Origin of the sequence: Burkholderia anthina, from assembly GCF_001547525.1 — a bacterium.
Lineage (GTDB): Bacteria > Pseudomonadota > Gammaproteobacteria > Burkholderiales > Burkholderiaceae > Burkholderia > Burkholderia semiarida.
In genome coordinates, this window is sequence record NZ_LNJP01000003.1 from 513,443 (window position 1) to 627,027 (window position 113,585).

Here is a 113,585-nt window from a genome sequence, read left to right on the forward strand (position 1 = left end):
TCGCGCTGTCGGCCTGCTCGCTCGCGCCGACGCTGGTCAAACCCGCGATGCCGGTGCCGACGGCCTACACCGCCGCCGCTGCCGCCGATCTCGACGCGAACGCCGCCGATCTGGGCTGGCGCACGATGTTCGGCGATCGCCGCCTGCAGCGCCTGATCGAGCTCGCGCTCGACAACAACCGCGACCTGCGCGTGGCCGCGCTGAACGTCGAGGCCGCGGAAGCGCAGTACGGCATCCAGCGCGCCGCGCGCCTGCCGTCGATCGGCGCGGGCGCGAACTTCACGCGTCAGCGTACGTCGGACGACACGCAGTCGAATCCGCCGCTGTTCGGCACGACGCAGAACCAGTACGGCGTGAACGTCGGCATCAGCGCGTTCGAGATCGACCTGTTCGGCCGCGTGAAGTCGCAGTCGGATGCCGCGTTCGCGCGCTACGTCGCGACCGATCACGGCCGCCGTGCGGTGCAGATCTCGCTCGTCGGCGGCGTGGCCGACGCGTACTTCGCGGAACGCCTCGCGCACGAGCAACGCCAGTTGTCCGAGCGCACGCTCGCCGACTGGCGGCAGTCGCTCGATCTCGCGCGCCGCCTGAAGGACGCGCATCAGGCGAGCGGCGTCGACATCGCGCAGGCCGAAGGCCAGGTCGCGAGCGCGACGGCCGATCTCGAAGCGCGCACGCGCGCCGTCGAGCAGGCGCGCAATGCGCTGCGCCTGCTGGTCGGCGCCGAGCTGCCGAAGGATCTGCCCGAGCCGCTGCCGCTTCAGCAGCAACCGGTGATGACGCAACTGCCGGCCGGCCTGCCGTCGGAGCTGCTGTTTCGTCGCCCGGATATCCAGCAGGCCGAACAAAACCTCGTCGCCGCGAATGCGGACATCGGCGCCGCGCGCGCCGCGTTCTTCCCGCGCCTGTCGCTGACGTCGTCGATCGGCTTCCTCAGCCCCGCGATGGGCAGCCTGTTCGACGGCGGCCAGCGCGTGTGGAGCTTCGCGCCGCAGGTCACGGTACCGATCTTCCAGGGCGGCCGGCTGCGTGCCGAGCTGCGTCTTGCCGAAGTGCGCAAGTCCGGTGCGGTCGCCGAATACGAACGCGCGATTCAGGCCGCGTTCCGCGAAGTGGCCGACGGCATCGCCGGACGCGAAACCTTCGGCCGCCAGATCGAAGCGCAGACCCGCGTGGTCGGTTCGGCCGAACGCCGCACCGACCTGTCGACCCTGCGCTATCGCGCGGGCGTCGAGGGACGGCTGGAGTTGCTCGATTCGCAGCGGCAACTCTATGCGGCACGGCAAGCGCTGCTCGACCTGCGCCGCAGCGAACTGAGCAATGCCGTTGCGCTGTACAAGGCGCTCGGCGGCGGCCTGACGGACCAGGACGTCGCACCGTCGAAGCGCGTGGTGCAGAACTGAACGAACGGCGCCGTTCCGCCCGCGCGGCAGCGTGGCGGAACGGCGCGCCCCGGCCCGGCGACGGGCCGCCCCGACTGTTCGCCATCGCACGGCACACTCCATGACGAATTCCCTGATACTCATTGCAGAAGACGAGCCCGACATCGCGGACATCCTCGATGCGTACCTGAAGCACGACGGCTTTCGCACCTACCGCGTCGCCGACGGGCAAGCGGCGCTCGACATGCAACCGCGCCTGAAGCCCGACCTGATCCTGCTCGACGTGAAGATGCCGCGGAAAAACGGCTGGGACGTGCTCGCCGAGCTGCGACGGCGCGACAATACGCCCGTCGTCGTCGTCACCGCGTTCGATCGCGACCTCGACCGGCTGCAGGCGCTGCACGCCGGCGCGGACGACTACATCGTCAAGCCGTTCAACCCGGCCGAGGTCGTCGCGCGATTGCGCGCGATCCTGCGCCGGTCGGCCGCGCCGCCCGCCACGCGCATGCTGCGCGTCGGCGACCTGGAGATCGATACCGACAGCTATCTGGCCCGCGTGCGCACGGCGGGCGCCGAGGTGCCGATCCCACTGACGCTGACGGAGTTCCGGTTGCTCGCGCACATGGCGAGATCGCCGAGCCGCGTGTTCACGCGCGGCGAGCTGCTCGATGCGTGCATGGCCGACGTGAGCGCGCTGGAGCGCACGGTCGACAGCCACATCTGCCGGCTGCGCAAGAAACTCGAACGGGCCGGCGCGCCAGGCATGCCCGAAGTGATGCGCGGCGTCGGCTACCGGCTGCGGGGCGTGCAGTGACGCTGCCGGCACGGCCCGGCCGGCAAATCGGGCGGGCGATCGGCGTCGCCGCGATCGTCGTCGTGCTGCTCGCCTGCACCGTCGCGTTCTTCGTCCATGCATTGCATGCGCCGGCCGCGTTGCCGCACGACGCGGCGGCCGACGCGATGCTCCGCAATGCATTTACTTACGTGGTGCTCGCGGCCGCGCTGTCCGTCTGCCTGCTGGCCGCCGCGTTCGACCTGATCAGGCTGATCCGCCGCATGCTCGCGACGCTCGACGCGATGGCGGACACCGCCGGCCGGATCGTGGCCGGCGATCCGTCGGCGCGCGCGGTTTCCGTCGACGGCTGTCCGGCCGGCCTGTCCCGCTTCATCGAGCACTTCAACGCGATCACCCATTCAATGAAACCGGCAAATCCATCCGATGCGACGGCCACCGTCGCCACCAGCAGTCACGTCACGCGCACCCAGCTCGCCGAACTCGCAACCCGGCTCGACACGATCAAGGCGCTTGCAGCCGATACGAATGCGCCCTCGCGCGACGCGCTGCTTCAGCATGTCGACGCGCTGTTCCGGTTCGTCGACGACCTTCAGGCGGCCGAACGACAGGCCGCGACGATTCGAGCATTTCCTCGATGACGATTGGCCGTCTAACCCTGGGCCGTTTCAACACGCATCGGAAATGATCGGCGAATCGCATTCGGCATTACGTGCGTTGCGGGTTTCGAACATTACAAAATGCCGCCGATCTTTTCAAAACCATTGCGGTTAATTCGGTTTAATTTTATTTCATATAATCAAAAAAAGTTTGACACCGCGCTTTCGTTCTTGATACCGTCCGATGCAAGCAATCCGACGGTTTGCCCGCCACGCAATCGATTCCGCTCCACGTTTTTTTGCTTCCGCTGCACCGAAGTACGCGCCGCCGAACGATTCGTTCGCACGCCGGCGCGCGCGGCATCCCGATGCATTTCACTGGACGGCTGCCATCCGGCAGCGGGCCGAAGGATCGAATCAAATGAGCAGGACAACGAAGCTGTTGCTCTAGCAATCCACCCGCGCCGAATCCGGCGCGACTGCCCCGCCCCGCGGCGCAGCCTTCCCGTCATCGCGTTTTCCGTATTTCGCCCCCGGAGAAAAACCGCTTTCCGGATCGGGTGAAAGGCCCTGTCGCGTCCGTGCCATCCGCCCGCATGCGACAGAAAGCGGCGGTGCATGACCCGCACCGCTGTCGACCGTCGTTGTTCGTGCCGTTCGATGTTCAACCGGAGGGGTAATTCAAATGAATCAGGTTGCAAACAAGAAACACAAGCACATTCGCATCGTCAAACTCGCGTTCGCCGCCGCAGCAGCCGCTTCGTTCGGCATGGCGACCGCCCATGCCGCGCCCGCGGCCGGCTGGACGGAAACACGCACCAAGGGATTCCTGCCGCTCGTGCAGCAGAACGAAGCCGGTACGGCCGGCGCGCCCGCCGCGAGCACGGCGGCCGCTGCCGCCTCTGCCATCGACATGGCGCCCGGCGAATCGGTGGACATCGTGCTCGGGCTGAACCTGCGCAACGAAGCACAGCTCGACCAGTACCTGCGCGACCTGCATACGCCCGGCTCGCCGCGCTACCGGCAGTTCCTCACGCCTGCGCAATTCGCCGCGCAATATGCGCCGACCGATCAGCAGGTCGCCTCCGTCGTCGCCCACCTGCGCAAGGCAGGCTTCGTGAACATCGTGGTCGCACCCAACCGGCTGCTCGTCTCCGCATCCGGCACCGCGGGAACCGTCCAGTCCGCGTTCCGCACGACGCTCAAGCGCTTCACCCGCAACGGCCGCAGCGTCTATGCGAACACCGACGCCGCGCAAGTGCCGAACGCGATCGGCAACATCGTCGGCGCGGTACTCGGCCTGCAGAACGTCGAGCTGATGCATACGGGTGCGGGCGGCAAGCCGCAAGGCAACACCAGCAACCTGACGATCCCGGCCGGCGCGTCGGCGGTCCCGCACAACCCGACCGAATTCTCGTCGATCTATGGCGGCGACGGCACGCCGACGGCCTCGCAGACCACCGTCGGCATCATCTCCGAAGGCGACCTGTCGCAGACGGTGAGCGACCTCAATACGTTCGCCGCGAACAACGGCCTCGGCACGATCAGCACCAGCATCGTGAAGACGGGCCCGGCCGGCAGTTCCTACACCGACACCGACGGCACCGTCGAGTGGAACCTCGACAGCCAGTCGATCGTCGGCACGGCCGGCGGCAGCGTGAAGCAGGTCGTGTTCTACACCGCGCCGTCGATGACGCTCACCGCGATCACGGCCGCGTACAACAAGGCCGTGACCGACAACGTCGCGAAGGTGATCAACGTGTCGCTCGGCGTGTGCGAATCGTCCGCGTACAGCACGGGCTCGCAGGCGACCGACGACACCATCTTCAAGCAGGCGGTCGCGCAAGGGCAAACCTTCTCGGTTTCCGCCGGCGACCACGGCGCGTACGAATGCGCGAGCGGCAAGCCGTCGCGCTCGACCTACACGGTGAGCGAGCCGGCCACGTCGCCGTACGTGATCGCGGTCGGCGGCACGACGCTGTTCACGAATACGTCGACCAATGCGTACAACAGCGAAATCGTCTGGAACGATCCGAGCTGGCAGTCGGGCACCGTGTGGTCGACCGGCGGCGGGTACAGCAAGTACGAGGCCGCGCCGGCGTGGCAGTCGTCGACGCTCACCGGCTCGACCAAGCGTGCGCTGCCCGACGTCGGCTTCGACGCCGACCTGCGCACGGGTGCGATTCTGGTCGTGAACGGGCAGACGTCCGACACGCTGTGGGGTTCGGGCTACCTGAACAACGAAGGCGGCACGAGCCTCGCCGCGCCGATCTTCACGGGCATCTGGGCGCGGCTGCAATCGGCCAACAACAATGCGCTCGGGTTCCCCGCGTCGAGCATCTACAAGTACTTCCCGACCAACGCCGCGCTGTTGCACGACGTCACGTCCGGGAACAACGGCAGCGGCACTTACGGCTACAAGGCAAAGGCCGGCTGGGATGCGACGACGGGCTTCGGCAGCGTGAACATCTCGAAGCTGAACGCGTTCATCCAGAGCACGTCGGATTTCGCGCGTTGACGCGCTGCTGACCGTTGCGGTTGCGCAAGCGCGACGTACCGTACGCAACCGCGTCTGACGACCCGCGAAGGCTGCGCAGCCTTCGCGGGTTGTCTGCATGCCGCGTCATCTCGCCTCTGCCCATCGGTACGTCGCCGAGCGTGCGGGAGAGCCCGGGCGGCATGCATGTCTGTGCGGATCTCGCGGCGACGTACGCCGCTACAACGGCTTCGTGCTCCGCTATTCGGGGCTGAACGACGCGACGATCGAGACAGCGGCGATACAGTTCGCGGACGTCATCGAGCCGCACCGCCGCGCGCGACGCTGAGCGTCGCTCACAGTTGCGATTCGATCGGAAACAGCCCGAGGAACCAGACTTCCATCCGCCGCCCGGCAGATACCTCCGGCTCGCGATCGATCTCGGTGACCTTCCCGTCCGCATCGGTCTGAATCCACTTGAGCCGCCCGTTGCCGGCCGCGTCGGTGCTCGCCTCGACACGCCACGCGATCTGGTCGAGCCGCGCTTCCAGATCGTTGGCCACCTGCGACGCAATCGCGGGGCTCTCGCAGTAAACGCCGATCTCCGTATTGAGGTTTAGCGAACGCGGATCGAGATTCATCGACCCGATGAAGATGCTCGTGTGATCGAACACGTAGGTCTTCGCATGCAGCGACGCGCGCGACGAGCCGATGATGACCTGCTTCGAAATGCTCTTGTCGCCCGATGGCCGGCGCTCGTAGAGCCGCACGCCAGCGTTCACCAGATCGCTTCGATAGCGCCGGTAGCCGGCATGCACGGCCGCCACGTCGGTCGACGCGAGCGAATTGGTCAGCACCGTCACGCGCACGCCGCGTGCCGTGAGCGCGCGCAGCCGCTCGACCCCCTCCTTGCCCGGCACGAAATACGGCGACACGATCAGCAGATCGTGCCTCGGCTGCAACGCGAGCGCACGCAGTTGCGGCATCAGGTGCCCGTCGCTGTCCTTCGGCGGGTGCGCGATCTTCGACGGATCGTCGTACAGCACCGTCGCATGCCCCCACGACAGCGCCGTGCCCTCTCCGTGAACGATCCGGTCGAGCCGCTGCCGTGCCTCGAGCACGTACGGATTGTCCTCCATGGCCCGCAGGTAGTCGCGCAACCGTTCGCGCTCGCGGTCGAGGCCGCCCGGCGCCGCATCGTGTCCGACGAGCGTATCGATCGGATACGCATACGGCGAATTCCAGAACGTATCGAATTCGGTCGAGATGTCCTTCACGACCGGGCCGTGAACGACGACGTCGAGATCGCCGAACTCCAGCATCGACGATGCGCCGAAGTATTCATCGCCGATATTGCGGCCGCCGACGATCGCCGCCTGGTTGTCCGCGATCATCGCCTTGTTGTGCATGCGCCGGTTGACGCGCGAGAACTCGAACACGGTGCCGATCTTCTTGAACCGGCGCGTAGCCACCGGATTGAACAGCCGGATCTCGATGTTCGGATGCGCGCTGATCTCGAGCAGCTTGCGGTCGTCCGCGTTGGTGCCGAGATCGTCGAGCAGCGCGCGCACGCGCACGCCGCGGTCGGCCGCACGAATGACCGCGTCGGCCAGTTCGTGGCCGGTCAGGTCGTCGTGCCAGATGTAGTATTGAAGGTCCAGCGAGCGGTCGGCGCGGTCGGCAAGCAGCACGCGTGCGTCCAGCGCATCGACCGGATCGGTCAGCAAATGAAAGGCGTCCTGCCCCGGGTGCGTGCGGGCCTGCTGCTGAAACGCGGCGCCCAGCCGCGTATCGTCGGTATCGGTGTACGCATGCGTCGGCGCGCGATCGGCCTGCGGCGGCAGGCTTGCGCACGCGGCAAGCATCAGCAACGACAGAATCGCACCCCACCAACGCAGCCTGATCATGATCGCCGTCCCCGCTCCCGGGTGAAATCCGTTTGTTCTGGCCGCCGGATGGAGGCGGCATCGATCGGCGGTCCCGACGTACGCGAGTATCGCGCCGAGGCTAGCCGCGCCACAGCATACTTCGATTGCCGTCGGCGCGGCAGGCCTTCGTTGTTGCCGCGCGTGCGCCCAAAGAAAAACCCGCGACGCATGACGCGATCGCGGGTTTTCGGCACACCGCGACACAGCGCGGCGCGGCATGAAATCTGGTGGGCCCCCCGGGAGTCGAACCCGGCACCAACGAATTATGAGTTCGCTGCTCTAACCAAGCATGAGCTAGGGGCCCAGACGAGAAGCATGGCGTGCTACACGCCACCCCGGCAACGAAGCCGGGCCGGCATTGTAACAACAAAGACGACAAAGGGAACGAACGCCACCGGCATCATGCGGATACCGGCGGCGTTCGTAAGAGAAACGCCGGAAATCAGTTCCCTTCGAGGAACGACTTCAGCTTGTCGGAACGGCTCGGGTGACGCAGCTTGCGCAGCGCCTTGGCCTCGATCTGACGGATCCGCTCGCGCGTGACGTCGAACTGCTTGCCGACTTCCTCGAGCGTGTGATCGGTGCTCATCTCGATACCGAAACGCATCCGCAGCACCTTCGCCTCGCGCGGCGTCAGCGAATCGAGCACGTCCTTCACGACGTCGCGCATGCTGGCATGCAGCGCGGCATCCGCCGGCGCGACCGTGTTGGTGTCCTCGATGAAGTCGCCGAGATGGGAATCGTCGTCGTCACCGATCGGCGTTTCCATCGAGATCGGCTCCTTCGCGATCTTCATGATCTTGCGGATCTTGTCTTCCGGCATCTCCATCTTCTCGGCGAGCGTTGCCGGATCCGGCTCGAGACCGGTTTCCTGCAGGATCTGCCGCGAGATGCGGTTCATCTTGTTGATCGTTTCGATCATGTGAACCGGAATCCGGATCGTGCGCGCCTGGTCCGCGATCGAGCGCGTGATGGCCTGACGGATCCACCACGTCGCATAGGTCGAGAACTTGTAGCCGCGACGGTATTCGAACTTGTCCACCGCCTTCATCAGGCCGATGTTGCCTTCCTGGATCAGGTCGAGGAACTGCAGGCCGCGGTTCGTGTACTTCTTCGCGATCGAGATCACGAGACGCAGGTTGGCCTCGGTCATTTCGCGCTTCGCCTGGCGCGCCTTCAGTTCGCCGGCCGCCATCTGACGGTTGGTTTCCTTCAGGTCCTTCAGCGGCAGCACGACGCGCGCCTGCAGGTCGAGCAGACGCTGCTGCTGTTCGCGGATCGCCGGGACGTTACGCGACAGCACCGCGCTGTACGGATGGCCTTCCGCGGCGATCTTCTCGGCCCAGTCGAGATCCGTCTCGTTGCCCGGGAAGCGTGCGATGAATTCCGAGCGCGGCATGCCGCACTTGTCGACGACGATGTGCAGGATCTGGCGCTCGACCTGACGCACTTCGTCCACCTGCGCACGCAGCGTGTCGCACAGGCGTTCGACGGTACGCGCGGTGAAGCGGATCGTCATCAGCTCGCTCTGGATCGTTTCCTGCGCCTTCAGGTAGGCCTTCGACTTGTAGCCTTCCTTTTCGAACGCGCGGCGCATCTTGTCGAACCACTCGCTGATCTGCGAGAACTTCTCGAGCGACGCACGCTTGAGGGCTTCGAGTTGGGCGGCGTTCGCCGATGCCTGCGCGGCACCGTCGTCTTCCTCCTCTTCCTCTTCTTCCTCTTCCTCTTCGGCTTCCTCGTCCTCGTTCTCGATGGCTTCCGCTTCCTTCGCGGAGAAGCCGTCCGTATCGGCGGCATCCGCGGCGTTCGGATCGAGCAGGCCGTCGACGAGCTCGTCGACGCGGATCTCTTCGTTCGCGACGCGTTCGGCCATCGCGAGGATGTCGGCGATCGTCGTCGGGCATGCGGAGATCGCCATCACCATGTGGCGCAGGCCGTCCTCGATCCGCTTCGCGATCTCGATTTCGCCTTCGCGCGTGAGCAGCTCGACCGTGCCCATCTCGCGCATGTACATCCGGACCGGATCGGTCGTGCGGCCGAATTCCGAATCGACGGTGGACAGCGCGACTTCCGCTTCCTCCTCGACTTCATCGTCCGACGACGCGGCCGGCGCGTTGTCGTTCAGGAGCAGCGTTTCCGCGTCCGGCGCCTGCTCGTAAACCGCCACGCCCATGTCGTTGAACGTGCCGATGATGCCCTCGAGGGCTTCGGTCTCGGTGAAGTTGTCCGGCAGGTGGTCGTTGATTTCGGCGTACGTGAGGAAGCCGCGCTCCTTGCCGAGCTTGATCAGCGCGCGCAGTTTCACGCGGCGCTCTTCGAGCTCCTCGGCCGTGCCCGGCGTGCTCGTCGCGAACGCTTCCTTCAGCAGCGCCTTTTCCTTGGCGCGACGATCACGCACCTTGGACTTGCCCGGTGCAGCCGCGGCTGCGGGCTGCTCGTCGCTCTGATTTGCGTCGTCTTCGACGGATACTTCGTTCAGCTTTTTGGTCATGGAGTTCGCCGTACCGGCTATATCGACTCGCGGCTGCTGGACGACAGCCGGTTGAACCGTGGGTGCATGAGTAGTACGTACTGCCGTTTCGTCCGCGGCGGCAGTCGTGTCCCTTGCGCTTTTCGCACTTGCCCGCTTCGCCGCCGGCTTGGCCGGCCCGGAGTCGGGTCTGGCGGCAGCCCGTGTTCTGGCTGCCGGTGCCGGCGCAGCCTGAGCGGTGCCGGCCGCGGTTTTCTTTCCTGCAGGGGCTGACGTGGCTGAAGACGTTGTCCTGGCGGAAGAAGCAGACTTGGCCGCTGTGACCTTCTTGGTCGGCTCCGTCGAGCCCTTGCCTGTTGCTTTCTTTCCGCCTGTCGTCTTTGCCATCGCGATTCTCGCCTCTGCTTGGAAAACAAACCGCTGGAAACCTTATATTATAGCACGCTGGGGAGCCCTCTCTAAGCGCCCCGGCCGCCTACAGCCCGAGCCGACGCTTCATGTCGGTTCGCTGCTGGTTCAATTCCGTCAATTCGGCCAGCTCCTCGGGGGTGAAGGTGGATTGCCGCGCCAGCCTGTCCAGCCGGTCGCAGCAGGCGTCATAACGCATCTTGAGCACCGCTGCCTGCAGCTCCTCCCCCGCGATCCGCTCCTGCTCGCGCTGCCGCTCGAGCACCGTCTCGTCTTCCGGATTCTGTAACAGCAGATCGCGGACGTTTTCATCATAGTCCAGAATTTCGCGGAAGATTTCCTCGTAAGTCGCCCCGTTCGAGGACGCCCTCAGGACATCCGACAGCAGCCGGAACTCCGCGCCGTCGCCCAGCGCACGCGCATGATCGACGACTTCCGCGAACAATTCGCCGATGCGCGGCAGCGCGCGCAGGGTCGCGATCTGTTCGTCGTCGAGCTGCGATGCGATGCGCGGATGCATCACCAGCGTGCGCAACGCGCGCTTTTCGCTGTCCGTCACGCGTCGCCGCTCGCTGCGCGCGGGCGCCTGGCGCGGCGCCGCCGCGATGCGCGTATCGACTTCCGACAGCCCCGCGACTTCTTCGAACGGGATATCGAGGCGGTCGGCGAACATGTGCATGATCTGCGCGCGCAATGCATTCGCGGGCAGCGCCTGCAACAGCGGCTTCGCATCGAACAGCGCCTTCGCGCGGCCTTCCGGCTGATCGAGCGCCTTGCCGGCAATTGCTTCGTTCAACAGAAATTGCGACAGCGGCATCGCGCGTTCGACCTGCTCGGAGAACGCGTCCGCGCCGAACTCGCGCACATAGCTGTCCGGATCGTGCTCGGGCGGGAGAAAAAGGAACCGGATCGTCCGGTTGTCGCCCGCATGCGGCAGGCAGGCCTCGAGCGCGCGCCGGGCCGCGCGCCGCCCGGCCGAATCGCCGTCGAAACTGAAAATGACCGTGTCGGTCTGGCGCAGCAGCTTCTGCACGTGAACCGGCGTGCACGCGGTGCCGAGCGTCGCGACCGCGTTCGGAAAGCCGAGCTGCGCGAGCGCGACGACGTCCATGTAGCCCTCGACGACCAGCACGTACTTGCGCTCGCGAATCGCGAGCCGCGCCTCGAACAGCCCGTACAGCTCGCTGCCCTTGTTGAACAGCGGCGTTTCCGGCGAGTTCAGGTACTTCGGTTCGCCGCTGCCGAGCACGCGGCCGCCGAAACCGATCACCTGCCCCTTCACGTTGCGGATCGGGAACATGATCCGCTCGCGGAACCGGTCGTAGCGGCGCGCGACGCCCTGCGCGTCGGTTTTCTCGCTGACGATCACGAGCCCCGCTTCGACGAGCGACTCGTCGCGATAATCCGGGAACGCGGCCTCGAGGTTCTGCCAGCCGTCCGGCGCATAGCCGAGACCGAAGCGCGCGGCGATCTCGCCGGTCAGGCCCCGGTTCTTCAGATACTGGATCGCGGCCGTCGCGCCGCGCAACTGCTTGCGGTAGTAGTCGCACGCCGCCGTCATCGCGTCGGACAGCGCGGTCGCCACCGATTTCGACACGGGCGCCGGATAGTCGCCGCCACCGCCTCCGCCCCCACCGCCGCCGCGCATCGACGGCTCGTGCGGCACGGTCAGCCCGACGGATTGCGCGAGTTCCTGCACGGCTTCCGGGAACGTGAGCCCCGCGTGCTCCATCAGGAAGCCGATCGCCGTGCCGTGCGCGCCGCAACCGAAGCAGTGATAGAACTGCTTGGTCGGGCTGACGGTAAACGACGGGCTCTTCTCGTTATGGAACGGGCACAGCCCCATGAAGTTGGCGCCGCCCTTCTTGAGCTGCACGTACCGGCCCACCACGTCGACGATATCGACGCGGTTCAGCAAATCCTGCAGGAACGAATGCGGAATCACCGTGGGATCGAGCGAAAAAGGACGATACGACGCCCGGCGCACGCATCGCTGGGCGCGCCGGGAACGGGTTTTACTTCGTGAGCGCGGCCTTGACCTGCGCGGAAACGGCCGTCATGTCGGCGCGGCCGGCGAGCTTGCCCTTCAGCACGCCCATCACCTTGCCCATGTCCTGCGGGCCCGCCGCGCCCGTTTGCGCGACCGCCGCCTGGACTTCGGCCGCCACTTCGGCGTCCGACAGTTGCGCGGGCATGTAGCCGCCCAGCACGGTCAGCTCGGCCTGTTCCTTCGCGACGAGATCGTCGCGGCCGGCCGCCTGGAACTGGCTGATCGAATCCTTGCGCTGCTTGATCATCTTGTCGATCACGGCCGTGATGCCGGCGTCGTCGAGCGTGACCCGATCATCGACCTCGCGCTGCTTGATCGCGGCCATCAGCAGGCGAATCGTTGCCAGGCGCTCGCTTTCCTTCGCGCGCATCGCGGCCTTCATGTCTTCGCTGATCTGCTCTTTCAAACTCATCTTTCACCCGGGATGGAAACGTGAATCCGACGCCCGCAAACGGGCGTCAACACAAAAACCCGCTTGGGACATTGTCTCAAGCGGGTTGCTCGAATCCGGCATCGGCGACTCGCCGCCTGATCGGCTGCACGATCGCACCCGATCGCACGGAATCGCCGGTGCGCCGCTCAGTGAACCGCGCGGCGCCCAATCGTTCAGTACAGCTTCTTCGGCAACGTCTGGCTGCGGATACGCTTGTAATGACGCTTCACCGCAGCAGCCTTCTTGCGTTTGCGTTCCGCGGTCGGCTTCTCGTAAAACTCGCGCGCACGAAGCTCGGTCAGCAGACCGTTCTTTTCGATCGTGCGCTTGAAGCGACGCATTGCAACTTCGAACGGCTCGTTCTCTTTAACGCGAATGATCGTCATGATCCGACACGAATAAAGGTTTGCAGGGAAAGACTACCGAGTATAGCAGAGCGATTGTCCAAAGGCACGGGGCCGGGCCCCGCCGGAACGGCGCCGGCCGGCGCGTCAGGCACCGCGCGCATACTCGGCCGCGGCCTGCCCGGCCGCCGTGCCGGACGCCCACGCCCACTGGAAGTTGTACCCGCCGAGCCAGCCCGTCACGTCCACCGCCTCGCCGACGAAGAACAGCCCCGGCACGCGCGCGCTCATCATCGTCGCCGACGACAGCTCCCGCGTGTCGACCCCGCCCTTCGTCACTTCGGCCTTCCTGTAGCCTTCGGTGCCGTTCGGCGTCAGCGTCCAGCCCGACAGCGCGTCGCCGATCTGGCGCAGCGTCTTGTCGGGCAGATCGGCGAGCCGCGCGTCGGCCGCGACGCGATGCGTGTCGAGCCACGCATGCGCGAGGCGCGCCGGCACCCAGTCGGCGAGCAGCGAACCGATCTGGCGCTTCGACGTGCGTTTCGCTTCAAGCAGGTCGGCCACCGTGTCGCGCTGCGGCAGCAGGTCGATGCGAATCGGGTCGCCGGGCTGCCAGTAGCTCGAGATCTGCAGGATGCCGGGGCCGGACAGGCCGCGATGGGTCAGCAGCAGGTCCTCGACGAATTCGCCGCCGCGCTTCCTGTCGCCGGTCGATACGCGCACTTCGAGCGACACGCCGGACAGCGGCGCGAACGGCGCCCAGTCCTGCGGCGCGAACGTCAGCGGCACGAGCGCGGGCCGCGTATCGACGAGCTTGTGACCGAACTGCTTCGCGAGCCGGTAGCCGAAGTCGGTCGCGCCGATCTTCGGGATCGACAGGCCGCCGGTCGCAATGATCAGCGCGCGCGCGCCGATCGGCCCGGCCTGCTGCGTATCGAGCACGAAGCCGTCGGACGGCGCATGGCGCACCGCGTCGACGACGACGGGCCGGCGCCATGCGATGCCGCCCGCGTCGCACTCGTGTTTCAGCACGTCGATGATCGCGTCGCTGCCATGGTCGCAAAAGAGCTGGCCCTTGTGTTTTTCGTGCCAGGTCACGCGATGGCGCTTGAGCAGCCCGAGGAAGTCGCGCGGCGTATAGCGCGCCAGCGCCGAGCGCGCGAAATGCGGATTCGACGACAGGTAGTTGTCGGGCCCGGCATACAGGTTCGTGAAGTTGCAGCGGCCGCCGCCCGAGATGCGGATTTTCTCGGCGAGCCGCGGCGCGTGATCGATCAGCACGACGCGGCGGCCGAGCTGCCCGGCGACCGCGGCGCTCATCATGCCGGCGGCGCCCGCGCCGATCACGGCGATGTCATAAGTTTCCATGGCGCGGATTGTACCTGCCCGGCATCGGGCCCGGGCCGCCGCCAGCGGCGGTCCGCCCTCGCCTGCTATACTTTCCGGTTACGTTGACCTACCCGAGGCGCGTCCGAAACGGCGCGTCCTGCCCTCGCCCATGCTCGTTCTCGGCATCGAAAGCTCCTGCGACGAAACCGGCCTCGCGCTCTACGACACGCAGCGCGGCCTGCTCGCGCACGCGCTCCATTCGCAGATCGCGATGCACCGCGACTACGGCGGCGTCGTGCCGGAGCTCGCGTCGCGCGACCACATCCGCCGTGCGCTGCCGCTGCTCGAGGAAGTGATGGCGCAAAGCGGCACGCGCCGCGACGACATCGACGCGATCGCGTTCACGCAAGGCCCCGGCCTCGCCGGCGCGCTGCTCGTCGGCGCGAGCATCGCGAATGCGCTCGCGCTCGCATGGAACAAGCCGACCGTCGGCATCCATCACCTCGAAGGCCATCTGCTGTCGCCGTTGCTGGTCGACGAGCCGCCGCCGTTCCCGTTCGTCGCGCTGCTGGTGTCCGGCGGCCACACGCAACTCATGCGCGTGACCGACGTCGGCGTGTACGAGACGCTCGGCGAAACGCTCGACGACGCGGCCGGCGAGGCGTTCGACAAGACGGCGAAACTGATCGGCCTCGGCTACCCGGGCGGCCCTGAAGTATCGAAGCTGGCCGAAACGGGCACGCCGGGCGCGGTCGTGCTGCCGCGCCCGATGCTGCACTCGGGCGATCTCGACTTCAGCTTCAGCGGCCTGAAGACCGCCGTGCTCACGCAGATGAAGAAATTCGAAGCGGCGAAGCTGGAAGGCGAAGCACTCGAACGTGCGAAGGCCGACCTCGCGCGCGGCTTCGTCGATGCGGCCGTCGACGTGCTCGTCGCGAAGTCGCTCGCCGCGCTGAAGAAGACGAAGCTCAAGCGCCTCGTGGTCGCGGGCGGCGTCGGCGCGAACCGCCAGTTGCGCGCGGCACTGTCGGCGGCCGCGGCCAAGCGCGGCTTCGACGTGCACTACCCCGATCTCGCGCTCTGCACCGACAACGGCGCGATGATCGCGCTCGCGGGTGCGTTGCGGCTCGGCCGCTGGCCCGATCAGGCGAATGCCGACTACGCGTTCACGGTGAAGCCGCGCTGGGATCTCGCGTCGCTCGCACGCTGAATCGCACCACGCGACACCGTCAGCCGGAAAACAGAAGGCCGCTCGAACGAGCGGCCTTTCTCATGGGTGCGACAAGACGCCGTGGCGTTATGCAGCCAGCCGCTTGTCGCGCTCGATCAACGCATACGCGCTGTGATTGTGGATCGACTCGAAGTTCTCGGCTTCGAGCACGTAAGCGGCCACGCGCTCGTCCGCATCGAGGCGCTGCGCGATATCGCGCACGAGATCCTCGACGAACTTCGGGTTCTCGTATGCACGCTCGGTGACGAACTTCTCGTCCGGACGCTTCAGCAGCCCCCACAGCTCGCACGACGCTTCTTCTTCCGCGATGCGGATCAGCGCCTCGACCGGCAGATCGGCAGCCAGCTCCGCATCGATCGTCACGTGCGAGCGCTGGTTGTGCGCACCGTATTGCGAGATCTTCTTCGAGCACGGGCACAGGCTCGTTACCGGCACGAGCACCTTCAGGAACAGGCGCGTATCGCCGTTGCGGCTTTCGCCCGCGAGCGTCACTTCATAGTCGAGCAGGCTTTGCACGCCGGACACCGGCGCCGTCTTGTTGACGAAATACGGAAACGTGACTTCGATGCGGCCGGCTTCGGCTTCGAGCTTTTCGAGCATCGATGCGAGCATCGCGCGAAAACGCTCGACCGTCAGCGGCGCACGATTCTCTTCGAGCAGCGCGACGAAGCGCGACATGTGCGTGCCCTTCTGATCGGCCGGCAAACGGACATCGAGGTTCCAGACGCCGACCGTCGGTTGCACGTCGCCGCTTTCGGTACACACCGTCAACGGATGCCGGACCGCCTTCACGCCCACGCGCTGAATCGGAATCTGACGGGTATCCACCGTGCTCTGCACGTCGGGCATCACGAAGGCGGGATTCATCTGGTTCATCTTGTTCAATCCTTGTAAGCCGCGCGTTCGACGACGCGCACGCCGCGTCATGCGGCAGCCGGAAAAGCAACATGGGCCCGCAGGCCCATGTTTTCCGCATCAATGTAGACCGGTTGCGCCAGTCGCACCGACGCCGCCCGCGGGCGGCGTCAGCTTATGCGACGCGCTTCGCCTGACCGGCGACGTCGGCCGCCGGGTTCAGGAAGCGTTCGCGAATCGATTTCGCGATGCCCGCGCCGTCGAGGCCGCATTGCGACAGCAGCTTCGCGGGGTCGCCGTGATCGATGAACTGGTCAGGGAGGCCCAATTGTAGTACGGGTCGGATAACCCCACTCTCCATCAGGGCTTCCACGCAGGCCGAGCCCGCGCCGCCCATCACGCAGCCTTCCTCGACCGTGACGACGTAGTCGTGCGTTTCGGCGAGCTCGCGCACGAGCGCCGCATCGATCGGCTTCACGAAGCGCATGTTCGCGACCGTTGCGTCGAGTTCGTCGGCCGCCGCGAGCGACGGCGCGACCATCGTGCCGAACGCGAGGATCGCGACGCGCTTGCCTTCCGGCTGCGACGTGCGGCGACGCACTTCGCCCTTGCCGAGCGGGATCTCGGTGAATTCCTTCACCGTCGCCACGCCCGTGCCCGCGCCGCGCGGATAGCGCACCGCGGTCGGGTTCGGCTGCTGGAGCGCCGTGTGCAGCATCTGGCGGCATTCGTTCTCGTCGGATGCGGCCATGATCGTCATGTTCGGGATGCAGCGCATGAACGCGAGATCGTACGCGCCCGCATGCGTCGCGCCGTCCGCGCCGACGAGGCCCGCGCGGTCGATCGCGAACACGACCGGCAGGTTCTGCAGCGCGACGTCGTGGATCAGCTGGTCGTACGCACGCTGCAGGAACGTCGAGTAGATCGCGACGACGGGCTTCAGCCCTTCGGTCGCGAGACCGCCCGCGAACGTCACCGCGTGCTGCTCGGCAATGCCGACGTCGTAGTAGCGATCCTTGAAGCGCTTCTCGAATTCGACCATGCCCGAGCCTTCGCGCATCGCGGGCGTGATGCCGACCACGCGCGTATCGCGCTCGGCTTCATCGCACAGCCACTCGCCGAACACCTGCGTGTACGTCTTCTTCGCAGGCGTGGTCGACGGCTTGATGCCTTCGGCCGGATTGAACTTGCCGGGGCCGTGATAGAGCACGGGATCGGCTTCGGCGAGCTTGTAGCCCTGGCCTTTCTTCGTCACCACGTGCAGGAACTGCGGGCCGCGCAGTTCGCGGATGTTCTGCAGCGTCGGGATCAGCGAATCGAGATCGTGACCGTCGATCGGACCGATGTAGTTGAAGCCGAACTCCTCGAACAGCGTGGCCGGCACGACCATGCCCTTCGCATGCTCCTCGAGCTTGCGCGCGAGTTCGAGCACCGGCGGCGCGACGCTCAGCACACGTTCGACGCCCGCGCGTGCGGCCGCGTAGAAGCGGCCCGACATCAGGCGGGCGAGATGGCGATTCAGCGCGCCGACCGGCGGCGAGATCGACATGTCGTTGTCGTTCAGGATCACGAGCAGCTTCGCATCCTCCGACACGCCCGCGTTGTTCATCGCCTCGAACGCCATGCCGGCCGTCATCGCGCCGTCGCCGATCACGGCGATCGAGAAGCGGTCGTCGCCGTTCAGCTGGCTGCCGATCGCCATGCCGAGCGCGGCGGAAATCGACGTGCTCGAGTGCGCGGTGCCGAACGTGTCGTATTGGGATTCGCTGCGGCGCGGGAAGCCCGAGATGCCGTCGTACTGACGCAGCGAATGCATCTGGTCGCGGCGGCCCGTCAGGATCTTGTGCGGGTAGGTCTGGTGACCCACGTCCCAGACGATGCGATCGTTCGGCGTGTTGAACACGTAGTGCAACGCGATCGTCAGCTCGACCGTCCCGAGGTTGGACGACAAATGGCCGCCCGTCTTCGACACGCTGTCGAGCACGAACGCGCGCAGTTCATCCGCGAGCGGTTGCAGTTGGCGACGATCGAGGCGGCGCAAATCCGCCGGGTCGTCGATGGTTTTCAGCAAGTCGTACATCGTCGTTCCATTGTAGGAAATCAAACGCGCCCGCATTCTTTTGCACGCACCGTAGCGTGTGCGCGGCGGCGGGCTTTCGCGTCAGCTGACCCGGTTCACCACCAGGTCGGCAAGTTCGGCGAGACGCTGTGCGCGTGCGCCGAACGGTTTCAGCGCGTCGTGCGCTTCGGCGCGCAGCTGCGCTGCCAGCTCGCGCGACGCCTCGAGACCGAGGATCGATACATAGGTCGGCTTGTCGTTCGCCGCGTCCTTGCCGGCCGTCTTGCCGAGCGTCGCCGAATCGGTCGTGACGTCGAGAATGTCGTCGACGACCTGGAAGGCCAGACCCACGGCCCCAGCGTACACGTCCAGCGCAGCCATCGTTTCCGCCGAAGGCGTCTCGCCCGCCAGCGCGCCCATTCGCACGGCCGCGCGCAGCAATGCGCCCGTCTTCATCCGGTGCATCGTTTCGAGCTGCTCGCGCGTCAGCTTCAGGCCGACGCTCGCCAGGTCGATCGCCTGCCCGCCGGCCATGCCGATCGAGCCGCTCGCGAGCGCCAGCTCGCGCACGAGCGCCGCCTGCTGCACCGGCGACAGCGCATCGGCGTCGGTCAGCGCCACGAACGCCTGCGACTGCAGCGCGTCGCCGACCAGCAGGGCCGTCGGCTCGTCGTACTGCACGTGCACGGTCGGCTTGCCGCGACGCAGCGCATCGTCGTCCATGCACGGCATGTCGTCATGCACGAGCGAGTAGACGTGGATCATCTCCAGCGCCGCCGCCGCGGCGTTGCGGGCCGCCTCCGTCGCACCGGTCAGCTCGCCTGCCGCATGGCACAGCAGCGGGCGAACGCGTTTGCCGCCACCGAGGACCGCGTAGCGCATCGCCTCGTGAAGTTTCGCGGGCGTCGCGGTTTCGGCCGGCAGATAGTGGCCGAGTGCGTCCTCGACACGGTCAAGCACGGACCGCATCCATTGTTCGAATGTCATAGATCGTCGTCTTCGCCGTCCGTGGCGGCCGTTCCGGACGAAAGCGGCTTCAGCGTCGCGCCGTCGAGCACGCGGACTTGCTGCTCCACTTTCTCGAGCTGCTGTTGGCAAAACGCAACGAGGGTCGCACCGCGACGATACGCCGCCAGTGAATCCTCGAGGCTCAACGCGCCGCCTTCCATCCGGGCAACCAGCGTCTCGAGTTCCGCGAGCGCCATCTCGTAATTGTCCGGCAACGGTTCGGTGCCATTGCCGGGCGGCGTGGCGCCTGGGGATGCGGTTTTCGCCATGGACGAGGTGTCAAATTTCAAAACAAGTCGGACATTCTACGGCAAAAGAGAATTTTCCGACCTGCCGTCTTGGGCGCCCGCGCACAATTCCGGCCCCATCTTCGACGCACAGTGTGCGCCTTTCGAGGGTAGCTCGACAAAAAATTGACACAAATCAGGCACTTAATCCTAGCCTTGCGAGGCGAACCGGGTATAATTCTGCGTTTCCCTAAATCGATTTTTCGATGGTTGGGTTGTTCACTGCTTTCACGCTAACACCGGGAGTGGGAATGTCCAATCTGAGCGATGCGCTTCAGTTGAAGTCGGCCCACAGCCAGCTTCCAGTCACTGCATATTTCGATGAGGCGCTACTCGAGCGCGAGATCGAAACCCTCTTCAAGAAAGGACCTCGTTACGTCGGGCACGAGCTGATGGTGCCCGAGGCGGGGGATTATTTTGCGCTGCCGTCCGAGAAGGAAGGCCGCGTGCTGGTCCGTAACCAGACGAACCGGATCGAACTGCTGTCGAACGTGTGCCGCCACCGGCAGGCGATCATGCTCAACGGGCGCGGCCACACGCAGAACATCGTGTGCCCGCTGCACCGCTGGACGTACGACCTCGAAGGCGAGCTGCTCGGCGCGCCGCACTTCCCCGACAAGCCGTGCCTGAACCTCGGCAAGAGCCCGCTGCAGAACTGGCAGGGGCTGCTGTTCGAGGCCGAGGGCCGCAACGTCGCGCGCGACCTCGCCAACCTCGGCACCAAGCATCACTTCGACTTCTCCGAGTACCTGTTCGATCACGTCGAAGTGCACGAGTGCGATTACAACTGGAAGACGTTCATCGAGGTCTACCTCGAGGATTATCACGTCGTCCCGTTCCACCCGGGCCTCGGCAGCTTCGTGTCGTGCGACGATCTCAAATGGGAGTTCGGCGACTGGTACAGCGTGCAGACGGTCGGCGTGCACAACGCCCTCGCGAAACCGGGCAGCGCGACTTACCAGAAATGGCACGAGCAGGTGCTGAAGTTCCGCAACGGCGTGCCGCCGGAGTTCGGCGCGATCTGGATGGTCTACTACCCGGGCCTGATGATCGAGTGGTATCCGCACGTGCTGGTCGTGTCGTGGCTGATCCCGCGCGGGCCGCAGAAAACCACCAACATCGTCGAGTTCTATTACCCCGAGGAAATCGCACTGTTCGAACGCGAATTCGTCGAGGCCGAGCGCGCGGCCTATATGGAAACGGCCGTCGAGGACGACGAGATCGCGATGCGGATGGACGCAGGCCGCCGAGCGCTGATGGCCCGCGGCGAGTCGCAGGTCGGCCCGTACCAGAGCCCGATGGAAGACGGGATGCAGCACTTCCACGAGTTCCTGCGCCGCCACCTCGGCGACCTCTGACAGCGGCCGCGGCGCCTTGACGCCGCCCGGCCGCCGGCAAGCGAAAAGACGGGCTTCGGCCCGTCTTTTTTTGTTTAGACTTGGAGTGTCAGGCCATTCGCACTCCAGGGAGCCGTCATGCCACACACTCATTACACCACGCTCATCTCCGCCGCCAATCTCGCCGAGCGCCTGGCCGCGGCGCCCGGCAGCGTCGCGCTGTTCGACTGCCGCTTCGATCTCGCCGATCCCGGCGCCGGCGAGGCCGCCTACGCGGCCGGCCACCTCCCCGGCGCGCAATATCTTCATCTCGATCGCGACCTGTCCGGCCGCAAGACGGGCACCAACGGCCGCCATCCGCTGCCGACCCGCGACGCGCTCGCCACGCTGCTCGCGAGCCGCGGCCTCAAGCAGGGGCAGCAGGTGGTCGCGTACGACGCGCAAGGCGGCGCCTATGCGGCGCGCCTGTGGTGGCTGCTGCGCTGGCTCGGCCACGATTCGGTTGCCGTGCTCGACGGCGGGCTGCAGGCGTGGGAAGCGGCCGGCCAGCCGCTGACGACCGACGTGCCGCAACCGGCCGCCGGCGATTTCCGCACGGCAACGCCACTCGAATCGACGGTCGATGCAGCAGCCGTGCTCGCGAACGTGTCGTCGCCCGCGCGCGTCGTGATCGATGCACGCGCGCCGGACCGCTATCGCGGCGAAAATGAAACGATCGATCGGGTAGGCGGCCACATTCCCGGTGCGCGCAACCGCTTCTTCAAGGACAACCTGACTGCCGACGGCCGCTTCAAGACCGGCCATGAATTGCGCGAGGCATTCACCGCCGTGCTGGCCGGCACCGAGCCGAACCGCGTGATCCTGCAATGCGGCTCCGGCGTCACCGCATGCCACAACGCGCTGGCGCTGGAAGTGGCCGGCCTGCACGGCGCGTCGCTGTACCCGGGCTCGTGGAGCGAATGGAGCGCCGATCCGTCGCGGCCGATCGCGACCGGCCCGAACCCTTGAGCACCCACGCGACGCGATGAGGATGATGCGGCGGCCGATGCCGCCGCTCGTCGTTTACATCACGCCGTACTTGTGGAACCACTCGATCGCGCGCTTCCAGCCATCCTCGGCATCGGCCTTCACATAGCTCGGCCGGTAATCGGCGAAGAACGCGTGGCCGGCATCCGGATACACGACGATCTCCGATTCGCGCGCGAGCTTCGAATCGCTCGCCTGGATCGCCTTGCGCATGTCCGCGAGCGACGCCTGCGTGATGTTCTGATCCTTCTCGCCGTACAGGCCGAGTACCGGCACCTTCAACAACGAGGCGTGATCGACCGGGTTGAACGGCGTCATCTCGTCGGTCTTGCCCTCGACGAACCCGTACCACGCCACCGCGGCCCGCACGTGCGGATTGTGTTCCGCATACAACCACGCTTGGCGGCCGCCCCAGCAGAACCCGGTCACACCGAGGCGCGTCAGGTCGCCGCCGTTCTTGCCGGCCCACGCGACCGTCGCGTCGAGATCCTCCGTCACCTGCCGGTCCGGCACCTTGCTGACGATGTTGTCGACCAGCGCCTGGATCGTCGGATACTTCGCCGCGTTGCCCTGCCGGGCGAACAGGTCGGGCGCGATCGCGAGATAGCCGAGCTTCGCGAAGCGCCGGCACACATCGGCGATATGCGCGTGCACGCCGAAGATCTCGTGAATCACGATGACGACCGGCAGGTTCGTCTTGTCGACCGGCTGCGCGCGATAAGCCGGCACGCTCGCATCGCCCGAGCGGATCTCGATGGTGTCGACGTCCAGCCCGGCGCTGTCGGTCGTGACCGTCTGCGCCGACACGGGCAGCACGGCCGCCGCGAAGGTGCCGCCCAGCGCAGCCTGCATGAACTTGCGGCGCGAGAACGGGACATGGGGGACCAGGCTGTCGACTTCGGGTTTCAACATGAATGCACTCCTCGATTGGGCGCCGCCGTCACGATCGCGGATACGGCATGACGGGGCATCGCACCGGCGCACGGCGCGGATGTCGCGGCGGTTGGCACCCCGCCGCAAACGAAAACCCGGACAAGATGCCCAATAATCCGTTGTCGCGTCAACTGTCGGATGTGTAAGACTCGATTACCACGCGCTGCGGCGATCGAATCGATCATCGCACGGCGGCCTGCCGACGGGCCGCCGAGCGACCGTGCGGCGGCCCGTATCGCGGTTCGTCGCGCGGCCGAATCGTTGCAAATCGAAACGAAAAACGGGCGGCGAACACGCTCGACAGGCGCATCCCCGCCCGCTCCGCGCGCAAGCGTGCGATCAGTGCAGCTTGACGCGCGGCAGCGTCGTGCGCCGCAACCAGTGCGCGACCGTGTCGAGCATCATCCGCGGATAACCGTGCAGCGCCGCGATGTGCAGCCGATACAGCGACATGTACATGAAGCGCGCGAACAGCCCTTCGATCAGCATGTTGCCGCCGATCAGCCCGCCCATCAGGTTGCCGACCGCACTGAAGTGGCCGAGCGACACGAGCGAACCGAAATCGCGATACGTGAACTCGGGCAGCGGGCGCCCCTCGAGCCGGCAGCCGATCGCCTTGAGCAGGAAACTCGCCTGCTGGTGCGCCGCCTGCGCGCGCGGCGGGACGTTGCGTTCGTTGCCGGGCCATGCGCAGGCCGCGCAATCGCCGAGCGCGAACACGTTGTCGTCGGTGAAGGTCTGCAGCGTGCGGCGCACGTCGAGCTGCCCGAGCTTGTTGACCTGGAGGCCGTCGAGGTGCGAAAGCACGGACGGCGCCTTGATGCCCGCCGCCCAGACCGTCAGGTCCGCGCGCACCGCCTTGCCGCTCGCGGTATGCACGAACCCGGGCGCCACCTCGGTCACGCGCTCGCCGAGCATCAGCCGCACGCCGAGCTTCTCGAGCAGTTCGGCCGTCGCTGCCGACACGCGCTCCTGCAGTGCCGGCAGGATCCGCGGCCCCGATTCGATCAGCACGATGCCGACGTCATGGCGCGGATCGAGCTTGTGCAGCCCGTACGCGGACAGCACCTGCGCGGTATTGCGCAGTTCCGCGGACAACTCGACGCCCGTCGCGCCGCCGCCGACGATCACGACCTGGATGCGCGGTTCGGCCGACTCGCCCGGCGCGCTCGGCGCCGGCGCCTGGTGCTCGGCGCGCATGCACGCCGCGATCAGCCGCTTGCGGAAGCGTTCGGCCTCCCCGACCGTGTCGAGCGCGATCGCGTTTTCCGGTGCGCCCTGCACGCCGAAGAAGTGGGTCGTGCTGCCGATCGCGATCACGAGCGTGTCGTATTCCAGCTCGCGCGCCGGCAACAGCTCCGCGCCGTCGCTGTCGTTGAGGGGCGACAGCGTGACGCGCTTCGCCGCGCGATCGAGCCCGGTCAGCTCGCCCTGCTGGAACTCGAAGCCGTGCCAGCGCGCCTGCGCCGCATACTCGAGCTCCTGCGTGAACGGGTCCATGCTGCCGGCCGCGACCTCGTGCAGCAACGGTTTCCAGATGTGCGTCGGATTGCGGTCGACGAGCGTGACAAGCGCACGCGCGGGACGATTGCCGCGCGCGCCGTAACGGTCGCCGAGCCGCGTCGCCAGTTCCAGGCCGCCGGCGCCTCCGCCTACGATGATGATCCGATGCATCTGATTCCCCCCTTTGCGATTCGAAACTGCTGCCGCCGGATGAAGCAAACGCCCTATACGCGCGCCGCCCGGTGGATTAACCGGTTCGGACATCATCGATGTGCAGTTCGAAGCACTTCGATGCGTCCGATCCGGAACGCAGGGCGCGCCGCCCCGCGTCAATGACATGACTCACATGCATTGTCCGGGAGCTTGCGCGTTGACCACAAGCAAACCATCTCGATATTTGGCATCCCTGCAACAATATGCCGCGGGAAACGGGAACCGCGCGGGGGTGCGTCAGTGTGCCTCTTCCCAGTTCGCGCCGGCGCCCACCTCGGCGACCAGCGGCACCTTCAGCTTCGCGACGCCGCACATCATTTCCGGTAGTTTCTCGCGCACGAGCGGCAGCTCGCCTTCCGGCACCTCGAGCACCAGTTCATCGTGTACCTGCATGATCATCCGCGACGCGAGCTTGTCGCGCGTCAGCCAGTCGTCCACCGCGATCATCGACAGCTTGATCAGGTCGGCCGCCGTGCCCTGCATCGGTGCATTGATCGCCGCGCGCTCGGCCGCCTGGCGGCGCGGGCCGTTGCCGCCGTTGATCTCGGGCAGCCACAGGCGGCGACCGAAAACGGTTTCGACGTAGCCCTTCTCCTTCGCGGTCGCACGCGTGTCTTCCATGTACTGCGCGACGCCCGGATAGCGGGTGAAATAGCGGTCGATATAGAGCTTCGCCGCGTCGCGCGTGATGCCGAGATTCGATGCAAGCCCGAACGCGCTCATCCCGTAGATGAGCCCGAAGTTGATCACCTTCGCGATCCGGCGCTGGTCGGAATTAACCTCCAGCGGCGTCACGCCGAACACTTCGGCGGCCGTCGCGCGATGGATGTCCTCGCCCTGCGAGAACGCGCGCAGCAGCGACGCGTCGCCGGAAATGTGCGCCATGATCCGCAGCTCGATCTGCGAGTAGTCGGCCGACACGATCCGGTGGCCCGGCGATGCGATGAACGCCTCGCGGATGCGCCGACCTTCGGCCGTGCGCACCGGAATGTTCTGAAGATTGGGGTCGTTCGACGCAAGCCGGCCCGTGACCGCGACCGCTTGTGCGTAGTTCGTGTGCACGCGGCCGGTGGCGGGATTCACCATGCGCGGCAGCTTGTCGGTATAGGTCGACTTCAGCTTCGACAGCCCGCGATGCTCGAGCAGCACCTTCGGCAGCGGGTAGTCCTCGGCCAGCTTCTGCAGCACTTCCTCGTCGGTCGACGGCGCGCCGCTCGGCGTTTTCTTCACGACCGGCAATTGCAGCTTCTCGAAGAAGATCTGCCCGATCTGCTTCGGCGACCCGAGATTGAATTCGCCGCCGGCCAGCTCGTACGCCTGCCCCTCGAGCTCGATGAGGCGCGTCGCGATCTCGCTGCCTTGCGCCTGCAACAGCGCATCGTCGATCAGCACGCCGGTGCGCTCCATCTTGCGCAGCACGAGCGACACCGGCATCTCGATGTCGCGGTACACGCGCTCGAGGCCCGGTTCGCGCGCGACCTGCGGATACATCGCGTGATGGAGCTGCAGCGTGATGTCCGCATCCTCGGCCGCGTACGCAGCGGCCTGGTCGAGCGCCACTTCGTCGAAACCGATCTGCTTCGCGCCCTTGCCCGCCACGTCCTCGTACTTGATCGTCTTGACGCCCAGATGACGCAGCGCGAGGCTGTCCATGTCGTGCGTGCGGTGCGATTCGAGCACGTACGATTCGAGCAGCGTGTCGTGCTCGATGCCGTTCAGCGCGATGTCGTAGTTCGCGAGCACCTGCGCGTCGTACTTCAGGTGCTGGCCGACCTTCTTGCGATCGGCCGATTCGAGCCACGGCTTCAGGCGCGCGAGCACTTCGTCGAGCGGAAGCTGCTCGGGCATGTCGGGGCCGCGGTGCGCGACGGGCAGATAGGCCGCCTTGCCCGGCTCGACCGAGAACGACAGCCCGACGAGCCGCGCGAGCATCGGATCGAGCGCGGTCGTCTCGGTGTCGAACGCGGTCAGCGCGGCCGCGTCGATCTTCGCGAACCACGCGTCGAACTGCTCCCAGGTCTGGATCGTGTCGTATTCGCGCGCGATGTCCGCCGCGACGACCGGGGCCGGCTCGCCTTCCGGCGCATCGGCGCCGCCGCCTTCCGCGGGTGCGCTGTCGACTTCGCGCAGCCAGGTCTTGAAGCCGTAGCGCGCGAAGATGTCGCGCAGCAGCTCGCGCGCCTCGCCGTCCGTCTTCAGCGACGCCTCGATCGATTCGAGATGCGGCGCGAGATCGCACGACGTGTCGACGGTCACGAGCTTGCGGCCGAGCGGCAGGAAATCGAGCGCGCGGCGCAGGTTGTCGCCGACCACGCCCTTGATCTCGCCCGCGTGTTCGATCACGCCGTCGAGGCTGTCGTATTGCGACAGCCACTTCACGGCCGTCTTCGGCCCGCACTTCTCGACGCCCGGCACGTTGTCGACGGTGTCGCCGATCAGCGCGAGGTAGTCGATGATCCGCTCGGGCGGCACGCCGAACTTCGCGATCACGCCGTCGCGATCGAGCGTTTCGTTGGTCATCGTGTTGACGAGCGTGACGCGATCGGTGACGAGCTGCGCGAGATCCTTGTCGCCGGTCGACACGATCACGTTCATCCCGTGCCGTTCGGCCTCGCGCGCGAGCGTGCCGATCACGTCGTCGGCCTCGACGCCTTCGACCATCAGCAGCGGCCAGCCGAGCGCGCGCACCGCGCCGTGGATCGGCTCGACCTGCAAGGCGAGATCGGGCGGCATCGACGGGCGGTTTGCCTTATAGTCGGCATAAAGGTCGTCGCGGAACGTCTTGCCCTTTGCATCGAACACGCAAGCGCTATACTCTGCACTGACTTCCTTGCGCATACGGCGCAGCATGTTGATGATTCCGTAGAGCGCTCCGGTCGGCTCCCCGCCAGGGCCACGCAAATCAGGCATCGCATGGTAAGCCCGATACAGATAGCTCGAACCGTCAACCAATAGCAGGGTCTTACCTTCCAGATTTCGTTCTTCAGGCATTATGAACAAGAGAAAAGTGATTCCGAGTCTGCGTTCGCTCGCAGATCAAGAACGCGCGACGGCCAAGAAGGCGCGCGCATCGTGGCAGATGTTCACGATTATGGCAGAGTTTATCGAGGCGACCGAGTACCTGTCGGAGATCCGCCCGGCTGTCAGCATCTACGGTTCTGCCCGCCTCAAACCCGACAATCCGCACTACAAGCTCGCCGCGCAGATCGCGCGCAAGCTGTCGGACGCCGGCTTCGCGGTGATCTCCGGCGGCGGCCCCGGCATCATGGAAGCCGCGAACAAGGGTGCGCACGCCGGCAAGGCGCCGTCGGTCGGCCTGAACATCGAGCTGCCGCACGAGCAGGCCGGCAACCACTATCAGGACATCTCGCTGCGCTTCCGCCATTTCTTCACGCGCAAGGTCACGTTCGTGAAGAACTCGGATGCCGTGATCGTGATGCCGGGCGGCTTCGGCACGCTCGACGAACTGTCCGAAGTGCTCACGCTGATCCAGACGAAGAAGTCGCGCCTCGTGCCGATCATCCTGGTCGGCAGCGAATTCTGGCAGGGGCTGCTGCAATGGTTCCGCGATCAACTGATTCCGATGGGCCTGATCAATCCGGAAGACATGAACCTGATGCAGGTGATCGACGATCCCGACCAGGTGCTCGACGCGGTGCTCGCGTTCTACGAGGACAGCGGCGAGGAAGAAGAAGGTTCGGACGGCGACGGTCAACCGCCGCGGCCTGAAGAAGACCGGATGTTCTATCTGTAACCGGTCAGTGACGACAGCCGGCCCGACGGCCGGCTGTCGTGCTTTTCACGCAAAGGGCAGCGCGATCCGGTGGCCCGCCGGTCGTGACTTTGTAACGCGCTGTTAATGCCCGTTCGCCGCCGCGCGCGGTCGAATGTCAAATCCCGCAGTCGGCGCTGCGTCATGCGGCGGGATCAGCCGCACCGGCGGCCCGCCAATGTCAAATGGATGGCCCTTCGCGCGCCTGTGCACCGCCAATCCTCCGTAATAATCACGACTCGCCTTTTCCGTCGCGCGGCAGCACACTGCATTCTGTCGGCGCGGCGTTCCCCCGGTGGAGCGCCCCCCTCGCTTCCATCGCGTCGCGTCGGCCTATTCATCACGACACCACGGAAAAGAACATGCAACGCTCGCTGATCGCCCTCGCTTTCGCCGGCCTCGGCCTTTCGCTGTCCGGCCTCGCTCACGCCGTCAACGTCGACGTCAACATCGGCACGCCCGCGCCGGTCGTCGTCGCGCCCGCCCCCGTCGTGGTCGCCCCCGCACCGGCGGTCATCGTCGGCTGGCACGGCGACCGCTACTGGGACGGCCGCCGCTACTGGGAACGCCGCGAATGGGAAGAGCACCAGCACTATCGCGGGCGTGGCGGCTATCACTGCCCGCCGGGACACGCGAAAAAGGGCGAATGCTGAGCGCCCGGGCGCGGGGCCGCCCGGCCTTCGCACCGAAACGAAAAGAACAAGGCCGCACGTGAACGCAAGTTCGCATGCGGCCTTTGTCGTGATGGATGCCGTTGCGCCGTGCCGTTACTGAAACGCCACTTCCGCAAAGCTCCGCAGCTTCCGACTATGCAGCTTGTCGAGCCCGTTCGTGCGCAGGATCTCCATCGCCTTCACGCCGATCTGCAGATGCTGGTCGACCTGCCCGCGATAGAACGTGTCGGCCATGCCCGGCAACTTCAGCTCGCCGTGCAGCGGCTTGTCCGACACGCACAGCAACGTGCCGTACGGCACCCGGAAGCGGAAGCCGTTCGCGGCGATCGTCGCGCTTTCCATGTCGAGCGCGATCGCGCGGCTTTGCGACAGCCGCTGCACGGGCTCACGATGGTCGCGCAGCTCCCAGTTGCGGTTGTCGACGCTCGCGACCGTGCCCGTGCGCATCACGCGCTTCAGTTCCACGCCCTCCAGCCGCGTGACCTCGGCCACGCCGCGCTCGAGCGCGAGCTGCACTTCGGCCAGCGCCGGGATCGGCACCCACAGCGGCAGGTCGGCGTCGAGCACGTGATCTTCCCGCACGTAACCGTGCGCGAGCACGTAGTCGCCGAGACGCTGCGTGTTGCGCAGCCCTGCGCAGTGGCCGAGCATCACCCACGCGTGCGGACGCAGCACCGCGATGTGATCGGTGATCGTCTTCGCGTTCGACGGGCCGACGCCGATGTTGACCATCGTGATCCCGCTGCCGTCCGCGCGCTTCAGATGATACGCGGGCATCTGCGGCAGGCGCGGCGGCGCGGTGCCCTCGGCCGGCTCGCCGCCGAGGTTCGCGTTGTACGTGACGACGTCGCCCGGCTCGACGAACGCGCTGTACTCGCTGCGGTACGCGCGCACCTCGGGATCGTCGCTTTCCGTCATCATCGTGCGGCCGAGCTTCACGAACTCGTCGATGTAGAACTGGTAGTTCGTGTAGAGCACGTAATTCTGGAAGTGCGTGGGCGACGTCGCCGTGTAGTGGCGCAGCCGGTGCAGCGAGAAGTCGACGCGCGCGGCCGTGAACAGCGCGAGCGGATGCGGCTCGCCGGGCGCCGGCTCGAACGTGCCGTTGACGATGCGGTCGTCGAGATACGACAGGTCGGGCGTGTCGAAGATGTCGCGCATCGCGAGCAGCCGGTCGCGATCGAGTTCGCCCTCGAGATGAATGCCTTCCGGAAACGCGAAATGGATCGGAATCGGCTGCGACGATACGCCGATCTCGATCTTGACATGGTGGTTCTTCGCCAGCAGGCGCAGTTGCTCGCGGTAGTAGTTCGCGAAGAGATCGGGGCGCGTGACCGTCGTCTCGAATACGCCGGGGCCCGCGACGAAGCCGTACGAGCGGCGCGAATCGACGTGCGTGTTGACGTCGGTGCGGATCCGCACGAACGGATAGCATGCGCGCACGTGCTCGGTAATCGCTTCGTGGCGGCGATAGCGCGCGAACGCATCGCGCAGGAAGCCCGTGTTCGTGTCGTAGATGGCGGACAGCCGCGCGACCGCGGCGATCGGATCGTCGAAAGCCTCGACCGACGGGCTTTCGGGCGACAGCACACGGTGCCGGCGGCTCAAATCGTTCTTCATTTTCATCACCTCGTCTGATCCGACGACATTACCACGGAACTCGGGCGCCTTTATGGCCGCCCCCGCACACGCAGGGGCCGGATGGCGCGCAGTATTTGCTAAAATCGGTGGGTTCACTGGAGACTCATCATGAAGCCGCTCATTTTCGTCGCCGCTGCCGTCGCGTTTGCCGCCGCCAGCGTCGCTCACGCCGCCGGCGGCACGCCTGAGGCCGACGCGCCGGGCGCCGACGCGCAGGCCCGGGCCGAGGCCAACGAAGCCGCCGGCCTGCCCGATCTCCGCAAGATCAACCGGCCGGGCGCCGAAGTCACGTCGAAAGTGGATTTCGCCGACATCCGCCGCACGCCGAGCTTCCACGAAAAGAGCAAGAACGGCACCGAAGTCACCGAGTACCGCGACCGCGGCAAGCCGGTCGAGATCGACGTGAAGTCGAACTTCGGCACGCGCTATCAGATGAGCTCGACGCCCGACACGTCGCCGAAGCCGCACGACGCCGGCATCCCGATCACGCGCCTGCCGTCGCTGAACCTGCGCTACTGATTCCGCGGCGCCGCGCACCGAGCGCGCCGCGCCGCCCCTTCACCCGTTGTCGCGATGCACGCCGCCCGCGTGCCGACACCCTGACCGACGCATCCCGCATGGCCGTTTTCACCGCTGTTTCCGACTCCGATCTCGCGCAATGGATGCGCCACTACGAACTGGGCGACGTGCTGGCGTTCCGCGGCATTCCGTCCGGTATCGAAAACAGCAATTTCTTCCTGACGACGACGCGCGGCGAATACGTCCTCACGATCTTCGAAAAGCTCACGGCGCAGCAATTGCCGTTCTACCTCGACCTGATGCGCCATCTGGCCGCCCACGGCGTGCCCGTGCCGGACCCGGTCCCGCGTGACGACGGCGCGCTGTTCGGCGAGCTGCACGGCAAGCCGGCCACGATCGTCACGAAGCTCGACGGCGCGGCGGAACTCGCGCCCGGGGTCGAACACTGCATCGAGGTCGGGCAGATGCTCGCGCGCCTGCATCTCGCGGGGCGCGACTATCCGCGCAGCCAGCCGAACCTGCGCAGCCTGCCGTGGTGGCAGGAGAACGTGCCGGCCATCGTGCCGTTCATCACGGACGCGCAACGCACGCTGCTCGAAGGCGAGCTCGCGCACCAGGCCGGCTTCTTCGCGTCGGACGACTATGCGGCGCTGCCGGCCGGCCCATGCCATTGCGACCTGTTCCGCGACAACGTGCTGTTCGCGCACGCGGCGCCCGGCACCGGCCACGACGTCCGGCTTGGCGGTTTCTTCGACTTCTATTTCGCGGGCTGCGACAAGTGGCTGTTCGACGTCGCGGTCACCGTCAACGACTGGTGCGTCGACCTCGCGACCGGCGCGCTCGACGCCGCGCGCGCCGATGCGCTGCTGCGCGCGTACCAGACGGTTCGGCCGTTCACGGCCGAGGAGCGCCGCCACTGGAGCGACATGCTGCGCGCCGGCGCGTACCGCTTCTGGGTGTCGCGCCTGTACGACTTCTACCTGCCGCGCGCGGCCGAGATGCTCAAGCCGCACGACCCCGGCCATTTCGAACGCATTCTGCGTGAGCGTATCGCGCATACGCCCGCGCTTCCCGAGATCCAAACCGCATGCAACTGATCGAAGTGCCCGCCAAAACGGGCTATGTCTGGTTCCGTCAAGGCATCTGGCTGTTCCGCCGGAATCCGCTCGCGTTCATCACGCTGTTCTTCACGTACCTGCTCGCGATCACGCTGGTGTCGATGGTGCCCGTGATCGGCTCGGCGCTGCCGCTGGTGTTCATTCCCGGCATCGCGGTCGGCTTCATGGCCGCATGCCGCGACACGGTGGCCGGCAAGACCGTGATGCCAACGATCCTCGTGGACGGCTTTCGCTCGTACGGCACCGTCGCGACCCAGCGGCTGCTCGCGCTCGGCATGATCTACGTCGCGTCGATGGTGCTGGTGTTCGCCGCTTCGTCGTTCGTGGACGGTGGCGCGCTGTTCCACATGATGATGGACGCGGCCGACGAAGCGAACACGACGCCCGAGACGCTCGCCGCGCAAGGCGCGCTCGGCGCGCTGTTCTTCGCGACGCTGCTCTATCTGCCGGTCGCGATGCTGTTCTGGTTCGCGCCGGTGCTGGTCGCATGGCATGACGTCCCGCCCGCGAAGGCGCTGTTCTTCAGCGTCGTCAGCTGCTGGCGCAATCGCGGCGCGTTCGTCGTGTACGGCGTGCTGTGGTTCGCCGTCGCGCTCGGCACGTCGCTCGCGCTGTCGCTGCTGCTGCAAGCGCTGGGCGCGGGGGCGTATGCGCTGACGATCATGATGCCGGTGACGATCATCATCGTCACGATGCTGTACTGCTCGTTCTACGCGACCTATCGCGGCTGCTTCGGTGTGCAGGAACCGGGCGCGACGACGACGATGTCGGGCCGCTGATCCTGCTTCCGGCCGGCGCATGTCGCCGGCCGCTCCGCTGTTCGGCCCCCGGTCGTCGCCGGCGCGCTTCTGATCTCCCCCTTTTTCCATATCGACTGCCCGCCGGCCCCCTGTTCAGCCAAACCTTTTGCGCGCAAAATAATTCGTGTGCAAATCGTTCGCGCATCCGATGCGCTTCCCGAACCATGGATCGCCTGCCCGCGCTGCCCCAGACACTCGACGAGCAACTCTGCTTCGCGCTTTATTCGACTTCGCACGCGATGACGAAGGCGTACAAGCCGCTGCTCGACAAGCTGTCGCTGACCTATCCCCAATATCTCGCGATGCTCGTGCTGTGGGAGCGCGACGACATGGCCGTGAAGGACATCGCCGCGCGGCTCGACCTCGATCCGGCCACGGTCACGCCGCTGCTCAAGCGGCTGGAGGCACTCGGCTACGTCGAGCGCGTGCGAAGCGCGACCGACGAACGCGTCGTCAACGTGCGGGTGACGCCGGAAGGCCGTGCGCTGAAGGAGCGCGCGCGCTCGGTGCCCGCCGACCTCTTTTGCGCGATGCAACAGACACCCGAATTCCTGATCAGGCTGCGCGCCGATCTCCAGCAGTTGCGCGACGCTTTGTCGGCGGCCAACGAACGCTGACGCTCGAGCTCGGATCGACCGCCCGGCGTGCCGGGCTTTTTCTTCGAAATTTAATTTGCACACTAATAATTTGTGTTCTATATTTGCTTCGTGGCCGGCGACACCCCGTCCGACCGGACCGCTTTCTCCCTCTCTTCCCGACAGGAGCAGCACGATGAACATTCTGTACAAGACCAGCGCCACGAGCACGGGCGGCCGCGACGGCCGCGCGGTTTCCGCCGACCACAAGCTGGAAGTGAAGCTGGCCGCGCCGCGCGAACTCGGCGGCACGGGTGCGGAAGGCACGAATCCGGAGCAGCTGTTTGCCGCAGGTTACTCGGCCTGTTTCCTGAGCGCGATGAAATTCGTCGCGGGCCAGAACAAGCAGACGCTGCCGGCCGACACGCAAGTCACGGCGGAGGTGGGCATCGGCCCGAACGACGCAGGCGGCTTCGGGCTCGACATCGAGCTGCGCGTGTCGCTGCCGGGGCTCGACAAGGCCGACGCGCAGGCGCTGGTCGACAAGGCGCACCACGTGTGCCCGTATTCGAACGCCACGCGCAACAACGTGCCGGTGCGGCTGACGCTCGTCTGACGGCCGCAGGTTCCGGCAGGATGCAAAAAGGGCGCGTGCGGCATCGTGCCGCACGCGCCCTTTTGCGCGATTCGTCGAACTGGCGGGCCGGCAAGGCCCGCGTGCGCTGCTTAGCGCGCGCCGATCGAATACGGGCGGTTCATTGCCGCGTCGCGATCGATCTTGCGCATGCGGAATTCGAGATCGTAGATGTCGGTGGCTTCGGCCAGGTACGCGTCGGCGCGCTCTTTCGCGGCCTTTTCGGCGTTCTTGGTCAGCATCAGGAAGAGGTGGCTCAGCAGGTACATGGTCGATCTCGCTGTTCAAAGGTTCTGGACTAGGGTTTTCCCGAATTATAGGGAAAACCCTAGGCTTTGACCAGCATCGATCAGACGGTGCGTCGTTCCGTCGCCACAGTGCGGCGATAGATTTCGAAAAAGGACCAGATCATCGCGCTTGCGTCGGGGCCGACCGCCGCGTGAAACGGCACGGCTTCGTCGCCGCCGGCCCACGCGTGGGCGAGCCCTTTCACGTGACACAGCCGCACGACCGGCTCGCCGTCGCGACACACATCGGTGATCTGCACGCCCGTTTCGCGCGTCTCGACGCGCTCGCCGCCGCGCAGCGCACCGCGGCTGTCGGCAAGCCCGTTCAGGCGCATGAACTGCACGGTCAGTTGATCGGCATTCTTCGGCGCGACGACATGATCGCCGTCGCCCTGGACGATCAGCACGGGCATGCCCGGATACGCACCGGTATCGACCAGCGCATCGACCGCCGCGGCCGGGTTCTGGCGCAGGCCGCGCCGCATCACGTCCATCGCGGTAATGCCGGAGTTCGCCTCGCCGAGCGCGGGGCCCGAGTGCAACGCGATCGCCGCGAAGCGCTCCGGATGGTGCAGTGCAAGAAGCGACGCGAGCCCCGCGCCGGCCGACAGCCCGGCGACGTAGACGCGCGACGCGTCGAAACCGTGCTCGTCGACCAACGCGTCGACCAGCGACGCCACCGTGTCCGCCTCGCCGCGCCCCGCGCGGTCGGTGTCTTCATACCAGTGCCAGCAGCCGTGCGCGTGCGCGCGCAGCGACTGTTCCGGATACAGCACCGCGAAGCCGTGCTTGTCGGCCAGCAGGTTCATCCGCGTGCCCTGCGCGAATTCATCCGCCGACTGCTGACATCCGTGCAGCATCACGACGAGCGGCATCGCGCCGCGCCGCCGGCCGGGGGGTACGTAGAGCCCGTACGCGAGGTTCTGGACCAGCCGCCCGAGCGCGGGCGTCATCGGATGTTCGCCGCGTGTCCACTCGCCCGCCGCCCACGCGGCCGCGCGCGGCCGTACGCGCGATTCGCGTGGCGGGGACAGATCGGACACGGCGGGAGAGGCGGCCTCGAGTGCGTCGCGTGCGATGCGTTGCGCATCGCGCGCGCCGCGCTTGGCGGCCGGAGACAGCATGCGTTTCATGCCGCCCAGCCATACCTTGGTCAGACTTTTGGTCATCGATCGGGCTCGCAGTCAGGAAAAATAGGGGCGCCATGAAAGCGCCGCAATGGGTGCACCGTTCAACTTTGTGCAATGCACCATAACATTGTTTCTGGGATTTTTCCTGCGCGCCGATAGTTCCCGGCGGCGCAAAAAACGGGCCTCATGCGGACGCGGCGCTATACTGGGGTTTCGCCGCTTGTATCCGTTGTAGTCGTTCTGCCCGGCTCGCGCGTTGATTTAAGCATTCTCCCCGCCCTCGTTCGTCCCCTTCCCGATGTTCGACCTGCCCTCTCATCTGTGGATCATGATCACCGCGTTCGGCGGCGCCGGCCTGACCTTGCCGCTCGCGATCACGATTGCCGTGTGGCTCGCGCTCGGCTATTCGTGGCAACGCGCGGCCGCATGGCTCGGCGTGCTCGCGGCCGCGATCGGCGTGGTGGCGCTCACGAAGATCGCGTTCCTCGGCTGGGGCATCGGCATCCGCGCGTGGGATTTCACCGGGTTCAGCGGCCATGCGATGCTGTCGACGTCGGTGTATCCGGTCGCGATTTTCCTCGCGCTGATCCGCGCGCGCACGCCGCTGCGGATCGCCGGCATCGCGCTCGGGCTGGCGGCCGGCATCGCGGTCGGCGTGTCGCGCGTCGCGCTCGACGCGCATTCGCCGTCCGAATCGATCACCGGCTGCATCGTCGGCGCGCTCGCCGCGCTCACGTTCATCGCCGGCTCGTGGCGCGCGGTGCCGCACCGCTGGTCGGTGCCCGCGGTCGTCGCGAGCCTCGCGCTCGTCACCGTGGCGCTGCACGGCATCACGGTGCCGTCACACCGCTGGGTCACCAAGGTCGCGCTGGAACTGTCGGGGCACGAGCGCCCGTTCGTCCGCGCGCGCTGGAAGGCCAACCCGAACTACCATCCCGCGTCGCAGCCGTCGTCGCTGCAGCGCACCGAATCGGCGCCGCATACGCTTCACGCGTGACCGGCTGCCGGGCCGCTCCTTTTCACGTCCGACCATTTATGCGCACCGCCGCATGAGCAGTATGCCGAGCGTTATAACCCGCCCTATATTACGATTACGGTTTCCTCCCGTTCAAAACGAATCGCCATGCGCTCAACCGTCCGTCCGCTTCGCCGCACCCTGCTTCGCCTGCTGCCGCTGGCCGCGCTTGCCGCCGGGTTCGCGTTCAGCGCGCCCGCTTGGGCCGCCGACGAACTGGTCGTGTCGGCCGCCGCCAGCCTGACGAACGCGTTCAAGGCCGTCGGCGACGCGTACGAGAAGCAGCATCCAGGCACCAGGGTGCTGCTCAACTTCGGCGCATCGGACGTGCTGATGCAGCAGATCGCCAAGGGCGCGCCGGCCGACGTGTTCGCATCGGCCGACCAGAAGGCGATGGATCGCGCGGTGAACGAAAAGGTGATCGCGCCCGGCACACGCCGCGATTTCGCGGCGAACTCGCTGGTGCTGATCGTGCCGGCCGACAGCCACGCGGCCGCGCCGACATCGCTGAACGACCTGGCCGCGCCCGGCGTGAAACGCATCGCATACGGCGACCCGGCGTCGGTGCCGGTCGGCCGCTACACCGAGGGCGCGCTGCGCGCGGCCGGCGTGTGGGAGGCGGTCAGCGCGAAAGGCGTGCTGGCCGCCAACGTGCGCCAGAGCCTCGACTACGTCGCGCGCGGCGAGGTCGACGCGGGCTTCGTGTTCGGTACCGACGCCGCGATCATGCCGGGCCGCGTGAAAGTCGCGCTGACGGTGCCGACCCGGACGGCCATCACCTACCCGATCGCGGTGGTCAAGGACAGCCGCCACGCCGCGCAGGCGCAGTCGTTCATCGATTTCGTCGCGTCGCCGCAGGGCCAGGCCGTGCTGTCGACGTTCGGCTTCAAGCCCGCCCGGTGAGCGACTCGCGATGCAAGACGCCTGGGTCCCGCTACTGCTGTCGCTGAAGGTTGCCGGCTGGGCGACCGCGCTCGACGTCGTGCTCGGCGTCGCGGCCGCGTTCGTGCTCGCGCGCTGGCGCTCGCCGCTGCGCGACGTCGTCGATGCCGTGCTGACGCTGCCGCTCGTGCTGCCGCCGACGGTGCTCGGCTATTACCTGCTCGTGCTGCTCGGCCGGCGCGGCGTATTCGGCGCGTGGCTCGACACGTTCGGCATCGAGCTGGTGTTTACGTGGCAAGGCGCGGTGATCGCGTCGATGGTCGTCGCGTTTCCGCTGATCCTGAAATCGGCGCGCGCGGCGTTCGAAGGCGTCGATCCGCATCTCGAGCGCGCCGCGCGCACGCTCGGGCTCGGCGAAGTGGCGGTGTTCTTCCGCGTGACGCTGCCGCTCGCCACGCGCGGGATTCTCGCGGGGGCGCTGCTCGCGTTCGCGCGCGCGCTCGGCGAATTCGGCGCGACGCTCATGATCGCCGGCAACCTGCCCGGCCGCACGCAGACGCTGTCGGTCGCGATCTACGCGGCCGTGCAGGCCGGCGACGACAACACGGCCAATTTCCTCGTGCTGGTGACGTCGATCACCTGCGTGCTGGTGCTGCTCGCGACCGGCTGGCTCGTACCGTCGCGCGCACGGCGGAGCCAACCGACATGAAGCGCGTGCCCTGTCCGCATCGCCGGCGCCGCCCGGCAGCTGGCCCGCTTCGGCGGAGGCCCACATGAGCCTCGTCGTCGACATCCGCAAGACCTACGCGAACGCCGAGCGCCGCTTCGCGCTCGATGTGTCGTTCACGGCGACGACGCAGCGCGTCGTGCTGTTCGGGCCGTCCGGCGCGGGCAAGAGCATGACGCTGCAGGCGATCGCCGGGCTGCTGACGCCCGACGCAGGCACGATCACGCTGAACGGCGAGCCGCTGTTCGACGCCGCGCGCCGCATCGACGTGCCGACCCGCGAACGCCGTGTCGCGTACCTGTTCCAGGACTACGCGCTGTTTCCGCATCTGAACGTGCGGCAGAACATCGCGTTCGGGCTCACGTCCGGGCTGCGCAACCCGCGCGCGAGGACGGTGCCGCCGGAAGTCGCGTACTGGCTGCGCGCGTTCGACCTCGAATCGCTCGCGGGGCAATATCCGTCGCAGCTATCGGGCGGGCAGAAGCAGCGCGTCGCGCTCGCGCGCGCGCTGGTCGCGCAGCCGCGCATCCTGCTGCTCGACGAACCGTTCGCGGCGCTCGACGGCGCGATGCGCCAGCGCATGCGTCACGAGCTCGCCGAACTGCAGGCGCGGCTCGACATCCCGATGGTGCTGATCTCGCACGACCCCGACGACGTCGCCGCGTTCGGCGACCAGGTCGTGCAGTTGAGCGAAGGACGCGTACAGGCGAGTTCGCCGCACGCGGAGTGGCCGACGCGCGTCTCGTGAGCACGCGGCCGTGGCCGTGATCGTGGCGTTTGCCGCCACGTTGGAGCCCGGGAGAAGCCGCGTCGCGACACATGCCGATAGCGGAAAACGAAGCCGGTGCAATGCGCACGCGGGCGGCAGCGGCTTCGCCCCGTCCCTCGCACGACGGGCGCCGGCAAGCGAGTGCCGCGCTCGCGCTGCCCGCCGGGTCAGCCCGTCACCGCCAGAATCACGCTCGACGCCTTGAACAGCGCGATGGCCCGCCGGCCCGCGTCGAGCTGCAACGCATCGACGCTGTCGTTGGTCACGACGGCCGTCAGCGTTCCGCCGCCGTCGAGCGCCAGCGTCACCTCGCTGTTCACCGCGCCCGCCGCGACGGCTTCCACGCTGCCGTGCAGCCGGTTGCGCGCGGAAACTTTCAGGTCGGGCCCGCCATCGTCGACCGCGAGCACGACCCACGACGCCTTCACCAGCGCGCACGCGGGCTCGCCTTCCCGCAGCCCGAGCGCGTCGGCGCTTTCGTGCGTCAGCACGGCGACGACGGCTTGCCCGCCAGGCAGCACAAGCGTCACCTCGTCGTTGACGGTGCCGCGCACGATCGACGCAACCTTGCCGAACCACTGGTTGCGCGCGCTCGTCTTCATCCCGATCCGGCCGATCAGCGCCCAGTCGACGTCGAAGCCGGCTACGGCCGCGCTCGCCGCCTCGATGAAGCGGCGATGCTCGCGCTCGATCGTGCGGAACGCGGCGATCAGCGACGTCGCGCGCGGCGTCAGCGTCGTGCCGCCGCCGCCCTTGCCACCCGTCGCACGCGCGACGAGCGGCTCGCCGGCGAGATTGTTCATCGTGTCGACCGCGTCCCACGCGGCCTTGTAGCTGAGGCCGACGGCCTTGGCCGCGCGCGTGATCGAACCGGTGTCGCCGATCGCCGCGAGCAGCGCGATGCGCGTCGCGCCGCCGAGCGTCTGTTCGCCGGCGCGCAACCACAGCTCGCCGCCCAGTTCGAGCGGTCCGGTGGACGAGGAAGAATGCGGGGCGTCGGTCATCATCGGCATGCGTATGGAAAACGGGCGGCCATTATAGAGGCGGCGCTCAGCCCGGCTTGCCGTCGAGCTTCGGCGGCCGCAGGCTGGCCAGCAGCGCTTCGGCGTCGCGCGCCGCGCGCTGTTCGAGCGCGGCGCCGTAGCCGCGCACGAAACCGAGCTGATACGGCGGCGCCCCCAGTTGCTCGAGATGGTGAAGCGCGACCATCGCGTCGTTCGCCTCGCCGAGCACGCCCTGCACGCGCGCCAGCGTCTTGACCGTCTCGTTGCGCGTGCGGCGCGACGCCAGCGACGCGAAGAATTCGAGCGCGTAACGCAGCCGCTTCGCATCGATCCGCACCTGATGGCGTGCCGCCGTGTCGAGCGACGTGAGCGACGGCGAGCCGTAGAGATGACCGAACAGCCGCCGCACGCGCTTGGTCGCGTGACGCCGCAGCGACGGCGCGTCGTCGCCGTCGGCCGCCGGCAGCGCGAGCGTGCCCAGCCATTCGAGCCAGCCGAGCGTCAGCCGCGCATAGCGGGCCGAATGCAGCGCCTGCCGCAGCTCGACGCGCGCGGCCATCGACTGCGCGCGGGCCGCGTCGAGCGTGCCGTCCCACGCACTGCCGCCGCCGTCGGCCGCGATCAGCGCAGGCAGGCTCTCGGTCGCGAACACGTCCCAGTCGCGCACCGTGCCGAGCAGGGCGGCGAGCCAGCGCAGGTCGACGCCGAGCGTGTCCTTCCATCGACGGTCGGTGAAGCGTGGGAAGAAGCGCATCAGCGTGCGCAGGCGGCGCAGCGCGACGCGCATCTGGTGGACGAATTCGGGATCGTCGCGATCGAGCACGCCGCACTCGTTGCCGAGCCACTGCGCGGTGATGTCGCCGGCCAGCGCGAACAGCGCGGCGCGCTGCGTGCGGATGCCGGTCAGGTCGACGGGCCGTGCCTTGACCAGCACGGCGGCCACCGAGCCGCCCGCGCAGGCGCGGTCGATCACGCTCGTCAGTTGCACGAACGCGGGCCATGCGCCGCTCAGTTCGCGCGCCGCGGCGAACAGCGCGTGCAGCGCGGCCGTGCGCGCGGCAACGGTTTCCCAGTCGGGCGCGGCCAGGCGCAGCTCGACGTAGCGGCGCGGCGGCTCGCCGCCGCCGTGCAGCGTGATGTCGTCGAGCGTCATTTCGACCACGACGCCGCTGTCGTCGGCCCAGCGCCCGCGCCGCCGTTCGCTGACGATGCGCGGCGCCGCTGCCTGGGATCGCGCTTCGTCGGTGTCCGGTGCAACGCCGTCGATTTCGGCGGCCGACGCCGGTATCGGCAGCGGCGTCGCGACGACGATGCCCGCGTGCTCCGCGTCGAACAGCTCGCGCTGCGTGACGCCGGGGGCGAACGTTTCGGTGCGCGACGCGACGACCCGCGTGCCATGCGCGTTCGATTCGACCCAGGTCCACCAGCTCGCGCCGGGGCTGCGCTCGGCCTCGTCGATCTGGCACGGCTCGATCGTCACGCGCTCGTGGCCGCGCCGCATCCGGACCTGCGGGCAGATCCGCCACGCACGCACGAGCTCGGCGCCGAAGTCGCGCTGCGCACCGCGGGTGCGGCCCGCGCCCTTTCCCGGCCATCCTTCCAGCGACAACGACAACACGATTTCCAGCGCACGCGACATGGAGGCTCCCGCACATCAAGGATCGCCGGCGCATCGACCGCGCCGGCGTCGCTCGTGAAGCAGCTTCCATAGTACACGCCGCCCAAACGCGCAGGCGCCGATCCGGCCCCGTCGCGCCGTGGCGGATCAAGCCGGCGCGTCAGACCGCGTATTGCGCGATGCCGTTGCCGAACGACCAGTTCTCCTTCAGCACCTCGACAAGACTGATGAAGACGTCTTCCTGCCGCACGCCCGGCTGTTGCGCGAGGTTCTCGGCGATCGTCCGGTACAGCGCCCGCTTCTGCTCGAGCGTGCGCGTGTTGTTCGCGGTGATCTGGATCATCACGAGATCGTCGCTGCGTTCGATATCGTAGTAATGACGGCCGAACACGAAGTTCTCGGCCGCATGCTCGGTCACGACCATGAAGATGTCGTCCTCGGGCACGTTGAACGTCTGCATCAGCGCGCGATGCACGCCGTCGACGAGTGCCGCGCGGTAGGCGGCCGGTTTGCCTTCGCGTACGGCGATACGGGTGAATGGCATGGTCCTGCTCCTGTCGGTGAATGACGTTGAAGAACGAAAACACGGCGTCAGGTTAGGCCGGCCGATCTATAATGAACAGTCATTGATCAATATTTCATCAATTTTCATTGGAAATGAAAGTACTCGATCTCGATGCCGTCCGCGCGTTCGTGCTGGTCGCCGATCTCGCGAGCTTCACGCGCGCCGCCGATGCGCTCGGCACCACGCAATCGGCCGTCAGCCTGAAGCTGAAACGATTGGAAGCCCACCTCGGCAAGCCGCTGCTGGCGCGCACGCCGCGCGTCGTCAAGCTGGCCGCCGACGGCGAGCATTTCCTGCCGGCCGCCCGCGCGCTGCTCGACGCGCACGAGCATGCGCTCGGCGCGATCTCGACCGGCACGGTGCGCCTGTCGCTCGGCGTCAGCGAGCACGTCGCGGTGCCCGACCTGCCGGCCGTGCTCACGAGCCTGCACCGCCAGGATCCGGGGCTGTCGCTGGAAATGCATCTCGGGGCGTCGACGAGCCTGCTCCCGCAATACGACGAACGGCGGTTCGACGCGGTGATCGTCCGGCACGAGCCCGGCGAAGACCCGCCGCGCGACGACGGCACGCTGCTGTTCACCGAGCCGCTGGCGTGGCTCGCCGCGCCCGACTGGGCGCCGCGCGCGGGCGAGCCGCTGCCGCTCGCGGTGCTGGCCGGCCCCTGCGGCGTGCGGGCGGCCGCGCTGCGCGCGCTCGACCGCGCGGGGCTGCCGTGGCGCGAGCGCTTCACGGGCGGCGGAGTCGCGGCGGTCTCGGCCGCCGCCGCGGCGGGGCTGGCCGTCTGCCCGCTCGCACGGCGCGTCGCCCCGCGCACGCTGGTCGACGTCGGCGCGAAATTCGGGCTGCCGGTGCTGCCGCAGTCGCAGGTCGTGCTGTATTCGCGCGTCCGGGACGCCCGGGCCGCCGCCGCGCTGCGCAGGTTTGCCGACAGCCTGGCAATCTCGGCGTAAACTCGCGGGTTCCGCCGCCCGCAATCTCCAGACGAATGCCGATGAAGCCCGACGCCCGCAAGCACCTCCGCGCCAACCTGCTGATGCTCGGCGCCGCCGCGATCTGGGGCTCCGCGTTCGTCGCGCAACGCCTGAGCCTCGACGTGATCGGGCCGTTCCTGTTCACCGGGCTGCGCTTCCTGCTCGGCGCGCTCGTGCTGGCGCCGCTGCTGATGCTGAATCCGGCGTCGCGCGCGCAGCTCGCGGCGATCCGCCGCGGCCCGGCGCTGCTGCTGCCGGGCCTCGCGCTCGGCGGGCTGCTCGCCGTGTCGATCTCGCTGCAGCAGGTCGGCCTGCAATACACGCGGATCGCCAATGCCGGCTTCATCAGCTCGCTGTACGTCGTGATCGTGCCGCTGATGGGCGTGTTCGCGCGGCACCGGATCGGCGCGGGCACGTGGTTCGGTGCGTTGCTGGCCGCGATCGGCCTGTATTTCCTGAGCATCGACGAGCACTTCTCGGTGCTCTACGGCGACTGGTTCCAGCTCGCGGGCGCCGTCATCATCGCCGCGCACGTGATGGCGGTCGGCCATCTCGCGAAACGCCACGATCCGCTCGTGCTCGCGTTCCTGCAGTTCGCCATGTGCGGCGTGGCGTGCCTCGCCGTCGGCCTGGCGGTCGAGCCGGTCAGCGTCGCGATGCTGCGCGGCGCGCTGCCCACGCTGCTGTACGGCGGGCTGCTGTCGGTCGGCGTCGGCTATACGCTGCAGGTCGTCGCGCAACGCGACGCGGCGCCCGCGCACGCGGCCGTGATCTTCAGCATGGAAGGCGTGTTCGCGGCGATCGCCGGGTGGGCCGCGCTCGGCGAAGCGCTGACGCTGCGCGCGCTCGTCGGCTGCGCGCTGATGCTGGCCGGCCTGCTCGCGTGCCAGTTGCTGCCGAACGGCGCCGCGCGGAAAAAGGACGAGGACGCGCTGCCGGCGTGATCGCCACCGTCCCTATAATGACGATTCGCGTGACCCTTACGCCAACCGCTTCCGACAGGCCAGCTCCGTGACGCCCCATTCCGTCGATCCCGCCGCCGACCTGCTGCGCGAACGCGCAGCGCACTACGCCGCCCAGGCGGCGCTGTTCCTGCGCGACCAGGCGCTCTCCACCGCGTCGCACGACCTGCGCAGCCCGCTGAATGCGATGCACAGCTGGGCCTACGTGCTCGAACGCCAGCTCGCCAATGCCGATCCGAACCTGCAGCGCGCGCTCGCGGGCATCCGCACCGGCATCGACCAGCAGGTCGCGCTGATCGACGACGTGCTCGACGCGCCGCGCGCGCAAACGCGCACGCTCGCGCTCGCGCCGCAGCGGTTCGCGGCGCGCGCGCTGCTCGACGACACGCTGGCGCTCGTGCGCTTCGCGCTCGCCGACGCACGCGAGGTCGCGCTCGACGCGACGCTGCCGGACGGCGAGCCGTCGATCGCCGTCGATCGCGAACGCGTCGCGCAGGCGCTCTGGACCCTGCTGACGACAGCCGTCGAGGCCAGCGCCGCGGGCAGCCGCGTCGCGTTCGCCTGCACACGCGACGGCGCGCAGTTCACCGCGCGCGCCACGTGCACCGTGAACGCCGACGTGCTCGTCGATCCCGCGCGGCCGCACGTATTCGAATCGTTCGCGCGGCGCGAGATGCTGCGCGAGCGCGACGCGAAACGCAGCGCGTGGACGCTGGCGCTGTGCCAGCGCGTCGCACTCGCGCACGGCGGCACGTTCGCGCACGACGCGTTCGCCGACGGCGCGCCCGCCACCATCACGTTCTCGATTCCGTGCGAGGCGCCGGTGTAAGCGGTCGGCCGCCCGAAACATTACAACTTCCTTTCCGGGCCCTATACTGACGGGCCTGTCATAACCGGAGCGATTCTTTGTTACAGATCTTCGCGCTCATCGGCGCGTTGTTCCTGGTGGCCCTGAACGGGTTCTTCGTTGCGGCCGAATTCGGCCTCGTCAAACTCCGCGCAACGCGCGTCAAGACCCTCGCCCGCAAGCACGGCCTGCGCGGGCGCATCCTCGGCCTCGTGCACGGCCGGCTCGACGCATATCTTTCCGCGTGCCAGCTCGGCATCACGCTCGCGTCGCTCGGCCTCGGCTGGGTCGGCGAACCTGCGTTCGCGCAACTGATCGGCCCGCTGCTCGACCTGATCGGCGTCGAGTCCGAACGCATCGTGCACCTGATCTCGCTCGTGTTCGCGTTCTCGCTGATCTCGTTTTTGCACATCGTCGTCGGCGAACTGGCGCCGAAATCGATGGCGATCCGCCAGTCGGAGAAGGTCGGCCTGTGGGTCGCGCTGCCGCTCTATGCGTTCTACTGGGCGATGTATCCGGCGATCTGGGTGCTCAACACCAGCGCCAACGCGGTGCTGCGGCTCGCGGGGCTGTCGGCCGACCACGGCGGCGACGCGCACTATTCGACCGACGAGCTGAAGCTGATCCTGCGCAGCCGCCGCAGCGCGGCCGGCAATGCGGCGCAGCCGGCGCGCGGCACGTACAGCAACGACGAGTGGAACACGCTCGCGCATTCGCTCGATTTTTCGTCGATGACCGTGTCGGACCTGATGCGGCCGGCCCATGAAATGATCGGCCTGCGGCGCGACCTGCCGCTGCCCGACAACATGGAGATCGTCGCGCGGCACCGCTTCAGCCGTTATCCGCTGTTCGAGGATGCGTCGCGCGAACAGGTGAGCGGGCTGATCCACCTGAAGGACCTGCTGCTCGCGCGTCACGCGGGCGCCGCGCTCGAGGATCTCTCCGACTACGTGCGCCCGGTCCAGTACGTGAAGCCCGATACGCCGGCGCTGGAGCTGTTCCGCCGCTTCCGCAAGGGCGCCCCGCACTTCGCGCTGGTCGGCAGCAAGGGCGAGAAGCCGATCGGCTTCCTGACGCTCGACAACCTGCTCGGCGCGCTGGTCGGCCAGATCCACGACGAATTCCGCCAGGGCGACGCCGACTGGAGCCGCCTCGACGACGGCACGCTGATGGGCAAGGGCAGCCTGCCCGTCGTGTCGCTCGAGCAGGCGCTCGGCATCGACATCGACGAAGGCCGCGCGGAGTCGGTCGGCGGCCTCGTGATCCAGGCGCTCAGCGACCTGCCGACCGAAGGGCAGCGCGTGTCGTTCGACCGCTTCGACATCGTCGTGAAGAAGATGAACGGGCCGCGCATCGTGCTCGTACGCGTCTATCCGAAGATCGCGAAGGAGGCCGACGAATGACGGCCGCGCGTCGCATCGCGCGATGAACGCGCCGCTGCCGCGCTGCTGCGTGATCACGCCGGAACCGGCGTCCGCGTCGGCGGCCGATCGGGCCGCGTTCCTCGACCGGCTGTCGGCCGTGCTCGCGCGCGGCGAAGCGCTCGTGCAACTGCGTGTCAAATCGCTCGACGCGGCCGCGTTCGCGTCGCTGGCCGCCGCGGCGCTCGCGCGCTGCGACGCGGCCGGCGCGCACCTGATGCTGAACGGCCCGATCGAGGCAGCCGGCGTGATGCGGCTCGACGGCGCCGGCTGGCATCTCGACGGCGCCGCGTTGCGCGCTGTCGCGCAACGGCCGCTGCCGGCCGGACGATGGGTGTCCGCCGCGTGCCACTCACCGGAAGATCTGCTGCTGGCCGCGCGCGCCGGCGCGGATTTCGTCACGCTGTCGCCGGTGCTGCCCACGTTGAGTCATCCCGGCGCGCCGACGCTCGGCTGGGCGCAATTCGGCATGCTGGCCGCACAGGCCGCGATGCCCGTGTTCGCGCTCGGCGGCCTGACGCATGCACACCTCGACGACGCGCGCCGTCACGGCGCGTACGGGATCGCGGGCATTCGCGGGTTCTGGTAATTCGGCCCCCTCCGGCAGCGCTGCCGGCCCCGCCGCTTCACACGTTCATCGACTCAGGCGTTCATGCGTTCATGCGTTCATGCGTTCAGGTGCGGACGCATCGCGCGCCATGAACCGTCGTCGATGCGACGCACGTCGTGCGTCAGCGCATAGTGGTTGACGTCGCCGGTCAGCCACGCGACCAGCGAATACGGCGGCAACTCCCCTTCATCGACCCGGTCGCGCGCGCGCGCCGGCGTCTCGAACACCACCCGCCCGCCCGGCGCGTCGAACGGCACCGCATCGGGCGACAGATTCAACGCGATCGTCAACGTCTCGTCGTCGGCAAGCCGCCACGATGCGCACAGCGCGTCGGCATCGCCGTCGCCGTCCGCCTTCAGCGCATGGGCTTCCTGCGGCCGGCAATCGGACAGCCTGGGCGCGATCAGCTTCGCGCGCACCGCGAGCGCCGACTGCACGAAATGCGCACGATCGATGTCGCGCGCGGTTTCGTCGAAGATCAGCGGGATCTGCGGCGTGAGCAGCGACAGCGCGAGCGCGGCCAGGCCGGCCGCCTGCCCGCTGTCGCCCGGGCCGGTGTCGCGCCAGGCGCCATCGGACAGCACGAGCGACGTCAGCGACAGGCCGCCTTCGGCGGCCATTCCGTCCGCCGATGCGGCCGGCTGGTACGCCGCGCCGGCCGCGGTCAGCGCGCGGGCGAGCGTGTGAATCGACTGATGCGTGGAAATGCCTTCATGCGCCGACGTGTCGCGCCCCGTGAGCCGGTGCAGCGCACGCTCGCCGCACCCGTTCCACTGCGCATCGAAATGGGTATCGGCGAGATGCGCCGGATGCCGCTCGCTGCCGAGCACGAGGTGGATCAGCCGGTCGGCCGGCACGGCGGCGCGCACGCGATCCGCGATCTCGCGCAGCCACGACACGCCGATCCGGTCGGCTTCGCGCAGGCGCAGCCCGTCGCAGCGGTATTCGTCGATCCAGTACAGCGCGTTGTCGCAGAAGAAATCGCACACTTCCGGATGATCGAGCGCGAGCGGCGCGGCCTGCAACGGATCGTCGCGCGTATGGAAGAACGGCCCCGCGTAGTGGCGAAGCGCATCGGTGCCGCTGCCGAAGCGCGCATAGTCGAGCTCGAGCAGCACCGCGAGACCGTAGCCGTGCGCGTCGTCGATCAGCGCCTTCAACGCGGCCGGGCCGCCTTCGGCCGCGAGCGGCGCGAACGGCAGGCTGTCGTGCGGCGACGCGAGCAACTCCAGCGCGGTCACGCCGAGGCGCGCGAGCCGCGGCAGGCGGCGGCGCACGCCGTCGAAGCCGCCCACCGCGTGCGGGCGGATCGCATAGAGCGCGATGTCCTCCCACGCGCGCCCGTGCCAGAACGTATTGCGCCACGTGAACGCGCGCGGATCGACGACCTCGCTCGGGCCGTTGAGCCCTTCGGGTTGCGAGCGCGACGCGGGATCGGGAATCGATACGGTATCGTCGAGACGATAGCGGTATCGCGCGCCCGCGCCGCAATCGACGAAGACTTCGAACCAGTTCGGGCCGGCACTCGTCATCGGGATGAGCGTCGGGCCGTAGCCGGTATCGAGTTCGAGCTCGACGTGCGTGCTGCCGGGCGCCCACACGCGGAAATGCGTGCGCGGCGTCGTGCAGAGCGCGCCGCAGGGCTGCGCGCCAAACGGCAAGCAGTGGATGTAGTGCTGCGCGTACGGATCGTGCGGACAATCGGACATCATGCGCTCCTCGTGCGTACCGAGCGGCATGGCCGCGCCAATGGCGCAGCGCATCGGGGCCCGGCATGCGAAGGCCAGGCGGGGGGAGAAACGAGTATGCGCCGGATTTGCCGCCGCGATGCAGCGTGGTCAGACATTTTTAAATGCGAATCGACCCCGGCAAACCAGCCGTCGTAACCGCCGGCCGGCACGCGCCGGCGAGTCGGGTAGTCGGCATACCGGAATGACCGCTCGCCTTGTTGCGCCGGCCTCGCGCACATACGCTCTGCGTCACGTTCGCGGACACGTCGTCCGCCCCGACCCGAGCACTCCGCCATGTCACTTCCCGCCAGCGCCGCGAAATTCGATCCATCACGCGCACACGAATATGCCGAGCAATCGCGCATCGCGCTCGCCGGCTACGATGCCTGCCACGAACTCGCCGCGTGCATGCTCGCGTCGGCGATCGGTGCGGCCGATGCACGGATGCTCGTCGCGGGCGCCGGCGGCACGGGCCAGGAAATCTGCGTCGCGGCCGCGCTGGAACCGGGCTGGCAATTCACGGCCGTCGACCCGTCGGCGCCGATGCTCGCGCTCGCGCGCTCGAACGTCGAAGCCGCGGGTTTCGGCGCGCGGACGACGTTCGTCGAGGATGCCGTCGACGCGTTGCCCGACGCACCCGCGTTCGACGGCGCGACGCTGATCGGCGTGCTGCATCACGTACCGGGCGACGACGCGAAAGCCGCGCTGCTGCGCGCGATCGCGCGACGCCTGAAGCCCGGCGCGCCGCTCGTGCTCGCCGGCAACCATCGCCGCTACGCGGATCATCCGCGCCTGCTCGATGCGTGGCAGCAACGCTGGCGCATGAAGGGCGCCACGCCCGACGCCGTGCGCGCGCAACTCGCGAAGATCCTGCAGGGCGCCGATCCGCCCGCGTCCGAGGAAGCCGTGTTCGCGCTGCTGCGCGAGGCAGGCTTCGATGCGCCGCTGCGTTTTTTCGCGAGCCTGTTCTGGGGCGCGTGGATCGCGGTGCGGCGCGCGTGACGGTTCGACGCGACGTGCGACGGCACGCATCACGCCATTCGCGAACGCGCCGCCCGCGCTCGGTATGATGTCGTTCCCGCCCCCTTCCGGCGTCGACATGCTCACCGTCCATCACCTGAACAACTCGCGTTCGCAGCGCGTGCTCTGGCTGCTCGAAGAACTGGATGTGCCGTACGAGATCGTGCGCTACGAACGCGATCCGAAGACGATGCTCGCGCCGGCCGAATTGCGCGCGATTCATCCGCTCGGCAAGTCGCCCGTCGTGACCGACGACGGGCGCACCTTCGCCGAATCGGGCGCGATCATCGAATACCTGGTCGCACGCTACGGCGACGGGCGGCTCGCGCCGCCGCCCGGCTCACCCGAGCGCTACGACTACACATACTGGCTGCACTACGCGGAAGGGTCGGCGATGCCGCCGCTGCTGCTCAAGCTCGTCGCGCTGCGGATCGCGCATGCGCCGATGCCGTTCTTCGCGCGGCCGATCGCGCGCAAGATCGCCGCGACGCTGCAGTCGGGTTTCGTCGATCCGCAGATCGACCTGCATCTCGGCCACGTCGACGGCGCGCTGGCGCGCACCGGCTGGTTCGTCGGCGACGGCTTCAGCGCGGCCGACATCCAGATGAGCTTTCCGCTCGAAGCCGCGACCGCGCGTGGCGGCGGCAGCCGGTATCCCGCGATCGCGCGCTTTCTCGACACGATCCATGCGCGGCCTGCGTACCGGCGTGCGCTGGAACGCGGCGGCCGGTACGACGTGCTCAGGTAACCGGCGTCAGCTCAGCAATCCCGCCGCGACGTTGATCGACAAGCCGAGCACGGCCATGTTGAAGTAGAACGACAGGATCGACTGCGCGAGCACCGAACGGCGCGCGGAACGGTTCGCGAGGGACACGTCGGCCGTCTGCGACGCGACCGCGAGCGTAAACGCGAAATACAGGAAATCCCAGTAATCGGGCTCGGGGTGCTGGTCCGGGAAACGGAGCGCGCGATCGCTGCTCGGCGAGCCGTAATAGAGCCGCGCATAGTGCAGCGTGAAGATCGTCGGGATCAGGAACCAGGCGCCGAACAGCGTCGCGCCCGTGATCGCGTAGTGGCTGAGCCCCGCGCTGAAGCCGACGCTCCTGGCGGTCGCGAGTTCGATCGCGATCGCCGCCACGCTCGCGACGGTGGCGAGGCACACGACGGTCAGCACGGTCGTCGCGTTTTCGTCCTCGCGGATCGCGACTTCGCGCACCTTGTGATGATGCGCGGTGACCATGCGCACCCACATCAGCACCAGATACAGCCAGACCGCGCAATCCCAGCCGATCAGCGCGCGCGCGGTCGGACGCAGCGGAAACGGCAGCACCACCGCGCACAGCACGCCGGCGACGAATGCCGCGACCATGCGCGGCCGGTTGCGTAATACCTGCGGATAAAACGTCATCGTGTGATTCCGAAAGCGGATGGAAAGGATTCGGCCGGTGCGCGGGAGAGCCGCCGCGCCGGCAGGTAACGCGCCCCGATTATCCTCATTCCATCGTGGCGTGGCGATGGGCGCGAGCGCCTAAGATAAGGGGATGACCGCCACCGCCCTGCTCTGCCGCCATCCCGCGAACACGGCCGGCCGCGACTTCGTCGTCGGCGACCTGCACGGCTGCGTCGACGTGCTGCGCGCGCTGCTGCACGACGTCCGCTTCGATCCGGCCCGCGACCGGCTGTTTTCGGTCGGCGATCTCGTCGACCGCGGCCCGGCCTCCGAAACCGCGCTCGACCTGCTCGACCGGCCGTGGTGCCACGTCGTGCGCGGCAATCACGAGGAAGTGCTGAGCCTCGTCGCGCACGGCAAGCTGCCACTCGACGCGTGGCGCGACATCGGCGGCGACTGGGGGGCCGAGCTGCCGCCGGAGCGGCTGCGCGCGCATGCGGCGCGCGTCGACGCGCTGCCGCTCGTGCGCGTGATCGGCGACGGCCCCGCGCGCTTCAACGTGCTGCATGCCGAATTCTTCGGCTCGGATGCGGATCTCGATACGGGCAGTTATGCGCACGACGTGCGCGAGCGGCTGATCTGGGGGCGCGATCTCGTGCAGGGGCTGGCGGATCCCGGGTGGCAGGCCGGGCTGTCGCTGACGTGCACCGGGCACACGCCCGTGCGTGCGCCGCAGCGGATCGGCGCCCAATGGTTCATCGACACGGGTGCGTTCGCGCCGGCCGGGCGGCTGACGCTCGCCGAGCCGCGCACCGGCCGCACGTGGTCGATGACGCAGGCCGAAGCGCGCGAACGCCGCGCAGGCGACTGGCCGCTGCCCTGACGCGCCGGGCCGCGCAACGGCACACCGCGCCCAGCCCGCCCGGCCAAGCCGGGCCGGCCCGGGCCAGGCGAACGCTAGCCGACCTGATTCAGTTCGAACACCGCATCGACGGCCGAGCCGTTCCAGTTGTATTCGAGATAGGCCGCATGCTGGCAGTCGCGCAGCAGCGTCGTGCGGAACGCGGCGAGACACTCGCCGCGCGGGTCGCGCACCGACGGATAGAGAATCCCCGCGCCGCCTGCATTGCGCACCGCGCGGCCGAATGCCTGCCCGACGCTGTAGTCGGCCGGATCCAGCAACGCGGGATCGCGCTGCGGCCACGTGCGCACGTCGGCGACGTCGCCGTGCGCGAACACGGTATAGAGCCGCATCTGCTGGCGCATCGGCGGCTCCTTCGTCGCGGCGAGGAACAGCCCGCTGTGATAGCGCGTTTCGGCGATCGCCGTGTCGCGCGAGCGGGTGCAGTAGAACACGCCGTAGCTGCCGTCGGAAAAGCGGCTGCCCAGCGGATTCAGGTGCGTGAATGCGGCCATGATCGGCCCCCAGCCTTGCCCGTAGCGACGCTCGGCGGGCGGCACGAGGTCGAGCGTGCCGACTTCGTTGCGGATGCGGTCGTTGGTCAGCGATTCGAGCGCGTAGAGCGCGTCGAAATCGTCCGCCGACGCGACGCGATCGAACAGGTTGATGGCCGGAAAACGGGTGGGAATCACACGATAGGCGGGCGCCCAGTCGACGGTGGTCGTGGGCCACCGGATCACTTCGGTCGGGATCGTCACGCCCAGCCGCCCCGCATCGCGTCGAGATATTGCCGGACGGCCACCAGATCGCCGACGTTGCCGGCCAGCATCCGGTCGAGCGCGCGCTTGCCGCCGAACGGCGCCGCATCGTTGGGCCGCTTGATCCATGCATCGGCCGCGGCGGGTTGCGGCAGCAGGATCTGCAACCCCTTGTAGATGCCGAGCAGGAGCGATAGCCGCTCGAGCGTATCGCGCGGCAGGCGCGCCGATTCCGGCGCGGCCTTCCACTTGAAGAACGTCGACCGGCCGGGCGAGCCGAGCAGCACGATCTGCTCGTCGATCGTCAGTTCCCAGTCGCGCGCGATGTTGAAAAATGCACGCAGGCCGGCCGCCGACATCTGCGCGACCGAAGCGCGCGGCACGGCGGAATGCGATTCATAGGCAGGCTGTGACATGATCGTTAGTCTCGAAACGAATTTACTAACAAGATTAGTCCATTCCTGTATTTTTGCAAGGGTCGCACCATCGATCGTGCTCGTGCCCGAGAACGATTTCGACGGAATGATTCCGGCGCTGAAGGCGAAGAAGTTCGACGCGGTGCTGTCGTCGGTGTCGATCACGCCGCGGCGCGCGCAGCAGATCGGCTTCACGACGAAGATCTACAACCCGCCGACGCGGCTCGTCGTGAAGAAAGGCTCGTCGCTGCTGCCGACCGCCGAATCGCTGAAGGGCAAGTCGACCGGCGTCGAGCAGGGCACGACACAGGAGACGTACGCGAAGGCGTACTGGGGCAAGCACGGCGCGAACGCCGTGTCGTACCAGAACCAGGACGGCGTGTATGCCGACCTGATCGCCGGCCGCCTCGACGCGGCGCTACGGCGGTTGAAAAAACGGCGTCGCGCGCGTACGGATACCGCTTTTCCGTCGCGCGCGTCCGACCGCCCCTCCCCTTCAACCGGATGGCAACGGCGGCGCGTGGTTCGCCGTTGCATCGAATGCCTGTCGTCTTGCATCGCGCGCAGCACGATGCGTCGGCCATCGTTCGGATGACAGCTCAATCGTTCGCGGAAAAGATGGCCATGCGAACGGACCTCGTGCCGCTCGGGTCAATAGGCGAAGACCGGGCGTCGCGGCATCGGCGCCCGTGCGCACATGCCCATGCGGATCGGGTTCGCGTGCAGGAAAGTGCCGACCCGGCGCGGATGACCGGCAACCAGCCGGATCCGCCTCGCACCGGGCGCGGAGAGATGGCCTGTCGAGGCATGCCGGTCGGCCGCAAGTGCGACGTTCGAGCGGCGATGTCCCGAATCACTGCGATCGCGGCCTGCGGACCGCGGCGTGTGATGATCGATCATTTTTCTACCCCGTTTGCTGTCTGATGTATGTTCCGGCAACCGGACAATGCCGATGCCCCGGCGATCAGGCGACGACGTTCCGTGCTCGCCGCGGCGCGGCTGCTGCGCTGCACCGCGCTCGGCCGCCGCATCCCCGCGGACTGCGTCCTGGCCGGTACGGGAAGCTTTCGCTGCCTGACCGGATGGACCTCGTGTCGTCGACTCTCGCACGTCTCTCGTCGCAAGGACCGGGCCAGCCCCACGCGAGCCCGGCCGGACAAGGCGATGATCGGGCCGGCCGCCGGCTGCATCGGGCGGGGCCTGCCGGAAGTTACGAAACTGAAACATCGGGGCGCGGGCATGCGCCGGCCCGGCAACGGCGGGACCTTGCGGAATAAGGCTGAACAATGGGACGCGGAATTTTTACCGGCGGCAGGCTGGCCGATCGGCCCGGTTCGACGCGGAAATTCGCCGGGCGGCCGACGCGAAATGTTTCATGCGCTTTACATGCCCACGCCGGCAATTAGACGCACCGGACGTCGCCGCTGGACGCAGCGGCCGATCGCATGGCTATACTGCGACACCGCTTCACGCGAGCTCACGCGACCTCAAGCGACTTCACGCAAACGAGCGCCCACGATGATCCGAACCTTTCACGCTGCCGAGCGGACCCGACTGATCCGCTTCGGCGTGTCGGGCCTGGGCTCGACCGCGCTGCATGCGCTGATCGCGGCCGCGATGTTCGCGCTGTTCGACGCGACGCCCGTCATCGCGAACGCGACCGCGTTCGTCTGCTCGACCGCGTTCTCGTATCTCGCCAACACGCTGTGGAGTTTTGCGTCGCCGGTCACGTGGGGCAACTTCGCGCGATTTCTCGTGGTCGCGATGGCCGGCCTCGCCGTGACGATGCTGCTGGCGCACGGCACCGGCGCGCTCGGCCTCGCCCGCGCATGGAGCATCGTCGCGGTCGTGCTGTGCGTGCCGCCCGTCACGTTCGCGCTGCACCGGCTGTGGACCTATCGCTGAGCCGGTCCGCAGGCATCGCAGGCATCACGCATGCCGCTCAGCCGACCCGCTGATGCCCCGCGTCGCCCGATGGCGCGCCGTCGTGCCCGCCGCTGTCGCCATTGCCGCCGTTGCCGTCGTGATCGTTCAACCCGTGTTCGATCATCATCCGGTACAGCGTCACGCGTGAAATGCCGAGCTCGGCGGCGGCCTTGTTGATCCGGTGGTCGTTGCGCAGCAGCGCGTTCTCGATCGCGGTGCGTTCGGCCAGCGCCCGCGCCTGTTCGAGCGTCACCGGTTCGGTTTCGCCGGGCGTGTCGAGCCCGAGATCGTGCGGCGTCAGCAGCCGGCTCTCGGCCATCACGATCGCGCGCCGCACGCGATTGATCAGCTCGCGCACGTTGCCGGGCCATTCGTAGCGCCGCATCGCGTCGAGCGCGGCCGACGTGAAACCGCTGATCTTGCGGCCGCTGTCGGCCTTGAATTTCTGCAGCACGTAGTGCGCGAGGATGTCGATGTCCTTGCCGCGGGCGCGCAGCGGCGGCTCGTGGATGCGCAGCACGCACAGCCGGTGATAGAGATCCGCGCGGAAGCGCCCGGCCTCGACCGCGCCGTCGAGATCGACGTGCGTGGCCGAGATGATCCGCACGTCGACGGGGATCGATTCCTGTCCGCCGAGCCGCTCGATCTTGCCCTCCTGCAGGAAGCGCAGCAGGCTCGCCTGGCTTTCGACCGGCATGTCGCCGATTTCGTCGAGAAACAGCGTGCCGCCGTTCGCCGATTCGATCCGGCCCGCGCGCCGCTGGTTCGCGCCGGTGAACGCACCGCGCTCGTAGCCGAACAGCTCCGACTGCAGCAGGTGATGCGGAATCGCGCCGCAATTGATCGCGACGAACGGCCCCTTGCCGCGGCTGGAGCGCTCGTGAATCGCGAGCGCCGTCAGTTCCTTGCCGGTGCCCGACTCGCCCGAGATGAATACGCTCGCGTCCGTCTTCGCGACCTTGCGGATCGTGCTGAACAACTGCTGCATCGCCTCGCAGTTGCCGATCATCCCGTGTTCGCCGATCGACGCCGCGTAGGCCGCGCCGTCGACGCGATCGAGCGCGGCCATCCCGCGCGCATGGCCGAGCACGTGCGAAATCCATTCGTACGGCAGCGGCAGCGTCACGTAGTCGAAACAATAGCTGCGGATCAGCTCGCGCACGGCGGGGCCGATCGTGACGCCGGCCTGCGCGATGGAAATCCAGCCGATCGCCGGCTGGCTCAGACACATCTTCAGCGCGGGATAGTCGCGCGACGTGAACCCGGTGAAATCGACCAGGCCGGCAGCCACGCTCACGCCGGAGGTCATGTTCTGCGCGGCGCCGGCCGTCTTCGCGACCGAGATCTCCCAGCCGAGCCCGCGCAGTTGCGCGAGCAACGGCTCGTCGGGCGTGCGCATGATCACGAAAAGCTTGCGTCCGGCCTCGGGAGCGGTGACGGACACGTCCGTCATCTCGGGCGCCGCCTGCCCGTTTGCGTCGGGTGACCTTGCAACCATCGTTATTCCCCGCTTGGCGTTGGTATCGCGCGCCGGCTCGCCGCCGCATCCGACGGACACGATCGAACCGACATATTGGCCGTATTTCCGTCCGAATAAAATCCCCCTGCGCATGAATCGCGCGTGAGGTGGACGTTGTCATGAACGGTATATCGATGCGGCCGGCCTGCGGCTAAATGGGTGTTATCCCTGTGGCATGCACCGCGCGCGCCCGGAAAGGGCCGGTGCCGCACGCGCAAAGCCGCGCCGGTGCTGGCGCGCGGCGATTCCGCGCGACGCGGCGCACGCACGGTCGGCGCGCCGGCGCCGGTGCGCGCAACCGGTCGGCCGGGCATGCGGGCGCCCGGGAGATCGATTCCGGTTGATTTTCGTCAATCGCCGAAAGAAGCCGGTTGATGCACGAACGCAACATGCGCGGCGCCCCGCCGCGCGGCGCGGCCGGGTCAGCGGCCCGATGCGAGCGGCGCCGGCGCGTTCGCGCGGCCGCGGCCGGCCGGCGTGCCGCCGTGTTGGCCGTAGCGGGCGGCCAGTGCGTCGACCCGCGCGAGATGGTGGCGATTGTCGTGATCCCACGGGTGGAAGCCCGGCCGGAAAAAGCTCAGCCATTCGCCGGCGATGCGCGGGAACAGCCCGCGGCGCGGCCCGTACAGGAACGCGATCGTGCGCAGCATGCCGCGCACGTGATGCCCGGCGCCGCGATCGCGCCACAACAGCGTCACATGGATCAGAAACACGGTCGGCCAGAACGTCAGCGTCGTCAGCAGATACACGCCGATGCGGATCAGGTAGCGGCGCAGCCCCGGCTCCGTCACGGCATTCCACACGTCGAACGACACGGCCTTGTGCTCGGTTTCCTCCAGCGCATGCCAGATCCACATCTGCCGGTAGCCTTCGACCGAACCGTCGAGGCGTGTCGGGTCGCGCAGCAGCCAGTCGGCGAGCATCGCCGTGTAGTGCTCGGCCGCGACCGTGTGCGCGAGCTGCACCGAATGCGGCAGCTTGCGCTTCATGTAGCCGAGCACCTTCCACACGCGCTGGTCGAGCTTGCGCGCGGGCAGCCGGTTCGCCTGCATCAGCTCGTTGTATTCGACGTGCTCGCGCGTATGCATCGCCTCCTGGCCGATGAAGCCGAGCACCTGCTGCTTCAGCACGGGATCGTCGATCCGGTCGCGATAGTTGCGCACCGCATCCATGAAGAAGCGTTCGCCGGCCGGAAACAGCAGCGACAGCGCGTTGAAGAAATGGGTCACGTGCGATCCGAGGCCATGCCAGTCCTTCGCGCGCTCGACCGGCAGGTCGAAGCGCAGGTCGCGGCGCACCGGCATGATCCCGGCCGCGGTGGCGCAAGCGGCTGACTTCATGTTCATCGTTCTCCTGTTGCGGAGCGGCCGGCGCATCGTACGACGCGGCCGGCGCAAGCCCGGGCGGCGCATCGCGCACCGCCAAAATCATGACATCGACAGATGTAAAGATAGGCCGCGCGCGCCGGCACACGCAAGCTGCACGGTAGATGCGCGCTTCCAAACAGCGCGCGGTCGGCAAGGCGGAAAAAATGGCGCTCGGACGACGCCCCGACGGGTTGCGATTCGAACGCTGAGGTGCACTGACGAACGCGGTCCCGGGCGCGGCGCCGCGCCCCCACGCCGGCCCGCGAGCCCCGTGCGGCGGGCCTTGCACCGCATCGGGCACCCGTCGCGCAGCGGGCGGCGACGCGTGCCGGTCACATCGATTCATACGCGCCGCGCACCGCCATGGTGCAACCTTGGCCCAGCGGCTCGCGAAAAATTCAAACGCGCGTTCCAATTGCGTTTCGGGCGGTCGTGCGCTCGGCGCCCCGCCGCGCTTGCCGGCACGCGTGCGGCGGCGCGAAATCCGTGCGCGCCGGCCCGCTGCCCGCTCGCCTACAATAGCGGTTTCACGCAACCTCTTTCAGGAGAAATCATGTCCGTCATCACGACCGAATCGGGCCTCAAGTACGAGGACCTGACCGAAGGCACCGGCGCGGAGGCGCAAGCCGGCAAGACGGTAAGCGTCCACTACACGGGCTGGCTGACCGACGGTCAGAAATTCGATTCGAGCAAGGATCGCAACGACCCGTTCGCGTTCGTGCTCGGCGGCGGCATGGTCATCAAGGGCTGGGACGAAGGCGTGCAGGGCATGAAGGTCGGCGGCGTGCGTCGCCTGACGATCCCGCCGCAACTCGGCTACGGCCCGCGCGGCGCGGGCGGCGTGATTCCGCCGAACGCGACGCTCGTGTTCGAAGTCGAACTGCTCGACGTCTGACGCGGCACGCAAGCCGCCGGCTGACGCGCTGCCCCATGGCGCACCTTCCGTCCCCCACCGTCGCCCTGCAACGCTACGACACGCTCGAAGCGTCGGATGTGCACGATTTTCACCAGATCGTGCTCGGCATCGACGGTGCGATGGTGATGGCGGTGGACGGCGTCAGCCAGCGTCTCGACCGGCACGGCGCGTGGCTGGTTCCGGCCGGTGCGCGCCACGATTACGCGGGTCTGGGCGAAAATCGCCAGCTGGTGCTCAACCTTCCCCTCGCGTCGCTCGCGGTGCCGCAGCGGTTGTTCGACCATGCACGTGCCGTGTCGATCGACCCGGCGCTCACGTCGCTCGTCGCGCAGGTCGCGGCGGCCGCCGCGCAGTACGATGCGCCGGACGGCGACGCACGGCAGGCGGCCGCGCACCGTTTCCAGTGGCAGGCCGCCGCGCGCCTGTGCGACGCGCTGCTCGACGATGCCGGCATCGCCGCGCCTGCGTCGGGCCTCGATTTCGCGCGCATCGACCGCTGGCTGCGCGCCCACCTCGCCGAACCGCTGCGCATCGCCGATCTCGCCGCGCACTGCGGCTACGGGATGCGCCGGTTCCATCAACTGTTCGTCGACGCATTCGGCGAAACGCCGCATCGCTATCTGCAGCGGCTGCGGCTCGACGCAGCGGTCGTGCTGCTCGCCGACGGCCGGCATTCGCTCGTCGACATCGCGGGCAGCGTCGGCTTCGCGGATCAAAGCACGTTCACGCATGCGTTCACGAAGCGCTTCGGCATCGCGCCGGGACGCTGGCGCGGTGAACGGCATTGAACGCATCGGCGTCGCCGAATCCATATCGACGCACATAGCAGGCAACAACACCACCAGCCGTACCGACGCTTCACATCCCGCTGAAACATCGCATGTCCGTCGCTGCGTACGATGGACGACCATCCGGCGGCGCAACCACCGCCCATGACGCTCACCGCCGTGCCGCGCCGGCTTCGTCGCCGATCTTCCTGACGGCCGTATCGGCCGCCTTCAAAGGCCGGCCGTCGTCGTGCCGAAGCGCGAGCTTGCGGATCGCGCGCCCGGTGCTGCGGTCGACCAGCACCGAACGCGGCTCGCCGCGCGCGAACAGGTTCGCCTCGCCCCACTGCCGCAGCATCACGATGACCGGAAACAACCCCTCGCCCTTTTTGGTCAGCACGTACTCCTGATACGCGGTGCCGTCGGACGCCGGCACGACGTCGAACACACCGGCGTCCACCAGCATCTTCAGCCGGTCGGACAGGATGTTGCTCGCGACGCCGAGGCTCGCGCGGAAATCGCCGAAGCGGCGCACGCCGTCGAACGCGTCGCGCACGATCAGCAACGCCCAGCGATCGCCGACGATATCGGTCGCGCGCGCCACCGGGCACGGCGAATCCGCAAGACTTTTCTGTCTGGCCATGTTCCTCTCCGCAAGCGTGCCGGCCGCCTTCGCGGGCATGCCGGCCATCCGTGCACGGGCCTCTGGCCCGCCACTCAACAGGTTGCATTTTAAAACCTGTTTCCCTACACTCCAAACCAGTTTCAAATTGCAACTACATTGCACGAGGGAACCATGGGATCGTCCTGTCATTCCGGCACCGTTGCCGCTCGCACGCCAACCGATGCGATCCATTCTGCCGAGGGTGGCCGCCTGTCGCCGGCGCGCGTCGCGCTGCTGGCCGCGTGCTGCGCCGCGAGCGTCGCGAACGTCTACTACGCGCAGCCGCTGCTCGACTCGATCGCGCGGGACTTCGGTGTATCGCAGGCCGCCGTGGGCGGCGTCATCACCGCGACGCAGCTCGGCTGCGCGCTCGCCCTGCTGTTCGTCGTACCGCTCGGCGACCTGGTGAACCGCAAGCGCCTGATCGCCGTGCAGCTTCTGCTGCTGACCGTGGCCTGCATCGGCGTGGCCGCCGCGTCGACGCGCGTCGCGCTGCTGGTCGGAATGGTCGCGGTCGGGCTGCTCGGCACCGCGATGACGCAAGGGCTGATCGCGTGCTCGGCCGCGCTCGCCGGCGCAGGCGAACGCGGGCGCGTCGTGGGGGCCGCGCAAGGCGGCGTCGTGGTCGGGCTGCTGGCCGCGCGCTCGCTGGCGGGCGTCGTCACGGACATAGCGGGATGGCGGGCCGTCTATCTCGTGTCGGGCGCGCTCGCGATCGCGATGCTCGTCGTGCTGTCGCGGCTGCTGCCCGACATGCGCGCGCCGCGCGAACGCATCGGTTACGCGGCGCTGCTGCGCTCGATGGCGTCGCTGCTGTGCGACGAACGCGTGCTGCGCGTGCGCGGCGCGATCGCGCTGCTGATGTTCGCGGCGTTCAGCATCTTCTGGAGCGCGCTCGTGCTGCCGCTGAGCGCGCCGCCGCATGCGATGTCGCACACGCAGATCGGCGCGTTCGGCCTCGTCGGCGCACTCGGCGCGGCGGCCGCCGCCCGCGCGGGCCGGCTCGCGGATCGCGGGCGCGGCGAAGCGACGACAGGCGCCGCACTCGCGCTGCTCGCGTGCGCGTGGCTGCCGCTCGCGTTCGGCAATACGTCGATTGCGCTGCTGGTCGTCGGCATCGTGCTGCTCGACGTCGGCGGGCAGGCCGTGCACGTCGTCAACCAGAGCATGATTCTCGGTGCGCGACCCGACGCGCATGCGCGCCTCGTCGGCTGCTACATGCTGTTCTATTCGGCCGGCAGCGGGCTCGGTGCGATCGCGGCGACGATGATGTATGCGCGCGCCGGATGGACAGGCGTGTGCGTGCTCGGGGCGGGGGTGAGCGTGGCCGCGCTCGGCGTATGGGCCGCGACGCTCCGGCGCGCGTGATGCGCGCCGGCCATGCGGATCGGACGGGAAAAGCCGGCCCGCCTTCGCCGGACGGCCGGCACGCGAGCCGGCCAAGCACGCGCGCCGGTGGGGTTTTCGGACCGCTTCGGTCCCGCTTCGGTCCCGCTTCGGTCCCGCTTCGATGCGGCGCCCGCGGCGCGCGCCGCGGGCGTTCAGCCTGCCGCCTGGATCGCCTCTTCGTACACGCCGGCGACGCGCCGCGCGATCACCGCGTTGTCGAAATGCTCGCGCGCGTAGCGCTTGCATGCGGCCTCGTCGGGCAGCGCGATCGCGCCCGACAGCGCGCCGCCGAGCCCTTCCGCGATCGCGTCCGCGCCCGTCGACGGCAGCACGAGATCGTTCGACAACCCGGCGACCGCCTCCGGCAGCCCGCCGACCGGCGTGACCAGCACCGGCGTGCCGGACGCGAGCGATTCGACGGTGATCAGCCCGAAGCCTTCCAGCGCGACCGTCGGCACGACGCTGACCGTCGCCGCGCGGTACAGCGCCGCGAGATGGTGGTCGGGCACGAAGCCGAGCAGCTTCACGTTGTCCTGCAGCCCGGCTTCGTCGATACGCTGCTGCAGTTCCTCGCCGATCTTGCCCTTGCCGGCGATCAGCAGCAGCACGTCCGGATGACGGCGCTTGACGAGGCCGATCGCGTCGATCAGGTCCTCCAGCCCCATGCGCCGCACGAGCCGGCGCACGGCCAGCACGATCGGCCGGTCCTGCGGCAATTGCAGCTTGTGCCGCGCCTCGGCGGGCGTGAGCGGCGTGTCGAACTGCGCGGTATCGACGCAGCCGGGAATCACGCGCACGCGCGACGGATCGATTCCGTAGCGGTTCGTCAGGATCTGGCCGAACGCCTGCGACAGCACGATCAGCCGCGACGAGCGCGTATAGACGGCCTGTTCGAGATAGCGCTTCGCGCGCTGCCCGAGCGACGCGGCGCCCTCGACCTGGCTTTCGTCGGCCCACGGCCCCTGGAAGTGCGACACCTGCGGAATCCCGCGCGTCACGTCGAGCCCAGGGAACGTGTACAGCGCGAAGTGCGACGAAATCACGTCGGGCCGCTCGGTGCGGATCTCGTCGCGCAGCGCGCGCCGCGCGGCGAGCATCCGGCGCGCGAGCGGCTGCGACGCGGGCCCGAAGCCCTGGATCGCCCCGCCCGTGTCGTCGGCGACCTTCGGCGAGCCGGCGACGAGCCCGCGCACCTCGACGCCCGCGCCGGGCAGCGCGCCGACGAGCGAGTAGTACATCCGGTCGAGGCCGCCCGCGCGTTCGGGGAACCAGTGCATGCCGATCTGCAACGATTTGATCGGCCGGGAGGATTGGGACATCACGGTTGCTCCTGCGTGATTGCATGCTCGACCCGCTCGAACGCGGACGGCTGCGTGGGTTGGCCGATGCGCCGGTAAAGCGCGACGTACTGGGCGCCCATGTGCGCCCAGCCGAAACGGGTCATCAGTTCGCGGGCCGCGTCGCCCATCGCGCGACAGGTGTCGCGCGACGCCGCGAGCGAGCCGATCGCCTGCGCGAGCGCGGCCGGATCGTCCGGGTCCTCCAGCACGATCCCGCACTCGCGCGTGATGATTTCCGCGCCGCCCGCCGTGCGCGCGGTGACGACCGGCAGCCCGGCCGCCATCGCCTCCAGCAGCGACAGGCTCATCGCTTCGTAGCGCGACGGAAAGACATACGCGTCGACCGAGCGCATCAGCGTCGGCATGTTCTTCACGAGCCCGAGGAAATGCACGCGCGAATCGAGGCCGAGCGCGCGCGCTTCTTCCGGATACGGGCTGCCGGGCAGGTAGCCGGCCACCGCCAGATGCACGTTCGCGGGCAGCTTCGTCAGCGCCTTCAGCACGGTGCCGAGGTTCTTGCGCGGCGTGCGCAGATCGCCGACGAACAGCAGCAGGAACGCATCGTCCGGCAGCTTGAACGCCGCACGGTCGGCCTGCGCGCCCGCGAACGCGCTGCCGTCGACGCCGTTGTAGATCACGCTGATCTTGCGACTGTCGATGCCGAGCCCGGCGATCTCGTCGGCCACCTTCTGCGATACCGCGGTGATCGCGCGCGAGCGCTTGTACGCCCAGCGCTCGAGCACGGTGTTCACGCGCGTGTACACGTACTGGTAAGCCGACCACAGCCCCTTGGTGGGCCCGAACGGATAGTACGGACTCTTGAACCAGCCGCCGTGCACGAAGTGCGCGGTATTCACGTCGGCCTTGATCCACGAGATGAAGCCGTTCACGTGCAGCACGTCGTATTCGCCGCGGTGCGCGCGCAGCCAGGCCGCGCTTTTCAGCGCGAACACCTGCTGCTTGACGAGATTCGACGGCCAGAAGCCGCCGACCTTCACCGGCACCCAGCGCACGCGCGGATCGGCCAGCAGCTCGGGCGCGACATGCGACGCGACCAGCGTGACCTCGTAGTTTTCGGCCAGCGCCGCGCGCGCGATTTCGTAATTGACGCGGCCCTGCCCGTCGTTATGTCGCACGACGTGCGTGACGATCGCGATTCTCAATGGTCGCCTCCCCGTGAACGCGCGGCGGCCAGCAGGCGTTGCGCCTTCTGCCAGTGCGCCGCGGCAAGTATCGAAAAAATGGCTGTGAACATCAGCAGGCCGCCGGTGCCGATCAGCGAGTTCGTGAACACGAGCATCGCGAAGGTCGACAGGCACAGGCTCAGGCACGCGCCGACGAACTTGTCCTTGCGCAGCTTGAACGCCGCGCGCAGCGTGCGGCCGAACAGCATCACGACGCCGGCGAGATACAGCAGCGTGCCGGGCCAGCCGAGCACGAACGGCACGTTCATCACGCCGCTGTCGAAGCTGCCGTACTTGCCGAGCTCGCCGCTGTCGCTCGACAGCTTCGTCGACGCGCCGGTCGCGCCCATCCCCTCGCCGGCGACGTCGGTGAACGCCGTCTGCGCGAAGGTCGCGTAGAACTTGTTGCGGTCGTCGTAGCTGCGGTCGTCCTTCAGGTTCGTGATCGACTGCAGGCGCTGGCCGAGCCGGTCGGCCACCGGCCCGACGGTCAGCAGAGGCACGCACAGCCCGACCAGCACGACGCCGCTGATCAGGATTCGCATCCGCACGCGGTTGCTCGATTGCACGAGCTGGATCGCGAGCGCGATCACCCAGCCGCCCCAGGTCGAACGCACGAGACACAGCGCGAACGACACGAAGCCGGCCGCGCCCGCGAACCAGCGGATCTTCTGCGGCGCGACCAGCACGAACACGAGCGCGCCCATCATCGCGAACGCGAACGGCCCCGACGAGTTCATCGTGCTGAACACGCGCACGCCGTACGGCACCGGCTCGCCCTGCGAGCCCATCTGGGAGCCGACCATCCACAGCACGTCCCACTGCGGCATCACGAAATACTGCACGACGCCGTACACGCCCATCACGAGCATGCCCCACATGAAGGTGGACAGCAGCACGTCGCGGTACTCCGGATAGTTGCGCGCGTTCACCATGATGTGAAAGCCGATCAGGATCGGGTACAGCCAGTTCGCGAGGTCGTAGGTCGCGGCCATCACGCCGCTCGACACGATCCCGACCAGGTACGCGTACACGAGCCCGAACAGCATCAGCAGCACGGGAATCCCGCGCCGCTGCGCGAGCACGCGGTAATGCCTGACGAGCCCCAGGCCGGCGATCATCGTCACCGCGAGCGGCGCGACCTGGATCAGGCTCGTCGGCGTGAACGCGCCCTTCGACCAGTCGGCCAGGCGCCGCACTTCCGGGCTCAGGAACCACACCCACCACATGAAGCCGACATAGCGCGCCGGGCTCTTGAAATACAGCCAGATGCCGACCGCGATGGCCAGCACCGGGAACGCAAGCGTCAGCACCTTGCCCTGGTGGACGGCGATCAGCGCGGCGGTGAACGCCCACAGCCCGGCCTGCCCGGCCCAGTGCTTCGGCTCGGCGAACCAGCTGCGGGCGCGCGACGGCGCGCGTTCGGCGGCAATCGTACTCATCGATCCGCGCTCACCGCGACGACGCGCGCGAATCCGCGAGCGGCATCGCGACGTCCGCCGCCGCCGGCGTGCGGCGCCGGCGCAGCATGTCGCGCGTGATCCGCACGTGCTGCTCGGCGAACGCCTGCGTGGTCAGGTTGCGTTCGCGCAGGCACGCGGCGGCCGCCCGTGCGCAGTCGAGCGCCGCGGCCGGATCGGCGACGAAGCGGTCGGCGGCCTGGCGCATCGCCTGCGCGTCGAACGCCGGCACGTAGGCGGCCGTATCGTGCGGGAAGTAGTCGCTCAGGCCGCCCACGTCGGACACGATCATCGGCTTGCCGACGGCCGCCGCCTCGAGCATCACGGTGATACCCGACGCGTGGAAATTCGGCCGCAGCGGCACGACGATCACGTCGGCCCACGCGTACAGCTCGTGCTGCTTCGCGAGCCCCGACGCCGAGCCGATCTTCACGTTCGGCGCATGCCACTCGCGCGGCACGCGGCGGCGCGTCGCGAGCCGCACGTCGTAGCGTTCGTCGCCGCCGAACGCGGCGAGGAACGTGCGCCAGTCGCGGTCGCGGTCGTTGCCGATCGCGGCGATCCGCAGCGGCCGGTTCGGCTGCCATTGCCGCGGCTCGACCGGCGGGAAATCCTGCGTGTTCAGCCCGTAATAGACGAACTCGGCTTCGCGCCCGAGGGTGCGGCGGCACAGCTCGGCGTTGTCGCGGGCGAGCGTGGTCAGCACATCGGCGCGCGCCAGCAGCTTGCGGTACAGCCAGCGGCGCGGGCCGCCGAAGCCGTCCCACTTGTCGAACAGCCACACGCTCTGCGCGAGCAGCAGCGGGCGCTTGCCCTGCGCGCCGGCGAGCTTCAGGATCAGCGCGGCGGCCAGATGCTCCTGCTCGGTGTGCGTCCAGATCACGTCGGCGGCGCGCAGCGCCGCGCGGTTGCGCCACGCATGCACGACGTCGAAGCCGAGCGCCGCCTTCAGCGCGCGGCGCGCGAGGCTCACGACGCGGTTCTCGCGCACGTCCTGCGAATAGGTCAGCCGGAATTCGTCGGATTCGGCGTGGTGATAGCCGTACAGGCAGCCGATGTCGTCGCCTTTCCGGTAGGTACGCGGATCGGCGCCGTAGAACAAATGGACGTGAACGTTCGTTGCAGCCTTGGTGGTCATGCGAGCCCTCCGGGCATGGCCGCGCGCGAGGCGCGCAGGCCGTTCAAGACGTCACCGGCGGCATCGCCGCACGGTGGGGGGCGAGGTTCGTGCGGCGTGCATCGCGCGCGCCGCGGCGCACCGCGCGCCAGTGCGCGAGCACGCGGGCGCGCCGCGGGCTCGGCAGCGACAGCAGCACGTGCGCGAAGCCGGGATAGACGCGCGTGCCGACCAGCGTCCACCACCACCACGCGATCTCGCGCCGCAGCGGCGGCAGATGTTCGCGCAGCGTCAGTTGCAGGTTGTATGCGCCGTTGCCGATCGCGTTCAGCGACGCCGCATCGCGCCGGTCGTCGTCGAAGCGCTCGGCCGGGAAATGATCGACGGCAATCGCCGGGTCGTACAGCAGCGTCCAGCCCGCGCGCTGCACGGCCATGCTGAACGCCATGTCGTTGTGCACCTGCGCGCCGGCGCCGCGCAGCCGCGTATCGAAGCGCAGCCGTTCGATCGCCGCGCGGCGGTAGCTCATGTTCGCGCCTTTCAGCATGTCGACTTCACGCGCGCCGCCGACGCCGAGGTGATGATTGCCGACGATCTTGCCCGACAGCGTGAGCTGGCCGACCCGCTCGCGCGATTCGTCGAGCACGCGGCCCTTCTCGTGCACCCAGTCGCGCCCGCCGACCGCGCCCACGCGCGGGTTGGACAGGAACGCGGCTTCGATGCGCGCGAGCCAGTCGGGGTGCGGCGCCGCATCGTCGTCGGTGATCGCGACGATGTCGCCGCCCGCCGAGTCGAGCCCCTTGTTCAGCGCGGCGACCTGCCCGGCCACGTCGACCGGCACGATGCGCAGCGGCAGCGCGCCGCCGACCGCCGGGTCGGCGAGCCGTTCGTGCGTGGCGTCGTCCTCCGGGCGCGCGACGACGATCACCTCGTCGGGCAGCCGCTGCTGCCGCTGCAGCGCCAGCAGGCAGCGCGCGAGGTCGGCGGGACGCCGGTAGGTCGGAACGAGCACGGAAATTTTCATCGAGGGTTCTCCATTCGGCCGGGCCGATGCGGCGCGCGCCGGCCCGGTGTCGTGCAATGCGGTCAAGCGCTCAGGTATTCGTGCACGGCCGCATAGCCGCGGCCGTAGCCGCGCGCCTTCGGCGGCACGCCATTGAAGATCCCGCCTTCCAGATCGACGCCCGCGGTGCGCAGGCGCTTGATCGCATCGGCGATCTCGCCTTCGGTATGCATGCCCGAGCGCAGCACGAGGAACGTCGAGCCGGCCATGCGGCCGATGATGGTCGCGTCGGTCACCGCCAGCACCGGCGGCGAATCGATCAGCACGACGTCGTAGCGCTTGCCGAGCCCTTCGAGGTATTGCGGCAGGCGCGTCGACATCAGCAGCTCCGACGGGTTCGGCGGGCGCGTGCCGGCCGCGATGAACGACAGGCCCTGCACCGGCGTCTCGCGGACCGCTTCCTCGAGCGGCGACTGATCGCTCAGCAGCTCGGACAGGCCCGGCTGCACGGTGAGGCCGAAGTAGCGGTCGAGCATCCCGCGGCGCATGTCGGCGTCGATCAGCAGCACGCGCTTGCCCGAATGCGCGAGCAGCACCGCGAGGTTGACCGTCAGGAAGCTCTTGCCGATGCCCGGCGTCGGGCCGGTCAGCACGATCACGCGGTTCTTCGCGTCCATCATCGCGAACTGCATCGCGGTGCGCAGGCTGCGCATGCTTTCGACGCTCAGGTCCTTCGGACGCAGGCTCGCGAGGATCGGCCGCGCGCGGCTGCCACCCTTCTCCGCCGCCGCGTCGAGCTTCACCTGCTCGGCGCTTTGCGGCACCAGCCCGTACAGCGGCAGGTTGAAGGTGCGCTCGATGCGGTCCGGATCCTCGATGCCCTGGAACAGGTTGCGGCGCAGGAACACGACGCCCGTGCCGAGGATCAGCCCGAGGAACACGGCGGCCGACAGGATCAGCACCTTCTTCGGCTTGACCGGCGCGCCCGGACGCAGCGCCGAATCGATGAGGTGGATGTTGCCGCCCGTGCCGGCCTTCTGCACCGACAGCTCCTGCACGCGGTTCAGCAGCAGCACGTAGATGTCCTCGGCGACCTTCGCGTCGCGCTGGAGCTGGACGGCCTTCACTTCGGTCGCCGGCAGGCTGCGGAAGCGGTTGCTGAACTTGTCCTTCTCGCCCTGCAGCTCCGCGAGCTGCTGCTTCGCGGCGATCACCATCGGGTGCGAATCGGTGAAGCGCTGCGCGAGCGACGCGAGCTGCAGGCGCTGCGCGGCGATCTGCTGTTCGTACTGCACGCTGCCCTGGAGGTAGACCTTCGCCTCGTCGCTCGCGTTGATCGAGCCCGACGTGCGCTGGTATTGCGTGAGCGCGGCTTCGGCGCGCTCGAGGTCGGCCTTCAGGCGCGGTTCCTCGCCCTTCAGGAAGTCGAGCATCTTGGTCGCTTCCGCCTGCTTCGCGATCACGTGCTGGTTCAGGTACGACTGCGCGAGCGCGTTCGCGATCGCGGCGGTCTGGTCCGGGTCCTTGCCTTCGAGCGAGATCTGCACGACGCCCGTCTGCTTGCCCTGCTCGCTCACCTGGATGCCGGCCTGGAACCCGCTGATCGCGTCGAGATCGTTGTAGCGCACCACCGTGAACTGCGTGCCGGGGCGCGCGACGAGCTTGCTCACGAGCAGCGTCACGCCGCCGCCCTGCGCCGATTCGCCGACGCGGCCGGCCAGCAGCCGCGTGCCGTTCTCGTCGACGAGCGAATAGGTGCCGTTCGGGCCGGCCGTCAGCGTGAGCTTCTTGCCTTCGAGCGCCGGCACGACGCTGATCGAATCGACGTCGGCGACTTCGCCGCCCCACGCGTACGATTTCAGGCCGAGCCACGGCCGCGACGGCTCGCCGGGCGTCGCGACGCGCGCGGCGAGGCTGCCGATCACCGGCAGCGTCTTCGGCGCGATCGAGAAGTTCAGCTTGAACTGCTCGACCACCGGCGCGACGACGCCGCGGCTCTTGATGATCTCGATTTCCGCATCGGTCGGCGCCTGCTGCGGCCCGCTGTTGATCGACGCGCCCGTCTGTGTCTGCGTGAGCGCCTGCGACGTGTTGTCGTTGCCCTCGACCCGCACGTGCACGTCCGCCTGGTAGACCGGCTTCGCGACGAAGCAGTAGAGGCCGGCGAGCGCGACGACCATCACCGCGATGCCGAGCAGCAGCCAGATGTCGTCCAGGATGACCTGGAGCAACTGGCCGAGAACGACGTCCTCTTCCTCGGTCTTCGCGGTCAGGTCCGCGTAGGAGTGTTTCGCTTGCGTGTTCACCATTCGTTCCCGCTTGAGTGGTGCCGGGGGGCGGACGCCGCCCCGGCGGGCTATCAGCGCGTGATTTGCCGCATGTAGAAGATCGTCTGGATCGTCGGCAGCACCTGCTGCAGCACGCGGTTGAACTGCACCGAACCGGCCGTGCTGACGTAGACGACGTCGAGCGGCTGAAGCGGGAAGCGGCTCGACAGCATCAGCGCATCGGGCTGCGTCATGTCGAGGCGGTACACTTCGGGCTTCGTCGGGTTGTCGCGCATCCCGCGCATCACGTAGATCTTGCGCGGGTTCGCGTCGGTGTCGAGAATCCCGCCGCCCGCGGTCAGCGCATCGGCGATCGTCAGCTTGCCCTTGAGCATCGGCACCGTGACCGGCGTCTTGACCTCGCCCATGATGAACACGCGGCTGTCGCTGCGGTCCGGCACGTTGACGATGTCGCCCGGCTGCAGCATCACGTTCTGCTTTACCTCGCCGCGATCGAGCACGCCGTTCGCGTCGAGCGTGTACAGCTTGCCGTCGCGCGTCAGGCGCACACGCTGCAGGTCGGCCTCGGCGGTCGAGCCGCCCGAGCGCGAGATCGCGTCGACGAGCGTGAGCGGCACGTCGCTCACCGCGAGCGGGCCCGGCTGCTTCACCTCGCCCGTCACCTGCACCTTCTGGCTGCGGAACGACAGCACGCGCACGTCGAGCTGCGGATTCTTCACGTAGCGCGCGAGGCTCGACGCCATCTCGTCGCGGATCTGCCCGACCGTCTTGCCGGCCACGCGAATCCGGCCGACGAACGGGAAGAAGATCGTGCCGTCGGCGGCCACCGTCTGGCCGTACGGGTCGGCCTGGCCCGGCAGCGCGGTCGTATACGGCTGCTGCAGCGCACCCGCGACCGATTGCGTCGTGTTGCCGCCGCTCGAGAACGACTGGCCCTGCGGCGTCGTCAGCTCCGGGTGGTCCCACACGGTGACGCCGAGGATGTCCTGCGGGCCGACGCGATACGTGTACTGCGACGGATCGGTATAGCGCCCGGGCGGCAGCGGATGATCGACCTGCGCTTTCTGCAACTGGTCCATCACCACTTTGGCGTCGATGTAATGAACCGGATAGGTTTCGGCCGCTTCCTGCCGGCCGTCGTCCTTCAGGTTCGACGAGTCGAGGTAGTTGCCGGGCGCGGTTGCACAGGCTGACAGGAAAGTCGTCAGCGCGACGGCAAGCGCCACCGGGCGCATCGGGCGTTTCAGCATAGTTTCTGTAGCCATCCTTGAACCAGACGTTCGATCAGTGAGTAGCTCTCGCGGTAGTCGGCCTCGGGGCCGCCGTGCGGGTCCGCGATCTCGGCCCCTTCCCACTTGCCGAGCAGGTGAACCTTGCCGCGTGCGAACGGATCGACCGATTCGACGGCCGCGATCTGTCCGCGCTCGCTGACGAGAATCAGGTCGGCGTCGCGCACGATCCGGCGCGACAGCCGCCGCGAGCGGTGGGTCGTCGCATCGACGCCCCGCTCGGCCAGCAGTTGCCGCATCACCGGATCGATGCCGTCGCCGTCGTTCGCGTGCACGCCGGCCGAATGGAACGTCGGCCGCGGGCCGCCGCGCGACGCGGCGTGCGACTTGAACAGCATTTCCGCCGCCGGGCTGCGGCAGACGTTCGCGTGACAGACGATCAGGATGTTCCGGAACATGGCGTCTCGTAACGAGTGACGGAAAACGGGTTACGCGCTGGCGCGCGCGGCGCCCGGCACGCGCGCGGCGACTGCCTGGCGCGAGCCCGGCCGGCCGATCGGGTGGTACTCGATACCCTGCTCGCTCATCGTCTCCGGCTCGTACAGGTTGCGGCCGTCGAAGATCACGGGCGCCTTCCACAGGCGGCCGAGCGCGACGAAGTCGGGGCTCTTGAACGCCTTCCATTCGGTGACGATCACGAGCGCGTCGGCGTCGCGCGCGGCCTGCGCCTCGTCGTCGACGAAGGACAGGCGCTCGAGCCAGCTCGGGTGATCGGCGAGATCGAGCGCGAGCACGCGGCGCGCTTCCTGCTGCGCGACCGGGTCGTACGCGGCGACGCGCGCGCCGCGCGACAGCAGCTCGGCGATCAGCTCGCGGCTCGGCGCCTCGCGCATGTCGTCGGTGTTCGGCTTGAACGCGAGGCCCCACAGCGCGAACGTGCGGCCGCTCAGGTCCTCGCCGAAGCGCGCGACGATCTTGTCGGCCAGCACGCGCTTTTGCGTCGCGTTGACCGACGACACGGCCTTCAGGATCTGCAGCGACTGGCCGTGCTCGTCGGCCGTGCGGATCAGCGCCTCGACGTCCTTCGGGAAGCACGAGCCGCCGTAGCCGCAGCCGGCGTACAGGAAGTGGTAGCCGATGCGCGGGTCGGAGCCGATCCCGCGGCGCACGGCCTCGATGTCGGCGCCGAAGCGGTCGGCGAGGTTCGCGAGCTCGTTCATGAACGAGATACGCGTCGCGAGCATCGCGTTCGCCGCGTATTTCGTGAACTCGGCCGAGCGTACGTCCATGTACAGCGTGCGCTCGTGATTGCGGTTGAACGGCGCGTAGAGCTTCTTCATCAGCTCGCGGGCGCGCTCGCCCGGCACGTCGTCGTCGCAGCCGATCACGATGCGGTCCGGCCGCGTGAAATCGTCGACGGCCGCGCCTTCCTTCAGGAATTCCGGATTCGACACGACCGAGAACATCTGGTCGCCGCCGCGCTTCGCGAGCTCCTCGGCGACCGCCGCGCGCACGCGCTCGGCCGTGCCGACCGGCACCGTCGACTTGTCGACGATCACCTTGAAGCCGGTCATGTAGCGGCCGATGTTGCGCGCCGCCGCAAGCACGTACTGCAGGTCGGCCGAGCCGTCCTCGTCCGGCGGCGTGCCGACCGCGATGAACTGCACGTCGCCGTGCGCGACCGCGGCCTCGACGTCGGTCGAGAAGCGCAGGCGGCCGGCCGAGCGGTTGCGCGCGATGACTTCCTTCAGGCCCGGCTCGTGAATCGGCACGCCGCCGTCGTTCAGGATGTCGATCTTTGCCTGGTCGACGTCGAGACAGAACACGTCGTGCCCGATGTCGGCGAGACAGGCGCCGGTGACAAGCCCTACGTAACCGCTGCCGATGATAGTCAGATTCATGATGTGTCGGACCCCTTGACCAATGATTCGAAATTCGGAAAACCGGAATGCCTGCGTGACGCGGCGCATCGGCGTCAGTACGCGTTGCTGCCGGTGAAGCCTTTCCACAGCGTCAGCACGACGATCTTGATGTCGAGCCAGAACGACCAGTTCTGCATGTAGTACAGGTCGAGCTTCACGCGGCCCATCATCTTCTCGATCTGGTCGGTCTCGCCGCGATAGCCGTTGATCTGCGCCCATCCGGTGATGCCGGGCTTGATCCGGTAGCGGAACATGTAGCCCTTGACCAGATCCTTGTAGATGTCGTCGTGCGCGAGCGCATGCGGGCGCGGGCCCACCACCGACATCTCGCCCTTCAGCACGTTGATGAACTGCGGCAGCTCGTCGAGGCTCGTGCGCCGCAGGAACCGGCCGACCGGCGTCACGCGCGCGTCGTTCTTGGTCGCCTGCGTGACCTGCCCGGCCACTTCCTGGTGCACCTTCATCGAGCGAAACTTGTAGATCTCGAACTCGTGCCCGTCGATGCCCTTGCGCTTCTGCCGAAAGAACACCGGCCCGCGCGAGGTCAGCTTGATCAGCGCCGCGATCAGCACCATCACCGGCGCGAGCGCCGTGAGCGCCGCCAGCGCGAACAGCCGGTCGAACACGAACTTCGGCAGGATCCGCACGTCGGTGATCGGCGACGCCGCGAGGTTGATCGCCGGCACGCCGAGCACCTCGACCACTTCCTGGTTGAAGAACGACAGCGTGCGCACGTCCGGAATGAAGCGGATGTTCACGAAGTCGTGGCGGAACACCGTCACGATATGGTGAATCCGGCGCTCCTCCGTGATCGGCAGCGTGAGCCACAGCTCGCTGATCGCGCGGCTGCGCACGAGCCACACCAGCGAGTCGAACTGCCGCTCGATGCGCACGTCGTCGAGCGCGACTTCGCCCGGCGCCTCGCTTTCGTCGTACACGCACACCGGGTTGAAGCCGGCTTCCGGCCGCGCCCGCATCTGCGCGATCAGCCGTCGCGCCGCGGGCGTGCCGCCGACGATCGCGACCGCCTTCAGGTTGTAGCCGCCGCGGCGCAACTGCCGCAGCACGACGTGCACGCAGGTTTTCGAGCCGGCGAGCAGCGCCATCGTCACGAGCGCCCAGTAACCGAGCCAGAGCCGCGACAGGTCGCCCGACTGGTGAAAGCTGAAACTCAGCAGGATGCCCGCGAGCTCGACCGCGAGCCACGCGAACGCCACGCGGACCACCAGCCCGACGAGACGCTTGCCGCGCCACGACTGGTAGATGCCGACCGCCGGAAAGAACACGACGACGAGCAGGCAATCGAACAGCACCGTCGTACGTTGCAGGTCGCTGAGCCCGATGCTGCCGTCGTGCAGCGCGGCCGCGATCAGCGCCCCCGTCACGACCATCGCGATATCGATGACTCTCGCCAGCACGCTCAACATGTCCGCTTCCTCTTTGAACAGGCGTTTGCCGAACTGCTCCTCGTGCGACCCGTGCCGCACCTTCGATTCAAACGTTGCATGACGCTATTGAAGCGACAAGAAAATTCCGCCTCAAGCGCACAAGTATTTCGAAAAATAATCGGAAATTCTTGCCGCGATCTTTTTTAATTAAATCGGCAGGTTTTCCCGAATCGGTCTGAAACGAGGATTTTTTCAGACGTATCGCGCTTTCCGCTCGCCCTTTGCGGACGGGCATGCCGGGCCAGCGCCCGGAATTATTTTTTATTTTTTTATTCCCTGCCGGTGCTACCGCGGAAAATTCTCCCGACCGCATGCGCGGCGGATATCCGGCATTGGGTCCGGTTTTATTGTCGATTTACTTCATGCTACAACGACAGGCACCGACTTCAACCATGGAGAGTGTCATCATGAATGCTCCGGCAGTGGCCGCCGAAACGCGCCATTCTTCTTCCGCCGCACCCGATACCGGTACGCCCGCAGCCGGTACGCCCGCCGTCGGCACGCGCCTCGCCGTGCAGCCCGTGATTCTCGCCGGCGGCTCCGGCACGCGCCTGTGGCCGATGTCGCGCGAGCGCTTTCCGAAACAGCTGATCGGCCTGCTCGGCGATCATTCGCTGCTGCAGTCCACCGCACTGCGCCTCGACGGCCTGAGCGCCGATCATCCGCTGAACGACGACGTGCTGATCGTGTGCGGCGAGGATCACCGCTTCACGACCGCCGAACAGCTGCGCCTCACGGCCAAGCGCGCGACGATCATGCTCGAGCCGCTCGGCCGCGACACCGCGCCCGCGCTGACGCTCGCCGCGCTGCGGCTCGTCGCGAACGGCAACGACGCGGTGATGACCGTGATGCCGGCCGACCATGCGGTCGCGGACGTGCCGCGCTTTCACGCGGCCGTCGCGGCCGGCGTGCACTGCGCGGCGCAAGGCAAGATCGCGACGATGGGCATCGTGCCCACGCACGCGGAAACCGGCTACGGCTACATCCGCGTCGGCGCGCCGCTCGGCGACGCCGGCACGGGCGCCCTCGACGTGCGCCGCCTCGACCGCTTCGTCGAGAAGCCGCACCTGGAACTCGCGCAGCAGTACGTCGCGTCCGGCGAATACTGGTGGAACAGCGGGATCTTCATCGTGCGCGCGTCGGTCTGGCTGAAGGCGATCCGGCAGCTCGAGCCCGCGATCTACGCGGCCTGCGAACAGGCCGTCGCCCAGGGCAAGGAAGACGGCGATTTCTTCCGCGTCGATCGCGACGCGTTCGCCGCGTCGCCGTCGAACTCGATCGACTACGCGGTGATGGAGCCGCTCGCGAGCCTGCCGCAACTGTGCGAAAGCGTCGTCGTGCCGCTCGACGCGGGCTGGTCGGACGTCGGCTCGTGGGACGCGATCTGGCAGATCTCGCCGAAGGACGACACCGGCAACGTCGGCCGCGGCCACGTGCTGTTCGAAGGCGCCGAATCGACGTTCGCGCATTCGGAAAGCCGGCTCGTCGCCTGCGTCGGCACGCAGAACCTGGTCGTCGTCGAAACGCCCGACGCCGTGCTCGTCGCGGACAAGTCGCGCGTGCAGGACGTGAAGAAGATCGTCGGGCACATCAAGGCGCGACAAGGCACCGAAGCGACCGATCACCGCAAGGTGCATCGTCCGTGGGGCCACTACGACTCGGTCGACACCGGCGAGCGCTTCCAGGTGAAACGCATCGTCGTGAAGCCGGGCGCGCAACTGTCGCTGCAGATGCACCACCACCGCGCCGAACACTGGATCGTCGTGCGCGGCACCGCGCGCATCACGCGCGGCGAAGAAACGTTCCTGCTGTCCGAGAACGAATCGACGTACATTCCGCTCGGCGTATCGCATCGCCTGGAGAACCCGGGCAAGATGCCGCTCGAACTGATCGAAGTGCAGTCGGGTGCGTATCTCGGCGAGGACGACATCGTCCGCTTCGACGATACCTACGGCAGACGGTAACGCGTCATGCACCACAGGGCGCCGCTGTAACAGCGGCGCCCTGGCAACGCAGACATGGAGACACCGGACTTCCGCGCGGGCGTCGTGGCACACGACGGCCCGCGCGCCGCACGGCAGCGGCGATCAGCCCACGCGGTACGCGTATTCGTGACGCTCCGACTGCACGGGATCGTTGCGGCTTTCCGACAACGCACCCGCGCGACGCTCGGCGATGAAGCGCTTGATGTCCGATTCCGCGCGCGCCAGCGCCGACAGACCGGCCAGCACTTCGCCTTGCGGCTCGCGCGCCGGTGCGTCGCTCGCGCCGTGGCGATCGATCCACTGGCGCGCCCAGTCGAGCGCGTACTGCTCGGCCGCCTCGGCATCGGTGAAGCGCGGGCCGATCAGCCCCGAGCGCTCGACGCGCCGGTCGTCCTGCGAGATCTCGGCCCACGCGCGATACATCAGGTTCTGCACGGGCTGCGCGATGCCGCTGATCGTATAGCCGCGATATTCGTCGACCTGCGGCTCGGCCGCGGCGAAGCTCGCCGACGACGCCCGCGCATGGCGCAACTCCGCAGCCGGCGCGCCGGGCACCGTGAACGACACGCGAGCGCGGCCGTCCACCTGGTCGTCCCGCATCGTGCTCAACGACGACGCCCCTTCGCCCTGCCAAACGTTTGCCTGCGCAACCGGCAATTGCCACGACTCGGGGTTCTGCCAGAACACGCCGCGCAGACGGTCGTTGTCGGGCACGGGCTCCGCGCGGCGAGCCGGCACGACTGCCTCCGGCGGCGGCGGAATATACGCGAACGTGCGCCCGCTGAACTGCGTCAGCACGTCGATCATCTTCAGCAGCGTGCCGTTCGCCAGCCACTCCTCGTAACGGCGGCGGCACGTCGGCCCGGACGGATAGCGGCCCGGCAGCTTTGACCAGGCTTCCCCGGTCGTCAGGATCCAGAGCACCGCGTTGGCGACGACGCGCGGTTCGGCGCGCGGACGCCCACGACGATTCAGCCGGATGGGTTCATCGGCGATCAGCGCTGAAAGGCGAAACCACTCTTCATCGTTAAGCTCATCGAAGAACATAGTCGATCTCTCCACGCAGCCAGGCCGGGGCTGCGATTGGCGGCGCCGTCGCGACACATCGCGTCGCGGGGCGGCCAGGTTGCACATTATGGTTATCCGGCGTTGTGCATACCGGGCGACACCGCACTTTCACGGTGCCGCGATTCCCGGCAATGGCGCACAAATCGCGGTCTCACTCCAATGTGGGAATTTTTGTGCACGAAGCATACCATCCCTAGGGTTTATCTCAATATGACAATGACTTAATGTTACGCACTGAAACAACCTGCCATGGGCGAGCAATCCATTTACGCTTGAATTTTTTTGCGGGATCTTTATGCCGATCGCTGCAAAGGCCCGTCTGGCGGGGCGCCTCGGCGTCTGAAGAATGCCGTCGAACCGGCTGTTACCGCCTGATCCGACCCCGATCGGCAACAATCTCCGGGATTACTTCGGGAAATCGGTAAATCAGGGGAAAATTCGTAACAAGATATTCACGGATCGGTAAATCATTCAATTTGCGTTGAATCAAATTATCTCTCCGCACAATCTCTTTATTGTTTCTCTGCGGGTAATGAAAATACGCTGACGTGGCGCGACCGATGTGTCCCCGCATGCAAATCCGTCACGCTTGTTACATCTTCGCGGGGACCGGCAAGCGGCCGCGCCGCGCGGCATGTGGCGCGGCCGTTGCAGGCCGGAACGGAAAGGAGGAAGCCGGCGTGGCGGGCAGCGCGCGGCGGTGGCGGGTAGCCCTTGGGGGCCCGTTCACGCGCTAGCGCAGATCGCCGGCCAGCGACGCGGCCACGTCCGCGTCGACACGCTGCGCCGGCATCGTATAGGCCGGGTGATCGCAGCCGATCGACAGCGCCGCCCCGCCCTTGAGCGCCGCGCGCATCGACGCATCGAACTCGAAGCGGACGAAGTGCACGGCCGACGTCTTCTCGGCGTTGTCGCGCTCGAGATCCTCGTCGGCGATCGCGTAGACGCTCGCGTGCCCGTCGACCCGCAGGTAGACGCGATCCTCGACCCCGATCAGCCGCGCGAGCGCCGCGCGCCGTTCGATCTCGTGCTCGTACTCGATCTGCATCGTCGCCTTCAGGTTGGTGCCGTCGGGCACCAGCGGCAGATACGCGTCGAGCTCGGCTTCGATGCCGGCCTCGTCGAAGATCTTCTCGATGTGCAGCATCTCCTGGATCTGGTAGCGGATCGTCGTCTCGTCCTCGAACAGGAAACGCAGGTGGTTGCCGAGCGCCACCGCGCGGCGGCGCTTGTACGCGACGAGCCGCGCGTGTTCGGCCTTGCGGATCTTCGCGTACGCTTCGAGCGTCAGCAGGGAGTCGCGGGTCAGCGTCATGGATGTCCTCGTGGATGGCCGGCAGCTCAGACGCCGTACGCGCGGCGCAGCAGCGTCAGCGGATGCGCGAGCGGCGCCGGCGGCAGCCCGTTCTCGTCGATGCCCTGCACGATGTGATGGCCGGCGAGCGCGCAGTCGGACGACACGACATCCGGCCGAGGCTCGGCCATCGCCTTGAACACGGGCGCACCGATCCGCATCGCGTCCGCATGGAATGCCTTCTTCACGCCGAACGTGCCCGCGTGGCCCGAGCAGCGCTCGACGACGTTCACGCGCGTGTCGGGCACGAGCGACAGTGCATCGGCCGTCTTGCGGCCGATGTTCTGCACGCGCGCATGGCACGGCACGTGATACGACACGGTGCCGAGGCCCGTCTTGAAATCGGTCTTCAGCAGCCCGTCGCGATGCCGCGCGATCACGTATTCGAACGGATCCCAGAACGCGTCGGCCACCGCGCGCACGGCTGCGTCGCCGGGGAACATCAGCGGCAGCTCGCTCTTGTACATCAGCACGCAGCTCGGGATCGCGCCGATCAGCGCATAGCCTTCGCGCGCATAGCGCTCGAGCACCGGAATGTTCACCGCCTTCTTCGCGGCGACGCCGTCGAGATTGCCCTGCTCGAGCAACGGCATCCCGCAGCAGGCTTCGCGCGCGACGAGCTCGTACGGGATCTCGTTGTGCGCGAGGATCGCGAGCAGGTCGTGGCCGATCCCCGGCTCGTTGAAATTCACGTAGCACGTCGCGTAGATCGCGACCTTGCCGGGCGTGCGCTCGCCGTCGCGCACCGGCGGGCCGTCCGAGCGCCGAGCGGCGCGCCGGAACTTGCGCGGTGCGAATTCCGGCAGCCACGCGTGGCGATCGACGCCGAGCGCCGCTTCGAGCGCATGGCGCGCGGGCGGCGTGCGGTTCACCGCGTTGACCGCCTGCGTGACGACCGGAATGCCGGCGAAATGGCCGAGCGCATCGGTATTCGACAGCACCTTGTCGCGCAGCGTCGCTTCGCCGCGCTTGTAACGCGCCGCCTTGCCGCGCAGCATCAGGTGCGGGAAATCGACGTTCCATGCGTGCGGCGGCACGTACGGGCATTTCGTCATGTAGCAGAGGTCGCACAGGTAGCACTGGTCGACGACCTTGCCGAACGCAGCCTTCGGCACTTCCTCGACGTCACCCGCCGCCGTGTCGTCGACCAGATCGAACAGCGCCGGAAACGCGCCGCACAGCGACACGCAGCGCCGGCAGCCGGCGCAGATGTCGAATACGCGCGTCATTTCTGCGTCGATCGCGGCCTGGTCGTAGAATGCTTCGGACTGCCAGTCGAGCGGATGCCGGGTCGGCGCTTCGAGACTGCCTTCCTTGTGGGGCATGGGGCCCTCCAGCGTGGCGCGCATGCGCGCGGACGCGCCGCCCGTGTAGTGCGGGCAGCGAGCGGCGCACGGCCGCCGGCCGGCGAAATTTTCCGACCGGGCCGTGCGGCCTTGCAGGCGGCCGCGTCAGTCGACGAGTGCGTCCAGCGCCTTCGTATAGCGGTTAGCGTGACTGCGTTCGGCCTTCGCGAGCGTCTCGAACCAGTTCGCGATTTCGTCGAAGCCTTCTTCGCGCGCCGCCTTCGCCATGCCCGGATACATGTCGGTGTATTCGTGCGTTTCGCCGGCGATCGCCGATTCGAGGTTCAGCCGCGACGAGCCGAACGGCAAGCCCGTCGCCGGATCGCCGACTGCTTCGAGATATTCGAGGTGACCGTGCGCATGGCCGGTTTCGCCTTCGGCGGTCGAGCGGAACAGCGCGGCGACGTCGTTCTGCCCCTCGACGTCGGCCTTCGAAGCGAAATACAGATAGCGCCGGTTCGCCTGCGATTCGCCCGCGAATGCGGCCTTCAGGTTGGCTTCGGTTTTGCTGCCCTTGAGTTGAGCCATTTGCGCCTCCGTTCGAGTCGGCGCGGCCGCGTGCGACGCCGGGCCGATCAGATATGTGGGGAACGATGCCGCGCCGGGCGCGCATCGTGCTCTTCAATCTAGGCGCTCGCGTCCGCATCACCCAATAGGCTTTTTCAATGCGGGCGATAGCGATCGACCGATGGCGGGGCGAACGGTCGTGCGAATGCGCGTGCGGCATGCCGCACGACCGGCGAGGCATCGCGCCGCGCAGGGAAAAATCCCGCCGCGGGCGCGATGCGTGCCCGGCCCGCCGCGCGCGGACCGGGCAACCGACGTTTACCGAACCTCGTCGGCAGGCAACGGACGCGCCATGTAGCTGACGATGCGCCCCGGCCCCGACGCACGGCCCACGCTCGACACGTTGCCGTGGCTGCTCGTGACGCCCGACCACCCGTTGTACAGGCGGCCGGCCACGAACACCGAATCGCCGCCGTGCAACGTGCCGTTGTTGGTCACATTGCCCATGACCTTGACGTCGCCGGCGTCGATCGTGCCGCCGTTGGTCACGTTGCCCATCGCGGCAAGCTGCTTCTGCGCACGCAGCGTGCCGTTGTTGGTCGTGTTGCCCATGACCTTGACGTCGCCGGCGTCGATCATGCCGCCGTTGGCCACGTTGCCCATCGCGGAAAGCAGCTTCTGCGCACGCAGCGTGCCGTTGTTGGTCGTGTTGCCCATGACCTTGACGTCGCCGCCGTCGATCATGCCGCCGTTGGCCACGTTGCCCATCGCGGCAAGCAGCTTCTGCGCACGCAGCGTGCCGTTGTTGGTCGTGTTGCCCGTGACCCGAACGTCGCGCCCGCTGACGACGCTGTCGGCGTCGACGTTGCTCAGCCGGCCATCGATCTCGAGCGCGCCGTCGCTGTGCAGCGTGCCGGCATTGGTCACGTTGCCGGCCACTCTGACGCTGCGCCCGTGCACGGAGCCGTCGTTGTCGAGGCGGCCGGCCACGTCGACGATACCGCCGCTGACCGTGCCGTGATTGTCGAGCGCGCTCGAAACCGACAATGCCCCGCCTTGCAGCCGCCCGCTGGACTCGACCGTCGCCTTGCCGCTCGATGCGAGCGACACGCTGCCGGCCGACGCGTCGACCGTGCCGGCGATCCTGACGCCGGTTTTCGCCGACGCGCCGATCAGCGCGATCTCGTCCGCCCGCAGGCTGCCCGCTTCGGACACGTCGATCGCCGCGGCCGGCGCCTTGCCGCTTGCCGCGCCGGAAAGCGTCTGCCGGTTCGATTGCTCGATCGCCGCCGTGCCTTGATGCGCGATCGCGACGAGCTTCTTCGCTTGCACCGCCGCGTCGACCTTCAGGCCGCGCGACACGAGATCGAGCTGGTTCGCGTCACGTGCGTCGAGCCCGGCGCCTTCGATCGCGATGCGACCGTTGTCGGTCCGGAACCGTGCGACATGACCGTCCTCGTCGAATTCCGTCGTGCCCGCGACGAGCGACACGCGGTTCGCGTTGATGAAGCTCGCGCCGTTCACGCTGATTCCGTTCGGGTTCGCGACGATCACGCGCGCCTGCTGGCCCGCGACTTCCGTGGCCCCGGCCAGCACCGACGCGTTGCCGCCTGTCACCTGGTTCAGGATGACCTGCGCCGATCGTCCGCCGAGCCGCGCGTTGCCGTCGATGCCGCCCGCCAGTTGCGTGGTCGCGCCATTCACGCTGTTGTTCAGCACGAGCCCCTTCGAACCGACGTTGTAGTCGAGGAAGCGGTTCGCGGAAATGCCCGCGACGTCCGGCGCGTTGATGTCGACGAGCGGCGTGCCGTTCGACGCGACGCCGAGAATCGGGCGATTGGCGGCGGCCGGGTCGACGACGAGTTTCGGGTTCGTTTCCGCGACCGGCGGTTCCGGGTTTACCGGCGGCTTCGTTTCCGCGACCGGCGGCTCCGGGTTCACCGGCGGCTTCGTTTCCGCGACCGGCGGCTCCGGGTTCACCGGCGGCTTCGTTTCCGCGACCGGCGGCTCCGGGCTCACCGGCGGCTTCGTTTCCGCGACCGGCGGCTCCGGGCTCACCGGCGGCTTCGTCGCCTCGCCATCGTCCGTCCAGTTTCCGCCCAACTGCAGCCCGGACGGAACCGAAAGCGTCCCCGCGTTCAGCGATCCGCCGTTCGAAAGCCGGACCCGGCCATCCGACAGCAACTTGATCGAACCCGTGAGCGCCTCGACCTTGCCCGAGATATTGATGCCGACGCCCGCCGACGTGCCGCGCATGACGATCGAATCCTCTCCATGCACGCTGCCGAGCTGCGACACGTCGATCGCGACGCGCGGCGCCTCCCCGCTCGTCGATGCATCGAACGACATCGCCTGAGGATTCTCGATGGCCGCCGTGCCTTGCTGCGCGACCGCGACCAGCTTCTTCGCTTGCAACGCGGCGTTCACCTTCAGGCCGCGCGACACGAGATCGAGCTGATCCAGATTGCGCGCGTCAAGCCCCGCGCCATCGATCGTGATGCGCCCGTTCTCCGTCCGGAACCGTGCGACATGGCCGTCCTCGTCAAATTCCGTCGTGCCCGCGACGAGCGACACGCGGTTCGCGTTGATGAAGCTCGCGCCGTTCACGCTGATTCCGTTCGGGTTCGCGACGATCACGCGCGCCTGCTGGCCCGCGACTTCCGTGGCCCCCGCCAGCATCGACGCGTTGCCGCCCGTCACCTGGTTCAGGATGACCTGCGCCGATCGGCCGCCGAGCCGCGCGTTGCCGTCGATGCCGCCCGCCAGTTGCGTGTTCGCGCCATTCACGCTGTTGTTCAGCACAAGCCCCTTCGAACCGACGTTGTAGTCGAGGAAGCGGTTCGCGGAAATGCCCGCGGCGTCCGGTGCGTTGATGTCGACGAGCGGCGTACCGTTCGGCGCGACGCCGAGGATCGGGCGATTGGCGGCGTTCGGATCGACGACGAGCGGCGGTTGCGCGAACGTCGGCTGCGCCGCGAGGATCGGCATCGCGAGCGTCAGCGCCGCGGCGAGCGTGGTGCGCGCGGATGGCGTAGCCGCGCGCGGGCGGTGATGGTGTTGACGTTTCATGGTCTTCTCGGTTTCCTGTAGATGAAAAAGCGGGCGCGGCGCAAGCCACGCCGGGCCTGGCCGGTCCGTCGATCGGCCGCTGGATGAGCGTGCGTACTTACATGGTGATTGCCTCCGTGAGGTTCAGGGGTTCGGCGGCTCGGGGCACGGCTGCACGCCGCCGCGATCAGAAACGGCTCGTGACGGACACATCGAACGTGGGTTGGGCGGTTCGCAGCGCGCCGGGCTTGCGAAGCGGCATGCCGAGCGCGACGTCGTAGCCGAACATCCGGTAGCCGCCGCGCACGCCGAGCGCGGCGCCGATCAGCGTGCGCCCTTCCCGGCCCGCGCCTTCGCGCGAACCCGCGCCCGTGACGAGCCCGGCGTCGAGCGCGACATAAGCCTCCTGCGCGCCGAACCACGGCGTGGCCAGCTCGTTGCGCCAGAACCAGCCGCTGTCTCCCGCGAGCGTCCGGTTGCCGTCGAAGCCGCGCACCGTGTAGCGGCCGCCGATCTGCAGGTATTCGGTCGACGGCAGCGCGCCGGGCGCGTACTGGAGCTGGAGGAAGCCGCGATAGCCGAACGGACGCGCGCCGATCCGGAACGGCGCGTCGGCGCCGAGCGCCGCGGTGTACACGCGATAGCGGCCGTCCCATCCGGTCTGTCCGTTGACGCGCCCGGGGAAGGCGCTCAACCCGGCGAGGCTGGCGCGCATGCCGACGCTCGCGTCGACGGTCGCGCGCGCGAACTTCTCGCGATGCGCCGCGCTCACTTCGTAGCTGACGATGTCATGACGGAACACGTCGAGTTCGATCGGACCGAACCACGAGCGATCCTCGCGGCGGGCGAGCCTGAAGCGCAGCGTGGTCTTGCCGTGGCCGGAGCGATACGGCACGTAGCCGACGCCGGCTTCATAGCGGCGGGTCCGCTGGCCGAACGGCGGCACGACCACGCCGGGCAGATCGGCCACCAGCGTCTGCCGGCTCGACCATTCGCTGACGCCGAGCGAAAACGACGCATAACCGATCGGCACGTTCCATGCGGCGCTTTTTGCCTGCGAGCCGAGCGACTTGTTGCGCAGCGCGGCGTCGGTGTTGTAGGTGACGATCAGTTGATCGTAGAGCCGCAGCGGCGAATCGATCGACACGATCGCGCCGAGCTGGTCGCGGCCGGTTGCGTCCAGCCCGCCGTTGTCGGCCGTCGCGACGAAACGAATGCGGCGCGCATCGTCCGGATGGCGGACGACGATGTCGGTGTCGCCCGTCAACGCGCCGGGCACCAGATCGAATGCGGTGGCCGCCTGGCCGGGCAGGCGGCGCACGTTCTCGAGCGCCTGATCGAGATCGCGCACGTTCAGCAACGCATGCGCGCCGCGCGGAAACACGATGGGCGTCCAGCCGAGCCGGCCGCGCGCATCGTCGATCGCGCCGATGCGGCCGGGCAGCACCTCGACGATCAGGCGGCCGGTCGACAGATCCTGCGGCGGAATGCTGACGAGCGACGTGATGTAGCCGCGCGCGACGAGACGCCGCCCGACCCACTCGCGCAGCAGGCTCAAGCCGTTCTGGCCGATGCACGCGCGCTTGATCGGCACGGCGTCGGGCAGCCACGGAAAAGCATCGGCGCCCCGCCACTCGATCGCATGAATATCGAAACACGGTGTTTCCGCGGGGAAGCGAAGCGTATCGGATTTGCTCGACGCCTTCGCGGACAGCACGTCCGGCCGGTCGAGCATCTGCTGCCTGAGCTCGTCGAGCTGTTGCGCCTGGTATCGCGGCGCACTCATGGGCTGCGCGCCGGACTCCGGTGTCCGCGCCGTCGCGGCAACGGCAAACGCCGGCAGACTCGCGGCACATAGCGCGCGAGCTGTGAATGCGATAAATGCAGCGGCGCGCTGCGCCTCGGCGGACCGAGTCGGATCACTGCATTTTTTGTTAAATGTCCTTAACACTCGAATCCTGCCAATCTCGCGGCCCGTGAATCAAGCGCGGATTATGCGGAGTCGAATAATCGACGTTCAAGCCAAAACAACGTCTTGAAATTAAATTCGTATTTGTCCCATTATCTCAATCGAGCAAATAGGACATTTCAGTGATCTCGTCGGGACATTGGCTTGATTGGGTTGGCTGCGAGCGTCAAGCGTCGTCGCACCCGAATCAGTCGGATTGGAACGCCGGACGCACATCGGCGACGCGCGCTTGCGCTCACGCATCCATCGCGCGCTTGAGCAGCAATTCGCGCTCGCGCTCGTTGCGCGTCAGTTCCGCCGCGCGGCGGAATTCCAGCTTGGCCTCGTCGGCGCGGCCGAGCTTCGCGAGCAGATCGCCGCGCACGCTCGGCAGCCAGTGATAGCGCGCGAGCGCCGGATCGTCGCGCAGCACGTCGACGAGTTCGAGCGCCGCGGCCGGCCCGAACGCCATCCCCACCGCCACCGCGCGATTCAGCTCGACGACCGGCGACGGCGCGACTTCGGCAAGCGCGTCGTACAGCGCGACGATCTGCGCCCAGTCCGTGTCCGCCGCCTGCCGCGCACGCGCGTGACACGCGGCGAGCGCGGCTTGCAGCGCATACGGCCCGCGCACGCCGCCGAGCTTCGTCGCCCGCTCCAGTGCCGCGAGGCCGCGCCGGATCAGCAACGGATCCCAGCGGCTGCGGTCCTGGTCGAGCAGCAGCACGGGCCGGCCCTGCGCATCGATGCGTGCGTGCATGCGCGACGCCTGCAGCTCCATCAGCGCGACGAGCCCGAGCACTTCGCTTTCGTCCGGCGCGAGCCCGGCCAGCACGCGGCCGAGCCGCAACGCCTCGTCGCATAGCGCCGGACGCATCCAGTCGTCGCCCGCCGTCGCCGCATGACCTTCGTTGAACACGAGGTAGATCACTTCGAGCACCGACGCGAGCCGCGCGGGCCGCGCATCGGCGGCCGGCACCTCGAACGGCACGTGCGCCGCCGCGAGCGTGCGCTTCGCGCGCACGATCCGCTGCGCGATCGTCGGCTCGGGCGTCAGGAACGCACGCGCGATCTCGCCCGTCGTCAGGCCGCCCAGCAGCCGCAGCGTCAGCGCGACGCGCGCGTCGGTCGACAGCACCGGGTGGCACGACGTGAAGATCAGCCGCAGCAGATCGTCGCCGATGTCGTCGTCGCGCGCGTCGGCGAGCGCGTCCGCGATGTCGGGGACGACATGCGCGTCGAGCGCGTCCATCTCGTGACCGAGCTGGTCGCGCTTCGCCGCATGAAGCGACTCCTGCCGGACCCGGTCGAGCGCGCGACGCTTCACGGCCGTCATCAGCCACGCGGCCGGGTTGTCGGGCACGCCGTCGACGGGCCAGTGCTCGAGCGCGGCGACGAGCGTGTCCTGCGCCAGCTCCTCGGCCACGCCGACGTCGCGCACCACGCGCGCGGCGCGCGCGATGATCTTCGGCGCCTCGATTCGCCAGACCGCCTCGATCGCACGATGCGTCGCCTCATGCGTCACGACGCCTGCCCCTGGGCGGACGCCTCCAGCGGCATGGCCATCAGCTCCCACGTGTGGCCGTCGGGATCGGTGAACCCGTGGCCGTACATGTTCGGGTACTCGCGCGGCGCCTGCGGCGCGGCCCCGCCGGCCGCCAGCGCCTTCGCGACGAGCCCGTCGACTTCGGCACGGCTGTCGCACGACAGGCACGACAACACCTGGATGTGCGTGGCCGGATCGATGATGGTCTTGTCGGTGAAGGTCTGGAAAAACGGCCGCACGAGCAGCATCGCGAAGATCGCGTCGCTGATCTTGATGCAGGCGGCCTGATCGTTGGTATAGGCCGGCACGACTTCGAAGCCGAGCGCCTGGTAGAACGTCTTCGCGCGCGGCAGGTCGGCTACCGGCAGGTTGATGAAAACCATCTTGTGCATGACGGGTGCTCCCGGTGAGGTTGGATTCAGGCGTGGCTGCGGCCGACGTGGAGATCGCGGAACCGCTCGACCGCGTCGCTCGGCGTGAGGTCGTCGAGCTCGAACAGCGGCCGCACCTCGATCTCGCAATCGAGCTCGGCGCCGAACGGCGCGGGAAACCGGCGCGTCCATTCGAGCGCCTCGTCGCGCGAGCGCACCTGGATCAGCGTATAGCCGGCGATCAGCTCCTTCGTCTCGGCGAACGGGCCGTCGATCACCGTGCCCTTGCCGCCCGCGTAGCGCACGCGCCAGCCATGGGCGCTCGGCCTCAGGCCGTTGGCGTCGAGCAGCACGCCGGCTTTCGCGAGTTCCTCGTGATAGACCGTCATCGCCTCGACCAGCCGGTTGTCCGGCAACGCGTCGGATTCGCTGACGGCGTTCGCCCGGATCATGATCATGAATCGCATCGTTTGCTCCTTGTCGTCGGTGGAAGGCGACGCCCGTTCCGCGGCGCCTTACCCGGACGACGGCCGAACGACGGCCGGATCGACACGCGCCACGACAAATCAGGGTAAATACGGAGTCGCGACGCTCACAGGAAGCACGGGCCGACCGCGCGCACCTCGACCGTGCACCATTGCGCGGCCGGGCACTGGCGCGCGATCTCGATCGCTTCCTCGCGCGTGTCGACGTCGACGAGGAAGAAGCCGCCGACCATCTCCTTCGCCTCGGCGAACGGGCCGTCGAGCAGGCGCGTCTCGCCGTCGCGCACCTGCACGCGCGTGCCGCGCTCGGAGCGCTCGAGCGACTCGACGCCGCGCAGCACGCCGCGCGCCTTCAGCGACTCGGCGAACTCGACCATCCGCGCATAGAGCGCCTGACCTTCGTCGAGCGTGCGCTCGGCGCGCTGTTCGGTCGGTTCGACAATCAACAGCATGTAAGACATGGATTTCTCCTGTGGGGGACGGGGCGCGGCGGCCTGCGCCGGGCGAGCGGCACACGACGCGCGGTGCGAAAGCGTAACAGCCGCGGAGCGGCTTGCCGCATCGTTGGCCAAGCGGCACTGGCCGGACGGCCATTTCGGCCGCGGCCCGACATTTTGCCTTCAAGATGCGGTCCCGAACTGTCGGATTTTCATCCTGTGGACCGTCTCATGTCACGCCCGCTTCCCCTGTTTGCCGTCGTGCTGTTCGTGGTGTTGTCCGTCATGCCGCCCAAGGCGCTCTTCGCCCGGCCGGCCGCCGCCGCGCTGCCCGTCAGCAGCGGCTGCGGCGGCGCCGCCACGGCGATCGCCGAAATCCGGCGCGCGGGCGGCCCGTCGCCGCTCGCCGGGCAAACGGCGTCGATCGAAGCGGTCGTCACCGCGGCGTTCGGCGGCGCCGACGGCCTGGGCGGCTTCTTCGTCCAGCAGGCCGACGCACAACGCCAACACCGGCCGGGCGTGCCGGAAGGCCTGTTCGTCTACGCACCGAACGCGCGCGTGGCGCCCGGCGATCTCGTGCATATCACCGGCAAGATCGACGAGAAATACGGCCGGACGCAACTCACGCTGTCGGGCGACGTGGCCGTCTGCGCGCGCGGGCAGACGGTCACCCCGGCAGTGCTCACGCTGCCGGTCGCGTCGCCCGCCGTCCTCGCCGCGCACGAAGCCATGCGCGTACGCCTGCCGCAAACGTTGACGGTCAGCGATACCTACGAACTCGGCCGCTACGGCAGCATCGTGCTGAGCAACGGCCGGCTGCGCGCGCCGACCCAGGTCGCGCCGCCGGCCGACGCCGCCGCGCACGCCGCGGCCAACGCGCTGAACCGCATCGTGCTCGACGACGGTTCGAACCGCCGCGACCCGGCGGTCGTCCGCTATCCGCCGCCCGCACTGAGCGCCGCCAACACGCTGCGCGCGGGCTACACGGTACGCGGTGTCGAAGGCGTGCTCGAGCTGCGCTACGGCACATGGCGGCTGCAACCGGTGGCCGGCGCGGCGCCCGTATTCGAGGCCGCCGCGAACCCGCGTACCGCGGCACCGGCCCGGCATCCCGGTGCCGACGTGCGCATCGTGTCGTTCAACGTCTTCAACTATTTCAACGGCGACGGCCACGGCGGCGGATTCGACGCGCCGGCCAACCGCGGCGCGAAAACGCCCGCCGCGTTCGCGCGGCAGGAAGCGAAAATCGTCGCGGCGTTGCGCGCGCTGCGCGCCGACGTGATCGGGCTGATGGAGATCGCGAACAACGGCCACGGCGACGCGAGCGCCATCCGTCGGCTCGCCGCGCAGCTCGGCGACGGCTGGCGCGCGGTCGCCCCCGGCACCGCGCGGCTGGGCCGCGATGCAATCGCCGTCGCGCTGCTGTACGACAGCCGCGCGGTCGAGCCGATCGGGCGCGCCGCCACCGTCTCGCTTGGCCGCCGCCACCGCCCACCGCTCGCGCAGACGTTCCGGCGCATCAACGGCACACGCACGTTCACGGTCGCGGTCAATCACCTGAAGTCGAAGAACTGCCCGCATGCGAGCGGCGTCGATCTCGACCAGTCCGACGGGCAGGGTTGCTGGAATGCGGCGCGCACGCAGGCGGCCGCGCGTCTCGCCGACTGGCTCGCCACCTCGCCGACGGGCATCGCGGCCGGCGGCGTGCTGCTGATCGGCGATCTGAACAGTTATGCGAAGGAAGACCCGGTTCGCACGCTCGAAGCGCGCGGCTACACGAACCTGGTCGCCCGCTTCGTCGGCGATGCTGCGTACAGCTACGTATTTCGCGGCGAGGCCGGCAATATCGACCATGCGCTTGCCACGCCGCCGCTCGACGCGCGCGTGAAGGCCGTACGGTTCTGGCACATCAACGCGGACGAACCGGTTGCGCTGCAACCCGTGCCCGATTACAAAACCGCCGCACGGCGGTCGGCTTATTACGCACCCGATGCATACCGCTCGTCGGATCACGATCCCCTCGTCATCGACATCGCGCTGGATCGGGGCGCCGCGCCACCGGCAGCAGGCACGAATCGTGCGCATCGCTCGGGCGTCGAGTAGTGCATTTGCATCAGCATCCAGCCTGCAATGGCACTATTTACCTGATGCCCGTGGCGACGCCATATTTACCGGACCTTCACTGCGACCTGCTGCTCGACACGCTGCTTCATCCCGAGACGCGAAATTTTTTCAAGCGCTGCGCGGCCCCGCGCGGCGGGCTTTCCCGGCGATCCTGCCGACGAATTGAAAATTTGTCTCGAAACTCAATGGGAGGAAGTGAATCACATGGGTTGCTGGGATTCGTCTTATCTTCAAAATGGGCCTGGAATCAAAGGAGGATAAACACCATGGCGCTTACCGACTCGATCGAACACAAGCTGGACCGCGGCCTGTCCGATATCCGCCGCACCGGCCGGCGCGTGGGCCGCACGACGCGCGCGGCTGCCCGCGATCTGCATGCCGACGTGACCGACGATCTGCGCGGGCTGGTCGATGAACTGGAAGATCTGCTGAAAAACGATGGCGATGGCGATATCGCCGCGCTGCGCAAGCGCGTGCAAGCCCGGCTCGATGAAGCGCGCGGCGCGCTCGACTACGCGTCGGGCAGCGCGGCCGCCCGGCTGCGCGATTCGGCCGAGCGCGTGTCGCAGGTCGTGCACGAGAACCCGTGGCAAACCGCCGGCGTCGTCGCGGGCCTCGCCTTCGTCGCGGGCCTGCTCCTTTCCCGCCGTTGAACGGGGCCGCGTGCACCGCCGCCCGCCCCGCCCGTCATCAATCAGACAACGAAGGAGAATCGCCATGCAGAAGTCCCTCGCCATGAAAGCCGCCGCCGCCGTGATGCTCGGCAGCCTCGCCCTCGCCGGCTGCACGACCACGTCCGACAAACCCGATACCGCCGCAGCCAGCGCGTCCAAGCGTCAATCGATCGACGCCAGCGTGAACGCGACGCTGTCGCGTCTGTATTCGACGGTGCCGGGTTCGCGCGACCTCGTCTCGAAGGCGCGCGGCGTCCTCGTGTTCCCGAACGTGCTGCAAGCCGGCTTCATCGTCGGCGCCCAGTCCGGCAACGGCGCGCTGCGCGTCGGCGGCAGCACCGTCGGCTACTACAACACGTCGTCGCTGTCGGTCGGCCTGCAGGCCGGCGCGCAGTCGAAGGCGGTCGTGTTCCTCTTCATGACGCAGGATGCGCTCGACTCGTTCCGCAAGTCCGACGGCTGGTCGGCCGGCGCCGACGCGTCGGTCGCGGTCGTGAAGGTCGGCGCGAACGGTGCGGTCGACTCCAACACGGCCACCGCCCCGGTGGAAGTGCTGATTCTGACCAATGCAGGCCTGATGGGCGACCTGTCGGTGAACGGCACCAAGGTCACCAAGCTCAACATCTGACGACGCCGCACGCGGCCTCGCGCCGCGTTCGCTTCCCGGCAGCGCCGCGGCCCCGGCCGCGGCGTTTTCGCATGTGCGTCACGCAGCGGCTATGATGGCGGCACCTTTGCGGGCATACTCCGCATGGGCCGCCCCGCGGATGGCCGCGGCGCGTTGCTCCGCGAACCCGTGACGTTCGCGAACCGATCGCGCGCGGGGCAACGAGATTCAATCAAACCACGCATCAATCTGCGCGAATGCACCCATGGATAGCGGACACGATCACCAAAAATTCTTCTATTTCCTGCTGTTCGCGGTTACCGTCGGACTCTGCTGGATCCTCGCGCCGTTCTCCGGCGCCGTCTTCTGGGGCACCATTCTCGCGATCCTGTTCCAGCCCGTGCAGCGCTGGCTGGCCGCGCGCTTCGGCAAGCGCCGCAATCTGGCCGCGCTCGTCACGATGTCGCTGATCATCCTGATCGTGATCCTGCCGCTCGTGTTCGTCACGGCCACGCTCGTGCAGGAAATCGCGTACGTGTACCAGGAGCTCAAGGACGCCCAGCCGAACTATTCGCAGTACTTCCACGACATCATTCACGCGCTGCCGACGTCGATCCAGAACCTGCTGCAGAAATACGGGCTGACCAACATCCCGGGCATCCAGAAGAAGCTGACCGACGGCGCCGCGCAGATCAGCCAGTTCGCGGCCACCCAGGCGCTCAGCATCGGCCAGAACACGTTCCAGTTCGTCGTGAGCTTCGGCGTGATGCTGTACATGGTGTTCTTCCTGCTGCGCGACGGCGGCGAGATCGGCCGCCGCGTGCGGCGCGCGCTGCCGCTCGACGAAGAGCACAAGAACCTGCTGCTCGCGAAATTCACGACCGTCGTGCGCGCGACCGTAAAGGGCAACATCGCGGTCGCGCTCGTGCAGGGCGCGCTCGGCGGCCTGATCTTCTGGATCCTCGGGATCGAGGGCGTCGTGCTGTGGGGCGCGCTGATGGCGTTCCTGTCGCTGTTGCCCGCGATCGGCGCGAGCCTCGTGTGGGTGCCGGCCGCGCTCTACTTCCTGATGATCGGCGCGGTCTGGAAGTGCGTGATCCTCGTCGCGTTCTGCGTCGGCGTGATCGGCCTCGTCGACAACCTGCTGCGCCCGATCCTCGTCGGCAAGGACACGAAGATGCCCGACTGGGTCGTGCTGATCTCGACGCTCGGCGGAATGGCGCTGTTCGGCATCAACGGCTTCGTGATCGGGCCGCTCGTCGCCGCGCTGTTCATGGCGAGCTGGGACATCTACGCACGGGCCGAACACGGCGAATGACTCGCGTCCGTCCGCCGGCGCTCCGCATGCGGGCGGAGATCGCCGCTCAGGGATGACGGATATGGATCACGACGGGCGCCACGGCGCCCGTTGCTTCATCCGCCGCAATCGTCATCACGCCGCCATACGGGCCGACGCGCTGAACCTGGCCCGGCGCCAGCCGCACGCTTTGCCCGGCGTGCGCATCGCGCCACGTTGCGCGCACCGACGCGCCGCCGTCCGGCGCGAACGGCGCGCCGTCGGGCCCGACCAGCGCCACCTGCGCACCGGGCAAGCGCCGGCCATGCGCATCGAACCGGAGCGTGGCCGTTGCCGCGTCGTTGGCCGTCTCCCGTGCATCGACGAGCACGCCCGCCGGGGCATCGAGCGTCACGTCGTAGAGATCGACGAGCGAGCCGGTGAACCGCACGACGCCATCCGGCGCGGGCTGCCCGGCTGCCATCGCGTTCGACATGGCAGTCGACATCGCGAGTACGACACCGAGCCCGATCACCATCCTCCGTACGCCCCCGGCGCGCGATGCCGCTGCCGATCCCGACCGCTTCGCGTTGTTCCGCATGTTTCCTCTCCTCTGCCGCGTCACCAGAAAAACAGGCGGCGTGACGCGTGGGTCACGCCGCCTGTCTGCTGGCAATCACTTTAGGGAGAGCGGCCCGGACAATATATGGGACAAGTCCTAAACTGCAGCCGGGTTGATCGAACTCAGCGCAATCGACATCGCCCCGCGGCCCGATGCGAACGGCGTTGCACGCCCGTCACGCGTCCGGGTCGACCCGCAGTACGAGCTTGCCGCGATGGTCGCCGTCGAACAGCCGGTTCAGCACGTCGGGCGCGTTTTCGAGCCCATCGGCCACGGTTTCCTCGGCCTTGAGCCGGCCGTCGCGCAGCCAGCCCGCGAGCGTCTGCACGGCTTCGCGGCTCTTGCGGTAGTCGAGGATCAGGAAGCCGCGCATCGTCAGCCGCTTCGAGATCAGCACGCCGACGTCGTCGGCCGCGCGGCCGCTGTTGTAGTTCGAGATCACGCCGCACAGCGCGACGCGCCCGCCGATCACCATCCGCGACAGCACCGCGCGCATCACCTCGCCGCCGACGTTCTCGAAGTTCACGTGCACGCCGTCCGGCGTCGCCGCCTTCAGTTGCTGGCGGAAATCGTCGGCCTTGTAGTCGACGGCCGCGTCGAAGCCGAGCGTCTCGGTCAGGTAGCGGCACTTGTCCGCGCCGCCCGCGATGCCGACCACCCGCGCGCCGTGGATCTTGCCGATCTGCCCGGCGATCGAGCCGACCGAGCCGGCCGCCGCCGACACGACGAGCGTTTCGCCCGGCTGCACCGGCGCGATGTCGGTCAGCCCGTAGTACGCGGTCAGCCCGCTCATCCCGCACGCGCCGAGCAGCGTCGGCAGCGGCAGGCCCGACTGCGCGGGCAGCTTCACGAGCTGCGCGGCCTGCCCGGCCGGCACGACCGCGTAGTCCTGCCAGCCGACGAGCCCCTGCACGAGATCGCCTTCCGCGAACTCCGCGTTGCGCGACGCGACCACGCGGCCGATACCGAGCGCGCGCATCACCTCGCCGATCGCGACGGGCGGCAGGTACTGCGGCACGTCGCTCATCCACACGCGGTTGGTCGGGTCCATCGACAGATACAGCACGCGCACGAGCACCTCGCCGTCGGCAAGCGCCGGCACCGGCGTCTCGACGAGCGAAAAATGTTCGCGGCCGACCCGCCCTTCCGGGCGCGTCTTCAGCAGCAGCTGGCGGTTCACGGGTGTCGACATGCTGTTCTCCTCCAATCGTTGTGGTTCGGGATGCGCGTCAGACCGCGCACATGCCGCCGTCGATCACGAGTTCGGCGGCCGTCACGAAGCGGCTCTCGTCGGATGCGAGATAGACGGCCGCGTGCGCGACGTCGTCCGGCTCGCCGAGCCGGCGCAGCGGAATGCCGCGCGCGAGCTTGCGCGTCGCGTCGCGTTCGCCGAGCGACTGGAACAGCGGCTCGACGATCCCCGTGCGGATGAACGCCGGGTGAATCGAATTGCAGCGCACGTCGATCTCGCGGCGCGCGCAGTCGATCGCGACCGATTTCGTCAGCGACGCGACCGCCGCCTTCGACGCGTTGTACGCGGTGAAATCCGGTTCGACCTTGAACGCGGCGACCGACGAGATGTTGATGATCGACGCCGGGTGACTCTCGGCCAGATACGACAGCGCATGCTTGCAGCCGAGCACGATGCTCTCGACGTTGATCGCCATCACGCGCCGCCACTCGTCCAGCTCGATTTGCGCAGGCGAGCCGATCGAGCCGACGCCCGCGTTGTTGACCAGCACCGACAGCCCGCCCATCGCATCGACCGCCTGCGTGAGCAGCGCCTGCCAGCGCGCTTCGTCGCGCACGTCCTGGGTCGCGGCGAACGCGACCGGCGTCGCATGGCCCGCGTTGAGTTCCTGCGCGAACGCATCGAGCACCGCCGCTTCCGCGATGTCGGTGACGAACACGCGCGCGCCCTGCTCGACCATCCGGCGCGCGATCGCGCGGCCGAGGCCGCCCGCGGCGCCCGTGATGTATGCGCACTTGCCGGCGAGGCGCGGGGAAACGGTTGTCATGTGCCTGCTCCTGTCGTGAATCGTCGTCGCGGAACGCTGCCGCGACGGGGTTTTCGTGCCTGCCGGGCCGCCGCCGGCCGACGTGCGCCGGTTACCGGTACGCCGGCATGACGGCGCACCGCACGTTTGCGCGAGTATATCGAGATAAGCGCGACGCAAGCAGGACCGGCCCGGCACGACAGCCAGCGTACGCGAACGCGGCCGATCGATGAAATGAATATTCGTGATGCCCGGTCATAAGCGCCGTTCATGGCTGGCGCGTCGCCGCGCCGATGCGCGAAGCGGCGGGCGCGGCCGGACGCGTGGACGGGCCGGCCAGTCGATTATCGGCATGACGGGCGTTGGGTTGCGCATCAAGGAGAACGCAATCGGGAAGATGAACCGGCGGCGTGGCATCGTGCCCTCCGCCGGAAAGCGCCGGACGAACGCCGGCGGCAAGAAAGCGGCGCCGAAGCGCCCGCCAGGGCCCGAAAGTCAGAAGCCGTCGCCCGACGGCGCGCGCACGAACGCGCAGAGCTGCGGCGAATGCGTGTCGATCATCTGCTGGAACGGCGCACGGTGCCCGTACGCGATACCCGACACGAGCAACAGGCAGACCGCCGCGACGCGCGGCGAGAACGTGCGCTGCCGCGCGCCGTCGTAGCCGCGCAGGAACACCAGCGCGACCAGCGCGCCGAGCATCCAGCCGACGACGACTTCCGGCACGGTATGCGAGTGATCGAACACGCGCGCGACGGCCGTGAGCGCGCCGACGGCCAGCCCGGCCGCGATGCCCGGCGCCTTGCCCGGCCGGAACGCTTGCCACAGCATCGACAGCGCGACCGTCCAGACGGAAGTCGACAGCATCGTGTGGCCGCTGATCACGCGGAAATCGAACTGCGCGAGCTCGATGCCGCATCCGGCGTACAAGATCTTCGTGGCGCCGACGAGCCCCATCCCGGCGGCCAGCAGCCCGCCCCAGCGGGCGGCGAGGCGCCAGTCGGTCAGCGCGAGCCACGCCGCGCAGGTCAATGCGATCGGCAAGGTCAGCGCGGCATCGCCGATGTTGCTGATTTCACTCCACATGACGGACTTCGGAGACGAACGAAAGGCCGCAGTTTACCGCATGCGCGCAGCGCACCTGTGTCAGCCTGTGACAGGCTGTATCAGCCCGCGACACCGGTAATCAACAGCAGGTTCGTGCCGGTGATCACGGCGAACAGCGCCCACGCGAGCACCTGCATCCCGCGGCCGATCGCGTGTTCGCCCATCGTGCGGCGATCGCTGACCGAGCGGATCAGCGGCCACATCGCGAACGGCAACTGCAGGCTCAGCAGCACCTGGCTCCAGACGAGCAGTTGCCCGACCGAGCCGTCGCCGAGCCACAGCACGCCAATCAGCGCCGGCACGAGCGCGAGCCCGCGCGTGATCAACCGGCGCTGGTAGCACGGGATCTTCGTATGGAGGAAACCGTCCATGATCACCTGGCCGGCGATCGTGCCGGTCAGCGTCGAGCTCTGCCCCGACGCGAGCAGCGCGATGCCGAACAGCAGCGCGGCCGCGCCGCCCGCGATCGGCGTGATCAGCCGGTATGCCTGCTCGATGTCGGTCACGTTGTGCTGGCCCGTCGCATGGAATGCCGCGCCCGCGACGACGAGGATCGCCGCGTTGACGAGCATCGCGACGAACAGCGACACGCAGGTATCGATGCGCACGAGCGCGAGCGTGTCGCGGATCACGCCGCGCGTGCCGCCGACGACGTGCCGCGTCTGCACGACCGACGAATGCAGGTACAGGTTGTGCGGCATGATCGTCGCGCCGACGATGCCGAGCGCGAGCACGATCGCATCCTTGCGGTCGTGGCCGGGATCGCCCGGCACGAGCCCGCCGACCACCGCATGCCAGTCGGGCGGCGTGATCGCCACCTGCGCGACGAAGCAGAACGCCATCGTCGCGATCAGCCCGAGCACGATCGCCTCGATCTGCCGGAACCCCTTGCCCTGCAGGCCGAGCACGATCACGGTGTCGAGCGCGGTCAGCACGACGCCCCACGCGAGCGGCACGCCGAGCAGCAGCTTGAACGCGAGCGCGCAGCCGAGCACTTCCGCGATGTCGCACGCGATGATCGACACTTCGGCGGTCATCCACTGCACGACGCGGCCGAACCGGCCGTAGCGGTCGTAGCTCGCCTGCGCGAGATCCTTGCCCGCGACGAGGCCGAGCCGCGCCGCGAGCATCTGCAGGAAGATCGCCGCGATGCTCGAGAACGCGACGACCCACAGCAGCGAATAGCCGAACTGCGAGCCGGCCTGGATATCGGTCGCCCAGTTGCCGGGGTCCATGTAGCCGATCGCGACCAGCAAGCCCGGGCCGAAGAAACGCCTGAGCTTCTGCCAGCGCGGCGCGGCGGCGTCGATCGTGATGCTGCCCTTTACTTCCGACGGGCAGAAAGGGGCGGTGGCGGTAGAGGGGAGGAAAGGCATGGAAACCGGGAATCGAGGTCGCGACACGACGATTCTACGGGTATCCGTCCCGTTTTCCCGCGCGCGGTCGCGCACGCGTCGCAATTCGCCCCGTCGCCGTCGCAACACGCGGCGGCGTGCCCGTCATCGGGAACGGGTGACGCCGCGCGGTGCGCGAGGATTTTTTCCCGCTCGGCGACGCGATATTCGGTCGGCGACATCAGCAGGCGCTGGCGAAACAGCTTCGCGAGCCGCTCGCCGCTGCCGAACCCCGTGCGCCGCGCGACCTTGTCGGCCGGCAGCGTCGTATGGATCAGCATGTGGCACGCCCGTTCGAGCCGCACGTGCTGGACGAACTCGGTCGGCGTCACGCCGATTTCCTTCTTGAAGCGCCGCAGGAAATTGCGCTCGCTCATCGCGGCCGCCTGCGCGGCGTCCGCGACCGAGATGCGGTTCACGCTCTGCGCGCGCAACCGCTGCGCGGACATCCGGATCGACGGGCTCGCGCTCAGTTCGCGGAACGCCCACATCGACTGCACGTAGCGCTGCTCGACCGGCCGCGCCATGTTGCTGGCGATTTCCTGCGCGGCGCCGTCGCCGAGGTCGGCGCGGAACATGTCGAGCGCGGCGGCGAACACGTCGGTCTCGCCGGCCGGCGATTCGATCGTCGTGGTGACGCGGTGCCCGGCCCTGCCCGGCCGCCCGTCGACCGACGCCGGCGGCCGCCGCGTGGCGGCGAGCGCGGGCAGATCCATCGCGTCGACGATCCAGCGCGCCTGCTGGCGAATGTCGGCCAGGCGCCGCTGCAATGCGTCGTCCCAGTTGACGGCCGCGCGCTCGCCATGAAGATGAAAGAACGCGAGCGCACGGCGGCTGTGTTCGTCGCCGAGCGGATCGGCCGCGATTCTCACGCCGGACGACGACTGCAACAGTCCCCCGCTTTCGGATACGTACTTGAGCTGGTAATCCACGCCGTACCCATGCAGGCGATTCGCCAGGTTGAAGGCCTCGCCAAGACGCGCGGCCTGGGCCAACGAAAACCCCGTGCTCAAATAGATGATGACCCACCGCTGATCTGCTGCATTCACTGGCCAAGCCCCCGACTTGTTCGACTTCTTCTAATACCGTCGAACTGTCAGGCTTATATTTGGTTTGAATGCGTGCGACAGGACGGCTATCCCGAAATATGAAGCGACGGCATCTTAGCCGAACGGGTAGCGCCTTTGGCGCGAAATGGCCGACGGGGACAGCATGATGGCGGATTACTACAGGCTGCCGCGCGCCGCTGGTATGCCGACACTGAAACGCGTATGCGATGCGGCCGATTATTGCAGCCGCCATGCTCAATGACGAGTGTGTTCGATGGCGTCGTGCATCGGCAAAGCGAACGCTCGCGTATCGGCGCGAACGGCATCGACATGCATCGAACGTGCGATCGCGTCGCACGCCGACGGGCGCATCCGTTGCCCGCGCATCCGTTGGAATCGATCGGTCCTTCACCACGCCGCCCGCGCGCCGCACGTCACGCAACCGGCCGTCACGCATGCGCTCAACCGGCTGCGCGCGCATGTCGACGATCCATTCCCGCTGCGCGCGTACTGGCACGAGTCACGCGACACCGACCGCGCGCATCAGCGGGTGCGCGAACGCATCGTCGCGCGCTGCGCACGCGCGCTCGACCGGGAAGGTATGCTGGCGGCTGCACGCCGCCACACGGCGCCTTCTTTCCTCGATCCGCTTACCGGAGACTTGCCATGTCGCTCATCCACGCCGCCGCCGTCCTCGATGCCGACGCACCCGATTACGTCGTCCAGTTGCAGGCCGGCACGCATGCGCTGACCGGCGACGAGGCACCGCGCGAAGGCGGCCAGGATCGCGGGCCAGCGCCGTACGAGTTCGTCCTGGCCGGGCTCGCGCAATGCACGGCCGCGACGCTGCGCATGTACATGCAGCGCAAGACGTGGCCGGCCGCGCGCATCGCGGTGCGCACCGAGCTGCATGCCGATCGCGAAGGCGCGCAGTACGTGCGCCGCGTCGTGACGCTCGACGGCCCGCTCGACGACGCGCAACGCCAGCGTCTCGCGGAGATCTGCGAGAAAACCCCCGTGACGCAGTTCATCAAGCGCAGCACGCGGATCGAAACGACGTTGAACTGACGCACCGACGCACGCCGCAGGCGCTCACGCACGGCGCTCGAACGCTTGAAAAACGGAACGGGCGGGCCGCGCATCCAGCGCGACCCGCCCGTTCGTCGATCCGGCCCGACGCTTACAGTCCGAGCGCGGACAGATCCAGCTTGCCGTCCTTCATCGGCGGGCACCAGAAATACGCGCCCGTCAGCGGCCGCGTGAAGCGGAACAGGCCGTCGACGATCCCGTCTTCCGCGCCGCTCATCCGGCGCATCTGCACGTCGAATGCGCGGAACGAGCAGCCGAACGCGACGAAGTAGAGGCCCGCCCGGCGCGTGTCCGACCACGGCGACGAACGGCGCAGCATGAACGCCTCGGGCGCGAAGCTTTCCTGCGCGGTGCGCTTCACGTGCGCGAATTCGGGCGCGTCGTCGAGTTCCTCGTTGTCCGAACGGCGGCGCCCGATGATGTCGTCCATCTCGCCCGACGGGATACGCTCCATCTGGTCGAAGTCGTGCACCCACTGCTGCACCGCGACGAAGCTCGAGCCGTCGAGCCCCGCGCCCTGCCCCGTCACGATCGCCGCGGCCACCGCGTCGTCGCCTTCCGGATTCTCGGTGCCGTCCTCGTAGCCGGACAGGTCGCGATCGTTCGAATAGCGGAAGCCGTCGACGGCGTCCTGCAGCACGAACGCCGGCGCCAGCGCGCGTTCGATCGCCCGCGCGCGCAGCACGATCTCGCCGCGGTCGTCCGAGCGCAGCCACACCCACACGTCGGCCGGCGTGATCGGCAGCGTGCGGTCGTTCACGGAGAACGCGGGGTATTCGGTGAGTCCCGGCACCGGATGCCCGAGATAGGCCGCCAGCGCGTGCCCGAAGCCGACGACCGTGTCGCGTCCGTCGGCGATCTCGCGCAGCGCGGCCAGCGCCGCCGCGATATTGCCGTCATTCGACATCGTGAAAGTGAGGTATCGGGCTGCCGTATCGATCGGAGCCAGGATGCCTTGCTGAACGTCGCTCATCGTTTCCTCGGGAATGGTTCGGAGTGAATCTGTGCGGGCCGCATCGTCGCGCGCCGCGGACGCGCAAGTGTAATCGATGCGCCTGCCGGCCCCGCGCCCGCCATCGCGCAACGTACGCGAAAAGGGGCCAAAACCCCGAATACTAACCGTATCGACGCCGCAACGCCGCATTCGTCAGACGTTGCGGCGCGCGCGACACTCCTGATAAAATCGCGACACGTCTTTTTTCGGCGTCCTTTCAACCGTTCACTTCAGGGAGGTGCAGATGTTCCGAATGCCAGCAACCTTCCCGAACGTGGTCCCACGGCGCAGCTGATCCAGCCCGCCGTCCGCGCCGGCTCCCGAGTTTTCCGCTAACCCGTCAGCCGCGCTTTTCCCGACAGCCCGTTTCGTTCCGCCCGCGTGTTTCGCGCGGCCCGGCTGTTGCGTTTTCGACGTTCTCCGAACCGGAAAGTCCCGTCGCGCGATGCGCCGGGCAACGATACATGACCAGAAAACCCCCCCATCTGGGCGGCCACGCATTCCAGGCCGTCTTCGGCTTCACCGTCCGTTACTGGCGCAAGCAGCCGGCGCGCATTGCCGCGGTCGCGAGCCTCGCGCTGCTCGCCGCGCTCGCCGACGTCCTCACGCCGCTGTTCGCCGGCCGGCTCGTCGACGCGCTGTCGGCCGGCCTGACCGACCGCGCCGCCGCGTGGCATTCGGCCCTCGCCGCGTTCGGCACGCTGGCCGCGCTCGGCATCGGCGCGACCGTGCTGCGCCAGGGCGTCTACCTGAACATCATCACGCTCACGCTGAAGATGATGAGCGAGATCGCTGCCGCGTCGTTCCACCGCGTGCAGCGCTTCTCCACCGACTGGCATGCGAACAGCTTCGCGGGCTCGACCGTACGCAAGATCACGCGCGGGATCTGGGCGCTCGACCTGCTCAACGACACCGTGCTGATCGCGCTGCTGCCGTCGGTCACGATGCTGGTCGGCGCGACCGTGCTGCTCGGCACGCACTGGCCCGTGATGGGGCTCGTCGTCGGCGCGGGGTCGCTGCTGTACATCGCGGTGACGGTCGCGGTGTCGCTCGGCATCGTCGCGCCGGCCGCCCGGCTCGGCAATCTGTGGGATACGCGCATGGGCGGCGCGCTCGCCGACGCCGTGAGCTGCAACGCGGTCGTCAAGGCGTTCGGCGCTGAAACGCGCGAGGAAGCGCGGCTCGCGCGCGTGATCGGCAAGTGGCGGCAGCGCACGCGCCGCACGTGGGTGCGCGGCACGTTCAACGGCGGGCTGCAGGGTGCGATGCTCGTCGCGATGCAGGCCGCGATGATCGGCGTCGCGCTGCGGCTGTGGATGAACGACGAGGCGAGCGTCGGCGACATCGCGTTCGCGCTGACGATGTTCTTCATGCTGCAGGGCTATCTGCGCGACGTCGGCATGCACATCCGCAACCTGCAGCGCTCGGTGAACGACATGGAAGAACTCGTCGCGCTCGAACGGCAGCCGCTCGGCATCGACGATCGCCCCGGCGCGCCGGCCATCCGCATCGATCGGGGCGAGATCCGCTTCGAGCACGTGACGTTCCGCTACGGCAACCATCCGGTGCCGCTGTACGACGATTTCTCGATGCGGATCGCACCCGGCGAACGCGTGGGCCTCGTCGGCCATTCGGGGTCGGGCAAGACGACGTTCATCAAGCTGATCCAGCGCCTGTACGACGTGTCGGGCGGCCGCATCACGATCGACGGGCAGGACATCGCGCAGGTGCGGCAGGATTCGCTGCGCAGCCAGATCGCGATCGTCCAGCAGGAGCCCGTGCTGTTCCACCGCACGCTCGCGGAGAACATCGCGTATGCACGCCCCGGCGCGAGCCGCGCCGACATCGAGCGCGCCGCGCGGCTGGCCAGCGCGCACGACTTCATCGCCGCGCTGCCGGACGGCTACGACACGCTCGTCGGCGAACGCGGGATCAAGCTGTCGGGCGGCGAGCGCCAGCGCGTCGCGATCGCGCGCGCGTTCCTCGCCGATGCGCCGATCCTGATCCTCGACGAAGCGACGTCGAGCCTCGACAGCGAAAGCGAGCTGCTGATCCAGCAGGCGATGGAACGGCTGATGGTCGGCCGCACGACGCTCGTCGTCGCGCACCGGCTGTCGACCGTGCGCGCGCTCGACCGGCTGCTGGTGCTCGATCGCGGCAAGGTGATCGAGGAAGGCAACCACGATGCGCTGATCCGCATCGACGGCGGCATCTATCGCCGGCTGTTCGAGCGGCAGGCGCTGGAGCTGGCGAAGGGGCTCGCCGATTCGCCGCGCCGCATGGTGGATCGCGACGCCGGGCCGCTGGGCGAACCGGTGGAGGCTTGACGCCGGCGCGTCGCGATGCGGCCCGGCGGCGCGGTCATCGCCGCCGGGCCGTGTCGTCGGCAATCGGTTCCGGATCGAGGCCGTGCCACGCGCACGGCCTTTTTCGTGCTCGCGGATCTTGCGCGGCGGCACCGGGCCGCGCGCCGCGTCCGCCGCCAGGATCACTTATCATGTCGGCCAGGCAATTCGCGACGAAAGGCAGACCATGTTTACAGGCATTGTTCAGGGTGTTGGCACCATCAACGCCATCAAGGATCACGGCGAGCTGAGGACGTTCAGCATCGAATTCCCCGAGCGCTTCACCGACGACATCGAGATCGGCGCGAGCGTGTCGGTCGATGGCGTGTGCCTGACGGTGACGACCATCCATTCGCCGGCGCTGATCGACTTCGACGTGATGCTGCCGAGCCTGCGGATCACGACGCTCGCCGACCTTACGACCGGCGCGCGGGTCAACGTCGAGCGGGCCGCGAAGGACGGCGCGGAGATCGGCGGGCATCCGCTGTCCGGTCATGTCGATTTCACGGGGACCATCGCGCACATCGCGTCGTCCGAGCACAACCGGATGATCCGCATCGGCGTGCCGGCCGAATTCAAGCGCTACGTGTTCGCGAAGGGCTACATCGCGATCAATGGCTGCAGCCTCACCGTGTCGGACGTCAATCGCGACGAAGGGTGGTTCGACGTCTGGCTGATTCCGGAAACGCGCCGCGCGACCACGTTCGATGCGAAGGGCGTGGGCGACAAGGTCAACATCGAGATCGAGCGCAGCACGCAGGTCGTCGTGGATACGATTCGCGAGTCGGTCAAGGAAACGCTCGGCGAATTGAACGGCCTCGTCACCGCGCTGCTCGCGGAAAAAGGCATCGATATCGAGGAACTGCTGGCGCGTAACGTCGCGCGGCTGCCGAAGCAGTAAGCGCGATGCCCGCGTGCCAGGTGATCCGCCGGATCACCGGGTACGGGATATCGCATCGCGCCGCGGCGATCGAACGACATCGGCCGCGGCCACCCGTCACTCCGCCTCCACCCGCGCCCCCTTCCCCACCGCCACGCGCTGCGCGCGATAAATCCCCGCGTGCCCGGAAAACAGATACGCGACGACACAGGCGACGATCGCATACACGCCGATGTCCGCGCCGAACAGTTCGATCGCCATGATCGTCGACGCGATCGGTGTGTTCGCCGCGCCCGCGAACACCGCGACGAAGCCAAGCCCCGCGAGCACGGGTACCGGCAGCGCCAGCACCTGGCCGAGCGCATTGCCGAGCGTCGCGCCGATGTAGAACAGCGGCGTCACCTCGCCGCCCTTGAACCCGGACGCGAGCGTGACGACGGTGAACGCGAACTTGCCCGCGAAATCATAAGGCGGCAGCGGGCCGTGAAACGCGGCCTCGATCGTCGGGATGCCGAGGCCGAGATACTGCGGCACGTTCAGCACGGTCGCGGCCACCGCGACCAGCAGGCCGCCGATCACCGGCTGCAGCGGCGCATGGCGGATCACGCGGCGAAACCACGCGGTCAGCGCATGCGTCGCAAACGCGAACAGCCGCCCGACCACGCCGAACGCGATGCCCGCGACGACCGTCACGGCGAGCCCGGTCACGGTGACGGCCGGCACGGATGGAATCGCATAGGCCGTGTGATGGACGCCCCACGCGCGGCACACGACGTCCGCGACGATCGCCGACGCGACGCAGGTCAGCAGCGCGTCGTAGCGCAGGCGTCCGATCGCGAGCACCTCGAGCCCGAACACGGCGCCCGCGAGCGGCGTGCCGAACACCGACGCGAAGCCGGCCGCGATGCCGCCCATCAGCAGCACGCGGCGATGCTCGCGATCGAGGCGGAGCACGTGCGTGATGCGATCGGCAAGCGCGCCGCCCATCTGCACGGCCGTGCCCTCGCGCCCGGCAGAGCCGCCGAACAGGTGCGTGACGACGGTCGCGACGAGCACGAGCGGCGCCATCCGCTTCGGCACGAGCGCCTTCGGGTCGTGAATCTCGTCGATCAGCAGGTTGTTGCCGCGCGCGACCGACTGGCCGAATCGATGGTAGATCCAGCCGGTGGCGAAGCCGGCGGCCGGCAGCCCCCACAGCAGCCACGGATGCGCGACGCGCGTACCGGTCGCCCAGTCGAGCGCGATCAGGAACAGCGCGGAAGCCGTGCCGGCGAGCGCGCCGAGCAGGGCCGAAAGCGCGAGCCAGCGGCACACGTAGCGCACGGTCGCGAAAAAATCGGCAGAAGTCGTGAAAAACATGATTTCCCAGATTCGACGGAACATCAAAACCTGGGCGGCAGAATACCGGATGGACGGCCTGCGACCTCCTGACGACCCAGGAACACGCAGGCATCATCAGCCGGGCAAACCGGCGGTTGAGGGCCGCACCGCGCGCGCCACGCGCCGGGAACGACCGCAGGGAGGCATGCCATCTCCGCAGGCGGCAATTGTACGCGACGGCGCGCCACGCACACAATGCCGACGCCGCCGGGCCGCTGCGAAACGACGGCGCCGGCCCGCAGCACCGTCAGTCGCGCGGCGCGAGCGCGATCCGCGCGATCAGCCGGGGCGCGATCTGCTCGAGCGGCAGGATCGCCGACGCCGCGCCGATCGCCGCGGCCGCCTTCGGCATCCCGTACACGGCGCTCGTCGCCTCGTCCTGCGCGATCGTGTACCAGCCCTTCGCACGCATCGCCTTCAGGCCGAGCGCGCCGTCGCGTCCCATGCCGGTCAGCAGCACGCCGAGCGCCTCGCCCTGCCAGCCGTCCGCGACGCTGTTGAAGAACACGTCGATCGACGGCCGGTACGGCGTGTCGGCCGGATGCCGCGTATAGCCGAGCACGCCGCGCGGCGACAGCGTCAGATGGTCGTTGGTCGCCGCGAGCAGCACCGCGCCGGCCTCCGGCACGCTGCCCTGCCGCGCGACGCGCACCGGCAGCCGCGTATAGCCGTCGAGCCATTCGGCCATGCCGTACGCGAATGCCTGGTCGACGTGCTGGACGATCACGATCGCGGCCGGAAAATCGGCCGGCAGCGCGCGCAGCAGCGCGGTGAGCGCGGTCGGCCCGCCCGCCGACGCACCGATCGCGACGAGCGTCGGCTGGCCGCGCGCGGACGCGGGCCCCGGCGGCACGAGCGCCGCGGAACGGCTTTCGAGCAGCCGGCCGATCTGGTCGATCTTCGCGAGCAGCGCCTGCGGCGACGCGTCGGTCGACAGCCCGAGCGCGAGCGTCGGCGTGTCGACCGCGTCGAGCGCGCCCGCGCCCATCGCCTCGTACACCGACGACGTGTTGGCGCTGACGCTCGCCGTCACGATCAGGATCGCGCACGGCGCGCGCGCCATGATCCGCCGCGTCGCGGCGACGCCGTCGACCTTCGGCATCACGAGATCCATCAGCACGACGTCGGGCGGGTGCGCGACGCAGAAATCCACCGCCTCGTCGCCATCGGTCGCCACCCACAGCACGCGATGGTCCGCGCGCAGCGCGATCACGCGGCGCAGCGCCTCCACGGCCAGCGGCAGATCGTTGACGATGCCGATGTTCATTCTCGCGCGTCTCCGATCAGGTCGTGCACGGCATCGAGCAGCGCTTCGTCGTGGAAGCTGCTCTTCGCGAGGTAGTAATCGGCGCCGGCGTCGAGCCCGCGGCGGCGATCCTCGTCGCGATCCTTGTACGACACGATCATCACCGGCACGCGCTTGAGCATCGGGTCGTTCTTGATCAGCGTCACGAGTTCGATCCCGTCCATGCGCGGCATGTCGACGTCGGTCACGACGAGATCGAACGCATCGCTGCGCACCGCGTTCCACCCTTCCATCCCGTCGACCGCGACCGTCACGTCGTAGCCGCGCTTTTCCAGCAGCTTGCGTTCGAGCTCGCGCACCGTCAGCGAATCGTCGACGACGAGCACGCGGCGGCGCCGGTCGGCGAGCGCGAGCTGCGGATCGCGCGAGACCCGCGCGAGCTGCCCGCCGCGCACGAGCTTGTCGACCGAGCGGATCAGGTCCTCCACGTCGACGATCAGCACCGGGTCGCCGTTCTCGAGCAGCGCGCCGGCCGCGATGTTCTGGATCTTGTTCAGGCGGCTGTCGAGCGGCTGCACGACGAGCATCCGTTCGCCGAGGAAGCGGTCGACCGCGACGCCGTACAGCTCGGGTTCGCCGCCGACGACCACGACGGCCGTACTGGCGCGCGCCACGTCGGGTTCGCCCGCGTCGAGCAACTGGTGCGCGGCGACGAGGCCCGCGCGCCGGCCGTCGAACGGAAAATGCGGCTGCCCTTCGAGCACGTCGATGTCGTCGTGCGCGAGTTCCAGCGTGCGGCGCACGTGCGCGAGCGGGAACGCGTACGGCTCGCCGCCGACCTCGACGAGCAGGCTGCGGATCACCGACAGCGTGAGCGGCAACTGCAGCACGAAACGCATGCCGGCACCCGGCTCGTTGAAGATCCGCACCGCGCCGCGCACGCCGCGCACCATCTCCTGCACTGCATCGAGGCCGACGCCGCGCCCCGATACGTCGGTCACCGCGTCGCGCATCGAGAAGCCCGGCAGCAGCAGGAATTCGAGCAGTTCGGGATCGGACAGCCGCGCGGCCGTCTCGTCGTCGGTCAGGCGCTGGCGCACGACGGCCGCGCGCAGCGCGTCCATGTCGACGCCCGGCCCGTCGTCGATCACGCTGACGAGCAGCGAGCCGGCGCTGTGGCGCGCCTCGAGCGTGACGCTCGCCTCGGCCGGCTTGCCGCGCGCGTGCCGCGCTTCGGGCGAATCGACGCCGTGGTCGATCGCGTTGCGCAGCAGGTGGCCGAGCGGCGCGTCGAGCAGGTCGAGGATGTCGCGATCGACCTGCGTGCCTTCGCCGACGATCGAGAAACGCACCTGCTTGCCGAGCGAGCGCGCGAGATCGCGCACGATGCGCGGATACGCACGCGTCGCGTCGCCGAACGGCCGCATCCGGCATTGCAGCGCCTCGTCGTAAAGCTGCTCGGCGATGTGCGTGCTGCGCCGCTCGAAGCGGTCGAATTCGTCCATGCGCTCGGCGAGCGAGCGCTGCAGGTCGTTGAGCATGTGCCGAACTTCGTTCATCGACGCGAGCATGCCGGCGTCGAGATCGTCGGCGAACTGCTCGACCATCAGGTCGAGCGAACGGGCCGCGTCGCGCTGCGCGCGCTTCACGCGCAGCATCGATTCGGCGAACGGCTTGAGCCAGCGCGATTCGACCAGCGATTCGCCGGACAGGCTCAGCAGCCGGTTCAGCGTATCGGCGCGCACGCGGCGCATCGCGCCGGCGCCCGCCACGCGCCCGGCCTGGGCCGGATCCGGCGCCGGGCCCGACACGGCGAGCGGCGGCACCGCGGCACCGGCCCCGACCGGCTCGTTCGCGGCGCCGTCGTGCTCGCGATACGGCACGAACGACGGCGGTGCGGGCGGCGGCGCGGCGGCCGGCGCCTGCATCGTCTGCGCGCCGTCGGCGCCCGTCAGCGCCGCCGCGAACACGTCGATCTCGGTCTGCGACACGGGATGCCCCTGCGGATCGCCGACGCGCACCAGCAAATCGACGCCGGCCAGCAGCACGTCGACGTGCGTGGCCGTCAGTGCGATCGTGCCGGCCTGCGCGGCGACGAAGCACTCTTCCATCCGCCCCGCGATCTCGACGCCCATCGGCACGCCGACGATGCGGGCGGCGCCCTTCAGCGAATGCGCGGCGCGCATGCACGCTTCGAGCGCGACGGAATCGGGCTCGCCCGATTCGAGCGCGAGCAGCCGCTCCGACAGCGCCTGCGTCTGCGTGCGCGTCTCCTCGCGATACAGCTCGAGCAGCGACAGGTGGCTCAGGTCGTCGTCACCGCTCATCGCATGCTCCGTGTCACGGCGTCGAACAGACGGTCGTCGTCGAGCAGCCCCACCGACTTGCCGCGCCACGACAGCACGCCGCGCGACAGGCCGGCGCTCGCACGCCCGACCGTCGCGGGCACCGGCACCCAGTCGGACGCGCCGAAGCGCAGCACGCCCTCGACTTCGTCCACCGGAAACACGACCGGTTCGCCCTGGTGCGCGGCCACCAGCAGCCGCGTGAAACGGCCGTCGCCACCACCGCTCCCGCCGCGGCCGGCCTTGCCGGCATCGAGGCCGAGCAGCGCGCCGATCGAGATCGCGATACGCAGCGTGCCGCGGATGTTGACCACACCGCGCACGGCGGAATGGCGTCGATGCGGCAGCGAATGGATCGGGCGCGTGCCGGCGATCTCGCGCAGCACGCCGATCGGCAGCGCGAGCCATTCGTCGGCCACCCGGAACGCGAGCGCCGCATGGCGCGCGTCGCCGGCGTCGTCGCCCGCGCGCGCCGTGCCGAACGCGCTCATCCGGCGCGTGACGTCCGCCATCTCGGCCACGTCGAGCGGACGCTCGAGCAGCCTCGCCGCGTTCGACGCATAGACCGGGCAGTTCAGGCAGCGCTGGCAGTCGTTCAGCCGTTCGCACGAGCGGTCGCCGCGCGTGCCGATCCGGTTCCAGCAGTCGTCGACGTCGAGCGTCGCATCGTCAGTGGCAGCGGCGTCGCGGTTCATGCATTCCTCCGGTCATCGCGGTGTCGGTCCCATTCCCGTCGTCGTGTCAGCCGGCCGAACGCCGGGCGCGTTCGAGCAGCCATTGCGCGCCCGCGCGATCGCCGCCGACGTCGAGCAGCGTCGCGAGATGCGTCAGCGCCTCGTGATGCGTGGGGCGCAGGTACAGCGCCTTCCGGTAGAAGTCGCTCGCTTCCGCGGCGCGCCCGCGCGCATCCGCGATCAACCCGTTCAGGTAGAACGCATCGGCATGCGGGCCGACGCGCGCCGAGAACTGCGCGAGCACGCGCTCGGCCTCGTCGAACGCGCCCGCGTTCGCCAGCGCCTGCGCATCTTCCAGCGTCGGCGTGTCGTCGAGCGTCGACGCGACGCCGTCGTGAGCCGGCGCGGCGGCCTCGGCGGTTGCCAACGCCAGGTCGGCCCGTGCGCCGATCGCGGCCGTCTGCACGGCCGGCGCCGCTGCCGCGAACGGCTCACGCGCGTCGCCGCGCCAGGCCGGCGGCGCCACGGCCGGCACCGCGCGCGGGGCGACCGTGAAGCGGTCCGCGCGCCGGGACGCCGCCGCGGCGGACAGCGGCGCAACCGGCCGCACCGCGCCCGCATCGACCGGCGCGCCGGCCGGCTCGCGATGAAACGCGAACGCGAGCGGCACGCGCGCCGAGCGCATCCCGTGCCGCATCGCGACGCCTGTTTCGGCCGGCCCGACGAACAGCATGCCGTCGTCGGCAAGACGCGCGTCGAGCGAGCGGATCACGCGATCCTGCGCATCGCGGTCGAAATAGATCAGCACGTTGCGGCAGAACACGAAGTCGTAGCGAATGCCGGTATCGGGCACCGGCTCGACGAGGTTCGCGTGGCTGAACTGCACGCACGCGCGCACGCGCTCGTCGAGCAGCCAGCCGTCGCGGGTCGGCGTGAAATACCGCGTACGGAACTCGGTCGCCGTCCCGCGGAATGCATTGCGCCCGTAACAGCCCAGCCGCGCCTGCTCGATCGCGCGCGCGCTGAGGTCGATCGCGTCGATCGCGAAGCTGGCCGGCTCGAGCCCCGCATCCAGCAACGCCATCGCCGCCGAATACGGCTCCTCGCCCGTCGAACACGGCGCGCTCAGCACGCGGATCACGCGGCCGGGCATTGCGGCGAGTCGTTCGGCAGCCAGCCGCGCGAGCGTCGCGAAGGCCTCGCGGTCGCGGAAGAACCATGTCTCCGGAACGACGAACAGCTCGATCAGCGCGCGCCGTTCGTCGGCCGACGCGTTGAGCTGCTGCCAGTACGCATCGAGCGCTTCCGGCGTCACGGGCGCTCGCGCAGCCGACGGCACGCGCTCGCCGTCGGCCTGCAGCGCATGCACGCGATCGGTCAACGCCCGCATCAGGAAATCGTTGCCGAGCGAATCGGGGTCGATGCCGGTCTCGCGCAGCAACCAGCCGCGAAATCGCGATTCGGACACGTTCATGCAGACTCCTCCCCGTGGCCCGACAGGCCGTCGAACAGATACAGGCGCGCAACGTCGTCGATCAGGTCGGGCACCGACACCTGCTGCACGACGCCGTCGGGCGTGTTCGCGACCCGCCCGAGCCAGCGCGTGCGCGCGGTCGCGATGCCGCTCGCGCGAAACGCCGCGCGGTCGATCCGCATCGTCTGCGTCGCACGCTCGACGATCAGGCCGATCGTGCGCTCGCCGTCAGCGTGACCGGCGCGATAGCGGACCAGCACGAGCCGCGTCGAGCGCAGCGCCTGCGCGCGCCGCCCGAGCGCCAGCATCGGCACGTCGATCACCGGCACCGGCTGGCCGTCGCGCATCAGCAGCCCGGCAATCCAGTCGGGCGCGCCGGGCATCGCCTTCATGACGGCGAGCGGCAGCACCTTGTCGATGCCGGCCGCGTCGAGCGCATAACGCTCGCCGTCGAGCTCGAACATCAGGAACAGCGCGCGGGCGCCGTTCTGCGGATCGGCGCGCGTCACGCGTCGACCTTGAAGCGCGACACGCTGGTGCGCAACTGGTTCGCGACGAGCGTCAGGTCGTCGATCGCCTGCGACGACTGGCGCAGCGATTCGGCCGTCTGCTGCGCGGCCTCCGACAGTTGCGACAGCGCCTGCGTGATCTGCTCGGCGCCGTTTGCCTGCGTCTGCATGCCTTCGTTGACCATCTGGAAGCGCGGCGCGAGCGTCTGCACCTCGGCGATGATCTGCGACAGTTGCCCGCCGACCTGCTGCACGTCGAGCATCCCGCGGCGGACTTCCTCGGAGAACTTGTCCATCCCCATCACGCCCGCCGACACGGCCGACTGGATTTCCTTCACCGTCTGCTCGATGTCGTAGGTCGCCACCGCCGTCTGGTCGGCGAGGCGGCGGATCTCGGTCGCGACGACCGCGAAGCCGCGGCCGTACTCGCCGGCCTTCTCGGCCTCGATCGCCGCGTTCAGCGACAGCAGGTTGGTCTGGTCGGCCACCTTGGTGATCGTCGCGACCACCTGGTTGATGTTCAGCGCCTTCTCGTTGAGGATCGCGAGCTTCGCGTTCACCGAGCCGGCCGCGTCCATCACGCTGCGCATCGTCTCGCCCATCCGCGTGAGCCCGCTCTGGCTCACGCCCGCGAGCGTCGCCGACTGCTCGGCCACGCCGGCCACCTCGTTCATCGTGCGCAGCAGGTCGCGCGACGTCGCGAAGATCTCGCGCGAGGTCGCGCCGATCTCGGTCGTCGTCG

General features: G+C 68.3%; 99 protein-coding genes, 1 tRNA gene, 2 pseudogenes and 1 riboswitch (2 of these 103 running past the window's edge). Of the genes and pseudogenes, 40 read left to right on the plus strand and 62 right to left on the minus strand.

Annotation, left to right across the window (positions count from 1 at the left end; all coding sequences use genetic code 11):
- From WS64_RS22635 to WS64_RS22650, 4 genes are all read left to right on the plus strand, one after another.
- Positions 1–1,403 carry the 3' portion of an efflux transporter outer membrane subunit gene (locus tag WS64_RS22635; protein WP_059639138.1) on the plus strand. 28 nt of this gene lie to the left of the window's left edge, so 1,403 of the gene's 1,431 nt are visible here — the last part of the coding sequence; its start codon lies off the left edge, out of view; it ends in the stop codon at positions 1,401–1,403.
- A 100-nt stretch (positions 1,404–1,503) separates the two neighbouring features.
- Positions 1,504–2,196 carry a response regulator gene (locus WS64_RS22640; protein WP_059639137.1) on the plus strand — a complete coding sequence of 231 codons (693 nt, stop codon included), beginning with the start codon at positions 1,504–1,506 and terminating at the stop codon, positions 2,194–2,196.
- Positions 2,193–2,816 (plus strand): hypothetical protein, encoded by a 624-nt coding sequence (locus tag WS64_RS22645; protein WP_060967763.1) that lies wholly within the window; start codon positions 2,193–2,195, stop codon positions 2,814–2,816. Before WS64_RS22640 ends, WS64_RS22645 begins: the two co-directional genes overlap by 4 nt.
- Before the next feature lie 643 nt (positions 2,817–3,459).
- Positions 3,460–5,292, plus strand: coding sequence for a S53 family peptidase (locus WS64_RS22650; protein WP_060967764.1), 1,833 nt, complete (start codon positions 3,460–3,462; stop codon positions 5,290–5,292).
- Between the two features lie 314 nt (positions 5,293–5,606).
- Here WS64_RS22650 and WS64_RS22655 read toward each other — a convergent pair whose 3' ends face one another.
- The 7 genes from WS64_RS22655 to WS64_RS22685 all read right to left on the minus strand — a co-directional run bounded on the left by WS64_RS22655 (position 5,607) and on the right by WS64_RS22685 (position 14,263).
- The gene (locus tag WS64_RS22655) at positions 5,607–7,157 is read right to left on the minus strand and encodes a phospholipase D family protein (protein WP_060311263.1); all 1,551 of its coding nucleotides are present in this window, start codon (positions 7,155–7,157) and stop codon (positions 5,607–5,609) included.
- A gap of 246 nt (positions 7,158–7,403) precedes the next feature.
- A tRNA-Ile gene (locus WS64_RS22660) sits at positions 7,404–7,482 on the minus strand.
- A 138-nt stretch (positions 7,483–7,620) separates the two neighbouring features.
- Positions 7,621–10,038 carry an RNA polymerase sigma factor RpoD gene (gene rpoD, locus WS64_RS22665; RefSeq protein ID WP_081103896.1) on the minus strand — a complete coding sequence of 806 codons (2,418 nt, stop codon included), beginning with the start codon at positions 10,036–10,038 and terminating at the stop codon, positions 7,621–7,623.
- Between the two features lie 88 nt (positions 10,039–10,126).
- On the minus strand, positions 10,127–12,004 hold the full coding sequence (gene dnaG, locus WS64_RS22670) for a DNA primase (protein WP_060968555.1): 1,878 nt from the start codon (positions 12,002–12,004) through the stop codon (positions 10,127–10,129).
- Positions 12,005–12,074: 70 nt separating this feature from the next.
- Complete coding sequence (locus WS64_RS22675) at positions 12,075–12,521, minus strand: GatB/YqeY domain-containing protein (RefSeq protein ID WP_006479409.1); 447 nt, start codon at positions 12,519–12,521, stop codon at positions 12,075–12,077.
- Positions 12,522–12,715: 194 nt separating this feature from the next.
- Positions 12,716–12,928 carry a 30S ribosomal protein S21 gene (rpsU, locus tag WS64_RS22680; protein ID WP_006479415.1) on the minus strand — a complete coding sequence of 71 codons (213 nt, stop codon included), beginning with the start codon at positions 12,926–12,928 and terminating at the stop codon, positions 12,716–12,718.
- Between the two features lie 105 nt (positions 12,929–13,033).
- Complete coding sequence (locus WS64_RS22685; protein WP_260427672.1) at positions 13,034–14,263, minus strand: BaiN/RdsA family NAD(P)/FAD-dependent oxidoreductase; 1,230 nt, start codon at positions 14,261–14,263, stop codon at positions 13,034–13,036.
- A gap of 121 nt (positions 14,264–14,384) precedes the next feature.
- On the opposite strand from WS64_RS22685, the gene tsaD reads away from it, so the two are divergent.
- Positions 14,385–15,425, plus strand: coding sequence for a tRNA (adenosine(37)-N6)-threonylcarbamoyltransferase complex transferase subunit TsaD (tsaD, locus tag WS64_RS22690; protein ID WP_060967767.1), 1,041 nt, complete (start codon positions 14,385–14,387; stop codon positions 15,423–15,425).
- Between the two features lie 87 nt (positions 15,426–15,512).
- Here tsaD and folE2 read toward each other — a convergent pair whose 3' ends face one another.
- From folE2 to WS64_RS22710, 4 genes are all read right to left on the minus strand, one after another.
- Positions 15,513–16,322: a GTP cyclohydrolase FolE2 gene (gene folE2, locus WS64_RS22695; RefSeq protein WP_059583149.1), complete on the minus strand. Its 810-nt coding sequence runs from the start codon at positions 16,320–16,322 to the stop codon at positions 15,513–15,515.
- A gap of 154 nt (positions 16,323–16,476) precedes the next feature.
- Complete coding sequence (gene dxs / locus WS64_RS22700) at positions 16,477–18,381, minus strand: 1-deoxy-D-xylulose-5-phosphate synthase (protein WP_059582921.1); 1,905 nt, start codon at positions 18,379–18,381, stop codon at positions 16,477–16,479.
- A gap of 81 nt (positions 18,382–18,462) precedes the next feature.
- A complete protein-coding gene (locus WS64_RS22705; protein ID WP_050011336.1) occupies positions 18,463–19,347 on the minus strand; it encodes a polyprenyl synthetase family protein in 885 nt (294 codons plus the stop codon).
- Positions 19,344–19,637, minus strand: coding sequence for an exodeoxyribonuclease VII small subunit (locus tag WS64_RS22710; protein ID WP_006479428.1), 294 nt, complete (start codon positions 19,635–19,637; stop codon positions 19,344–19,346). Before WS64_RS22710 ends, WS64_RS22705 begins: the two co-directional genes overlap by 4 nt.
- A gap of 269 nt (positions 19,638–19,906) precedes the next feature.
- Here WS64_RS22710 and WS64_RS22715 point away from each other — a divergent pair, with 269 nt between their 5' ends.
- Positions 19,907–21,013: an aromatic ring-hydroxylating oxygenase subunit alpha gene (locus tag WS64_RS22715; RefSeq protein WP_059582927.1), complete on the plus strand. Its 1,107-nt coding sequence runs from the start codon at positions 19,907–19,909 to the stop codon at positions 21,011–21,013.
- Between the two features lie 117 nt (positions 21,014–21,130).
- The gene (locus WS64_RS22720) at positions 21,131–22,000 is read left to right on the plus strand and encodes a sulfurtransferase (RefSeq protein ID WP_059582932.1); all 870 of its coding nucleotides are present in this window, start codon (positions 21,131–21,133) and stop codon (positions 21,998–22,000) included.
- Between the two features lie 54 nt (positions 22,001–22,054).
- Here WS64_RS22720 and WS64_RS22725 read toward each other — a convergent pair whose 3' ends face one another.
- From WS64_RS22725 to polA, 3 genes are all read right to left on the minus strand, one after another.
- On the minus strand, positions 22,055–22,930 hold the full coding sequence (locus WS64_RS22725) for a dienelactone hydrolase family protein (protein ID WP_059582935.1): 876 nt from the start codon (positions 22,928–22,930) through the stop codon (positions 22,055–22,057).
- A 360-nt stretch (positions 22,931–23,290) separates the two neighbouring features.
- Positions 23,291–24,625: an NAD(P)/FAD-dependent oxidoreductase gene (locus tag WS64_RS22730; protein ID WP_060967768.1), complete on the minus strand. Its 1,335-nt coding sequence runs from the start codon at positions 24,623–24,625 to the stop codon at positions 23,291–23,293.
- Positions 24,626–24,904: 279 nt separating this feature from the next.
- Positions 24,905–27,658: a DNA polymerase I gene (gene polA / locus WS64_RS22735; RefSeq protein ID WP_060967769.1), complete on the minus strand. Its 2,754-nt coding sequence runs from the start codon at positions 27,656–27,658 to the stop codon at positions 24,905–24,907.
- Between the two features lies 1 nt (position 27,659).
- On the opposite strand from polA, the gene WS64_RS22740 reads away from it, so the two are divergent.
- Positions 27,660–28,421, plus strand: coding sequence for an LOG family protein (locus tag WS64_RS22740; RefSeq protein WP_060967770.1), 762 nt, complete (start codon positions 27,660–27,662; stop codon positions 28,419–28,421).
- Between the two features lie 380 nt (positions 28,422–28,801).
- Positions 28,802–29,092, plus strand: a complete 291-nt coding sequence (locus tag WS64_RS22745; RefSeq protein ID WP_059582944.1) for a hypothetical protein — start codon at positions 28,802–28,804, stop codon at positions 29,090–29,092.
- A gap of 114 nt (positions 29,093–29,206) precedes the next feature.
- On the opposite strand, the gene WS64_RS22750 is transcribed toward WS64_RS22745, so the two are convergent.
- The gene (locus WS64_RS22750) at positions 29,207–30,733 is read right to left on the minus strand and encodes an AMP nucleosidase (RefSeq protein WP_011548157.1); all 1,527 of its coding nucleotides are present in this window, start codon (positions 30,731–30,733) and stop codon (positions 29,207–29,209) included.
- Positions 30,734–30,862: 129 nt separating this feature from the next.
- Between WS64_RS22750 and WS64_RS22755 the strand changes: the two genes are divergently transcribed.
- The 5 genes from WS64_RS22755 (at position 30,863) to WS64_RS22775 (ending at position 34,382) form a co-directional block, all read left to right on the plus strand.
- Complete coding sequence (locus WS64_RS22755; protein ID WP_059582953.1) at positions 30,863–31,273, plus strand: hypothetical protein; 411 nt, start codon at positions 30,863–30,865, stop codon at positions 31,271–31,273.
- Positions 31,274–31,371: 98 nt separating this feature from the next.
- The gene (locus WS64_RS22760) at positions 31,372–32,370 is read left to right on the plus strand and encodes a homoserine kinase (RefSeq protein WP_060967771.1); all 999 of its coding nucleotides are present in this window, start codon (positions 31,372–31,374) and stop codon (positions 32,368–32,370) included.
- Complete coding sequence (locus WS64_RS22765) at positions 32,361–33,170, plus strand: BPSS1780 family membrane protein (RefSeq protein ID WP_060967772.1); 810 nt, start codon at positions 32,361–32,363, stop codon at positions 33,168–33,170. Before WS64_RS22760 ends, WS64_RS22765 begins: the two co-directional genes overlap by 10 nt.
- A 185-nt stretch (positions 33,171–33,355) precedes the next feature.
- Complete coding sequence (locus tag WS64_RS22770; RefSeq protein ID WP_060967773.1) at positions 33,356–33,808, plus strand: MarR family winged helix-turn-helix transcriptional regulator; 453 nt, start codon at positions 33,356–33,358, stop codon at positions 33,806–33,808.
- A gap of 154 nt (positions 33,809–33,962) precedes the next feature.
- Entirely contained in the window at positions 33,963–34,382 is a 420-nt protein-coding gene (locus WS64_RS22775; RefSeq protein WP_059582963.1) for an organic hydroperoxide resistance protein, read from the plus strand.
- Between the two features lie 110 nt (positions 34,383–34,492).
- Here WS64_RS22775 and WS64_RS33335 read toward each other — a convergent pair whose 3' ends face one another.
- Together WS64_RS33335 and WS64_RS22780 are read right to left on the minus strand one after the other, a co-directional pair.
- A complete protein-coding gene (locus WS64_RS33335) occupies positions 34,493–34,669 on the minus strand; it encodes a DUF3563 family protein (RefSeq protein ID WP_069618521.1) in 177 nt (58 codons plus the stop codon).
- 80 nt (positions 34,670–34,749) lie between these two features.
- Positions 34,750–35,856, minus strand: a complete 1,107-nt coding sequence (locus tag WS64_RS22780; RefSeq protein WP_060967774.1) for an extracellular catalytic domain type 1 short-chain-length polyhydroxyalkanoate depolymerase — start codon at positions 35,854–35,856, stop codon at positions 34,750–34,752.
- Between the two features lie 259 nt (positions 35,857–36,115).
- Here WS64_RS22780 and WS64_RS22785 point away from each other — a divergent pair, with 259 nt between their 5' ends.
- The 4 genes from WS64_RS22785 to WS64_RS22800 all read left to right on the plus strand — a co-directional run bounded on the left by WS64_RS22785 (position 36,116) and on the right by WS64_RS22800 (position 39,189).
- The gene (locus WS64_RS22785; protein ID WP_059639125.1) at positions 36,116–36,814 is read left to right on the plus strand and encodes a phosphatase PAP2 family protein; all 699 of its coding nucleotides are present in this window, start codon (positions 36,116–36,118) and stop codon (positions 36,812–36,814) included.
- 126 nt (positions 36,815–36,940) lie between these two features.
- Positions 36,941–37,735: a molybdate ABC transporter substrate-binding protein gene (gene modA, locus WS64_RS22790; protein ID WP_060967775.1), complete on the plus strand. Its 795-nt coding sequence runs from the start codon at positions 36,941–36,943 to the stop codon at positions 37,733–37,735.
- Between the two features lie 10 nt (positions 37,736–37,745).
- Entirely contained in the window at positions 37,746–38,423 is a 678-nt protein-coding gene (gene modB, locus WS64_RS22795; protein ID WP_060967776.1) for a molybdate ABC transporter permease subunit, read from the plus strand.
- A 64-nt stretch (positions 38,424–38,487) separates the two neighbouring features.
- The gene (locus WS64_RS22800; protein ID WP_060967777.1) at positions 38,488–39,189 is read left to right on the plus strand and encodes a sulfate/molybdate ABC transporter ATP-binding protein; all 702 of its coding nucleotides are present in this window, start codon (positions 38,488–38,490) and stop codon (positions 39,187–39,189) included.
- A 188-nt stretch (positions 39,190–39,377) separates the two neighbouring features.
- Here WS64_RS22800 and WS64_RS22805 read toward each other — a convergent pair whose 3' ends face one another.
- From WS64_RS22805 to WS64_RS22815, 3 genes are all read right to left on the minus strand, one after another.
- On the minus strand, positions 39,378–40,214 hold the full coding sequence (locus WS64_RS22805) for a TOBE domain-containing protein (RefSeq protein WP_060968556.1): 837 nt from the start codon (positions 40,212–40,214) through the stop codon (positions 39,378–39,380).
- A 46-nt stretch (positions 40,215–40,260) separates the two neighbouring features.
- A complete protein-coding gene (locus WS64_RS22810; RefSeq protein ID WP_060967778.1) occupies positions 40,261–41,853 on the minus strand; it encodes a CHAD domain-containing protein in 1,593 nt (530 codons plus the stop codon).
- Positions 41,854–41,992: 139 nt separating this feature from the next.
- Positions 41,993–42,376, minus strand: coding sequence for a tautomerase family protein (locus WS64_RS22815; RefSeq protein WP_059639120.1), 384 nt, complete (start codon positions 42,374–42,376; stop codon positions 41,993–41,995).
- Positions 42,377–42,489: 113 nt separating this feature from the next.
- Here WS64_RS22815 and WS64_RS22820 point away from each other — a divergent pair, with 113 nt between their 5' ends.
- The 5 genes from WS64_RS22820 (at position 42,490) to WS64_RS22840 (ending at position 47,187) form a co-directional block, all read left to right on the plus strand.
- Complete coding sequence (locus tag WS64_RS22820) at positions 42,490–43,347, plus strand: LysR family transcriptional regulator (protein ID WP_059639119.1); 858 nt, start codon at positions 42,490–42,492, stop codon at positions 43,345–43,347.
- A 41-nt stretch (positions 43,348–43,388) separates the two neighbouring features.
- A complete protein-coding gene (locus WS64_RS22825; RefSeq protein ID WP_060968557.1) occupies positions 43,389–44,312 on the plus strand; it encodes a DMT family transporter in 924 nt (307 codons plus the stop codon).
- A gap of 67 nt (positions 44,313–44,379) precedes the next feature.
- A complete protein-coding gene (locus WS64_RS22830; protein ID WP_060967779.1) occupies positions 44,380–45,159 on the plus strand; it encodes a sensor histidine kinase in 780 nt (259 codons plus the stop codon).
- Between the two features lie 77 nt (positions 45,160–45,236).
- Positions 45,237–46,580 carry a hemolysin family protein gene (locus tag WS64_RS22835; RefSeq protein ID WP_059639118.1) on the plus strand — a complete coding sequence of 448 codons (1,344 nt, stop codon included), beginning with the start codon at positions 45,237–45,239 and terminating at the stop codon, positions 46,578–46,580.
- Positions 46,581–46,602: 22 nt separating this feature from the next.
- Positions 46,603–47,187: a thiamine phosphate synthase gene (locus WS64_RS22840; protein WP_060967780.1), complete on the plus strand. Its 585-nt coding sequence runs from the start codon at positions 46,603–46,605 to the stop codon at positions 47,185–47,187.
- Positions 47,188–47,264: 77 nt separating this feature from the next.
- On the opposite strand, the gene WS64_RS22845 is transcribed toward WS64_RS22840, so the two are convergent.
- Entirely contained in the window at positions 47,265–48,917 is a 1,653-nt protein-coding gene (locus tag WS64_RS22845) for a DUF3459 domain-containing protein (RefSeq protein ID WP_060968558.1), read from the minus strand.
- Between the two features lie 315 nt (positions 48,918–49,232).
- Here WS64_RS22845 and WS64_RS22850 point away from each other — a divergent pair, with 315 nt between their 5' ends.
- Positions 49,233–49,940, plus strand: coding sequence for a class I SAM-dependent methyltransferase (locus WS64_RS22850; protein ID WP_060967781.1), 708 nt, complete (start codon positions 49,233–49,235; stop codon positions 49,938–49,940).
- Between the two features lie 97 nt (positions 49,941–50,037).
- Positions 50,038–50,706 (plus strand): glutathione S-transferase, encoded by a 669-nt coding sequence (locus WS64_RS22855; RefSeq protein WP_060968559.1) that lies wholly within the window; start codon positions 50,038–50,040, stop codon positions 50,704–50,706.
- 6 nt (positions 50,707–50,712) lie between these two features.
- Here the strand turns inward: WS64_RS22855 and WS64_RS22860 are convergent, their stop codons facing one another.
- Positions 50,713–51,366: a DUF1345 domain-containing protein gene (locus tag WS64_RS22860; protein WP_059639115.1), complete on the minus strand. Its 654-nt coding sequence runs from the start codon at positions 51,364–51,366 to the stop codon at positions 50,713–50,715.
- Between the two features lie 133 nt (positions 51,367–51,499).
- On the opposite strand from WS64_RS22860, the gene WS64_RS22865 reads away from it, so the two are divergent.
- Entirely contained in the window at positions 51,500–52,231 is a 732-nt protein-coding gene (locus tag WS64_RS22865; RefSeq protein WP_060967782.1) for a metallophosphoesterase, read from the plus strand.
- 74 nt (positions 52,232–52,305) lie between these two features.
- Here WS64_RS22865 and WS64_RS22870 read toward each other — a convergent pair whose 3' ends face one another.
- On the minus strand, positions 52,306–53,007 hold the full coding sequence (locus tag WS64_RS22870; RefSeq protein ID WP_060967783.1) for an RES family NAD+ phosphorylase: 702 nt from the start codon (positions 53,005–53,007) through the stop codon (positions 52,306–52,308).
- On the minus strand, positions 53,004–53,423 hold the full coding sequence (locus WS64_RS22875; protein WP_060967784.1) for an MbcA/ParS/Xre antitoxin family protein: 420 nt from the start codon (positions 53,421–53,423) through the stop codon (positions 53,004–53,006). The genes WS64_RS22870 and WS64_RS22875 overlap by 4 nt, the downstream gene beginning before the upstream one ends.
- Before the next feature lie 88 nt (positions 53,424–53,511).
- On the opposite strand from WS64_RS22875, the pseudogene WS64_RS34490 reads away from it, so the two are divergent.
- Positions 53,512–53,847: pseudogene (locus tag WS64_RS34490) on the plus strand (transporter substrate-binding domain-containing protein); the annotation flags it as partial.
- Positions 53,848–54,074: 227 nt separating this feature from the next.
- On the opposite strand, the gene WS64_RS33345 reads toward WS64_RS34490, so the two are convergent.
- Positions 54,075–54,323, minus strand: coding sequence for a hypothetical protein (locus WS64_RS33345; protein WP_081059116.1), 249 nt, complete (start codon positions 54,321–54,323; stop codon positions 54,075–54,077).
- 618 nt (positions 54,324–54,941) lie between these two features.
- Between WS64_RS33345 and WS64_RS22885 the strand changes: the two genes are divergently transcribed.
- Complete coding sequence (locus WS64_RS22885) at positions 54,942–55,328, plus strand: GtrA family protein (protein WP_059639113.1); 387 nt, start codon at positions 54,942–54,944, stop codon at positions 55,326–55,328.
- A 37-nt stretch (positions 55,329–55,365) separates the two neighbouring features.
- Here the strand turns inward: WS64_RS22885 and WS64_RS22890 are convergent, their stop codons facing one another.
- Together WS64_RS22890 and WS64_RS22895 are read right to left on the minus strand one after the other, a co-directional pair.
- Positions 55,366–56,847 carry a sigma-54 dependent transcriptional regulator gene (locus WS64_RS22890; protein ID WP_060311337.1) on the minus strand — a complete coding sequence of 494 codons (1,482 nt, stop codon included), beginning with the start codon at positions 56,845–56,847 and terminating at the stop codon, positions 55,366–55,368.
- Between the two features lie 443 nt (positions 56,848–57,290).
- Complete coding sequence (locus tag WS64_RS22895; protein WP_059639847.1) at positions 57,291–58,208, minus strand: metal-dependent hydrolase; 918 nt, start codon at positions 58,206–58,208, stop codon at positions 57,291–57,293.
- A 580-nt stretch (positions 58,209–58,788) separates the two neighbouring features.
- On the opposite strand from WS64_RS22895, the gene WS64_RS22900 reads away from it, so the two are divergent.
- Both WS64_RS22900 and WS64_RS22905 read left to right on the plus strand, forming a co-directional pair.
- Positions 58,789–59,130, plus strand: coding sequence for an FKBP-type peptidyl-prolyl cis-trans isomerase (locus WS64_RS22900; protein ID WP_006479474.1), 342 nt, complete (start codon positions 58,789–58,791; stop codon positions 59,128–59,130).
- 35 nt (positions 59,131–59,165) lie between these two features.
- Complete coding sequence (locus WS64_RS22905) at positions 59,166–59,939, plus strand: AraC family transcriptional regulator (protein ID WP_059583011.1); 774 nt, start codon at positions 59,166–59,168, stop codon at positions 59,937–59,939.
- A 151-nt stretch (positions 59,940–60,090) separates the two neighbouring features.
- Here the strand turns inward: WS64_RS22905 and WS64_RS22910 are convergent, their stop codons facing one another.
- The gene (locus tag WS64_RS22910) at positions 60,091–60,561 is read right to left on the minus strand and encodes a winged helix-turn-helix transcriptional regulator (RefSeq protein WP_208606865.1); all 471 of its coding nucleotides are present in this window, start codon (positions 60,559–60,561) and stop codon (positions 60,091–60,093) included.
- Between the two features lie 153 nt (positions 60,562–60,714).
- Here WS64_RS22910 and WS64_RS22915 point away from each other — a divergent pair, with 153 nt between their 5' ends.
- Complete coding sequence (locus tag WS64_RS22915) at positions 60,715–61,950, plus strand: MFS transporter (RefSeq protein WP_060967786.1); 1,236 nt, start codon at positions 60,715–60,717, stop codon at positions 61,948–61,950.
- A gap of 173 nt (positions 61,951–62,123) precedes the next feature.
- On the opposite strand, the gene WS64_RS22920 is transcribed toward WS64_RS22915, so the two are convergent.
- The 10 genes from WS64_RS22920 to WS64_RS22965 form a co-directional block, all read right to left on the minus strand.
- Complete coding sequence (locus WS64_RS22920; RefSeq protein ID WP_059583017.1) at positions 62,124–63,290, minus strand: glycosyltransferase family 4 protein; 1,167 nt, start codon at positions 63,288–63,290, stop codon at positions 62,124–62,126.
- Positions 63,290–64,474, minus strand: coding sequence for a glycosyltransferase family 4 protein (locus tag WS64_RS22925; protein ID WP_059583018.1), 1,185 nt, complete (start codon positions 64,472–64,474; stop codon positions 63,290–63,292). Before WS64_RS22925 ends, WS64_RS22920 begins: the two co-directional genes overlap by 1 nt.
- Positions 64,471–65,937, minus strand: coding sequence for an O-antigen ligase family protein (locus WS64_RS22930; RefSeq protein ID WP_059583023.1), 1,467 nt, complete (start codon positions 65,935–65,937; stop codon positions 64,471–64,473). The genes WS64_RS22925 and WS64_RS22930 overlap by 4 nt, the downstream gene beginning before the upstream one ends.
- Positions 65,938–65,947: 10 nt before the next feature.
- Positions 65,948–67,093, minus strand: coding sequence for a glycosyltransferase family 4 protein (locus WS64_RS22935; protein ID WP_060967787.1), 1,146 nt, complete (start codon positions 67,091–67,093; stop codon positions 65,948–65,950).
- A 43-nt stretch (positions 67,094–67,136) separates the two neighbouring features.
- Positions 67,137–68,096, minus strand: a complete 960-nt coding sequence (locus WS64_RS22940; RefSeq protein ID WP_059583028.1) for a glycosyltransferase family 2 protein — start codon at positions 68,094–68,096, stop codon at positions 67,137–67,139.
- A gap of 62 nt (positions 68,097–68,158) precedes the next feature.
- The gene (locus WS64_RS22945; RefSeq protein ID WP_059583031.1) at positions 68,159–70,384 is read right to left on the minus strand and encodes a polysaccharide biosynthesis tyrosine autokinase; all 2,226 of its coding nucleotides are present in this window, start codon (positions 70,382–70,384) and stop codon (positions 68,159–68,161) included.
- A 50-nt stretch (positions 70,385–70,434) separates the two neighbouring features.
- Positions 70,435–71,613: a polysaccharide biosynthesis/export family protein gene (locus WS64_RS22950; RefSeq protein ID WP_059639104.1), complete on the minus strand. Its 1,179-nt coding sequence runs from the start codon at positions 71,611–71,613 to the stop codon at positions 70,435–70,437.
- Positions 71,607–72,050, minus strand: coding sequence for a low molecular weight protein-tyrosine-phosphatase (locus tag WS64_RS22955; protein ID WP_059583036.1), 444 nt, complete (start codon positions 72,048–72,050; stop codon positions 71,607–71,609). Before WS64_RS22955 ends, WS64_RS22950 begins: the two co-directional genes overlap by 7 nt.
- Before the next feature lie 30 nt (positions 72,051–72,080).
- A complete protein-coding gene (locus tag WS64_RS22960; protein WP_059639103.1) occupies positions 72,081–73,493 on the minus strand; it encodes a UDP-glucose dehydrogenase family protein in 1,413 nt (470 codons plus the stop codon).
- Positions 73,494–73,567: 74 nt separating this feature from the next.
- Entirely contained in the window at positions 73,568–74,941 is a 1,374-nt protein-coding gene (locus WS64_RS22965; RefSeq protein WP_059639845.1) for an undecaprenyl-phosphate glucose phosphotransferase, read from the minus strand.
- Positions 74,942–75,369: 428 nt separating this feature from the next.
- Here WS64_RS22965 and WS64_RS22970 point away from each other — a divergent pair, with 428 nt between their 5' ends.
- Entirely contained in the window at positions 75,370–76,926 is a 1,557-nt protein-coding gene (locus WS64_RS22970) for a mannose-1-phosphate guanylyltransferase/mannose-6-phosphate isomerase (protein ID WP_060967788.1), read from the plus strand.
- A gap of 123 nt (positions 76,927–77,049) precedes the next feature.
- Here WS64_RS22970 and WS64_RS22975 read toward each other — a convergent pair whose 3' ends face one another.
- The 10 genes from WS64_RS22975 to WS64_RS23020 form a co-directional block, all read right to left on the minus strand.
- Complete coding sequence (locus WS64_RS22975) at positions 77,050–77,994, minus strand: transposase (protein ID WP_059583044.1); 945 nt, start codon at positions 77,992–77,994, stop codon at positions 77,050–77,052.
- 754 nt (positions 77,995–78,748) lie between these two features.
- Positions 78,749–79,330, minus strand: a complete 582-nt coding sequence (locus WS64_RS22980; protein ID WP_060967789.1) for a DUF3501 family protein — start codon at positions 79,328–79,330, stop codon at positions 78,749–78,751.
- Positions 79,331–79,356: 26 nt separating this feature from the next.
- A complete protein-coding gene (locus tag WS64_RS22985; RefSeq protein WP_060968560.1) occupies positions 79,357–80,694 on the minus strand; it encodes a heterodisulfide reductase-related iron-sulfur binding cluster in 1,338 nt (445 codons plus the stop codon).
- A 126-nt stretch (positions 80,695–80,820) separates the two neighbouring features.
- On the minus strand, positions 80,821–81,243 hold the full coding sequence (locus WS64_RS22990; RefSeq protein ID WP_059583052.1) for a rubrerythrin family protein: 423 nt from the start codon (positions 81,241–81,243) through the stop codon (positions 80,821–80,823).
- 297 nt (positions 81,244–81,540) lie between these two features.
- Entirely contained in the window at positions 81,541–84,291 is a 2,751-nt protein-coding gene (locus WS64_RS35340; protein ID WP_060967790.1) for a filamentous hemagglutinin N-terminal domain-containing protein, read from the minus strand.
- A gap of 166 nt (positions 84,292–84,457) precedes the next feature.
- Entirely contained in the window at positions 84,458–86,056 is a 1,599-nt protein-coding gene (locus WS64_RS23000; RefSeq protein WP_081103898.1) for a ShlB/FhaC/HecB family hemolysin secretion/activation protein, read from the minus strand.
- Between the two features lie 418 nt (positions 86,057–86,474).
- Positions 86,475–87,743, minus strand: a complete 1,269-nt coding sequence (locus WS64_RS23005) for an RNA polymerase sigma factor (protein ID WP_060967792.1) — start codon at positions 87,741–87,743, stop codon at positions 86,475–86,477.
- The gene (locus WS64_RS23010) at positions 87,740–88,156 is read right to left on the minus strand and encodes a VOC family protein (protein ID WP_059573774.1); all 417 of its coding nucleotides are present in this window, start codon (positions 88,154–88,156) and stop codon (positions 87,740–87,742) included. The genes WS64_RS23005 and WS64_RS23010 overlap by 4 nt, the downstream gene beginning before the upstream one ends.
- A 26-nt stretch (positions 88,157–88,182) precedes the next feature.
- Positions 88,183–88,602, minus strand: coding sequence for a YciI family protein (locus WS64_RS23015; protein ID WP_059573773.1), 420 nt, complete (start codon positions 88,600–88,602; stop codon positions 88,183–88,185).
- Positions 88,603–88,727: 125 nt separating this feature from the next.
- Positions 88,728–89,081, minus strand: coding sequence for a YciI family protein (locus WS64_RS23020; protein ID WP_059573772.1), 354 nt, complete (start codon positions 89,079–89,081; stop codon positions 88,728–88,730).
- Positions 89,082–89,288: 207 nt separating this feature from the next.
- Here WS64_RS23020 and WS64_RS23025 point away from each other — a divergent pair, with 207 nt between their 5' ends.
- The 4 genes from WS64_RS23025 to WS64_RS23040 all read left to right on the plus strand — a co-directional run bounded on the left by WS64_RS23025 (position 89,289) and on the right by WS64_RS23040 (position 93,780).
- A complete protein-coding gene (locus tag WS64_RS23025) occupies positions 89,289–91,160 on the plus strand; it encodes an ExeM/NucH family extracellular endonuclease (protein WP_060967793.1) in 1,872 nt (623 codons plus the stop codon).
- A gap of 287 nt (positions 91,161–91,447) precedes the next feature.
- Positions 91,448–91,834 carry an ElaB/YgaM/YqjD family protein gene (locus WS64_RS23030; protein ID WP_059573770.1) on the plus strand — a complete coding sequence of 129 codons (387 nt, stop codon included), beginning with the start codon at positions 91,448–91,450 and terminating at the stop codon, positions 91,832–91,834.
- A gap of 64 nt (positions 91,835–91,898) precedes the next feature.
- The gene (locus WS64_RS23035) at positions 91,899–92,483 is read left to right on the plus strand and encodes a BPSL1445 family SYLF domain-containing lipoprotein (protein WP_059573769.1); all 585 of its coding nucleotides are present in this window, start codon (positions 91,899–91,901) and stop codon (positions 92,481–92,483) included.
- A gap of 244 nt (positions 92,484–92,727) precedes the next feature.
- A complete protein-coding gene (locus WS64_RS23040) occupies positions 92,728–93,780 on the plus strand; it encodes an AI-2E family transporter (protein ID WP_059573768.1) in 1,053 nt (350 codons plus the stop codon).
- A 46-nt stretch (positions 93,781–93,826) separates the two neighbouring features.
- Here WS64_RS23040 and WS64_RS23045 read toward each other — a convergent pair whose 3' ends face one another.
- The 6 genes from WS64_RS23045 to WS64_RS23070 form a co-directional block, all read right to left on the minus strand.
- Positions 93,827–94,339: a hypothetical protein gene (locus WS64_RS23045; RefSeq protein ID WP_060967794.1), complete on the minus strand. Its 513-nt coding sequence runs from the start codon at positions 94,337–94,339 to the stop codon at positions 93,827–93,829.
- A 196-nt stretch (positions 94,340–94,535) separates the two neighbouring features.
- Complete coding sequence (locus WS64_RS23050; RefSeq protein ID WP_059639844.1) at positions 94,536–95,552, minus strand: NADP-dependent oxidoreductase; 1,017 nt, start codon at positions 95,550–95,552, stop codon at positions 94,536–94,538.
- Positions 95,553–95,589: 37 nt separating this feature from the next.
- Entirely contained in the window at positions 95,590–96,378 is a 789-nt protein-coding gene (locus tag WS64_RS23055; protein WP_060967795.1) for an SDR family oxidoreductase, read from the minus strand.
- Positions 96,379–96,852: 474 nt separating this feature from the next.
- A complete protein-coding gene (locus WS64_RS23060; protein WP_060967796.1) occupies positions 96,853–97,443 on the minus strand; it encodes a phosphatase PAP2 family protein in 591 nt (196 codons plus the stop codon).
- An 80-nt stretch (positions 97,444–97,523) separates the two neighbouring features.
- On the minus strand, positions 97,524–98,840 hold the full coding sequence (locus WS64_RS23065) for an Nramp family divalent metal transporter (protein ID WP_060967797.1): 1,317 nt from the start codon (positions 98,838–98,840) through the stop codon (positions 97,524–97,526).
- Positions 98,789–99,853, minus strand: a complete 1,065-nt coding sequence (locus WS64_RS23070) for a helix-turn-helix domain-containing protein (protein ID WP_060967798.1) — start codon at positions 99,851–99,853, stop codon at positions 98,789–98,791. Before WS64_RS23070 ends, WS64_RS23065 begins: the two co-directional genes overlap by 52 nt.
- Positions 99,854–100,322: 469 nt before the next feature.
- On the opposite strand from WS64_RS23070, the pseudogene WS64_RS35105 reads away from it, so the two are divergent.
- Both WS64_RS35105 and WS64_RS23075 read left to right on the plus strand, forming a co-directional pair.
- Positions 100,323–100,412 (plus strand): annotated as a pseudogene (locus WS64_RS35105) (helix-turn-helix domain-containing protein); the annotation flags it as partial.
- Between the two features lie 161 nt (positions 100,413–100,573).
- Positions 100,574–100,975 carry an OsmC family protein gene (locus tag WS64_RS23075; protein WP_060967799.1) on the plus strand — a complete coding sequence of 134 codons (402 nt, stop codon included), beginning with the start codon at positions 100,574–100,576 and terminating at the stop codon, positions 100,973–100,975.
- 112 nt (positions 100,976–101,087) lie between these two features.
- On the opposite strand, the gene WS64_RS23080 is transcribed toward WS64_RS23075, so the two are convergent.
- Positions 101,088–101,969: a Dyp-type peroxidase gene (locus WS64_RS23080; RefSeq protein WP_059573761.1), complete on the minus strand. Its 882-nt coding sequence runs from the start codon at positions 101,967–101,969 to the stop codon at positions 101,088–101,090.
- A gap of 485 nt (positions 101,970–102,454) precedes the next feature.
- On the opposite strand from WS64_RS23080, the gene WS64_RS23085 reads away from it, so the two are divergent.
- Together WS64_RS23085 and WS64_RS23090 are read left to right on the plus strand one after the other, a co-directional pair.
- The gene (locus WS64_RS23085; protein WP_060967800.1) at positions 102,455–104,317 is read left to right on the plus strand and encodes an ABC transporter ATP-binding protein; all 1,863 of its coding nucleotides are present in this window, start codon (positions 102,455–102,457) and stop codon (positions 104,315–104,317) included.
- Positions 104,318–104,522: 205 nt separating this feature from the next.
- Entirely contained in the window at positions 104,523–105,236 is a 714-nt protein-coding gene (locus WS64_RS23090; protein ID WP_060967801.1) for a riboflavin synthase, read from the plus strand.
- 96 nt (positions 105,237–105,332) lie between these two features.
- Here WS64_RS23090 and WS64_RS23095 read toward each other — a convergent pair whose 3' ends face one another.
- The 7 genes from WS64_RS23095 to WS64_RS23125 all read right to left on the minus strand — a co-directional run.
- Positions 105,333–106,574 (minus strand): voltage-gated chloride channel family protein, encoded by a 1,242-nt coding sequence (locus tag WS64_RS23095; protein WP_060967802.1) that lies wholly within the window; start codon positions 106,572–106,574, stop codon positions 105,333–105,335.
- An 80-nt stretch (positions 106,575–106,654) separates the two neighbouring features.
- Positions 106,655–106,760: riboswitch (Fluoride riboswitch) on the minus strand.
- A gap of 82 nt (positions 106,761–106,842) precedes the next feature.
- Positions 106,843–107,862 carry a chemotaxis response regulator protein-glutamate methylesterase gene (locus tag WS64_RS23100; protein ID WP_059639082.1) on the minus strand — a complete coding sequence of 340 codons (1,020 nt, stop codon included), beginning with the start codon at positions 107,860–107,862 and terminating at the stop codon, positions 106,843–106,845.
- Positions 107,859–110,168, minus strand: a complete 2,310-nt coding sequence (locus tag WS64_RS23105) for a hybrid sensor histidine kinase/response regulator (protein WP_059639081.1) — start codon at positions 110,166–110,168, stop codon at positions 107,859–107,861. Before WS64_RS23105 ends, WS64_RS23100 begins: the two co-directional genes overlap by 4 nt.
- On the minus strand, positions 110,165–110,881 hold the full coding sequence (locus WS64_RS23110) for a chemotaxis protein CheW (protein WP_060967803.1): 717 nt from the start codon (positions 110,879–110,881) through the stop codon (positions 110,165–110,167). Before WS64_RS23110 ends, WS64_RS23105 begins: the two co-directional genes overlap by 4 nt.
- Positions 110,882–110,927: 46 nt before the next feature.
- Positions 110,928–112,334, minus strand: coding sequence for a CheR family methyltransferase (locus WS64_RS23115; protein ID WP_060967804.1), 1,407 nt, complete (start codon positions 112,332–112,334; stop codon positions 110,928–110,930).
- Entirely contained in the window at positions 112,331–112,843 is a 513-nt protein-coding gene (locus WS64_RS23120; RefSeq protein ID WP_059573753.1) for a chemotaxis protein CheW, read from the minus strand. Before WS64_RS23120 ends, WS64_RS23115 begins: the two co-directional genes overlap by 4 nt.
- Positions 112,840–113,585, minus strand: the end of a protein-coding gene (locus WS64_RS23125; RefSeq protein ID WP_059573752.1) for a methyl-accepting chemotaxis protein. It continues 931 nt past the right edge of the window; only the last 746 of its 1,677 coding nucleotides appear in the window; the start codon falls outside the window, past its right edge — the gene reads right to left on this strand; it ends in the stop codon at positions 112,840–112,842. The genes WS64_RS23120 and WS64_RS23125 overlap by 4 nt, the downstream gene beginning before the upstream one ends.

Excerpts from the sequence above, each read along its gene's own strand:
- WS64_RS23065 (WP_060967797.1), bottom strand. The coding sequence starts at position 98,840 with ATGCCTTTCCTCCCCTCTACCGCCACCGCCCCTTTCTGCCCGTCGGAA.
- WS64_RS23040 (WP_059573768.1), top strand. The coding sequence starts at position 92,728 with ATGGATAGCGGACACGATCACCAAAAATTCTTCTATTTCCTGCTGTTC.
- WS64_RS22855 (WP_060968559.1), top strand. The coding sequence starts at position 50,038 with ATGCTCACCGTCCATCACCTGAACAACTCGCGTTCGCAGCGCGTGCTC.
- WS64_RS22905 (WP_059583011.1), top strand. The coding sequence starts at position 59,166 with ATGGCGCACCTTCCGTCCCCCACCGTCGCCCTGCAACGCTACGACACG.
- WS64_RS23035 (WP_059573769.1), top strand. The coding sequence starts at position 91,899 with ATGCAGAAGTCCCTCGCCATGAAAGCCGCCGCCGCCGTGATGCTCGGC.
- WS64_RS22955 (WP_059583036.1), bottom strand. The coding sequence starts at position 72,050 with ATGTTCCGGAACATCCTGATCGTCTGTCACGCGAACGTCTGCCGCAGC.
- WS64_RS22840 (WP_060967780.1), top strand. The coding sequence starts at position 46,603 with ATGAACGCGCCGCTGCCGCGCTGCTGCGTGATCACGCCGGAACCGGCG.
- WS64_RS23030 (WP_059573770.1), top strand. The coding sequence starts at position 91,448 with ATGGCGCTTACCGACTCGATCGAACACAAGCTGGACCGCGGCCTGTCC.
- WS64_RS22895 (WP_059639847.1), bottom strand. The coding sequence starts at position 58,208 with ATGAAGTCAGCCGCTTGCGCCACCGCGGCCGGGATCATGCCGGTGCGC.
- WS64_RS22910 (WP_208606865.1), bottom strand. The coding sequence starts at position 60,561 with ATGGCCAGACAGAAAAGTCTTGCGGATTCGCCGTGCCCGGTGGCGCGC.
- WS64_RS22890 (WP_060311337.1), bottom strand. The coding sequence starts at position 56,847 with ATGGTTGCAAGGTCACCCGACGCAAACGGGCAGGCGGCGCCCGAGATG.
- WS64_RS22780 (WP_060967774.1), bottom strand. The coding sequence starts at position 35,856 with ATGACCAAAAGTCTGACCAAGGTATGGCTGGGCGGCATGAAACGCATG.
- WS64_RS22800 (WP_060967777.1), top strand. The coding sequence starts at position 38,488 with ATGAGCCTCGTCGTCGACATCCGCAAGACCTACGCGAACGCCGAGCGC.
- WS64_RS22940 (WP_059583028.1), bottom strand. The coding sequence starts at position 68,096 with ATGAAAATTTCCGTGCTCGTTCCGACCTACCGGCGTCCCGCCGACCTC.
- WS64_RS23090 (WP_060967801.1), top strand. The coding sequence starts at position 104,523 with ATGTTTACAGGCATTGTTCAGGGTGTTGGCACCATCAACGCCATCAAG.
- WS64_RS22655 (WP_060311263.1), bottom strand. The coding sequence starts at position 7,157 with ATGATCAGGCTGCGTTGGTGGGGTGCGATTCTGTCGTTGCTGATGCTT.
- WS64_RS22710 (WP_006479428.1), bottom strand. The coding sequence starts at position 19,637 with ATGGCGAAAACCGCATCCCCAGGCGCCACGCCGCCCGGCAATGGCACC.
- WS64_RS23105 (WP_059639081.1), bottom strand. The coding sequence starts at position 110,168 with ATGAGCGGTGACGACGACCTGAGCCACCTGTCGCTGCTCGAGCTGTAT.
- modA (WP_060967775.1), top strand. The coding sequence starts at position 36,941 with ATGCGCTCAACCGTCCGTCCGCTTCGCCGCACCCTGCTTCGCCTGCTG.
- WS64_RS22785 (WP_059639125.1), top strand. The coding sequence starts at position 36,116 with ATGTTCGACCTGCCCTCTCATCTGTGGATCATGATCACCGCGTTCGGC.
- WS64_RS22810 (WP_060967778.1), bottom strand. The coding sequence starts at position 41,853 with ATGTCGCGTGCGCTGGAAATCGTGTTGTCGTTGTCGCTGGAAGGATGG.
- WS64_RS22960 (WP_059639103.1), bottom strand. The coding sequence starts at position 73,493 with ATGAATCTGACTATCATCGGCAGCGGTTACGTAGGGCTTGTCACCGGC.
- WS64_RS22950 (WP_059639104.1), bottom strand. The coding sequence starts at position 71,613 with ATGCTGAAACGCCCGATGCGCCCGGTGGCGCTTGCCGTCGCGCTGACG.
- WS64_RS22850 (WP_060967781.1), top strand. The coding sequence starts at position 49,233 with ATGTCACTTCCCGCCAGCGCCGCGAAATTCGATCCATCACGCGCACAC.
- WS64_RS23010 (WP_059573774.1), bottom strand. The coding sequence starts at position 88,156 with ATGCACAAGATGGTTTTCATCAACCTGCCGGTAGCCGACCTGCCGCGC.
- WS64_RS22875 (WP_060967784.1), bottom strand. The coding sequence starts at position 53,423 with ATGTCACAGCCTGCCTATGAATCGCATTCCGCCGTGCCGCGCGCTTCG.
- WS64_RS22930 (WP_059583023.1), bottom strand. The coding sequence starts at position 65,937 with ATGAGTACGATTGCCGCCGAACGCGCGCCGTCGCGCGCCCGCAGCTGG.
- folE2 (WP_059583149.1), bottom strand. The coding sequence starts at position 16,322 with ATGAACCAGATGAATCCCGCCTTCGTGATGCCCGACGTGCAGAGCACG.
- WS64_RS22725 (WP_059582935.1), bottom strand. The coding sequence starts at position 22,930 with ATGTTGAAACCCGAAGTCGACAGCCTGGTCCCCCATGTCCCGTTCTCG.
- WS64_RS33345 (WP_081059116.1), bottom strand. The coding sequence starts at position 54,323 with ATGATCGATCATCACACGCCGCGGTCCGCAGGCCGCGATCGCAGTGAT.
- WS64_RS23095 (WP_060967802.1), bottom strand. The coding sequence starts at position 106,574 with ATGTTTTTCACGACTTCTGCCGATTTTTTCGCGACCGTGCGCTACGTG.
- WS64_RS22945 (WP_059583031.1), bottom strand. The coding sequence starts at position 70,384 with ATGGTGAACACGCAAGCGAAACACTCCTACGCGGACCTGACCGCGAAG.
- WS64_RS22990 (WP_059583052.1), bottom strand. The coding sequence starts at position 81,243 with ATGGCTCAACTCAAGGGCAGCAAAACCGAAGCCAACCTGAAGGCCGCA.
- WS64_RS22720 (WP_059582932.1), top strand. The coding sequence starts at position 21,131 with ATGCCACACACTCATTACACCACGCTCATCTCCGCCGCCAATCTCGCC.
- WS64_RS23055 (WP_060967795.1), bottom strand. The coding sequence starts at position 96,378 with ATGACAACCGTTTCCCCGCGCCTCGCCGGCAAGTGCGCATACATCACG.
- WS64_RS22740 (WP_060967770.1), top strand. The coding sequence starts at position 27,660 with ATGAACAAGAGAAAAGTGATTCCGAGTCTGCGTTCGCTCGCAGATCAA.
- WS64_RS23085 (WP_060967800.1), top strand. The coding sequence starts at position 102,455 with ATGACCAGAAAACCCCCCCATCTGGGCGGCCACGCATTCCAGGCCGTC.
- rpoD (WP_081103896.1), bottom strand. The coding sequence starts at position 10,038 with ATGGCAAAGACGACAGGCGGAAAGAAAGCAACAGGCAAGGGCTCGACG.
- WS64_RS23060 (WP_060967796.1), bottom strand. The coding sequence starts at position 97,443 with ATGTGGAGTGAAATCAGCAACATCGGCGATGCCGCGCTGACCTTGCCG.
- WS64_RS22770 (WP_060967773.1), top strand. The coding sequence starts at position 33,356 with ATGGATCGCCTGCCCGCGCTGCCCCAGACACTCGACGAGCAACTCTGC.
- WS64_RS22970 (WP_060967788.1), top strand. The coding sequence starts at position 75,370 with ATGAATGCTCCGGCAGTGGCCGCCGAAACGCGCCATTCTTCTTCCGCC.
- WS64_RS23100 (WP_059639082.1), bottom strand. The coding sequence starts at position 107,862 with ATGAACATCGGCATCGTCAACGATCTGCCGCTGGCCGTGGAGGCGCTG.
- WS64_RS22765 (WP_060967772.1), top strand. The coding sequence starts at position 32,361 with ATGCAACTGATCGAAGTGCCCGCCAAAACGGGCTATGTCTGGTTCCGT.
- dxs (WP_059582921.1), bottom strand. The coding sequence starts at position 18,381 with ATGTACGACTTGCTGAAAACCATCGACGACCCGGCGGATTTGCGCCGC.
- WS64_RS23115 (WP_060967804.1), bottom strand. The coding sequence starts at position 112,334 with ATGAACGTGTCCGAATCGCGATTTCGCGGCTGGTTGCTGCGCGAGACC.
- rpsU (WP_006479415.1), bottom strand. The coding sequence starts at position 12,928 with ATGACGATCATTCGCGTTAAAGAGAACGAGCCGTTCGAAGTTGCAATG.
- WS64_RS23015 (WP_059573773.1), bottom strand. The coding sequence starts at position 88,602 with ATGCGATTCATGATCATGATCCGGGCGAACGCCGTCAGCGAATCCGAC.
- WS64_RS22965 (WP_059639845.1), bottom strand. The coding sequence starts at position 74,941 with ATGTTGAGCGTGCTGGCGAGAGTCATCGATATCGCGATGGTCGTGACG.
- WS64_RS22980 (WP_060967789.1), bottom strand. The coding sequence starts at position 79,330 with ATGACGCTGACCCGCGACTCCCTGCTGACGCTCGAAGCGTACGCGAAG.
- WS64_RS22805 (WP_060968556.1), bottom strand. The coding sequence starts at position 40,214 with ATGACCGACGCCCCGCATTCTTCCTCGTCCACCGGACCGCTCGAACTG.
- WS64_RS22825 (WP_060968557.1), top strand. The coding sequence starts at position 43,389 with ATGAAGCCCGACGCCCGCAAGCACCTCCGCGCCAACCTGCTGATGCTC.
- WS64_RS22650 (WP_060967764.1), top strand. The coding sequence starts at position 3,460 with ATGAATCAGGTTGCAAACAAGAAACACAAGCACATTCGCATCGTCAAA.
- WS64_RS22885 (WP_059639113.1), top strand. The coding sequence starts at position 54,942 with ATGATCCGAACCTTTCACGCTGCCGAGCGGACCCGACTGATCCGCTTC.
- WS64_RS22705 (WP_050011336.1), bottom strand. The coding sequence starts at position 19,347 with ATGACATTCGAACAATGGATGCGGTCCGTGCTTGACCGTGTCGAGGAC.
- WS64_RS35340 (WP_060967790.1), bottom strand. The coding sequence starts at position 84,291 with ATGAAACGTCAACACCATCACCGCCCGCGCGCGGCTACGCCATCCGCG.
- polA (WP_060967769.1), bottom strand. The coding sequence starts at position 27,658 with ATGCCTGAAGAACGAAATCTGGAAGGTAAGACCCTGCTATTGGTTGAC.
- WS64_RS22860 (WP_059639115.1), bottom strand. The coding sequence starts at position 51,366 with ATGACGTTTTATCCGCAGGTATTACGCAACCGGCCGCGCATGGTCGCG.
- WS64_RS22750 (WP_011548157.1), bottom strand. The coding sequence starts at position 30,733 with ATGAAGAACGATTTGAGCCGCCGGCACCGTGTGCTGTCGCCCGAAAGC.
- WS64_RS22675 (WP_006479409.1), bottom strand. The coding sequence starts at position 12,521 with ATGAGTTTGAAAGAGCAGATCAGCGAAGACATGAAGGCCGCGATGCGC.
- WS64_RS22640 (WP_059639137.1), top strand. The coding sequence starts at position 1,504 with ATGACGAATTCCCTGATACTCATTGCAGAAGACGAGCCCGACATCGCG.
- WS64_RS22915 (WP_060967786.1), top strand. The coding sequence starts at position 60,715 with ATGGGATCGTCCTGTCATTCCGGCACCGTTGCCGCTCGCACGCCAACC.
- WS64_RS23075 (WP_060967799.1), top strand. The coding sequence starts at position 100,574 with ATGTCGCTCATCCACGCCGCCGCCGTCCTCGATGCCGACGCACCCGAT.
- WS64_RS22715 (WP_059582927.1), top strand. The coding sequence starts at position 19,907 with ATGTCCAATCTGAGCGATGCGCTTCAGTTGAAGTCGGCCCACAGCCAG.
- WS64_RS33335 (WP_069618521.1), bottom strand. The coding sequence starts at position 34,669 with ATGTACCTGCTGAGCCACCTCTTCCTGATGCTGACCAAGAACGCCGAA.
- WS64_RS22755 (WP_059582953.1), top strand. The coding sequence starts at position 30,863 with ATGAAGCCGCTCATTTTCGTCGCCGCTGCCGTCGCGTTTGCCGCCGCC.
- WS64_RS23050 (WP_059639844.1), bottom strand. The coding sequence starts at position 95,552 with ATGTCGACACCCGTGAACCGCCAGCTGCTGCTGAAGACGCGCCCGGAA.
- tsaD (WP_060967767.1), top strand. The coding sequence starts at position 14,385 with ATGCTCGTTCTCGGCATCGAAAGCTCCTGCGACGAAACCGGCCTCGCG.
- WS64_RS22975 (WP_059583044.1), bottom strand. The coding sequence starts at position 77,994 with ATGTTCTTCGATGAGCTTAACGATGAAGAGTGGTTTCGCCTTTCAGCG.
- WS64_RS23025 (WP_060967793.1), top strand. The coding sequence starts at position 89,289 with ATGTCACGCCCGCTTCCCCTGTTTGCCGTCGTGCTGTTCGTGGTGTTG.
- WS64_RS22820 (WP_059639119.1), top strand. The coding sequence starts at position 42,490 with ATGAAAGTACTCGATCTCGATGCCGTCCGCGCGTTCGTGCTGGTCGCC.
- WS64_RS22730 (WP_060967768.1), bottom strand. The coding sequence starts at position 24,625 with ATGCATCGGATCATCATCGTAGGCGGAGGCGCCGGCGGCCTGGAACTG.
- WS64_RS22815 (WP_059639120.1), bottom strand. The coding sequence starts at position 42,376 with ATGCCATTCACCCGTATCGCCGTACGCGAAGGCAAACCGGCCGCCTAC.
- WS64_RS23000 (WP_081103898.1), bottom strand. The coding sequence starts at position 86,056 with ATGAGTGCGCCGCGATACCAGGCGCAACAGCTCGACGAGCTCAGGCAG.
- WS64_RS22745 (WP_059582944.1), top strand. The coding sequence starts at position 28,802 with ATGCAACGCTCGCTGATCGCCCTCGCTTTCGCCGGCCTCGGCCTTTCG.
- WS64_RS23110 (WP_060967803.1), bottom strand. The coding sequence starts at position 110,881 with ATGAACCGCGACGCCGCTGCCACTGACGATGCGACGCTCGACGTCGAC.
- WS64_RS22935 (WP_060967787.1), bottom strand. The coding sequence starts at position 67,093 with ATGACCACCAAGGCTGCAACGAACGTTCACGTCCATTTGTTCTACGGC.
- WS64_RS23080 (WP_059573761.1), bottom strand. The coding sequence starts at position 101,969 with ATGAGCGACGTTCAGCAAGGCATCCTGGCTCCGATCGATACGGCAGCC.
- WS64_RS22760 (WP_060967771.1), top strand. The coding sequence starts at position 31,372 with ATGGCCGTTTTCACCGCTGTTTCCGACTCCGATCTCGCGCAATGGATG.
- WS64_RS22845 (WP_060968558.1), bottom strand. The coding sequence starts at position 48,917 with ATGTCCGATTGTCCGCACGATCCGTACGCGCAGCACTACATCCACTGC.
- WS64_RS22985 (WP_060968560.1), bottom strand. The coding sequence starts at position 80,694 with ATGCCCCACAAGGAAGGCAGTCTCGAAGCGCCGACCCGGCATCCGCTC.
- WS64_RS22920 (WP_059583017.1), bottom strand. The coding sequence starts at position 63,290 with ATGTCCCAATCCTCCCGGCCGATCAAATCGTTGCAGATCGGCATGCAC.
- WS64_RS22900 (WP_006479474.1), top strand. The coding sequence starts at position 58,789 with ATGTCCGTCATCACGACCGAATCGGGCCTCAAGTACGAGGACCTGACC.
- WS64_RS22865 (WP_060967782.1), top strand. The coding sequence starts at position 51,500 with ATGACCGCCACCGCCCTGCTCTGCCGCCATCCCGCGAACACGGCCGGC.
- modB (WP_060967776.1), top strand. The coding sequence starts at position 37,746 with ATGCAAGACGCCTGGGTCCCGCTACTGCTGTCGCTGAAGGTTGCCGGC.
- WS64_RS22775 (WP_059582963.1), top strand. The coding sequence starts at position 33,963 with ATGAACATTCTGTACAAGACCAGCGCCACGAGCACGGGCGGCCGCGAC.
- WS64_RS23020 (WP_059573772.1), bottom strand. The coding sequence starts at position 89,081 with ATGTCTTACATGCTGTTGATTGTCGAACCGACCGAACAGCGCGCCGAG.
- WS64_RS23045 (WP_060967794.1), bottom strand. The coding sequence starts at position 94,339 with ATGCGGAACAACGCGAAGCGGTCGGGATCGGCAGCGGCATCGCGCGCC.